Below are 112,848 nucleotides of genomic sequence, written 5' to 3'. Positions count from 1 at the left end.
TCCGACCAACCTGTGGCTGACCATCCACGAATCCATCGGCCACGCCACCGAGTACGACCGCGCCATCGGCTACGAGTCCGCTTACGCGGGAACCTCGTTCGCCACTCCGGACCAGCTCGGGTCACTGCGCTACGGCACGCCGATCATGCACGTGACCGGTGACCGCACCGAGTCGCACGGGCTGGCCACGGTCGGCTACGACGACGAGGGCGTCGCCGGGCAGCGCTGGGATCTGGTCCGCGACGGCATCCTGGTCGGCTATCAACTGGACCGGGTGTTCGCGCCGCGCCTCGGCCTGGAGCGGTCCAACGGCTGCTCGTACGCGGATTCGGCGCATCACGTGCCGATCCAGCGTATGGCCAACGTGTCACTGCAACCGGATCCCGACCGCGACACCAGCACCGAGGAACTCATCTCCCGGGTGGACGACGGCCTCTACATCGTCGGCGACCGGTCCTGGTCGATCGACATGCAGCGCTACAACTTCCAGTTCACCGGCCAGCGGTTCTTCCGCATCCGCGGCGGCAAGCTCGACGGCCAGGTGCGCGATGTCGCCTACCAGGCCACCACCACCGACTTCTGGGGCGCGATGGAAGCGGTCGGCGGGCCGTCGACCTGGCAGCTCGGTGGCGCGTTCAACTGCGGGAAAGCGCAGCCGGGCCAGGTCGCCGCGGTCAGCCACGGCTGCCCGTCGGTCCTGGTGCGCGGCGTCAACATTCTCAACACCCGGACGGAGGCAGGCCAGTGAGCGACGATCTGTTCCCCGCCGGCGTGACCGTGGAGCGCGCGCTGGCGCTGTCGCGCGCCGACGAGGCCATGGTGATCGTCCGTGACGAGCACGAGGCGTCACTGCGCTGGGCGGGCAACTCCATGACCACCAACGGGTCGTCGGTGTCGCGCAAATGGGCGGTGATCTCGGTGTTCCGCGAGGGGCCCACGCTGGCCCGCGTCGGCACCATCGCCTCGTCCAGCGTCGACCCCGACGACATCGAGGCCGTCGTGCGTGCCAGCGAGGAGGCCGCGCGCGGCGCCGAACCCGCGCGCGACGCGATGCCGCTGCTGGAGCCCGACACCGTCGACCAGGACTTGGCCGCCCCGGCGACCGGCACCGGCATCGAGGTGTTCACCGATCTGGCCGAGGGCCTGTCCGCCGGATTCGACAGCGCCGACCGCCTCTACGGCTTCGCCCATCACCAGATGCACACCACCTGGCTGGGCACCTCGACCGGCATCCGGCGCCGCTTCGTGCAACCCACCGGTTCGGTGGAGATCAACGGCAAACGCGGCGAGGGCGCGGATCTGGCCAGCGCGTGGGTCGGGGTGGGTACCGCGGACTTCACCGACGTCGACGTATCCGGCTTGCTCGCGGACCTTTCCCGCCGCCTGGACTGGGCCAAGCGCAAGGTCGAGCTGCCCGCGGGCCGCTACGAGACGCTGCTGCCGCCCTCCACCGTGGCCGACCTGATGATCTACCTGGCCTGGTCGATGGAGGGCAGGGGCGCGCAGGAAGGCCACACGGCGTTCGCGCGAGCGGGCGGGACCCGGGTCGGCGAGCGACTGAGCGATATCCCGCTCACGCTCTACTCCGATCCGCACGCGCCCGGACTGGAATACCAGCCGTTCGTGGCGGCGACCGCGTCGTCGGAATCGATGTCGGTGTTCGACAACGGCCTGACCGCGGAGCGCGTCGACTGGCTGCGCGACGGCGTGATCTCCGCGCTGATCTATCCGCGCGCCACCGCCGCCGAGTTCGACGCACCCGCCACGGTTCCCGGCGACAACCTGCTGCTCACCGGCGGTTCCGACGCCACGATCGACGACATGATCGCGCGCACCGAGCGCGGCTTGCTGCTGACCACCCTGTGGTACATCCGTGAGGTCGATCCGGCGACGCTGCTGCTCACCGGTCTCACCAGGGACGGGGTGTATCTCGTCGAGAACGGCGAGGTCACCGCCGCGGTGAACAACTTCCGGTTCAACGAGAGCCCGCTGGATGTGCTCCGGCGGGTGAGCGAGGCGGGTGCCACCGAGCTCACGCTGCCCCGGGAATGGAAGGACTGGTTCACCCGGACCGCGATGCCGCCCTTGCGGATTCCGGACTTCCACATGTCGTCGGTCAGCCAGGCGACCTGAGCGCGGCGGGTCAGGCCGCGAGGTCGATCTCGATGCCGATGGTTCCGGACTTGCCGCGCCGCAGGTTGCTGCCGAGGATGACGAGGGGACCGGTGAGCCGGTACTTGCGCCGCAGCAGCTTGCGGACCCGCTCCGTGCCCTCGGCATCGAGGATCCGTCCGGTTCCTTCGACCACCGCGCCGTGCGGCTTGCCGGTCGCGCTGCACGGTTGCACGCTGACCGCCGGATTGCGGCGCAAGCGCTTGACCTTCCAGCTGTCGGTCACGGTCCAAACGTACAGTTTGCCGTTCTCGGACACCGCCCACACCGCGGTGCCGACGGGCGATCCGTCCTTGCGGAAGGTGGTCAGCAGCACGTAGTCGGCCTTGGCGACGGCGTCCAGCGAATTCGTCATGCGGGCAGCGTATCCCGCATCCCGGTGCGGTGAGCGACGCGGGAAAGGCGCGGGTTCGTGCCGGACATTCACTCCGGCAGTCGGTACTCCCCCGCTTCCAGACGCGCCAGTACTCCGTCGGTCCACTTCGACAGGTTCTCGAACACGCCACTCCACAGCTCCAGCAGGTCGGTCGCGTGCGGCGCTTCGTACCGCCCGGGGAAGTCCGGGATCATGGCGAGCAGGTCGGCGCGCACTTCCTCGCTGCGGCGGCGCTGTTCCCGCAATTTCGCGATGACGTGCGCCCTGGGCAGCGCGTCCATGAAGGCGATGGCAGCGCCCAGTTCCTCCATATCGATGCTGACCAGCGCCTCGTCCATGAGCCCGCGGAACTCGGCCTCTCCCGCCTCGGTCAGCTCGAACAGCGTGCGCCCAGGGCCCTGGTCGCTGGTCTGGGTGCCGAACGCGCTCAACTTGCCCTCGCGGGTGAGCTGCTTGAGGGCGTGATAGATCGAGCCGGGCTTGACATTCGTCCAGGTTTCGGCCCGCCAGGACAGCAGCTCCTGACGCACCGCGTAGCCGTGCACGGGCTGACGCAGGCGCATCACCCCCAGCACGAGCAGGCGCACCACCGACATCGCGAACTCCTTCCGGTCCGAGATCGCATGGTAGTCAAGTTTGACTTCCGGCGAAAACCGTCGCTACGCTCACCTAGTCAAAATTGACTACCGCAGGTAAATGGGAGTTTTCATGGCCGACACGGCGGTACCGCAACTCTGGACCGGCGACCTGACCGACACGCTCGACTTCTACCGGACGCTGGGCTACACGGTGACTCATGAGCAGACCCGTCCCTACGTCTACGGAGCGGTGGAGGACCACGGTTGCGCCCTGCACTTCGTGCCCGCGCCGAAGGACGCCGACATCCCCGCCGAACGCGCAGGCTGCCTCGTGATGGTCGACGACGTCGCGAGCAGGCATCGAGCCTTCTCCGCGGCGCTGCGCAGCCGCTACGGCAAGATCCCGGCCAAGGGCCTGCCCCGGATCACCCGCTTCCGGCCGGGGCAGTCCCGGTTCACCGTCATCGATCCGGGAGGCAACCAGGTGATCTACATCCAGCGCGACGAACCCCCGAAGGTGGAGTACGGCGGATCGAAGGAGCTGGACGGGCTGTCCAGAGTGCTGGACAACGCCCGCATTCTGCGCGATTTCAAGACCGACGACAAGGCCGCGTTCCGCGTGCTCGAGGTCGGTCTCGGCCGGTTCCGCAGCGAAGCGCCCCGGCTCGACGTGGCGCGGGCACTGGCGGCGCTCGCGGAACTCGCCGTCGCGACCGGCGACCCCGGCGGAGCCGATGGATTCCGGGCGGAGTTGCGCGCGATGGAACTGTCCGCCGAGGAACGCGCGTTCATCGCCGACGAGTTACGCGCCTCCGACGACCTGTCTTCCTGGCTGTCGGAGACTTAGACCCCTCACGCCGCGGTCAGCACCTGTGGCCCGTCCGGCGTGATCGCGATGGTGTGCTCGGAGTGGGCGGTGCGGGAGCCGTCCGCCGAACGGATGGTCCAGCCATCCGGATCGGTGACGATGCGGTCGGTGGTGCGCGCGAACCACGGTTCGATCGCGATGGTGAGCCCGGGGCGCAACCGATAGCCGCGCCCCGGGCGGCCGTCGTTGGGCACGTGCGGTTCCTCGTGCATGGTGCGGCCGAGGCCGTGACCGCCGAATTCGGTGTTGACCGGATAGCTGTACGCCCGTGCCACCTCGGCGATGGCGGCGGAGATGTCGCCGATGCGGTTGCCCGGCACCGCGACCGTGATCGCCGCGGCCAGCGCCTCCTCGGTCGCCCGCACCAGCCGCACGTCCTCCTCCGCGGCCGAGCCGACCACGACCGTGGTCGCCGCGTCCGCGACCCAGCCTTCGACGCCGACCGCGAGGTCCATGGTCAGCACGTCGCCGTCGCGCAAGGCATAGTCGAACGGAAGTCCGTGCAGCACAGCGTCGTTCACCGACAGGCAGACGGTATTGCGAAACGGTCCTCGCCCGAACGAGGGCGCGTAGTCCCAGTAGCAGGACTGGGCTCCGCGCGCGCGGATGCGTTCTCGGACGTGGGCTTCCAGGTCGAGCAGGTTCACCCCTACCCGCGCCCGGTCGCGCAACTCGGCGAGCACGTCTGCGACGAAGCGCCCCGCCACTCGCATCCGCGCGATCTCCGCCGGGCTCTTCAACTCGACCATCATTCCTCCAGTGCGCCGGTATTTTAATACCACTCTAGCCGCGCCGGTATTTTAATACCAATCCGTCTTGCGACCTCGCACTGCCGCCCGTAGCCTGAGCGCATGGTCCGCCTCCCGTTGACCCCCGCGCAGATCGAGTCGGGTCGCCGCTTGGGCGCTGCCCTGCGCGCGGCCCGCGCGAACCGCGAACTCACCGACGTCGCCCACGCCGCCGGGATCTCACCGGAGACGCTGCGCAAGATCGAGACCGGACGGTTGCCCTCGCCTGCTTTCGGCACCGTGGTGGCATTGGCACAGTCGCTCTCGATCCCGCTCGACGATCTCGCGGACATCTGGCGCTCGGCCGGTCTCGCCGAATCCGCCTAGGCCGGATCGCCTGTCGCCTTCGGAGCGATCGCGATCCCGACGGACGCGTTCGCGCCGCGCAGCAGCTTGTGCCCGCGAATGGCGAGCTTGCCGATGATCCCGTACTTGTCCGCGACCACATCGCGCACGCGCTGGGTGCCGTCCGCGTCGAGAATGCGCGCGCTGCCCGGCAGGACCTCCGCCGCCGTCGGTCGGCCGCGCCCGTCGCAGACCTGCAGCGTGACGTCCGGATTGCGGCGGATCCGCTTGACCTTCCAGGTCTCGGGATTGGTCCACACGACGATCCGGTCACCATCCGGAGCCACCCACACGGGTGTGCCGACCGGCGTCCCGTCCTTCTTGAAGGTGGTCAGCCGCACGTATTTGCTCTGGCTCATCTCGTTCCACGTCATAGGGCAACGGTAGGCCCGCGCGACGGCGGCGACATCCGACCGCAGGACGGTTCGCGATTACGTGTATGGGCGTAGGTGGCGGCAACCGTGTCCGCCGAGCCGCCGCCACAATTCGTATGTTGCTCACCGCCAGCCGGTGGCGAATTGCAGCGCGAGGCTGGAGATTCCGAGGATGACGGAGAGGATGCCGCCGAAGAGCAGGGGGCGATGGCCTGCGGTGCGTAGGCGCTGCGGCGTGAGGGTGGTGCCGACGGCGGCCAGGACGGCGGCGATCAGCCAGGCGCTCACATGGCTCAGGGCGGTCGTCCACGAGGGCCGGATCACGCCGGTGGCGGCGAGGGCCGACGCGGCGAGGAACAGCACCACGAACAGCGGAATGGTGCGCCACAGTGGCGTGACGCCGGAATCGCGCCGGGCTCCGAAGTGCAATCCGACGCACAGCGGGATGATCGCCAGGCTGCGCACCAGCTTGACGATGACGGCGAAATGCGCGGCGGCGGATCCGAACGCCACGCCGGCGGCGAGCACCGAGGACGTGTCGTTGATGGCGGTGCCCGCCCACAAGCCGAATGCCTGCTCGGACATGCCGAGCAGGTGGCCAAGCGGCGGATAGACCAGCACCGCGACGACATTGAAGACGAAGATGGTGCCGAGTGCGTAGGCGGCCCGCTCGCGGTCGGGCTTGATGACCGCCGTGGCGGCGGCGATGGCGGAGGCCCCGCAGATGGTGGTGCCCACCGCCACCAGGATGGCGGAATCCCGGTCCAGGGCCAGCAGCCTGCCGACGACCAGCGCGGCCAGGGCGCCGACGAGCAATGTGCCGATCAGTACGACTATCGTGCCGCGGCCCACGCCGACCACCGCGCCGACGGGCAACCCGAGACCGAGCAGGACGATGGCGGCGCCGAGCAATCGTTGCTGCGCCGAGGCCAGCCCGGGAGTGAATCGCTCGTCCCCGGTGCGGCGTGCGAAAACACCGAACATCGCGCCACCGGCCAGGGCGAGCACGGGCACGCCGAGGACGGGCCACACCGCGCCCAGGAAAGTCGCGGCGGTGGCGAGCACCGCTGCCACCAGAAGGCCGGGCCCGTGCCGGCGAAGATGCGTCATTTCGACAACGATCGCGGCAAACGATCTGTCCGGGTAGCCGTCGGGACGACAGCACCTCATAAGCCGCGCTGATGGGGCGGGGAATGCCGCGCCATCGCAGCAGGCTCATAATCTGCCCATGACGCTGCCGCCAGGAACACCTGATCTGGAGGTGCTCGACCTGCTGGTCTCCGTCGCGGAGTCGGGCAGCCTCGGCGCGGCCGCGCGCAGGCACGGCATCAGCCAGCCCGCCGCGAGCATGCGGATCAGCGCCCTGGAACGACGGCTACGGCTACGGCTGCTGGATCGCGGGCCCACCGGGTCGGCGCTCACCGACGCGGGGCGCTCGGTCGTGGAGCACGCGCAAGCCGTGCTCGACGCGGCGCGGGCCTTCGGCGCGGGTGTGGCCGCGCTGCACGCCGCTCAGGTGCCACACCTGCGGATCGCCGCGTCGAAGACCATCGCCGACCATCGCATTCCGCAGTGGCTCGACGCTTTCCGCGAGTCCTATCCGGAGGTGGCGGTATCCCTCGAAGTCGACAACACCCGGCATGTCGAGGAACTGGTCCGCAACGCCAGGGCGGACATCGGTTTCGTGGAGGGACCGCACCCGCCGCCCGGACTCGGCAGCCGAGTGCTCGGCGCCGACGATCTGGTTGTCGTGGTCGCGCCCGGCCACCGGTGGGCACACCGCCGACGGCCGGTGACATTGCGCGAACTCGCGACCACTCCCCTGCTGTGGCGCGAGCCCGGATCCGGCACCCGCGACACGGTATGGGAAATCCTGGGCGCGGAGTGCCAGCCTGCCCGCCCGGCCGCCGAACTGGGCTCGGCGGCGGCGATCGTCGCGTCGGCGCGGGCCGGAGTCGCACCCGCGGTGCTGAGCCGGTTGATCGCGGCGCCCGATCTGGACAGCGCGGCCCTCGTGGAGGTACCGACGGCCGACTCCGTCGTGCTCACCCGGGAATTCCGCGTCATCTGGCGTCGGCAAGCTCCTCCGTCCGGGCCCGCGGAAGCGCTGGCCCGGTGCGCCGCGGGCGGCGGCGTGGCGCGCAACCGGTGAAGCACTCGGTCCGCGCACACGGGCACCCACCCGGCCGACGGGCAAGGGAATGACGATGCGCAGGCGGCCGACCGCGTCCCTCGGCCGGAAATGTCAGGTGGGCGCCACGTCGCGAACAGTCGAGAATGGGTGCCATGACGGCCTGGCATACCGACGGCGCGACAGCGCCCGGCGCGCGACCGGACGTGAGTCGGTCCGAGCCGCCCGTGCGCACGGATCCGGTCTGGTACGCCGCATACGGCTCGAATATGAGTCTGGCCAGGCTGCGGACCTATCTTCGCGGTGGCAAGCCCGCAGGCGGAACACTCACCCTGCCCGGCTGCCGCGACAACGCCGACCCGATCCGCTCGACGCCCCTCCTGCTCCGGGGCGTGCTGTATTTCGCCACCGAATCGTTGACCTGGACCGGCGGCCGCGCTTTCTACGACCCCGACTGCCCGGGCGAGATGGCCGTGCACGCCCACTTGCTCACCACCGCCCAGTTCTCCGACATCGTGGCGCAAGAGATGTATCGCGTCCCGGGGGCGGACATGGATCTCAGCGATGCGATCGCGCAGGGAACAATGACTCTCGGCCCGGGACGCTACGAAACGTTGGTCTGCGCGGGAACGCACGCCGGGTACCCGGTGCTCACCTTCACCGCCCCGTGGCGTTGTCGCGACGTTCGGGGCAATCCGCCCGCCGCCGCCTACCTGCGGTATCTGGCCGCGGGCCTGCGCGCGGCACACGGCTGGTCCGCCCGCGCGACCGCGGGTTACCTCGCCACTCGGCCCGGCGCCGACCGGCGCTGGACCCCCGAGACGGTCCATACCCTGCTCGGCGACGATGAAGTGGTGCGCCGAACCTATGAGGAGACCGCCCCCGCCCACGCACCGACCGGCGATTCGTCCTCGGAGTCCCGGTAGCTGCGGGCGACCAACGCCGCACGCAGGTACCACACCCCGGATGCCTGGGCGGGGTCGAAACCGGTGAGCTGACCGATGCGCTTGAGCCGGTAGTCCACGGTGTTGGTGTGGATGTGCAGCGATCGCGCCGTGCGCTGGCGATTGAGATTCGTACCGATATGACGTTTGAGCGTCTCGAGTAGTTCGGGGTGCTCGTCGAGTGGGTCGAGCAGTGTGCGCAGGGTCTCCAGTCCGGGTCCGGGCCGGGTGAGCTGATATTCGAGCGCGAGGTCGTCGAAGCGGAACAGTCCGCGGGTCCAGCGCAGCCGTTGCACCATGTCCAGCAGCTCGTGCGCGCGGTCGGCGGCCGTCGGCACTTCGACCGGGGTCGCGGCGATCACCGTCGCGACGATCGGCACCTGCGCGGCGCGGCCGAGACTGTCCACCAGTTCGTCCAGCGACTTGTCCTCCGGCGACGCGGACGGTAGCAGGATGGTGCCGCCGTCGACGCTGAGCAGCGACAACACCGATTCACCGCAGCGGGTGGCGAGTTCGGATTGCACTCGGCGCAGCTTCCGCCGCGCGACCACCGCACCGTCGAGATGCGGGTTGCGCTCCTCCGGGTGCGGCGGAATCGCCAGGGCGACAACGGAATACGAGTCGGCGATCTGGATTCCGCATTCGCGGGCCATGGTGAAGGTGGGGTGCCCGCCGAGCAGGGCCGAAGCGAGGGTGTGCGCGGCCGTGTGGTGCTCGCCGACCACGGCGCGCAACTCGGTCACGTAGGCCCGCGAGACGGTCGAGGTGATGGTGTCCAGGATCTCCAGCAGGCGGCGGCTGATCTCCTTGAGACTGTCGAAGTCCGCGGCGGTCGCGTTCGCCACGATCAGGTCGAAGCCGAGCTTGAATCCCTCGTGCACGGCGTGGTGGATGGTGTCGATCGGAATGCCTTCTCGCGCCCAGCCCGCCGCGGCGTTGCGCAGCAGGAGGGTCTTCTCCGGGATGTCACTGCCGTCGAGCATGCTGACGGCCAGTTCCAGGCACAGGCGGGTGATGTTGGTGATGTCGCCGTTGAGCGCCTCACCGGGGAGCGTCCGGCAGTGCGCGACGGTCTCGATGAAATGGCCGACCATCTTGCGCGACAGATTCCGCACGTCTCGCAGTGAAGAACTGGCCGGGCGGCCCGACAGGGTCAGATCCGGGCCTGCCGAATCGGTGATGGACATGTGACTCCTTCCCTCCCCGATCGCGGAAAGTACTCCACGGTAACTTGACCGGGTCGGCGTGCCGAGGTCCAAGCCTCCGGTTGGGGACACCACCCGAACCGGGCGACGCGCGTCTGTGAAGCCTCACAAGTCGTCATCGCGCGGTCGAATTCTTTCGATCCCCGTCGTAACGTCGGTGGCAGCAGGGTCGCCGCGCGGAGGGAGGGCCATGAACATCGGCCCGCACGAAGAAGATCGGGACATCACCGAAGTGTCCGCGAGATTCACTCGTGGCGCCCATCGCGGCGGTCCCGACGCGCTGATCAGAATGGGCTTGGAACTGGCCCTCGTCCTGGTCGACGCGGCCGAGGCGGCGGGCAGTCTCGCGCTGGGCCGGTTCGAGCACGCGGCGACCCGATGCGCCCAGGCGGGCATCCCGATCGAAGCGGTGCACGCCGTCTTGCGCGACAGCGTCGACGCGGGCCTCGCCGCACCCGCCACGGATTCCCCCGGACGGCGCACCGCGCGCGATCGGGTCGAGCCCGGCGTGCTCAGCGAATTCCTGGAGACGCTGAACTCGGTGGTGGCGCGCAGTTACGCCAACTGAGCGCGGCCGACGCACCGGCCGCCGCTCACAGCGCCGCTACGAGCGCGGCGCTCTCCAGCGCGCATCCGTGGCCGATGGTGATGCCGGAGCCGCCGTGGCCGTAGTTGTGGACGACGGGCGTGCCGGGTAGCACGGCGGTGTCGAGTTCCACGCGGACTTCCCGGCGACCGGGGCGCAGTCCCACCACGGCGTCCAGCACCTCACTGCCGTCGAGCCCTGGGACCAGATCGCGGCAGCGCCGCAGGATAGATCGGGTGAGGTCGGGGTCGGGCGTGGTGTCCCACTCGCCGGTGTCCAGCGAACCGCCCAGGACGCAGTCGTTCGCCCGGGGATGGACGTAGGCGCGACCGAGCGGATGGGCTTCGTCGCGGACCGACACCGACAGCCCGGGGTTCGCGACCCGCACGATCTGGCCGCGGATCGGATACGCCTCCGGGTCGCCCACCAACTCGGCGGCTCGCAGACCGGCACAGTTCACCACGACGTCCGGCGACAGGTCCGCGAGATCATCGAGGCTCCGCACAGCACGCGGTACGCGACGCGCGCCTGCCGCGTCCACCTGCGCGCTCAAGAACGGCAGGTAGGTCGGCATCTCCACCAAAGGAACTTCGAAACGGAATCCGAATCCGTAGCCCGGAGGCAGGTCCACCCGATCGGCCTGCCGGAACGAGCGCACCGACCGCGACCACGCGGGAATCGCGGGCTCGTCGCGATACAGCGCCATGGACGCGCACATCCGCACGCCCGGCGCTTCCGCGGCGGCCAGCGCCGCCAAGTGCTCGAAAGTCGCCTCGCTCCAGGCCAGCACGCGATCGGCGGGACCGGCGGCGGTCGGAAACCAGACCGCCGCGGCCAGGAAGGACGTCGTCGCCGTGATCGGCTCGGCGCTGACGACGATGACCTCGTGCCGGGCTCGGAGCAGTTCGGCCGCGGTGGACAGACCCGAAATGCCCGAGCCGAGGACGACGATCCGCATGGGAGCGAGAGTATCGAGCCCTACCCGCCCAGCGCTGTTCCCGTAGCACCGCCCGTGGGAGGCGCGGATAGATCAGTCGGCATCGTCGAGCGATGTGACACCGGTCGTCATGGCCACCACCGGCCAGTGCGGCCCGGCACAGGCCGCGGCCACGGTACTGCCCTCCGCGAACCCGCCCCGGCTCTCGCCGGTCCCGGCCATGTCCACCCGGGGACCGGCCGCCTCGGCCGAGCCGATCAACACACAGTTCCAGTTCTCCGACGGCGGCTGGCTGCCCACCGCGATGGCGCCCTCCTCCTGGCTGTCCGCCGACAACGTCGGTCCCGCGGCGGCCACCCCCGCGCCGGCAGCGGCGACGATCACGACGCAGCCCCCGGTAGCGGCGACACGTGCAGCGATCCGAAACATGCGACAACTCCTGCGGCCCCTCGTCGTTCGCGTTGCCGCCCTCCGGCCGTTCAAACCGCGTCGAAGCCGACCGGCAACCGATCGGCGAACGCGACTCGTTCGGTTGACTAGCCCGTCGGCCCGTGGGTAATGCCAATCCATGGACGATGGGCGGCTGACCATCGGGGTGGAAGAGGAGTTCCTGCTCGTCGACCCGCGCACCGGCGAACCGCTGGCACGCAATGTCGAGGTGGCGCGTACCGCGGAGGAACTCGGCATCGACCTGCAACTCGAACTCACCCGTTGTCAGGTGGAGACCAGCACCGCGGTCCACACCGATATCGGCGCACTGCACCAGCAGTTGCGCGACCTGCGCCGTGGCATCGCCGCCTGCGCCGAGCGCAACGACGCCCGCTTGCTCGCGGTCGGCATCCCGCCCACCGTCCCGCACGAGTTCCCGGTCACCGAGACCCCGCGCTACCAGCGCATCGAAGAGAACTTCGGCATGCTCGCCCACGAGCAGGGGCTGTCGGGCTGTCACGTGCACATCGGCATCCCCGACGTCGAAACCGCGATCCAGGTCAGCAACCACCTGCGGCCGTGGCTGCCGCAACTGCTCGCGATGACCGCGAACTCCGCCATCTACCGCGGCACCGAGACCGGCTTCGCCAGCTGGCGCAGCATCCTGTGGCGGCGCTGGCCCAGCGCTGGACCGCCTCCGTACTTCGAATCCGCGCGGCACTACGAGGCGATGGTCGCGATGATGCTCAACAGCGGCAGCATCCTGGACAAGCAGATGGTCTATTGGGACGTCCGCCCCTCGGTCTCGTTCCCGACCGTCGAGATACGGGTCAGCGACATTCCGGCGACCGTCGAGGAGACCGCGCTCTTGGCCGCGCTGGTGCGCGCCGTCGTCGTGATGGCGGAGAGATCGCTGGCGGCGCGGCAGCTCGCGCCGCAGGTGCCCGCGGAGATGTTGCGGGCGGCGTACTGGAAGGCAGCGCGTTCGGGGCTGGCCGGAGACGGCGTCGACCCTCGTGACGGCACGGTGGCGCCCGTGCGCGACCTGCTGTGCCGGCTGATCGACTACGCCGCGCCCGCGCTGGAGGACGCGGGCGACCGCCGATTCGTCGACGAGGCGTTCGGCCGCCTGCTCGCGCGCGGCAACGGCGCGCACCGACAGATCGCGGCGCTGCGGGCGCGCGGGGAGATCGACGACGTCGTCGAGGAGGTGGCGCGCTCGACCCTCGAAGGCTGCGACCAGCCGGGAAGTTCCCGCGCGACACCGGCGACCGGAGCGCCGCTCAGCTGAGCACCACGGTGGCTATGCGCTGCGTGGTCGGCCGCGCTGGTCCGCGCTCGGACTCGAATCATCGATCGCCCGCAGGATCTTCGACTCGAGGGTGGTTGGCGGATTCACCGCGGAGGTCGCGCTCAGTGCCGCCAACGTGTCCCGGATACGCCGCACCGCGCCGGCGAACGCCGCTGCGGTGCCGGATTCGGCTGTCGCGACGCGGTTTTCGATGCGCCTGCGCTCGATCTCGGCCACCGCGTCCATCGCGTACGGGTACGCCAGATCGAGCAGATTCGCGCGACACGGCTCGGCGCCGGTCATCGCCGGTCACCTTCGACCGACCCGACCGGCAGCCCTGGGTGCGCCGATCGCGGCCTCGCCGCGACCTCGACGCGCGAACGGACCGCCGACTCCGCAGGCGTACGACCATGCGTGGATGGACCCGCACCGCGGTCTGGGCGCACCTGTCTCGTGCCAACCCGCATGCCTTGACTTCGCGGCGCACCGTCTCGCGGATTGGATTCTCGCCATATTCGAACCGAAAACGGGTACGCTCCGGGTCCGCCGAAGTCGTTCCGATGGTTTCGGCCCGGAACGTCGGCGGACGCGCCGAAGGCCGCCGTGCCCGCGCCCGCTTTCCGACGCAGAGGAGATCACCGATGCGCACCGAGCTCCGCGACGAGCGTGGCGTCCCGCTCGAACACGTCACCGTGGCGCTCGGCTGGGATCCGGCCACCCGTTCGCGCTTCTTCGGCCGGCGCGAGGAGATCGATCTCAACGTCGCGGCCTTGCTCTTCGCCGCGGACCGGCTCGTCGACGTCGTGTACCACGAGCAGCTCAGCTCGACCGACGGGGCCGTCCGCCTGCACGGCGACAGCATCACCGGAGAAGGCGAGGGCGACGACGAGATCATCAGCGTCGATCTGTCCCGCCTCGCCGCGCAGGTGACGACGGTGTTGTTCCTCATCACCTGCTACACCGGCCAGACCTTCGAGCGGATCGCGAACGCGTACTGCCGAGTGATCGACACCGTGGCGGGCACCCAGCTCGCCCGCCACGAGCTGACCGGCGGCGGCTCGCACACCGGCCTGGTGCTCGGCCGAGTGCGTCGCACCGAGGGCGCCTGGCACTTCCAGGACGTCGGCGCGGGCTTGCGGGCGCGGCACCCGATCGAGGCGATTCCGCAGCTCGGCCCGTACATCGAATGACCTCGTAGCGATTCGGCTTGCGCCGCAACGGCTTCGGTTTCATCGCGAGCTACGGTCTGGCGCCGGCCGCTTCGCGCGTCGCACACCCCTCCCCCGCCGGACCGGCCGCGGCCTCCGATTGGAATTCGGACGCGCGGGTAGTCGCCGGGCAGGAGGTGTGACATGCCGAAGGAGGTCTCATGACCGGGACGACACAGGTTCGCCCGCCCACGAACGCACGGTCGGTCAGCGAACTGGTCGAGGACGCCACCACCCAGGTGTCCCGGCTCATCCGCGACGAACTCCAGCTCGCTCGCGTCGAGATGCGGGAGAAGGGCAAACGGTTCGGCTTCGGAGCGGGCCTGGCGGGCGTGGCGGCGCTACTGGCGTTCTACGGCGGGGCGGCGTTGGTCGCCGCGGCGGTGCTCGGCCTCACCGAGGTGCTGCCGGGCTGGGCGTCCGCGCTGATCGTCGCGGGCGCGCTGCTGGTGGTCGCGGCGGCGCTCGGTCTGGCCGGGAAGAAGAGCGTCGAAGAGGCGAATCCGCCGATCCCGCAGGAAGCGGTCGAGGGCATTCGCGAGGACATCGAGGTGATCAAGGACAGGAGGCGGGGATGAGTGACAGCCGACCCGGGGCCGAGCGGCCCACCGACGACGTCGCGGCCCTGCGGCGCGACCGCGACCAGGCCAGGGCGGATCTCGGCCGCACCGTCGAAGAGCTCGGCCACAAACTCGATGTGCCCGCGCGCAGCAAGGAGAAGGCGCACGACGCCGTCGAGGCGACTCAGCACGCGGCGTCCGAGGCGGCGCTCACCGTCGCGGACAAGGCCCAGCAGGCCAGGACGGGCGCGGCCGACCTCGTCCACCGAGTGGCGGCGGCCACACCGGAGCCGGTGGCCGAACGCGGCAGGCAGGCCGGTGGCGCACTGCGCGCCCATCCGATTCCCGCGGCCCTCGGCGCGGCGGTGCTCGCGGCCGTGGTCTGGCAGATCGTGCGGAGGCGGCGATGAAGACGCTCTACAAACCACTCGGCCTGCTGATCAGCGTGCTCGGCGGCCTCGCGGCGAACGCCGTGTTCACCAAGGTGTGGAAGCAGATCACCGGTGAGCGGCAGGCCCCGACGTCGACCGCGCGGGATCATTCCTGGCGCGAGGTGCTTTTCGCCGCGGCATTGCAGGGCGCGGTTTTCGGCCTGGTCAAGGCCGCGATCGACCGCGCGGGCGCGACGGGCTACGAATCGCTCACCGGCACTTGGCCGGAATAACGCGGCGCATCGCCGCAGCTCGAAATCACTGCCGCCGTGACTCGACGTTCTCGAGTCACGGCGGCAATTCGGTGTGCGGGGGGATCGGCCCCCTACAGGTCGGCTCTTGTGTCACGGCTCCCCCGAGCGACGGACGGGAAGCTGTCGGACCGGTGCAACGAGCTTGTCCGGCCGCACGAGACCGCCTGGTCGGAGGCGCGACCGGGCGCACAGTGTGATTAGCGCACGACGGGATGGGGTAAGTTGGCCGCGGAGTGGTCGCTCTCTGCGCCGAGAACCCGTGCGCAAGAGACGTGAACCGGAGCGGAGGTCGACGTGGCGTACTGCCGAGGACGCGTCGCCGGCACGGGAGGTGGATTGTGAGTTCCGAAAGCGCGCCCCGGGCGCTGGAGGTCGAGGTGCGGTCGGCGGAGGACACGGTCGTCGTCACCGTGCACGGCGAGATAGACATGGCGTCCGCGCCGCGCTTGCAATCGGCTCTCGACGAGGCGCTACGCGACGCACCCGCCGCCGTCGTGGTGGACATGACCAACGTCGGGTTCCTCGGCTCCGCCGGGCTGAGCGTCCTGCTGGCGGCCTCGGAAGCCACCGGCTCCGGCGGCTTGCGCGTCGTCCCCAGCGACGCCGCGCGCAGGCCGATCGAGGTGACCGCGCTGGACCGGTTGCTCACGGTGTTCGACTCGGTCGAGGACGCGCTCGCGGTGAACGAGACCCAGGCGCCGAACTGAGCTTCCCGGCACCGCATCGGTGCCGCTCAGCCCGCGACGCGGTTTCGACCCCGTGTCGCCGGGTATGTGACCGGTCGTCGGCACCGTGTCGACCAGAGCGCACCGGGAGGAGGCCGTATGGCAGAAACCCGCGAACACCGATTGGTGGGAGTGCCCGCGGTGGCGGCGTTGGCGGATCTCGGATTCGCCTCGGTCGCCTCGGGTGTCATCGCCCGGCGCAGGCCGGTGCTGGGCCTGCTGGAACGCACCGGAGCCGATTCCAGGGCGATCGAGCGCGTGCGGCAGTTGCGGCGCGAGTTCGGCGCCGGCCCGGTCGAGCTCGTGGTGCCGGGTCGCCGGATCGTGGTCGTTCTCGATCCGCATGACGTGGGACGGGTGCTGGCCGACGCGCCGACGCCGTTCAGTCCGGCGAATCGGGAGAAGCGCGCCGCGTTGCGCCAGTTCCAGCCGCACGGCGTCCTGCTCTCGGAGGGACCGATCCGTGACCAGCGCCGCGCCGTGAACGAGGCCGCGCTGGACTCGGCCGAGCCGCTGCATCGCCTGGCCGGTCCGTTCGCCGAGGCGATCGCGGAGGAGGCGCGCGAGTTGATCCTGTCCGCCCTGCACCGCGGCCACCTGGACGCGCGGCAGTTCACCACGCGCTGGTGGCGGCTGGTGCGGCGGATCGTGCTCGGCGAGCGAGGACGCGACGACACCGTGCTCACCGACGAACTCTCCCGGCTGCGCTCGGCGGGCAACTGGTCGTTCCTCGCGCCTGCGCATCGCAGGCAGCGCGACCAGTTCACCAACCGGCTGTACCGCCACGTGGAGTCCGCTTCGCCGGACAGTCTCGCCGGAGCGTTGGCCGCGGTGCCCGCGGGCGGCGCCACCGATCCGGTCGGGCAGATACCGCACTGGTTGTTCGCCTTCGACGCGGCGGGCATCGCGCTGAGCCGGGCACTGGCGGTGCTGAGCACTCACCCCGAGCACCAGGCCCGCGCACTCGCCGACGCCGTCGATCCGGAACGCGTCGACCTGCGCGGTTATCTGCGCGCCTGCGTCCTCGAGTCGGTTCGGCTGTGGCCGACCACACCCATGCTGCTGCGCGACATCACCGCCGATACCGAGTGGCGCGACGGCGACGAGCGCTTCACCATCGCCGCGGGCGCTGCGCTGATGATCGCGGTCCCTGCGTTCCACCGGGATGCCGAACTGCTGCCCTTCGCCGACCAGTTCGTCCCGGAGATCTGGCTGGACGGCCGCGCGGAGCAGTATCCCCAACTCGTGCCGTTCAGCGCGGGCCCCGCCGACTGCCCCGGCCGTAACCTGGTGCTGTTCGTCACCAGCACGCTGCTCGCGCACTTGCTGACGTCGGCCGACTTCCGGCTGCGGTCCACGCCGCGCCCCAACCCGGACGCTCCGCTGCCGGTGACCTTGAACAATTTCGGGCTCGACTTCACCGTCGAGCCGTGCATGACCCAAGCGGGCTAGACGCTCGGCACGGAGGCACGATCGGCCGCGCCACCGGACGGAGACCGGGAGCGGCCGATCGCACCACTCACGCAGACGCGACTACCGGACCGCGCCCGCGACACCGCCGATGAGGCCGCCGAGCACGCAGCCGGGGAACACGCCGATGATGAGGAAGATCAGACCGACCACGGCGCCGATGGCGCAGCCGATCAGCACGCCGCCCAGGGCACTCCCGGCATCACCGACGAACTGCGGCGCACCCGGCTCCGGAATGGCGGCGCCGACCGGAGTCAGGGTCAAAGTCGTTGCGTCCGCGTTGATTTCCGGAGCAACCGCGACCTGCTGCCCCATCGCGGATCGCAGAGTGGTCGGCACCGTCGCCACCATCTCGCCGTCCGGCGCGAGCACGGTGATCACGTCCGGTGTGACGGCGAACGTGCCGGAGGCGAGCGTCAGCGTCGCGCTCGACCGGTCCGGCGCGACGACGACGGAGGAGGCCACGACGTCGTCGCCGAGCGCGGGATCGTAGATTTCGGCCTGCCCGTAGGCGGTAGCCGCCGTGACGCCGGTGGCGGCAATGGTCAGCAGCGTGGTCGCTACCAATTTCCTGAACTTCATGAGCTTTCCCATCCTCAGCAGAATCGATCTGTCGTTACCTGGGTACAGCCATGGAACATCAGCGATTATAGACGTTACACATCACTGCTTCGGACAGTTGGTATTCCCAAGATGCCCTGCACGACAGCGCATTTCGTGACGAATCCGGAAAATGGGATGGGCGGACCCTACTCCAGCTCCCCTTCGGTCTCCAGGTAGACCTGCCGCAGTCGATCGAGCGTGTCCTTTTCGGGACGTTCCCACAGTTTCCGCTCGGCCGCCTCCAGCAACCGTTCGGTGATCCCGTGCAGCGCCCAGGGATTGGACTGCTCCATGAACTTTCGGTTCGCCTCGTCGAAAACGTAGCTCTCCGTCAGCTTTTCGTACATCCAGTCGGCCACCACGTTGGTCGTGGCGTCGTAGCCGAACAAATAGTCGACGGTCGCGGCCATTTCGAACGCGCCCTTGTAGCCGTGCCTGCGCATGGCTTCGAGCCAACGAGGGTTCACCACCCGGGCCCGGAACACCCGTGCCGTCTCCTCCGACAACGTCCGGGTGCGCACCGCGTCCGGGCGTGTGCTGTCGCCGATGTAGGCCTCCGGGTTCTTGCCGGTCAGCGCACGCACCGTGGCCACCATGCCGCCGTGGAACTGGAAGTAGTCGTCGGAGTCGGCGATGTCGTGCTCGCGGGTGTCGGTGTTCTTGGCCGCCACGGCGATCCGGCGATACGCGCCGCGCATGTCCTCCGCGGCGGGCGCGCCGTCGAGATCGCGCCCATAGGCGTAGCCGCCCCAGGTGGTGTAGACCTCGGCGAGGTCGTCGTCGGTGCGCCAGCTCTTCGCATCGATCAGCTGCAACAGGCCCGCCCCGTAGGTGCCGGGCTTGGAACCGAAAATGCGGGTGGTGGCGCGCCGCTGGTCGCCGTGCTCGGCGAGATCGGCTTGGGCGTGCGCGCGGACGTAGTTGTCCTCGTGGGGCTCGTCCAGATCGGCGACCAGGCGAATCGCGTCGTCCAGCAGGGCGAGCACGTGCGGGAAGGCGTCGCGGAAGAAGCCGCTGATGCGCACCGTGACATCGATGCGTGGGCGGCCGAGTTCCGCGAGCGAGACCACCTCGAGCGTGCGGACGCGGCGGCTGGCCTCGTCCCAGACCGGCCGCACGCCCAGCAGTGCGAGCACTTCGGCGATGTCGTCGCCGGAGGTGCGCATCGCGGAGGTACCCCAGATCGACAGACCCACCGACCGCGGGAATTCACCGTGGTCGGCGTGGTAGCGCTCCAGCAGGGATTCCGCCATGGCCTGCCCGGTCTCCCAGGCCAGCCGGGACGGCACGGCCTTGGGATCGACCGAGTAGAAATTGCGCCCGGTCGGCAGGACGTTGATCAGGCCGCGCAACGGCGACCCGCTCGGGCCTGCCGGGATGAACCCACCGTCGAGCGCGTGCAGGACGCGGTCGATCTCCACGCCGGTCTGCCGCAGGCGCGGCACCACCTCCGTGGCCGCGAACCGCAGCACCAGGCGCACCTGCGGGTCGTCGGCGATACCGTCGACCGCCTCCGGCGACCAGTCCGCCGCCTGCAACGCCGCGACCAACGCGCGGGCACGCGCTTCCACGGCATCCACGCGCTCACGCGCCTCGCCTCCCGACTCGTCGAGGCCGAGGGCTTCGCGCAGGCCGGGCACGGTGCGCTCGCCACCCCACAGCTGACGCGCGCGGAGCATGGCCAGCACCAGGTCGAGTTCACTCTCCCCGGCCGGAGCCGAGCCGAGAACGTGCAGGCCGTCGCGGATCTGCACGTCCTTGATCTCACACAGCCAGCCGTCGACGTGCAGCAGCATGTCGTCGAAGGATTCTTCGTCCGGACGCTCGGTGAGGCCGAGGTCGTGGTCCATTTTCGCGGCGCGCATCAGCGTCCAGATCTGCTGACGGATCGCGGGCAGCTTGGCCGGGTCCAGGGCCGAGATGTTGGCGTGCTCGTCGAGCAGCTGCTCCAATCGCGAGATGTCGCCGTAGGTTTCGGCGCGAGCCATCGGCGGGATCAGATGGTCCACCAGGGTGGCGTGTGCGCGTCGTTTGGCCTGGGTGCCCTCGCCGGGATCGTTCACCAGGAACGGATAGATCAGCGGCAGATCACCGAGAGCGGCATCAGTGCCGCAAGAGGCCGACATACCCAGCGTCTTGCCGGGCAGCCACTCCAGGTTCCCGTGCTTGCCCAGGTGCACCATCGCGTCGGCGCCGAAACCCTCGGGCGCGCTGAGCCACCGGTAGGCCGCCAGATAGTGGTGGCTGGGTGGCAGATCAGGGTCGTGGTAGATGGCGACGGGGTTCTCGCCGAAACCGCGCGGCGGCTGCACCATGAGTACGACGTTGCCGAAACGCATTGCGGCGATGACGATCTCACCGGCCGGGTCGGCGGAGCGGTCGACGTAGAGTTCGCCCGGCGGCGGGCCCCACGCTTCGACGACGGCCTCGCGCAGGTCGCCGGGCAGGGTGTCGAACCAGGCGGTGTAGGTCGCTGCGCCGATGCGGATCGGGTTCCCCTCCAGCTGTTCGGCGGTCAGCCAGTCGGGATCCTGGCCTCCGGCGGCGATCAGGGCGTGGATGAGCGCATCCCCGTCCTGTTCGTCCAGGCCGGGAATCTCGCCGGGTGCGCCCAGATCGTAACCGGCGGAGCGCATTTCGGTGATCAGGCGGATCGCGCTGGCCGGGGTGTCCAGACCGACGGCATTGCCGATGCGGGCGTGCTTGGTCGGGTAGGCCGACAGCATGACGGCGATGCGCTTGCGTTCGGCGGGGATGTGACGCAGCCGCGCGTAGCGCGTCGCGATGCCCGCGACACGGGCGGCGCGCTCGGCGTCGGGGACGTAGGTGGACAGGCCGTCGGCGTCGAATTCCTTGAACGAGAACGGGACCGTGATGATCCGCCCGTCGAATTCCGGCACCGCCACCTGGGTGGCGACGTCCAGCGGTGACAGCCCGTCGTCGTTGGCCTCCCACTGGGCGCGGCCCGTGGTCAGGCACAGTCCTTGCAGGATGGGCACATCCAGGTCGGCGAGCGCGCCGACATCCCACATCTCGTCCTCGCCACCCGCGGACGCGATGGCGGGCTTGGTGCCGCCCGCGGCCAGGACCGTCACCACCAGCGCGTCGGCGCGGCGCAACGTTTCGAGCAACGCGGGTTCGGCGGTGCGCAGCGACGCGCAGTACAGCGGCAGCGCCCGCGCGCCCGCCTGTTCGATCGCGGTACAGAGGGCGTCGACGTAGGCGGTGTTGCCCGCCAGATGCTGGGCGCGGTAGTAGATCACCGCCACGGTCGGCCCATCGGGATGCTCAGCGGCGACCCGATCCAATTCGCCCCAACTGGGCAACTGGATCGGCGGCTCGAAGCCGTGGCCGGTCAGCAGCACGGTGTCGGACAGGAAATTGTGCAGCTGGCGCAGATTCTCCGGGCCACCGGCGGCCAGGTAGTTGTGCGCGTCGGCCGCGACGCCGCCCGGGACGGTGGAGCATTCCATCAATTCGGCGTCCGGGGCGATCTCGCCGCCGAGGGCGACGAGCGGGATCCCGCTGGCCCGCAGCGCCTCCAGCCCGTCTTCCCAGGCCCGCTTGCCGCCGAGAATGCGCACGATCACCAGATCGGCGCCGTCGAGCAGGCCGGGCAGGTCGTCGACCAGCAGGCGAGCCGGATTTCCCCACCGATAGTCGGCTCCGCTGGCGCGGGCACTGAGCAGATCGGTGTCGGATGTGGACAACAGCACAATCACGGGTGGCAGCCTTCCTCGGGTGACGCGCCCATCGGGGGTTCGCTGCTCGCCGGGGAGGGTCTGGCTTTCCACAGTGGCGCGACCGCACCGGACTTTCACCGGTTTCCTCGTCGTCCGCCGAGCACGCCGATGCTACCTGCCGTCCGGATCGTCCTCGTCCACGCGCCCCGCTCGATCAGCCGCGACGGTCGCGGTCGCTCGCCCTGGCTGCCGAGAAGTCGTCCACGAGTCGTGCGCAGTCGGCGGTGCCGATAGGTTCGAGCCCGACCAGCCTTGCGAAGACGATCGGGCCGACGAGCTGGGTCAGCGCGAACGTCACGTCCGGATCGCCGAGTTGGGCGCGCACGTCCGGATCGCCGAAGAGCTGGTCGAACGGCTTGCGGTACTGCTCGATGAGCCGCGTGCGCAGCCCGCCGCCTGCCTGCTGAGCAATTCGATCAGCCGTTGCCGCAGCGGACCGGCGGGCGGCGCCTCGATCACCGGTCTGTTCGTCTTCGCGGCTGCCTCGGCGGCCCCGGCGCTGCTGCACACGCCCGGCTGGTTGATCGCGGGCCGGACGGCGGCCGGGGTGGGCGCCGCTCTCGTCATGCCCTCGACGCTGTCCCTTATCACCGCCGGATTTCCCGAGTCGCGCCGGGGCGATGCCGTCGGGCTGTGGGCGGGTGTCGCCGGTGCGGGCGCGGCGCTGCAGGTCACCGAGCGGATCGGCCCGCAAGCCGCGCCCCTGGCCGACTTCGCCGAATCGGCCTTCGTGCACGGCGCCCAGCAGTCAGCGCTGGCGCTGGGCATTGTCACCTTCGTCGCCGCGGCCCTGATCGGGGTGTGGGCGCCGGGGCGCTCACGCGCGACGGCGAAACCGGCGCCGACTCGACCGGAGACGCAACCGACGACGACACCGTGACGACCGCGCGCCGGTGACACCCGCACGACCGATCACACGACGGCCGTGCAGGATTCGCGTCGGGCCTAGACCAGGTCGGCGTTCCCGTCGATCACCTTGAGGTGGTAGTGGAACCGGTTGACCCGCCACCCCTGCGATGTGCGCTCGACGCCGAGGGAGTAGCTGCCGACGAAGGTACGGGTCTTGCCCTCGGTCGCGGCATTCTTGACGTGCACCGCGATGGCGTCCGCGTGCACGCGCGCCGCGTCGCCGTCCAGATCGATGAGATGGTTGCCCGACTGGTGGTGCACCCCGTCGAGGTCGGCGAGCCCGGTGCGCCAATCCGCGATGATGTCGGCGGTGGCACGCTCCCCGACCGGCCCGCCGAAACCGCCGTCGAAATCGACGGTCGGCGTGAACACCTCCGCCGACAAGTCTTCCCAGCGCTTCTGGTCGGTGTACACGAACATCTTGGTGATCACATCGACGATGGCGAGCCGGTCGGCGAGAGTGGAAATTTCGGACATACGCCGACCTTAGTCGGCGGGCCCGCCCTATGCCTTGCGGACCACCCCGCCGAGCAGCACCAGCCCGGTTTCCGGCAGGTCGTCGCCGAGCCACTGTTGCAGGGGAACCACACCGGGCTCGAGTATCTCGAACCCCTCGAAGAACGACTCGACCACGGCCGCAGACCGATAGACCACCTGGGCCGAGGATTTGGCGGTATCCGACGACGACTGGTCGATGAAGTCCGAATTGCTGTCGTCGGAGCCGTGCGTGAACGCCAGATAGCTTCCCGGAGCCATGATTTCCCGCAGCCGAGCGACGATCTCGGCCGGGCCTTCGTCGTCCATCACGAAATGCAGGACCCCGACGAGCGTGATCGCGACCGGCTCGTCGAAGTCGATCGAACCACCGCTGCGCAGCCGGTCGATGATGTCGTCCGGACGGCGAACGTCACCCAGCATCGCCGTCACCCCGTCCGCTTGCGCCAGCAGGGCATTGCAGTGCGCGTAGACGACCGGGTCGAAATCGACGTACACCACCCGCGCCGAAGGGTCGGTCTTGTGGGCGACCTCGTGCACGTTCGGTGACGTCGGGATACCCGCGCCCAGATCGATGAACTGCCGGATCCCCGCCTCGGCGGCCGACTGGACCGCACGCACCAGGAACTGGCGACTGAACCAGGCCAAGGTTCGGGTATCCGGGGCGATGGACAGCATGCGGTGCGCGACCGCCCGGTCCACCTCGTAATTGTCTTTGCCGCCCAGGAGATAGTCGTATACCCGTGCGGAATTCGGCAGGTTCGGATCGACGCCGCGCGGTGCTCGCTCCATGCCGGACACCGTACCTCCCGATCGCCCCGATCATGATCCTAACAAAACAGTCGCGGGCCGTCGCCTCGGTTCTCGGCCCTGAAAAGGCACTCGCGTATCGAATGACATTGCGGGGAACGTTGTTTCAGCCGCTGTCGAGCACGCGCGCACGGACTCACTCGCCGACCGCCGCTAACAACTCCGTTCGCGCCATCAGCTCATCCGCCACCGGGCGGGGACGGCGACCCAGACCACACGCGCAAGCGAGGCCGTCGATCGGACGGCCCAGCGCGTTCTCGATGATCCGCAATGTCTCCGTCTGCTGTGCCTCGGTAGGAACGTCGTGCACGAACCCCGCGTAGAAATTCGTACCGGCATCGAGGGCCAATTTCGCCAAAGGCGCATAGAAGTCCGCTTTCTCCGATGGAGGTACGTCGCCCGCCGCGAGCGGACCGTGCACGTATTCCAGGACGCGCCCCCGCGGCCAATGGCCGACGACGGAATTGGCCAGATCGACCAGCGGCCGGGCATCGCGCAACCGGCCTCGTGCCTTGTTGCGCAAACTGCCGAGGCACAGGTGCACCCCGAAACGGGTACCTTCGGGGGCGGCCGCGGCCAGGGCCGCGATCCCCTCCCCCAGCCCCAGCACCCGATCGGTCAGCCGGTGCAACGGCTGTGACTTCGCCATGAGCACCAGTTCCGCGGTGGCTTCCAGCTGCACGACGACGTCGTCACCGGCGAGCTCGCGAATGGCCGTGATGTCCCGCACGGTGGCGTCGAGGAAGGCGCGTCGATGCCGCCGCACGCCGGCGGCTCCCATCGCGATGAACGTCAGCGTGAAATCGGTCGGCATGCCGATCTGGAGTGCGAGACCGGACAGGTCGTGCTCGGCGCGCAGTGCGCGAAAGATCGGCAGCGCCTCCTCGGCCTCGCCGAGATAGCCGAGATCCATGGCTTCGCTGGGCAATTCGGCGCCCCGCGCCACGCGGTGGATCGTCCGCTGCCTGCTCGAGCCCCACGTCCCCTGCTTCTTCACCGCCAGGACCCCTTGGTCGACCAGGTCTTCGATGATCGGCTGGATGTAGAACTCGTAGCGCCGGGTCTCCCCCGTCGGCAGGGTACGCAGTCGCGTCCCCGCACTGTCCAGCATGGCCCGCATCGCGACGTCCGTGCTTTCGGCCGGAAAACTTCCGACGAAGTGCACCGTCCGCGTACCCGCCCCTTGTCCCGTCGCACCCACGTTTCCGCGCTCCTTGTCCATCGCGTCGTCCCGGACATCCGCTGTCCCGAAGCGATATCGGGCGCGGCCGAGTACACGCGTGCGGCATCAACTATGCGATAGCCACGGAACATTGTGCGCGGTATCGCCGTTCGCCGGGCAACCAGCGGCACGATCCGCCGGGACTGGCGGCATACGGCCATGGGCAGCACTCGCGATCGACGGCGTTCACGAATATCCGGAGCCCGTTGGCGTCCGAGGCAGCACGTGGGTCGCACACCGAAATCGCCTGCTGGAAAATGTTTTACGGACGCCACGCGTGACCGGATCCGGCGTCCGCGGGTATTGCGCGCGGCGAAGTTCACGCATAGCCTGCGTCGCGTGCGAACCTCGCTACGGTCGATCGCCGTGTCCGCGGCGGCCATACTTCTCTGCCTGACACCGAGCACTGCCCACGCCGAAGACACCGCGCCGGGTCGTTGCACAGCGGTCTCCATCCCCGTTCCGCTCGGAGAGATGGCCGGATCCTTGTGCACCCCCACGGCGCGCGCCACCGACACCGTCATGGTGCTGATCGCGGGTTCCAACTACAACGCCACGTACTGGGATTTCCCCTACGCTCCGGAGACCTACAGCTTCCGGCGGGCGATGAACGCCGCGGGCATCGCGACGCTGGTGGTCGACCGGCTCGGCAACGGTGCGAGCACCCGCCCACCGAGCACGCAGGTGACGGCGACGGTCTCCGCCCGCGCCCTGCACGACATCGTCCGGTCCCTGCGCGCCGGACTTGCGGGCGCGCCCCCGTTCGGCAAGGTCATCACCGGAGGTCATTCCCTCAGTTCGGGCATCGATGTCCTGGAGGCGACCACCTACCAGGACGTCGACGGCGTCTTGCTCACCGGTTACTCCCACGCGCTCAACGTGTCCGAGGTGCTCGGCGTCATCTCCACCTACCACCAGGCCGCCGAGGATCCGCAATTCGCTGGGCGCGGTTACGACGCGGGCTATCTGGCGACGCGGCCCGGTACCCGCGCGGCCGATTTCTTCGCTCCCGAGACTGCCGACCCCGAAGTTCTCGCGGTGGACGAGGCCACCAAGGAGGTCTTCTCGCCGACCGAGTATCCCGACGGCCTGACCTCCACCCTTCCCCCGATGAGCAACTTCATCGATGTCCCGGTTCTCGTCGTCAACGGCAGTCGGGACCGGCTCTCGTGCGGCCCCGCGTACGCCGTCTGCGCGGATGCCGAGACATTGCGCGCCACCGAAGCGCCGTTCTTCGGCCCGGCGGCGCGACTGCGCACCTTCGTGCTGCCCGGCAGCGGGCATTCGGTCAATCTGGCGCGCAACACCGCCGAATACCGGGCCGCCGTCGTCGACTGGGTGCGTTCGATCGGGCAGTGACCGGCCGTTCCGCCCGGCAGCCGCGTCCGTAGGCTGGAGTCGCTATGACACGACGTGCTCCTGATTCCTGCCCGGGCGTACTGCGGCTGCACGAGGCGGCCGACGGGCCGTTGGCCCGGATCCGCGTGCCCGGCGGTCGTCTGGAGCCCGCACAGCTACAGGCACTGGCGGAGGCCGCGCACGACCTGGCGGACGGCAACATCGAGCTCACCTCGCGCGGCAACGTCCAATTGCGCCGGGTGAGCGATGCCGCAGCGTTGACCGACCGGCTCGTGGCCGCGGGTCTCCTGCCGAGCACCACGCACGAACGGGTGCGCAACATCATCGCCTCGCCGCTGTCCGGCCGGATCGGCGGCCTGGCGGACGTGCGCCCGCTGGTTCGCGCGCTGGACACCGGCTTGCTCGCGGCGCCGCGGCTGGCCGACCTGCCCGGCCGGGTGCTGTTCACCCTCGACGACGGACGCGGCGATGTCAGCGGCCTCGGCCCCGACATCGGCGTGCACGCGGTCGGGGCAGACGAGTTCGCGCTGCTGCTGGCGGGCGGCGACAGCGGCCTGCGGCTGTCCGCAGCCGACGCTGTGGACGTCGTACTCGCCGCCGCGCAAGCATTCCTGGATCTGCGTGGCGCGGACCCCGGCCGGTGGCGGCTGCACGAGATCGAACACGGCGCCGAACGCGTCATCGATCGCCTCGGCTCGGCACCGAGCGCCGATGAACTCGAATTCCCCGCCACACCGGACATTCCGATCGGCTGGCTGGAGCAGGACGACGGGTCGGTCGCCCTCGGCATGGGCGTTCGCCTCGGCTCCCTGCCCGCCCGCACCGCCGAATTCCTCGCCGCGGTCGAACGACCGGTCTTCCTCACGCCGTGGCGCAGCCTGGTGGTCACCGACCTGCCGGAGTGGACCGCCGAGCAGGTGGTGCGCGTGCTCGCGCCGATGGGCTTGATCTTCGACGCCGACTCGCCCTGGCTGCTGGTCAGCGCCTGCGCCGGGCAGCCGGGCTGCGCGAAGTCGCACACCGACGTCCGAGCCGACGCGGCGGACGCCGTCGGCGCAGGCCGGGTGCTGCCGGGGCCCGCCGATCCGCTCGACCTCCCGCGGACGATGTCCGCCGCGGAGGTCGCGGTGGCCGGCCGCCAGCACTGGTCCGGCTGCGATCGTCGCTGCGGCCGTCCCCAGGGGGAGGTCACCGACATCGTCGCCACGAGCGAGGGTTATCGCGTCGACCGGCCGCCCCGCGTTCCCTGAGATTCCGGCAGGTCACCCGCCATGGATCTCGAGGGTGCAGCATTTGACGGAGCCACCAGCTTTGAGCAGCTCGGACATCTCGATCCCCACCGGATGGTAGCCACGGGCACGCAGGGCTTCACTCAGGTCGGTGGCCGCGCTGCTGAGGAAGACGTTCGCGCCGTCGCAGACCCCGTTCAGCCCGAGCACCGCCGCGTCCGCGTCGGTGGCCACGATCGCGTCGGGGTAGAGCTCCGCCAGCACCGCGCGCGCCGCCGGGCTGAAGGCGGGCGGGTAGTAGGCGATGGTGGCGGCGTCCAGCGGAAGCAGCACCGTGTCCAAGTGGTAGAAGCGCGGATCGACCAGTTCCAGCGACACCACGGGCAGACCGAAGTGGCGCGACACCTCCTCGTGCGCGGCAGGTGAGCTGCGGAATCCCGTTCCGGCCAGGAGCCGATCGCCGACCAGGAGGAAGTCGCCTTCGCCTTCGTTGCATTCCGCGGCGGCCACCAGGTTCGCCACGCCGGACCGGGCGAACCAGGCGTGGTAGGCCGGGCCTTCGGCGGCACGCTCGGGGTGCGTGAAGCGAGCCGACATGGCGCGGTCGCCGACGATCAACCCGCCGTTGGCGGCGAACACCATGTCGGGCAGGCCGGCGACACCGGGCACCACCTCCACGGTGTGCCCGTGTTCGGCGTAGGTGGCGCGCAACCTCTCCCACTGCGTGATGGCCAGCGAGCGGTCGACGGGCTCGGCGGGATTCATCCAGGGATTGATGGAGTAGGTGACGTCGAAGTGGTCGGGACGGCACATCACGAACCGGCGCGGCGACGAACGGCGGGCGGTGGACTCGAGGGGGAGGGTGGCTACAGACGTCAACGGAACTCCCGGCAGTGAGCGTGGACTTTCAGCTGTCATGACGGTAAGTCGCCTAGCATTGCGCTAGAAATGACGATTTATTGCGTATAGATGGCAAAAATCAGCGAATTGTTGTGCAAGGCGACAGAAGGTGTGACGTGGACGACCTCGATCGGCGGATTCTCGAGCAATTGCTGAAGAATGCGCGGGCTTCGTTCCAGGAGATCGGCGGCGTGGTCGGATTGTCCGCGCCCGCGGTGAAACGGCGAGTCGACCGGCTGGTGGCGGGCAAGCAGATCACCGGGTTCACCGCGCTGGTCAATCCCGCCGCGCTGGGTTGGAAGACGGAGGCGTACGTCGAGGTGTACTACCGCGACAACATCTCCCCGGCCGAACTCAAACGCAGTCTCGAACCGATCCCGCAGGTGGTCGGCGTGTGGACGATCGCGGGCGAGGCCGACGCGCTGGTGCACGTGATGGCCACCGACATGGCCGAGATCGAGGTGACCGTGGAACGGATCAGGGAGAACGCGCGCGTCGGGCGTACCCGCAGCGCCATCGTCATGTCCCGGATTCTCGAGCGTCCGCGGACCTGATCCGGCGGCCCCGCCCCTCGGTGTCCGGCCGCCGGGCCCGGGATGCGAAGCGCCCGACCCGGACCGATCTGTCCGGACCCGCACCCATATGGTGGACCGCATGTCCGACGTACGTGCCAGCTATCTGACCGACGGGGCCGAGATCTACCGTCGCTCGTTCGCGACGATCCGCGCCGAGGCCGATCTGAGCGGATTCCCGCCGGACGTGGCGCAGGTGGCGGTGCGGATGATCCATGGCTGCGGCCAGGTGGATCTCGCCGCGGACATCGCCTTCTCCCCCGGCGTCGTCGCCTCGGCGCGGGCGGCGCTGCGCGCGGGCGCGCCGATTCTCTGCGATGCCACCATGGTTGCCTCCGGCGTGACCAGGAAACGACTGCCCGCCGACAACGAGGTGCTGTGCACCCTCGCCGACCCGCGCGTGCCGGAGTTGGCCGCCGCCAGGGGCACGACTCGCTCCGCCGCCGCGCTCGAACTGTGGCGCGACCGTCTCGACGGCGCCGTCGTCGCGATCGGCAACGCGCCCACGGCGCTGTTCCACCTGCTCGACCTGCTCGACGCGGGAGCGCCCCGGCCCGCCGCCGTGCTCGGCATTCCGGTCGGCTTCGTCGGCGCGGCCGAATCGAAGGACGCGCTGATCGAGTTCGGCGGCGTCGAATACCTCACCGTGCGCGGCAGGCGCGGCGGCAGCGCTATCACCGCGTCCGCGCTGAACGCGATTGCGAGCGAACAGGAATGAGCACTCCGGGCAAGCTGTGGGGCGTCGGACTCGGTCCGGGCGATCCGGAACTGGTGACGGTCAAGGCGGCCAACGTGATCGGCGCGGCCGACGTGATCGCGTTCCACAGCGCGCGCCACGGCCGCAGCATCTCCCGCCGTATCGCGGCGCCGTACCTGCGCCCCGGCCAACTGGAAGAGCATCTCGTCTACCCGGTGACCACCGAGACGACCGACCATCCCGGCGGTTATCAGGGTGCGATCGACGAGTTCTACGAACAGGCCGCCGAGCGGCTGGCCGAGCACCTCGCCGCGGGCCGTTCGGTCGCGCTGCTCGCCGCGGGCGACCCGCTGTTCTACAGCTCCTATATGCACATGCACCGGCGGCTGGCCGACCGGTTCGAAGCCGAGATCATCCCCGGCATCACGTCCGTGAGCGCGGCGTCGGCGGCGCTGGGCACACCGCTGGTCGAGGGCGAGCAGGTGCTCACCGTGCTGCCGGGCACCATGCCGGTCGACGAGCTCACCCGGCGGCTGCGCAGCACCGACGCCGCCGCGATCATGAAACTGGGACGCACGTATCCCGGTGTGCGCCAGGCTCTTACGGATTCCGGCCGACTCGCGGGCGCGTACTACGTCGAGCGCGCGAGCACCACCGAACAGCGCGTGCTGCACGCGGGCGCGGTGGACGACGCCGAGGTGCCCTACTTCGCCATCACCCTCGTGCCGGGTCCCGAGCCGACCACGCCGCTGCCCCGCCTCGAAGAGGAGACCGTTCAGCGTAACCGCGATGCCGAGGGGGTCGGTGAGGTCGTGGTGGTGGGCCTGGGTCCCGGCGCGCCCGAGTGGACCACCGACGAGGTGCGCGCGGCATTGGCAGAGGCGACCGACCTGGTCGGCTACACCACCTATTTGAACCGGGTGCCCGAACACCCGGGCCAGCGTCGTCATCCCAGCGACAACCGGGTCGAGTCCGAGCGCGCGGCCATGGCCTTGGACCTGGCCAAGCGGGGCGCGCGGGTCGCGGTCGTCTCCTCGGGGGATCCCGGCGTCTTCGCGATGGCGGCGGCGGTGCTGGAGGAATCCGCCGACCCGCAGTGGCGCGCGGTGCCGGTGCGGGTGCTGCCCGGGCTCACCGCGGCCAACGCGGTGGCCAGCCGGGTGGGCGCGCCGCTCGGGCACGACTACGCGATGATCTCGCTCTCCGATCGGCTCAAGCCGTGGGAGGTAGTGGCGCAGCGCCTTTCGGCGGTCGCTGCGGCCGACATGGCGATCGCGATCTACAATCCGGCATCCTCGCAACGCACCTGGCAGGTGGGCGCGATGCGGGATCTGCTGCTGGAGCATCGCAAGCCCGACACGCCCGTCGTCATCGGGCGCGACGTCGGCGGGCCCACCGAGTCGGTCCGGGTGGTGCCGCTGGGCGACCTCGACCCCGCGGAGGTGGACATGCGGACGCTGCTGATCGTCGGCGCGTCCACCACCACGGCGCTGGAAACCGGTACGGGCACCCGGGTCTTCACCTCCCGCCGCTACGGCCGCACGCGCGACGCGGCCGCCGGCGACGCGTAGTATCGCCTGACGCCCCGAAGCAGATCGGAGGGACCTTGGCCGCGACACTGTCGGAGCTGACGCTGCGCGCCCGAGCCTTGGAGGCCAGGGCCACCGCGAGCGAACAGGCACTCGACGAACAGGGCGAGGTCCTCAACGAACTCGCGGTGCTGACCAGGAAGACGCTCGACGGCATCGGCCGGATCGACCTGCGCGCGGAAACCCTCGGCGAAGCCGTCGGCGAGCTGCGCCAGGACGTCGGAGACCTGCGCGAGAATGTGGGCGAACTCAACCGCAGGGTGACCGTGCTCGAACAAGGACAGGTCCGTCTGGAACAGGGCCAAGCCGCGCTCGCTCGCGGCCAGGCGCAGCTCGAACAAGGACAGGCACGGCTGGAGCAGGGAATGGCGCAGGTGCTCGCCCGGCTCGACAAGCTGACCGGCGACGCCTGACCCACCACGTTCCGGTAACATTCCATTATGGAATGTTGAGAGCGAAGGGAGCAGTCGTTGACCAACACCGCGACCAAGCGCAAACCACTGAACTCGACGGCGGCGTCGTTGCTCGGATTTCTGCACGAAGGCGCGATGTCGGGATGGGATCTGGTGACCGAGGCCCAGGAGCGCATCGGCGACTTCTGGACCATCACCCAGAGCCAGGTCTACCGGGAACTCGCCACCATGGACGCGGCGGGACTCGTCGAGAAGGGCGAGACCGGCGCCAGGGAGCGCACCCCCTACCACATCACCGACGCGGGCCGGGAAGCGTTCCTGGAATGGGTCGTCCGCGATCCCGGCGGGGAAACCATCCGGGTGCCGTTGCTGCTCACGCTCTCCTTCGGCGAGCATCTCGATCGCGATCGGCTCGACGGCATCATCGCCGCCAACCGGGAGATCCATCAGGCTCGGCTCACCCGGTATCTCGCCGAAGACCCGGAGGGTAAGACCGCATTCGCCCGCGCCACGTTGGATTTCGGGATTCGCTACGAGCGCACGGTGCTGGACTGGTTCGATCATCTGCCGGAAATTCTCGGCGGCTGATCTCTCCGGCTCGTCGCGAGCCGGAACGTCTCAGCCGCGCCGGGCTCGCCGGATGCGCAGCCAATCCAGCGCTTGCGCAGAGGATTCCACGATCCGCGCGCCCTCGGGCAGCGGCGGGCGGTCCACCACGACCACCGGGATGCCCGCGGCGCGGGCGGCGGCGAGCTTGGCCTCCGTCTGCTCCCCGCCGCTGTCCTTCGTGACGAGCGCGTCGATCCGATACTCCGCGAGCAGCCGCGCTTCGTCCTGCACCGCGAACGGCCCACGGGCGAGGAGCAATTCGTGCCGCGGCGGCAGCGCGCCCTCCGGCGGGTCGATGGCACGAATCAGAAACCAGGGCCGGTCGAGTCCCGCGAACGCGTCGACGCCTTGTCTGCCGATGGTCAGGAACACGCGCTCGCCGAACGTGCCGACTGCCGTCGCGGCCGCGGGGAGATCAGGTACACGCATCCAGCGGTCCCCTGCCTGCTCGACCCACCTGGGCCGGCGCAGGTGCAACAGCGGCACACCCGAAGCTCGCGCGGCGACTGCCGCGTTGGCGCTGATGGCCGCCGCGAACGGATGGGTGGCGTCGACCATCGCGGCCACGTCGTTGGCCGCGAGCCAGGCGCGCAGTCCTTCGGCGCCCCCGAAGCCGCCGACGCGGACCTCGCCCTCGGGCAGCAAGGGTGCGCGCACACGACCGGCGAGCGAGGACACGATCTCGAATCCTCGCTCGCCGGAAGCGATGTGGGCCAGCTCCCGCGCTTCCCGGGTGCCGCCCAGAATCAGAACTCTCAGGGCTGGCCGCTGAAGTAGGCGATACCCGCGTTCAGCAGCGACGGCCCGCCCGCGACGGCCAGACCGATCAGCGCGCCGAGCACCGCGCCCGGCAGGATGCCGACACCGAAGAACACGATGCCGATGGCGGCGCCGATCAGGCCACCGACCAGAGCGCCGAGCGAGGCGCGCTGCAGTTCGGCGAAGAACCACTCCTGCGCGCCGATGAACTCGGCGGCGACCGGCGCGTTCGCGGTCGGCGCGACCTGCGGCGTCAGCGTGAGCTGCCTGCCCTCGTCGGCGACGGCCGCGGCGATCCGGACCTCCTGCCCCTTGGCCGTCGCGGTGAGCGGAATGCTGGTGACGGTCTCGCCCGCGGAGTTCTTCAGTGTGACCGCCCGGTTGTCGGTGTCGACGCTGAACGCGCCACCGGTCACGCTGGTGACCACCGACTTGCCCGCGTCGGTGAGTTGCAGCGCGTAACCGACGCCCTGATCGCTGCCGGTGACGGTGGGCGCCGCAGCGGCCTGGTCCTGCACCGCGGGCGGCACCGGGGCGGCGTAGGAAGTACCGGCGGCCACTCCGGTAGCGGCGACAGCCAGCAATGCGGTAGCGGCGAACTTCTTGTATCTCATCTATCTCCCCAACAGGAATCGGATTTCCGATCAATGATCGGAACTCGGCCCCGACCCTACCGCGTGACCGGTAACGTGTTCACGCCTCCGCGGGGAAGGATCGCGCGGTTTTCACCACCGACCACTGTGTGACCGGAAGCTGCGGACGCCAGGTGGTGAAGGAGCCCAGTGGTTCCCCGCGATAGATCTGGAACTTCCGCAATATGCCGCCCTGGGCGTTCGACCAGTTGAGTAGCAACGATTCCGATTCCGCCGTGACCGCGTTCGCGACGAGCCTGCCGCCCTGACGCAACTGCGCCCAGCATGTCTCGAGCACGCCATCCTGAGTCAGGCCCCCACCGACGAAAATCGCGTCGGGCGCGGCGATTCCGGTATCGGCGGCGAGTTCGCCACGCACTTCGCCGCGCACCTGGATGTGCGGCACGCCCAGAACCGTGGCATTGTCGGCGATCTGGCGTCGCCTGCGCTCGAGCCGCTCGAACGCGACGGCCCGGTTCCCCGCGTGCGCCCGGCACCATTCGATGGCGATGCTGCCCGAACCGCCGCCCACATCCCACAGCAATTCCCCGGGCGCGGGCGCCAGGGCCGCCAGCGTCAGCGCGCGGACCTCGTGCTTGGTGAGCTGGCCGTCGCCGCCGAACAATTCGTCCGGCAGTCCGGGCAGGCGAGTGGCGCGCGGCCGGTCCGGGTCCGCCGAGCAGGTGATCGCCACGACGTTCAGCGGGTCGCCCGGCGGGTGTTCCCACTGCTGCGCGATTCCGGCGCGGCGCCGTTCGGCGGAACCGCCCAGTTGCTCGAGTACCGTCAGCTCCGAACCGCCGAAACCGTGGCCCCCGAGCAGTCGCGCCAGATCCCGCGGTGTGTGCTCGTCGGCGCTGAGCACCAGCAGCCGCCTGCCGTCGGCCAGCTCGGGCAGCACCGTCGCCAACGGACGCCCGACCACGCTGACCACCGGTGTTTCGGCCAGCGGCCAGCCAAGGCGGGCGCAGGCCAGGGAGGCGGAAGACGGTTGCGGCAGCACCCGCAGCGCCTGCGCGCCCAGCAATCGAGCCAAGGTGACGCCGATTCCGTAGAACATCGGATCGCCGCTGGCCAGGACGCACAACCGCGCCCCGCCATGCCGTTCGAGCAGGCCGGGCAGCGCGGGCAGTAGAGGCGACGGCCACGTCACCCGGTGCGCCGCCACGGTGGGCGGCACGAGCGCGAGCTGGCGCACGGAACCGAACAAGACCTCGGCGTCACCGACGGCCTCCCGCGCGGCGCGACCGAGGCCGTCCCAGCCGTCGGCGCCGATGCCGACGACCGTGACCGGTTTTCCTGTCCACGACCCGGGCGCGGCGCTCATCGGGGCATCCGGCGCCAGACCGGTTGTGGCAGCAGTCGCATCGCGAAGAACACCGGCCGCAGGATTCCGGGCACCCAGACTCGGCTCGCGCCCCGGCGCAGACCCTTGACCACCGCGTCGGCAACCTGATCCGGCGTGCTGGAGAACGGCGCCGGGGACATCCCCTCGGTCATCCGCCCGATCACGAACCCGGGACGGACCAGCAGCAACCGCACGCCAGTGCCGTGCAGGGCGTCCGCGAGACCGGAGGCGAATCCGTCGAGTCCCGCTTTGGCCGAACCGTAGACGTAGTTCGCGCGCCGGACCCGCACACCGGCGACCGAGCTGAACACGACGATCTGTCCCGCCCCTCGCGCGCGCAAAAGATTCGCCACCGTGGTGAGAACGCCGGCCTGGGCGACGAAGTCGGTATGCAGGATCGCCGCCGCGTGGGCGGGATCCCGCTCGGCGCGCTGCTGATCGCCGAGCACACCGAAGGCGAGCACCGCGATCGCGATCGGCCCGTGCTCGGCGGCGATTTTTTCCAGCAACGCCGGATGACCCGCCATGTCGTCGGCGTCGAATTCGACGGTGTGCACTTCACTCGCGCCCGCCGCGGTGATCTCCGCGCGCTGCTCGTCCAATTCGCCGCTGCGCCGGGCCGCCAGAACCACCGCTCGTCCCGGCGCCAGCCGTCGCGCCACCTCGAGTCCGATCTCGCTCCGCCCGCCCAGCAGCAGCACGGTCCCGTCGGACAAACCACGCGTTCCCATGCGCCTCAGTCTGTCATTGGCCCGGGCGGGGCTCGTCATCGCGCACCGGCGCGGTTCGGGCTGGTGCGGCGGGGGCGGGCGCCGACGGCTACGGTCGGAGGATGCCGACGAGTACTGCTGAGCTCTCGCCCGCCGCCCTCGAGTTCGTCGCCGAACGGCACCTCGCCACGCTGACGACCTTGCGTGCGGACGGAACGCCCCATGTGGTGGCGGTGGGATTCACCTGGGACCAAGAGGCCGGGATCGCGCGCGTGATCACCAACGACGGGTCGGTGAAGGTACGCAACGTGCGCCGCTCCGGCTACGCGGCGGTCAGCCAGGTCGACGGCATCCGGTGGCTCACGCTGGAGGGCCCGGCCACCGTGCTCGAGGCACCCGACGAGGTGGCCGAGGCGGTCGAGCGGTACGCGGGTCGTTATCGCGTGCCCCGGGAGAACCCGACCCGCGTGGTGATCGCCATCCAGGTCCGGCGCGTCCTGTCCAGCAGCACGCTGGTCGCACCGGCCGGGGACGGCGCGGCGGGCGGTAACGGCGCGGGCGCTTAGCGCCTCCGCCGGACGCCTGTCGCGCCGCCGTCAGCCGTCGATCACAGCACCGTCAGGCCGTGCGGCCGCTTGTTCAGGGATTCACCGCCTTCGTCGGTGACGATCACGATGTCCTCGATGCGCGCGCCCCACTCGCCGCGGAAGTAGATGCCGGGCTCCACGCTGAATGCCATGCCGGGCTGCAGGACGAGGTCGTTGCCCGCGACGATGTAGGGCTCCTCGTGCACCGACAGGCCGATGCCGTGTCCGGTGCGGTGCACGAATGCGGGCCCGAAACCGGCTTCGGTCAAGGGGTTTCGCGCCGCGTCGTCGACCGCGGCCGCGGTGATGCCCGGGCGGACGGCCGCGACCGCCGCGGCCTGCGCGCGTTCCAGCTCGGCGAAGCGGGCGGCGATTTCCGGATCGGGCTCGCCCAGGACATAGGTCCGGGTGGAATCGGAGTAATAGCCGGGTTCGACCGGGCCGCCGATGTCGACGACCACCACATCGCCTGCCTCGATCCGGCGCTCGGAGACGCCGTGATGCGGGTCCGCCCCGTGTGGACCGCTGCCGACGATGACGAACGCCGCCTCGGTGTGCCCCTCGGCCACGATCGCGGCCTCGATATCGCGGCCGACCTCCGCCTCGGTACGCCCCACCTGCAAGAACTCGCCCATCCGCGCGTGCACCCGGTCGATCGCCGCACCCGCCCGGCGCAGCGCGTCCACCTCGGCCGGGTCCTTGATCATGCGCAGTTCGCGCAGGACGGGAGTGGCGGACACCGGCAGGCCGGTGAACGACTCGGCCAGCGGCAGCAGATGCAGTGCGGGCATGACATCGGCCACGGCCACCCGGGAACCCACGTGCAGCGCTGACTTCACCAGCGCGTACGGGTTGGTTCCGTCGACCCAGTCCAGCACTTGCAGGCCCAGTTCGCCCGCCGCGGAGCCCTCCAGCGACGCCAGCTCCAATTTCGGGATCACGACCGACGGCGTCGCACCGTCGGCGGGGATCACCAGGCAGGTCAGCCGCTCGAACGACTCGGCCGCCGAGCCGATCAGGTAGCGCAGGTCGGGGCCGGGAGTGATCAGCAGGGCATCGAGGTGGGCGGCCCGCATCAGCTCCACCGCCCGCTCCAGCCGTGCACCGTAGACGTCCGCCGCGAACCTCGAATCCGTATGCGAGCTCATTCGTCCGACGTTACCCGCCGGGCGGGCCCGGCGAACGCCGAACTTCGCCAGGGTGGTGTCGGTGCGACCGAGTAGCCTCAGCCCGTGACCTCTGCTTCCGGTGGGCCCCTGCTGCTGTTGGACGGAGCCAGTCTGTGGTTCCGCGCCTTCCACGCCATCCCCGACAAGATCACCGCACCCGACGGCCGGTCGGTGAACGCGCTGCGTGGTTTCACCGACATGGTGGCGTCGCTGATCACCCGGTTCGCCCCGAGCCGACTGGTGGTGTGCCTGGATCTGGACTGGCGCCCGGCGTATCGAGTCGAGCTGGTCCCGTCCTACAAGGCACACCGGCTGGACACGTCGCCCGATGCCGCACCCGGCGCCGAGACCGTTCCCGACAGGCTCACCCCGCAGGTCGAGATGATCCTCGAGGTGCTCGACGCCGCAGGGATCGCGACCGGAGGGGCGGAGGGCTTGGAAGCCGACGACGTGCTGGGCACCCTGGCGACTCGTGAGCGCACCGACGAGGTGGTCGTGGTCAGCGGCGATCGTGACTTGCTGCAGCTCGTCCGGGACGAGCCCGCGCCACCGGTACGGGTGTTCTACGCCGGACGGGGGCTGGCCAAGGCGGAATTGTTCGGCCCGGCCGAGGTGTCGGCGAAGTACGGTGTGCCGCAGCGGAACGCAGGCCCGGCCTATGCCGACATGGCGACGCTGCGCGGCGACGCCTCGGACGGATTGCCCGGCGTGGCGGGCATCGGCGAGAAGTCCGCCGCCGCCTTGATCTCCCGTTTCGGCTCCCTGGACGCCCTCGTCGCGGCCGTCGAGGACCCCGTCGCCGACCTGTCGCAAGGCGTGCGTGCCCGGCTGCGCGCCGCCGAGGACTACTTGAAGGCCGCCGCACCGGTCGTGCGGGTGGTCTGCGACGCCGAGGTAGCCCTGTCCCGCGACGACGTCCTCCCCACCGAACCGGCCGACCCGGCCCGCCTACACGCCCTCGCCACCGCCTACAACGCGGAAAGCCCGGTCACCCGCCTGATCACGGCACTCGCCACCCGCACCGCCTGACCCGGAGGCCGAAGCTGGTCGCACCCGTCGCGAAGAGCCATCCGATGCGCAACCGAGCACTCGACGTTCGGACTCGCGGCTCGTGGCTGCCGAACGAGAGCGGCATCCGCTCTGACACCCGCCCCGACCAGCATCGGTGTCCGCTACCGAAGCCATCGGCGGCAGTTGCACGCGACCACTCCTGCTCACCCCCGTCTGCACTACCGCGCCGAAACCACTCTGAGGTCCGCCACCAATCGGCGGTATGGCTTCCCTCCGCTGGCGAAAGCTAACGCCGAGGTCCGCGCGCGGCCTGACACTCCCAGCTCACCTCTGCCACAGGTTCCGAGCGAAGCGAGCCCGGAGCATCCGCCGTCCGCGGCCCGGCTCGCGCAAAAACGAGCCATCAGAGGGCCGCGAACACCCAGCGCCGCGGGCGCTGGAGAAACGAATTAGCTCAGCTGGGGCGACCGACCTCGTAGGTGCCGTCGTCCTTGGTGATCTTGATGCTCACCTTCTTGGCCTCGCCGCTGACCTTCACGCTGCATTCGAAGGTGGCGTCGACCTTGACTTCCTGGCCGGAGGGGCAGGAGACGTCGCTGATGTCCTGGATGCCGTAGGAATCCGACAACACCTTCTTCACGCCGTCCTGCACGGCGGCCTGGTCCAACTGGTCCTTGGCGGTCAACACGAGCACGAGCGCGACGATGGCGCCGACCACGGCGACACCGAGTACCGACAGCCCGATGATCAGGCCTTTGTTCTTGCCGCCCTGCTGCGGAGGCTGCTGTCCGGGAGCGCCCCACTGCTGCTGCGGCTGCCCCCACTGCGGCTGCTGCCCCTGCTGGCCCCAGTCCTGCTGCTGCGGTTGGCCCCACTGCGGCTGCTGGCCCTGAGCGGGCTGCTGGCCCCACTGCGGTTGCTGCGGCTGCTGGCCCCACTGCTGCTGGGGCTGTCCCCATTGCTGCTGAGGTTGCTGCTCACCCCAGTGCTGGGTCGGCTGCGCCGAGGCCGGGGTCTGCGGCTGACCGCTCCACTGCTGCGTGGGACCGGACCCGCCCGGCGCCTGCTGTCCACCCCACTGCTGGGTGGGATCGTTGCGTCCCTCCCCGGGGTCGTTCGGTCCGTAAGGGCCGCTCATTTGCTTGCCTCCACTCGCATCGTTGTACACACGGTAGCCCCCCGCGTGGGCCTCGTCGCATGACACGACTACTCCGCCACGGTCGGTACGCGAAAGAAATCAAATCACAATCGAATCCGCCGTGTTGATATTGCCGCCCGCCGCGTGCCCGGCGCTCACGCCGCTCAGGCGGCGTCCACCGCCACGACGCCGCGCCGGATCGCCCGCACCGCCTTGGCCGCGGTGGCGGCGACCTCGAGATCGTCGGCGGTGCCGTGGATCTGATCGAGCAGATCGATCACCTGCCTGCACCAACGCACGAAGTCACCGGCCGACAGCGGCGAGCCTTGGTCGCCGCTGGCGAGCAACGACTCGGCCAACCCGTCGCCGCGTGCCCATTTGTAAATGCCGTCGACGAAACCGAGATCGGGTTCCCTGGTCGGCGGCAGCTTGTGTCGCGCCTCGTCGGAGCGCAGCTCGGACCAGACGCCGATGGTCGCGCCTACCGCGCGCCGGATCGGAGCCGTCGGTCCGGTCGCGCCGAGATAGCCGCCCTCCTGGCGGGATTCGTACACCAGGATCGAGACCACACCGGCCAGTTCGGCCGGGCCGAGACCGCGCCACAACCCCTTCCTGAGGCATTCGGCTACCAGCAGATCGCTCTCCGCGTAGATGCGCGCCAACCGGCGTCCGTCCGCGGTCACCTCGCTCTCGTGCACGAATCCACGTTCCTCCAGCAGACCTAGGATCCGATCGAACGTGCGCGCCAGCGAATTGGTGGTCGCGGCAACCTTCTGGCGCATCGCCTCCGTTTCGCGCTGCAACCGGTTGTAGCGCTCGCCGATCCGGGCCAGCTGCTCGCGATCGGGCCTGGAGTGCGCCGGATGGGCACGCAGACTCCGGCGCAAGGTGGCCAGTTCCCGGTCGTCGGCCGCGGCGGACTGCCTGCCGCGACGTGGCCTGCCCGGCACCGAGATTCCCGTGCTGCGCAGCGCGGAGGCCAGGTCGCGGCGGATGCGCGCGGTGCGGTGATCCACCCGGCGCGGCAGCCGCATGTGCCCGAGCGCCTCGGCGGGCACCGGGAAGTCGGCGACCGAAACCCGTCCGGCCCACTTGTCCTCGGTGAGCACCAGCGGCCGCGGATCGCCCGGCGTCGCGTCCGGCTCCAGGATCACCGCGAGCCCGGCGCGGCGGCCGGACGGAATCGCCACCACGTCACCGCGCCGCAGCGCGCCGAGCGCGTCTACGGCGGCGCCGCGCCGGTCGGCACGGCTCTGCTGGGCCAACTGCCGCTCCCGCTGCTTGATCCGCTCACGCAGCGACAGGTACTCGAGGAACCCGCCTTCGGCACCGCCGAGCTGGTCGCGCAACTTGCGCAGCGCTCCCTCGTTGCGCTCGATGCCGCGCACCAGCCCGACCACCGACCGATCCGCCTGGAACTGGGCGAACGATCGCTCCAGCAGGGCGCGCGACTCGTCGGCACCCATCCGATCGATGAGGTTGATCGACATGTTGTAGCCCGGCCGGAACGAGCTGCGCAGCGGATAGGTGCGCGTCGAGGCCAGGCCGGCGACCGCGCTGGTGTCCACCTCTGGCTGCCACAACACCACCGCGTGACCTTCGACGTCGATGCCGCGCCGCCCCGCACGCCCGGTCAGCTGGGTGTACTCCCCCGGCGTGAGCTCCGCGTGCGACTCGCCGTTGAACTTGACCAGCCGTTCCAGCACCACCGTGCGGGCGGGCATGTTGATGCCGAGCGCCAGCGTCTCGGTGGCGAAGACGGCACGCACCAGCCCGTTGACGAACAGCTCTTCGACGGTGTGCCGGAACGCGGGCAGCATCCCGGCGTGATGCGCGGCGAGGCCGCGGTGCAGCGCCTCACGCCACTCCCAGTAGCCGAGCACCTCCAGATCGGCCTTGGGCAGATCGCCGGTGTGCTTGTCGATGATCGCGTCGACCTCGTCGCGCTCCTCCGGACGGCTCAGATCCAGCCGCGAGCGCAGGCACTGGGCGAGCGCGCCGTCGCATCCCGCCCGGCTGAAGATGAACGTGATCGCGGGCAGCAAGCCCTCTTCGTCCAGCTTGGCGAGCACCTCCGGCCGCGGCAGCGGGCGGAAATCCCGGCGCGGGCCACCGCGGCCGTTGCGCGGGGCGCCCCAGCTGTTCATCCGGTCGGCCGCCTCACGGTGGCGGATGAACCGCACCAGGTCTTCGTCGACGAGCACCTTCTGCTCGGTGGATTTGGTGTCGAACAGGTCGAACATCCGCCGTCCCACCATGACGTGCTGCCACAGCGGAACCGGCCTGGTCTCGTCGACCACCACCGCGGTGTCGCCGCGCACGGTCTCCATCCAGGCGCCGAACTCCTCGGCGTTGCTCACCGTGGCCGAAAGGCTGACCAGCCGCACGTCCGGGGACAGGTGCAGGATGACCTCCTCCCACACCGCGCCGCGGAACCGGTCGGCGAGGTAGTGCACCTCGTCCATCACGACATAGGAAAGCCCGCGCAGCGCGTCCGAGGAGGCGTAGAGCATGTTGCGCAGCACCTCGGTGGTCATGACGACCACCGGCGCGTCGGGATTGATCGATTGGTCGCCGGTCAGCAGTCCGACCTGGTCGCGGCCGTGACGCTCGGTGAGGTCGGCGAACTTCTGGTTCGACAGCGCCTTGATGGGCGTGGTGTAGAAGCACTTCCCGCCCGCCGCCAGCGCCAGGTGAACGGCGAACTCACCGACGACCGTCTTTCCCGCGCCGGTGGGGGCACAGACGAGTACGCTGTGGCCTTCTTCGAGCGCCGCACAGGCTTCGCGCTGAAACGGATCCAGCCGGAACTTCAGCTCGGCGGAAAATGCGGTCAACTCGCCCGTCTGCGACCGGTCAACTGTCACTCGTCAGAGCGTATCGGAGTAGTCCGACACCGGTCGTGCGGATTTCTCCGCGGGCGTACCGATCGACCCGGCCGGATCGATCGGTGACGGGGCGCCGAGTTCGGAGGCCTCCTCGTCCGACAGCGCACCCCAGCCCTCGCGCTCCTTGCGCGCCCGGCGCAGGTCGTTGACCCGGGAGAACTGGATCGCCACCTCGAACAACACCGTCAACGCCAAGGCCAGCGCCAGCATCGAGAAGGGATCCTGCGGAGTCACGATCGCCGCGAAGACGAACAACCCGAAGGTGATCCCCCGCCGCCACGCCTTCAGGCGCTCGTAGGTCAGCACGCCGACCAGGTTCAACCCGACGATCAGCAACGGCGTCTCGAAACTGACCCCGAAGATGATCAGCAACTGGATGATGAACGAGAAATATTGCGACCCGCTCAACGCCGTGATCTGCACGTTGTCGCCGATGGTCAGCAAGAAGCTCAACGCGTGCGCGATCACCACGTAGGCCAGCACCGCGCCGGCGGCGAACAACACCGTGCCCGAGGAGACGAACCCGACCGCGTACTTGCGCTCCTTCGCGTACAGCCCGGGGGTGATGAACGCCCACAACTGGTACAGCCAGATCGGCGCCGCCAGCACCACCCCTGCGGTCAGGCCGACCTTCAACCGCAGCGTGAACTGCTCGAACGGCGCGGTCGCCAGCAGACGGCACTCACCGTCCGGGGTCAACGACGCACGGGCCGACGAGGGCAGCGAGCAATACGGCCCGCGCAGGATCTCACCGAGGCTCTCGATCCCGAGGAACCCGTGCCCGTACCACAGGAACCCGAGCACCGTCGTCGCGATCACCGCGGCGATCGACACCAGCAACCGGTAACGCAGCTCCTGCAGATGCTCGACCAACGACATGGTGCCGTCGGGATTGGTCCTGCGCTTACTGCGCCGCGGATCGAACGGGATTCGCATGGTTGGTGATCGCCCCTGGGTTCACGTGCCTCGCACGGCTCGGCAACAGCACTGAGTCCGGAGTGAGTTCTTCCTCACTCCGGCGCGAGCGGCTCCGCTCAGACCGATTTCTGCTCGGTGCGGGGCTCGGTGGCCTGCTGCGTCGGCTGCTGCGCGGCGGGCAACTGCGGTGCGGGCTGCTGAGCCTGCGCGCCGCTGGTTGGCGCGTTGCTCTCGTTCTGCATCTGACTGACCTCGCTCTTGAAGATGCGCAACGATCGGCCCAAACTGCGGGCCGCGTCGGGCATCCGCTTCGCGCCGAAGAACATCACGAAGACCACCGCAATGATCAGCCAGTGCCAGATGCTCAGACTGCCCATGATCTACCTCCCAAGACTGTGATGTTTCGATGCTACCGGAGGGTGACGTGCGCGAACGCCGCCGTCACCGCTCGTTCGCCCTGCGTTCGGGCGGGGCGCCCGCCGCTGCGGCCCGCAGTTGGCCGAGCAGCTCCCGTCCGGTCCACGCGCGCCTGCCGCCCTGCTCGGCCGCGACGATCAATTCGATCAGCCGCTGATTCACCGGCGTCGGCATCCCGACCATCGCGCCCAGTTCGACGATTTCCCCGCACAGCCAGGATATTTCGGTGGTACGGCCCAGCTCCAGGTCGTCCGCCATGGACGAACGCGCCATCGGATCGATGGCCAGCACCTGCCCGGCTACCCGCCGGAAGAGGCCGTCGGGAACGGTCAGCAGCGCGGCCATCACCCGGGGCGGCAGTGGGGTCAGCCGGGCGGGGCGAATTCGCGCCTTGTTCATCACCTCGAGCGCTTCGCGCTGGGTGAGCGCGAGGCAACGGCGGTAGTCCCGGTCGGCGAGTTCTTCCCGCAGCGGGCGCCCCGACAGCGCGTTGACCGGGTTGTTCAGGTTCAGCAGCAGCTTCGCCCACTGCACCGGCCGCAGGTCGGGATACCGGCGCAGGCCGAGCCCCGCTCGCTCGAATACGTCCAGGAACGGCGCCAGAGCCGGATCGTCCTGTACCGCGAGACCGCCCTCGGTGCCGCGATGGAAACGCCCGACGGGGTGGTGCACGACGTTGAACATCACCATTCCGGCCAGGACCACGCAGTGCGGCAGGATCTCCCGGATCACCGAGTCGTTGCCGATGCCGTTCTGCAGGCTGAGCACGACGGTGCCCGGCCGGATCTTGCCCGCGAGGTCGCGCACCGCCTCCGCCGTCGCCGCCGATTTCACCGTGACCAGCACCAGGTCCGCCGAGCCGACGTCATCCGGTTCGGTGGCGCGGTGGAATCGATCCGGCGGCAACGCGTCGTCGCCGCCGTCGAGGTCGGTGAGTCGGAGCCCGGACGCGCCGAGTTCGTCGAGCACGCGCCTGCGGCCGACCAGGGTGACCTCCGCGCCCGCTACACCGAGCTTGCCGCCGACGAAGTTGCCGATGCTGCCCGCGCCTACCACCAGCACACGACTGTTCATGCTGGTAGGGCCTCTGCCTTCCTCATCTGGCCTCCAGGTATCCGGCTTCCTCGTAGGCGGCCAGCGCGGCGTTCGACCGCTCACGCACCGCCGCCACCAGCTCCGGCGGGCCGAGGACGGTGACACCCGCCCCGAAACCGAGCAGCAGGCGGGCCATCCAGTCCAGCGTGGCGAACCGCATGGTCGCCTCCAGGCTGCCGTCGGGATGCACCGCCAGCCGATGCATCGGGTACTGATCCAGCACCCAAGCGTAATCGGCGTGAATCCGCAAGCGCGCCAAGGCGACCGCGGGATCGTCCTGGAACAGGTCCAGGCCCGCCGTCGCGTCGGTGGCATGCACGGGCGGCCGGGCGAGTTCGTCCAGCTCGGTCGCGGCCTCGATCCGGTCGAAGCGGAACAGCCGCACCCCCTCGGCCTGCCTGCACCACGCTTGCAGGTAGCTGTTGTCGTCCACGAGGACGATGCGGATCGGGTCGACGATGCGTTCGGACACCACGTCGCGACTGGCGGAGTAGTACACCAACCGCAGCGCACGGCCGAGCGCCAGCGCCGACCGCACGGCGGCCACCGCGGGCGCCTCCGGCGGCGGGGTTCGCGACCGCCCGTTCTCCGCGAGTTCCGCGCCGCCCGCGATCGCCGCTTCGATCTTCGCGATGGCCGCGTGGGCCGCCGTCGGGTCCACCATGCCGGGCATGTCGACGATCGAGCGCAGCGCGACCAGCAACGCGGTCGCCTCGGTGGAGGTCAACCGCAACGGACGGTCGATGCCTGCGGAGAAGGTGACTTCGATGCTCTCCTCGGAGAACGACAAGTCGATCAGGTCGCCCGGACCGTACCCGGGAAGCCCACACATCCACAGCTGATTGAGGTCGCTCATCAACTGTTTGGTGGTCACGCCCAGGTCAGCGGCGGCCTCGGCCGCGCTGATGCCCGGGTGGGCGATGAAGTACGGGATCATGTTGAGCAGCCGGGACAGCCGGACCGAGAGCCGCGAGCTCATGCCCGCACCTCCGTGCGGTCGAACACCGAACGCAGCCGCGCGATGACATCGGCACGCAGCGACTCGGGGGCGAGTACCACGGCGTCCGGGCCCAGGCCGGTGATCAGCCGGGCCAGCCAATCGCGGGATCGCACCGGAAGCTCGACGACGGCGCCCGTACGGCCGCCGACGACGCGCTCACCGGTCACCTGGCCGAGCCTGCGGATCTCCCGCCCGCGCCCTTCGGCCACCCAGACCGTCGCCGAGCCGCTGACCGGCGCGGTGCTGGTGACCTGGTCGACGATGGCGCGCAGGTCGACGCCCTCCGGCTTGTGGACGGCGTTGCGCGGGCCATACGCGGTCACATCGTCGCCGATGCGGGACAGCCGGAAACTGCGCACCGCGTCCCGGTCCCGGTCGTGCCCGACCAGGTACCAGCGGCCGTGATGGGTGACGACGCCCCACGGTTCGACGTCGCGCATGAGATAGGGGGCGTTGATCGCGCCGCGGTGCTCGAACCGCACCGCTTGGCCCGCGTCGATCGCGGCGAGGAGTTTGCCGAGCACGGGTTCGGAGCCCCGAGCGCGGGCCGGAACCGCGGGCACGGACGCCACGGCGGCGTCGGTTTCCACGTGGATGCCCGCCGCGCGCAGTTTGAGCAACGCCCCCTCCGCCGCGGCGGCGAGTTCCGGCGATTCCCACATCTGCACGGCCACCGCGACGGCGGCGGCCTCCTGGTCGCTCAGATCGATGTCGGGTAGCTCGTAGGCGTCGCGGTTGATCCGGTAGCCCTCCACCGTCGAGTACCGGCTCACCGGACCGACTTCCAGCGGAATCCCCAGATCACGCAGTTCGTTCTTGTCCCGCTCGAACATCCGGCTGAACGCCTCGTCGCTGGCGGAGTCCTCGTATCCGGCCACGCTCACCCGGATCCGCTCGGCGGTCAGGAACTGCCGGGTCGACAGCAGCGCGATGACCAGATTCATCAGCCGCTCGACCTTGGATATCGCCACCCGATAGAGGGTAATCTGCGCAGCCGGGCTGTGTTGGTTCGGCCGCTACTTCGTAGCGGCGTGTTCGCGGCCCTCTCATCGCTCACGTTCGCGCGACCGCCGCTTGCGCCTTCGTCGCCTACGCGGCGGCCGCGTAGGCGCGCGCCGGGCCGCGAACGGCGCATGCTCGGTCTGGCTTCGCTCGAAACCTGTGGTCGAGGTGCGCTGGGCGCGTCGGTGAGCAACGTACTGACCTCGGCATCCGCCGTTACGAGCGAGCCGCGCGCAGGTACGACTTTGTCGGTGTAGCCGAAGTTATGGAAACAGCAGACCGAACGGCGTTCCGCTAGGTGGCTCGACAGTCGTTGAGGGCTCGACAATCGTTGAGCCGCCGCGGCCAGTCGTTGAAATGCGCGGACCATCAGTCTTCCGACAAGTAGCGCTCGACCTTCTCCACCTTGGCGGTCATCGCATCCGTCACCCCGGGACGGATGTCGGCCTTCAACACCAAGCTGCAGCGTGGAGCGACGGCGAGGATGGCGTCGGTCGCCTGTTTCACGACGGCCACACCTCGTCCCATTCGCCCTCGATGGTGGTGAACATGGCATCGGTGCGATTGGGCAGTCCGCTGGCGCGCACCACGCGGACCGCTTCGGCGACGGCGCGCCCGACGTCGACGCCGGTCCCGAGCGGTGTGACGGAGAAGGCGATGATCATGCCTCGATCATGCCCGCAGGCCCGACTCGTCTCCGCGACGAGGCGGTAGACCATCGCTCGAACGCGAGCCACACGGTCAACCGCTCGCGCCCGATATCAATGGGCACGACCGAACGAACTGCTGCCAGGACCTCAGTGTTCAGATCGAAACTTCATTCACCGAAGCGCCCAACGCACCCCAACTACGTCTTTCGAGCGAAGCGAGACCGAGCCTGTTCCGTTCGCGAGCCACCAGGGGGCCGCGAACACCCAGCGCCGCAGGCGCTGGAAAAACCAACACGGCAGTTACATCGACGCGATCAGGCGATCTACGCGCTCGTCGACCGAACGGAACGGGTCCTTGCACAGCACGGTGCGCTGCGCCTGGTCGTTCAGCTTCAGGTGCACCCAGTCGACGGTGAAGTCGCGGCCCGCCTCCTGGGCCGCGGTGATGAAGTCACCGCGCAGCTTGGCCCTGGTGGTCTGCGGCGGGGTGTCGACCGCGGCGTCCACGGCCTCGTCCTCGGTGACCCGTTTGGCCAGCCCCTTGCGCTGCAGCAGGTCGAAGACGCCGCGTCCGCGCTTGATGTCGTGATAGGCCAGATCCAGCTGGGCGATCTTGGGATCGGACAGCTCCATGCCGTACCGGTCCTGGTAGCGCTGGAACAGCTTGCGCTTGATCACCCAGTCGATCTCGGTGTCGACCTTCGCGAAGTCCTGCGCCTCGACCGCGTCCAGGGTGCGGCCCCACAGGTCGACCACCTGATCGATCTGGGGATCGCGGTCCCGATTGCGCAGATGCTCCACGGCGCGGGCGTAGTACTCGCGCTGGATGTCCAGGGCGCTGGCCTGCCGACCGCCTGCCAGGCGCACCGGGCGCCGACCGGTCAGGTCGTGGCTCACCTCGCGGATCGCGCGGATCGGATTGTCCAGCGCGAAGTCGCGGAACGAGACACCCGCCTCGATCATCTCCAGCACCAAGGCGGCCGTGCCGACCTTGAGCATGGTGGTGGTCTCGGACATGTTGGAGTCGCCGACGATCACGTGCAGGCGGCGGTACTTCTCCGCATCGGCGTGCGGCTCGTCGCGGGTGTTGATGATCGGCCGCGAGCGAGTGGTCGCCGAGGAGACGCCCTCCCAGATGTGCTCGGCGCGCTGCGACAGGCAGAAGGTGGCGGCCTTCGGCGTCTGCAGCACCTTGCCCGCGCCGCAGATCAGCTGACGGGTGACCAGGAACGGCAGCAGCACGTCGGAGATCCGGGAGAACTCGCCCGCGCGCACCACCAGGAAGTTCTCGTGGCAGCCGTAGGAGTTGCCCGCCGAGTCGGTGTTGTTCTTGAACAAGTAGATGTCGCCGCCGATGCCTTCTTCGGCCAGACGCTGCTCGGCGTCGATCAGCAACTCTTCGAGGACCCGTTCGCCCGCACGGTCGTGGGTCACCAATTGCGCCAGGTTGTCGCATTCCGCGGTCGCGTACTCCGGATGCGACCCGACATCGAGGTAGAGCCGGGCACCGTTGCGGAGGAACACGTTCGAGCTACGGCCCCAGGACACCACCCGGCGGAACAGATACCGGGCCACCTCGTCGGGGGACAGTCGACGGTGACCGTGGAAGGTGCATGTCACACCGAACTCGGTCTCGATCCCCATAATTCGTCGCTGCACACCATCGACATTACAGCCAAGTCGAGGTCTTGCGTGGGGCACCGAACAACCCGTATGCATACGTCTTCACAACGATTTGGCCCGCTTTGTCGGAATTTGCCCGGGTGAAACGCCGGTTTCGCCGGAGGATGCACAGTTCGGCCCGGCCCCGGACATGCCGATACGGCCCGCGAACCAAGCGTCGTTCGCGGGCCGTCGAGGTCGTCGGCCCGGCGGATCACTCCGCCGACGGAGTCTCCTTCGCCGACGGTTTCTCATCCTTCGGCTCGGAGCCGGTCTCCTCCACCGCGGGCTTCTCGGCCGCCTGCGCCGGACTCAGCAGACGCTCCAGCGTGGCGTTGGGCACCCGCCGGAACGCCCGGCGCGGACGCGCCTGCTCCAAGGTCGCGACCTCGAGCGAGCTCACGCCCAGCACCCGCTTCTCCTTCTCCGCGCCTTCCGGAACGCCCGCCTGCAACGCGCGCACCGCGACGCCGACCGCGGAGGCCAGGTCCAGACCCGGCTGGTACGACGACTTCAGCGCGGTGACGATCGGCTCCGTGGTGCCGCCCATCACCACGAACTCGCGCTCGTCCACGATCGACCCGTCGAAGGTGATCCGGTACAGCACCGATTGCGCGGCCTGCTCCGGATAACCCACCTCCGCCACACAGATCTCCACCTCGTACGGCTTGAGCTGATCGGTGAAGATCGTGCCGAGCGTCTGCGCGTAGGCATTGGCCAGCGCCCGGCCGGTGACATCGCGGCGGTCGTACTGATACCCGCGAATGTCGGCCTGCAGGATGCCGCCCCTGCGCAGATTCTCGAACTCGTTGTACTTGCCGACCGCGGCGAACCCGATGCGGTCGTAGAGCTCACTCACCTTGTGCAGCGTCGCGGACGGGTTCTCCGCGACGAACAGCACACCCTTGTCATACGTCAAGACCACGACGCTGCGCCCCCGAGCGATGCCCTTGCGCGCGAGCTCGGTCTTGTCGCGCATGATCTGCTCGGCCGACGCGTAGTACGGCAACGTCATGATCAGGCGCTCCCTTCTTCGGCGGCCTCGCGGTCGGCGACGATGCCGCGGGTGATCTCCGCCAGCCGCGACTCGGTCACCTCGACCGCACCCTCCTCATCGATCACGATCGCCGTCGGGAAGATGCCGCGCACCAGATCCGGGCCACCCGTCGCGGTGTCGTCGTCGGCCGCGTCGAACAGCGACTCGACAGCGATGCGCAACGCGCGATCCTGATCGATTCCCTTGGCGTACAACTTCTTCAGCGAGGACTTCGCGAACATCGAGCCGGAACCGACCGCGGCGTACCCGAATCGCTCCTCGCTGCGTCCACCCACCACATCGAACGAAACAATGCGGCCCGCCTTGTCGGCATCGGTGGCGTCCAGGTCGTAGCCGACCAGCATCGGCACCACCGCCAGACCCTGCAGGGCCGCGGGCAGATTCTCGCGCACCATCTTCGACAGCTTGTTGGCCTTGCCGTCGAAGGTCAGCGGCACGCCCTCGAGCTTCTCGTAGTGCTCCAGTTCCACCGCGAAGATCCGCACCATCTCCACCGCCATCCCCGCGGTGCCTGCGATGCCCGCCGCGGAATAGCTGTCGGTGATGTAGACCTTCTCGATATCCCGGCTGGCCAGCAGGTTCCCCTGGGTGGCACGGCGGTCACCGGCGATCAGCACACCGCCGCGATAACTCACCGCCACGATGGTGGTGCCGTGCGGAGCGATCTCCTTCGCGGAAGTGCCGCCGGGGATTCCGGCGGCACCCTGTCCGAACCTGTTGCTGGGCAAAAGATCCGGAGCATGCATGCGGAGATAGTCGGAGAAGGAAGAAAGGGCGTACCCCAGGTGGAGACGCGAGGGGTCACCGACTGTCACTGGCCACCTTTCTGCACGTACGCGCGGACGAAGTCCTCGGCGTTCTCCTCGAGCACGTCATCGATCTCGTCGAGCAGGTCGTCGGTTTCCTCCGCCAGCTTTTCGCGGCGCTCCTGACCGGCGGCGTCTACACCGTCGGGGCCCTCGTCCTCGTCGCCACCCCCGGCGCGCTTGGTCTGCTCTTGTGCCATGGCAGCCGACCTCCTCTGTCCTCACCATGATCGGGACCCATGGTGAGCACGGTCCCGATCATGAGCATTGTCCGTGCTCGTCCCTCAACACTACCTACCAGCACCGACAGTGTGCCTATTTTGTGTGGCGGTGTTGGTCTCGCGCAGGTGGACTATGTCGTCAGCTGCTCCACCAGGTCCGCGGCGGTGGTCACGCCGTCGAGGAGTTTGCCGACGTGGGCCTTGGTGCCGCGGCGGGGTTCCAGGGTGGGGATGCGGACCAGGGAGTCGCCGCCCAGGTCGAAGATCACCGAGTCCCAGCTGGCCGCCGCGATGTCGGCGCCGAAGCGGCGCAGGCATTCGCCGCGGAAGTAGGCGCGGGTGTCGGTGGGCGGGTTGGTCATGGCGTCGAGGACCTGCTGCTCGGTGACCAGCCGCTTCATCGAGCCGCGGGCGACCAGGCGGTTGTAGAGCCCCTTGTCCAGGCGCACGTCGGAGTACTGCAGATCCATAAGGTGCAACTTGGGGGCCGCCCAGCCGAGGCCCTCGCGGCTGCGCATGCCCTCGAGCAGGCGCAGCTTGGCCGGCCAGTCGAGCAGGTTCGCGCACTCCATCGGATCGCGTTCGAGCAGGTCCAGGACCATCGCCCAGTTCTCGATGATGTCCTGGACGCGCTTGTCGTCGTTGCCGGTGCGGTCGACGAACTTGATCACCCGGTCCAGGTAGACGCGCTGCAACGCGAGACCGGTCAGCTCGCGGCCGTCGGCGAGCGCGACCGTCGCCCGCAGCGTGGGGTCGTGACTGATGGTGTGCACCGCGGTGACCGGGCGGGCCAGCTGCAGATCCGACAGGTCCTCGCCCGCTTCGATCAGGTCGAGGACCAAGGCGGTGGTGCCGACCTTGAGGTAGGTGGACATCTCGGCCAGGTTGGCGTCACCGATGATGACGTGCAGCCTGCGGTATTTGTCGGCATCGGCGTGCGGTTCGTCGCGGGTGTTGATGATGCCCCGTTTGAGCGTGGTCTCCAGGCCGACCTCGACCTCGATGTAGTCCGAACGCTGGGACAGCTGGAAGCCCGCGTGGTCGCCGGACTGGCCGATGCCGACCCGGCCGGAGCCGCACACCACCTGGCGGGACACGAAGAACGGCGTGAGCCCGACGATGATCTGGTTGAACGGGGTGTCCCGGCTCATCAGGTAGTTCTCGTGGGTGCCGTACGAGGCGCCCTTGCCGTCGACGTTGTTCTTGTACAGCTGCAGCCGCGGAGCCCCCGGCACGCTCGAGGCGTGCCGCGCGGCGGCCTCCATCACCCGCTCGCCCGCCTTGTCCCAGATCACCGCGTCCAGGGGGTCGGTGACCTCGGGCGCGGAGTATTCCGGGTGGGCATGGTCGACGTAGAGCCGGGCGCCGTTGGTGAGGATCATGTTCGCGGCGCCCACCTCGTCGGCGTCGATCACCGGCGCGGGACCGTTCATCCGGCTCAGGTCGAATCCGCGGGCGTCGCGCAGCGGCGACTCCACCTCGTAGTCCCAGCGCGTGCGCTTGGCGCGCGGCACGCCCTCCGCCGCGGCGTAGGCCAGGACCGCCTGGGTCGAGGTGAGGATCGGGTTGGCCGACGGCTCGGTCGGGGTCGAGATGCCGTATTCGACCTCTATTCCGATGATGCGCTGCATGGCATCGAGCCTAAGTCACGCACCCGGCCCGACCCCCCGCGACCGGCGGAGTCCAATGTCATACCGCAGGTGGTACTTCCGGAGGACCCCTCGCGGCGCAGGTCGGCGCGATAGTCGGGACATGTCCGAATCGATCGCAGCCCGCCGCCTGGAGACCGCCGAGCAGCATCGCCCGTCGCCTCCCCCACCCCCCGCGCCCGCCCGGCTCGTCGCGTTGGACGTGCTACGCGGGATCGCGATTCTCGGCACCCTCGCCACCAACATCTGGATCATCACCAACCCGGAGGGGCTGGTCGGGTATCTGCACGACATGGGTGGCGAGGCCGGCGGATGGACGTGGACCGAGCGCGTGCTCCAGCAGCTGGCGCAGGGCAAGTTCCTCGGGCTGCTCACCGTCATGTTCGGCATCGGCCTGGCCATCCAGCAACGCTCCGCGACCGAGGCCGGGCGCCGCTGGCCGGGGAAGTACCCCTGGCGGGCGGGCTTGCTGTTCCTGGACGGTCTGGTCAACTTCGTTTTCGTCGCCGAGTTCGACGTCCTCATGGGGTACGCGGTGACCGGACTCGTGGTCGCGTTCGTGCTCGCCGCCGGTGCGCGGGCGCGGCGGCGCTGGCTGGTGGGCGCGGCGGCCGTGCACGTGTCGCTGTTGACGCTCATCGGGCTCGCTCTGGCGTTCGCGCCGAGCCAGGACGCGCAGGCGCGTCGTGCGCTGGACCCGAATCCGTATGCGGACGGCTCGTTCTGGGAGCTCGCGGCGTTCCGGCTCGGCAACGCCGGGCTGTTCCGGATGGAGACGATCTTCGTCTTCGCGATGTCGGTCGCGCTGTTCCTGACCGGCGCCCGGCTGTTCCGGGCGGGCGTGTTCGGCCCGGAAGGCGCGCGACTGCGCAAGCGGCTGATGATCCTCGGCTTCGGCGTCGCCGCGCCGATCGACCTGGGCGTCGGCATACTGGGCGGTGGCGACCTCATCCTGTTCACCCGGTACGGCAGCGCGCCGTTCGTCTCTCTGGGCATTCTGGCCGCGGTCGCCGAGTGGTACCTGCGGCGTCCCGGCGCCGGGTTCGCCGGGCGTCGGTTCACCGAGATCGGCCGCACCGCGCTCAGCTGCTACATCCTGCAGAACCTGGTGGCATCGATCCTCTGTTACGGCTGGGGTTTCGGACTCGCGGCGCGCGTCTCGCCCGATGACCGTGTCCCGTTCACCGTCGGTGTCTACGTGCTGGTATCGCTGATCATCGCCTGCGGAGCGCACCTGTGGCTACGACGCTTCGAGCGCGGGCCGGTGGAGTGGTTCTGGAACGTGAGTTTCCGAACGCTGGCGCGGGAACGCTGAAACGCTGAAACGCCATGATGCCCGTATCCCAGGGCCGGGGATACGGGCGTGCCCATGCCGACCGGCTCCGTTGTGGCGCAGGGCTTGTCGTACCCGCACATGCCGCGAAGGCCGGCGGCCCCGGCGCGCGGCAGCCGCTACCGTCGTGCTGTGACGCTTGCCGACCGCTACCCCTTGCTGCACACACCGGCTCACTGGGCGTGGGGCGACCTGGATGTCCGGTTCTCCACCACACTCCCGTCCGACGAACTGGTCACCAATATCCACGTCGTCTGTTTCGTCGGCGACGAGATCGTGCTCTGTCGCGACGATCGCGACGTCTGGCTGATTCCGGGCGGCACCAGGGAACGCGGCGAGTCGATCGACGCCTGCGTGCGCCGCGAACTGCGGGAGGAGGCGGGCGCACGCCCGGTCGGACCGATCCGATGGTTCGGCGCGCACCATGCGACGAGCAACGGTCCGGCACCGTATCGCGAGTGGCAGCCCCATCCGCACAAGGCGTGGCTGTGGTGCACCGCGGACGTGGTGCTCGAATCCGCCCCGACCAATCCCGACGACGCCGAGCAGATCCTCGAGGTGCGCACCTTTCCCGTAGCCGAAGCGATGCGACGGGCCGGATCCGACGGCGAGCACCTGAGCGAACTGGTGGCATTGGCGGTCGAACTACACCGGCCGGAGCGTCCCGAGTGATGTAGGCGGCCGGCCGCACATACTCGGCCGCCGCCCACCGGTGGGATCGGGGCAGAATCGAAGGATGGCAACGGCAACTTGGCACGGCCGCGTCCTCGCGACCAGCAATGACACCATCATCGTCGAGGGCAATCACTACTTCCCGCCGGACTCGATCCGACCGGAGTTCTTCCAGCCCTCCGACACGCACAGCTACTGCCCGTGGAAGGGCACCGCCAGCTACTACACCGTAGTGGTCGACGGAGACAGCAACACCGACGCCGCCTGGTTCTACCCGGAGCCGAAGACCAAGGCCGCGCAGATCAAGGACTATGTCGCGTTCTGGCGCGGCGTCGAGGTGACGGAGAGCTGAGCGGCGTCTTTCGCTGCGAGCAATCGAGTGGCGAACTCATGATCGATGCCGGAATCCGGTCGTAGGCGCGGCCGTGCGGTGATCGGCGGGCCGGGGCGGCGGCTCGGACCGCACTGCCCCGGCGAACGGCGGCAATCGGAGGAATCGGGAATACCGCCTGCGCGAAACCGATACGCTCATCCCAGGATTCAGCGCGAGTGTCTCAGCCGGGAGCATCCCATGATGAAGGCTCTGGTCACCAACGGCTTCTCGATGGCGCCTGGCGGCGCGGCGGACGAACCGGCGCGAGCGGGTGTCGCGCTGCTCCGGCCGGGGGTGCTGGCTTTCGCCGGATCGGTCGGTCCGACGGAGTTACACGCGCATCACGCGGTGCAGATCGTCGCCGCGAGCACGCCGATCGTGGTGGTGGACGGTAGCGGCGTCCGCAAGCAGGGCACCCACGTCATCGTGCCGACCGACGCGCCGCACCGGATCGACGTAGGCGCCGCGCACGGCACGGCCGTCTACCTCGACCCCGAGACGGCCGCCGGTGCGGCGGCGGATCGCAGAGCGCACCTCAACGGCTGGGTCGACAGCGCCGACGCCCTCGGCATCACCGCCGGTGGTGGAGACCTGACCGCGCAGGTCACCGCCGTCGTCGACGATCTGCTGCCGCAGGACGGCGCGTCCGGCGCGAGCGAGCGGCACGCGGTGATCACGGCGGCCCTGCAACTGCTGCCCGCACTGGTGCGCACCGGGTCGGTGCGGGGCGCGGATGTCGCACGACAGTTGGGTATTCCCGCGCCCCGACTGTCCCACCTGTTCACCGAGCAGATGGGAATTCCGTTGCGCCGCTATATCCTCTGGCTGCGGCTGCACATAGCGCGGACCCGCGCGCTGGCCGGAGACGACCTCACGGCCGCCGCGCACGCGGCCGGTTTCTCCGATGGCGCGGATCTCACCCGCACCTGCCGCCGGACGTTCGGGCTGTCTCCATCGGTGCTCAGCCGCACCAGCGAATCGGTCCCGGACGCATAGCGGCCGGGACGGCTCGCGTTCCGTATCAGTCCGCCGGACGGGACTCGACGTAATAGTCCGCCGAGATCGTCTTCAGCATCTGCCGCACGCCGAGTGGCGCCCATACCGCGGAGGGGTCGTGCCGCACGACCGGATCGGTCAGCTCGACCACATGGCCGCGGGTTTCCAGGGCGAAACCACCCGCCGCGCAGATGTTCTTGACCCAGTCGACATTCCGGCCGTACGTCAGCGCGATCCGGTAGGCGCCGTCCTGCTCGAAGACCATGACCGGGGTGCGGTAGGACCGGCCCGACTTCCTGCCCTTGTGCAGCACGATGCCGAACCCGGGCGCGCGTCCCGCGACCAGGCCCGCGGTCGGATTGGTGACATGCCGGTTGAAATTCGCCAGTGCGTGCGGAAGCACCATGGGCGGCGATCCTCTCTCCCTGTGGCCTGCGGTGTTCACGTTACTCTCGACCCATGTCCGCTCCGCCGCCTCATCGCGAGCCGCCCCACACCGGAGATCCGAGCGCGGAAACGATCGCCATCTACGATGCGGCGGGCAACCCGGTGGGGGCCGCCGAGCGGGCCACGGTCTACCGCGACGGATTGTGGCACGCCAGCGCGGGGGTGCTCCTGCGCTCCGGTGACGGCGAGCGGGTCTACGTGCACCGCCGCACCGACACCAAGCTCGTTTTCGCGAGCATGCACGACTGCCTGGCCGGTGGTGTGGTCGCGCCGGGCGAAGCGCCGCGCGAGACGGCCCTGCGCGAACTGGCCGAAGAACTGGGCGTCACGCCGAACCCCGCCGACGTCTCGCCCGAACCGCTGGCGACGGTCTCCTGGGATGGCGAATGGGCCGGTCGGCCGATGCGGTGTCATCTGTTCGCGTACGAGTCGCGCTACGACGGGCCGGTTCGCCACCAACCCGACGAGATCGCCGCGGGATGGTGGTGGACCGACGCCGAACTGCTGGCGCGTCTGGCCGATCCGGACTGGCCGTTCGTCCCGGACACCCGCCTGCTGATCACGGATCTGCTGATCGGCGCCCGGTCAGCGGCAGACGACGGGACGAGGCCCTGATCAGCTGGACGAGGCGACGGAGGCGGCCCAGGCGGCGAACGCGCCGGGATTGCGTGTCTGCAACAGCACCCGGCCGGGGCCGGTGAAATCGAAGACGAAACCCTCGCCGGACTTCAACGACTGGATCGATCGACCCGAGACCGCTCGCCGGATGCTGAAATTCATCGCCAGGTCGTAGGCGACCACGTGCCCGGTGTCGATCGTGATCGGCTCGCCCGGTCGCAGATCGATCACATCGATCGCGCCGAACACGCCCACCACGATCTCACCCTCGCCGTGCGCGCGCAGACCGAATCCGCCTTCGCCGCCGAACAGATTGGCGAACCCGCCCCACTTGCTCTCCACCTGCACACCGTGCGAATTGGCGATCCATCCCCCGCGGCTGATGAAGAAAGGCCGATCCGGCGTGATCTGCAAGTTCAACATGTCGCCGGGAAGCGCGGGCGCCACGTCGACCCACCCGCCCTGCGGCGGCGCGGTGAACGTCGAGACGAAGAACGACTCCCCGGCCAGCACCGACCGCTTCAGTCCGGCCAGGATGCCGCCCTCGGCCTTGGCCTGCAACGTGACTCCCGCCGAATGAGCCACCATGGCGCCGCTCTCGACCCGCATCGGCTCGCCCCCGGCGAGAAAGCACCGCGCGACGGCGGCGGCGGGACTGTGGCGCAGTTGTACTTTCATGTCCGCCGACCCTACCGCCGAATCCCACACGGCGGGAACGGGTGTCAGAGCAGATCGCGCAGTGCGTCGTCGTCTCGGGCCACCACCGCCCCGCCGTCGGCGGTGAGCACGATCGGCCGCTGGATCAGCCCGGGATGTTCGACCAGCGCTTCGATCCAACGGTCCCGGTCGGCGGCGCTCCGCGCCCAGCTCGCCATGCCGAGGTCCTTGGCGATCTGTTCGCCGGTGCGGGTGATGTCCCAGGGTTCGGCGTCCAGCCGCCGCAACACCTCACGCAGCTCGGCGGCCGTCGGCGGCTGATCCAGATACTTGCGCACGGTGTAGTCGACACCGGCGTCGTTCAGGAACGCGGTGGCGTTGCGGCTCTTGCTGCACCGCGGGTTGTGCCAGATCTCGGTCTGCCCGGAAGTCATGTACGCAGGGTACCGAGGACGTGCACCCGGGCCGCCCGGCGCCCACTGGCGGATCTCGGACGTCGCCCCGCCGAGCGCCGCGTGTGCTCCGATACTGGAAGCCATGACTGAGCACGCGTCGCCCGAAAACCCCTACGGCACACCGACCACATCCGGTCCCGAGCGCATCCCTTCGTATCAGGGCGTGATGAATCGGGTCGTGCGCGCGCTGCTGCGTGTACCCGGGCTGTCCGGCGTCGTCGGCAAGCGGCTGATGATCCTGCACGTCGTCGGGCGCAAGTCGGGGAAGGTCTACGACGTGCCGCTGGCCTACACCCGGCACGGCGACACTCTGCTGATCGGCACCGCCCTGCGCCCGTGGGTGAAGAACCTGCGGGAGGGCGATCCGGTGCGGGCCTCCTTCGGCGGCGAGCCGCGCACCTTCGACCCGGTGGTCCACACCTCCGAGGTCGACGTGCTGCGGCTCTACGAGATCGTCGCGCGGGACAACAAGCAGAACGCCAAGTACAACGGCATCGGCTTCACCGCCGATGGTTCACCCTCCAAGGCCGATATCTACCAGACCTGGCAGCAGGGCGGCGTCGTGGTGGAACTGACGCCGCACTGAGCGGCCGGTCAGCTCGCGACGTAGCCGTCGGCCACGTCGAGCACTTCGTCGACGATCTCGAGGCCGGTGCGCAGTTCGTCGGCCGTCGTGGTCAGCGGCGGCGCGATCTGAAAGCGATTGCCCGCGTTGAACGGCCACAGCCCGCGTGCCTTGGCCGCGGCGGTGACCGCGGCCATCGGCTCGGCGTCCGCGCCCGCCGCCGCGAACGGGATCAGCGGCTGTCTGCTGCGCTGGTCCCGGACCAGTTCCAGCGCCCAGAAGAAGCCGAGTCCACGGACCTCGCCGACGCTCGGATGACGACCGGCGAGTTCGCGCAGGCCTTTTCCGAGCACATCGGCGCCCACCGCCCGTACGTGATCGAGGATTCCTTCGCGCTCGAAGACCGCGATCGAGGCGACACCCGCCGCGCAGGCCAGCGGATGACCCGCGTAGGTGAGACCGCCCGGATACACCACATGGTCGTAGCGCTGCGCGATCCGCTCGGCCATGAGTACGCCACCGAGCGGGACGTAGCCGGAGTTCACCCCCTTGGCGAAGGTGATGATGTCCGGCTCGACGCCGAACGCCTGTACCGCGAACCATTCGCCCACCCGTCCGAATCCGACCATCACCTCATCGGCGATGTAGACGATGCCGAACTCGTCGCACAGCGCTCGCACGCCGGCCAGATAACCGGGCGGCGGGACGAGCACACCGTTGGTGCCGACCACCGTCTCCAAAATCAACCCCGCGATGTGCTGCGGGCCCTCGAGCTCGATGACCTGCCGCAGGTGCCGCAGCGCGGCGGCCGTCTCTTCCTCGGGAGTCGTCGTGCCCCACGGTGACCGGTAGGGGTAGGGGCCGAAGAACCGCACCACGTCGACGTTTGTCGGTTCCGCGCCCCAGCGGCGCGGTTCCCCGGTCAGGCCGATCGCGACGCCCGTGCCGCCGTGGTAGGAGCGGTAGGCGGCGAGCATTTTCGTCCGCCCGGTGTAGCTTCGCGCCAAACGCACCGCGTGCTCGACGGCCTCGGCGCCGCCGGTGGTGAACAGGATCCGGTTCAGCTCGCCGGGAGCCCGCTCGACGATCAGCCGGGCCAGTTCGCTGCGGACGTCGTTGCCGACCGTCGGCGAGATGGTCGCCAACCGCTGCGCCTGGGCGACGATCGCCGCGACGATGTCCGGATGCTGGTGGCCGATGTTCACGTTGACCAGCTGGGAGGAGAAGTCCAGATAGCGCTTGCCGGTGTCGTCCCAGAAGTAGGAGCCGAACGCCCCGGTGATCGGAGCCGGGTTCAATTCGGCCTGTGCGCTCCAGGGATAGAAGACATGATCGGCCACGCTAGTCGCTCCCTTCGGTCGACTTGGTCGTGGTCACGAGGGAAGCGAGACGAGGCAGCACCGATTCACCGTACGCCGCCAAAGTCGCGTTCTTCGCGTCGTGCTGGAGATAGACGGCGAACTGGTCCACACCGAGCCTTTCCAGCTCCCGCAACCGGGACAGCTGGTCGTCGGGCGTGCCCAGCAGGCAGAAGCGGTCCACGATGGCGTCGGGCACGTACTCGGCATGGACATTGCCCGCGCGTCCGTGCAGGTTGTAGTCGTAGCCGCGCCTGTCTTCGATGTAGTCCGTGAGGGCAGCCGGGATGTCGCCTGCCGTACCGTATCTCGCCACCATCTCCGCCACGTGGTTGCCGACCATCCCGCCGAACCATCGGCACTGTTGCCGCGCGTGCGCCTGCGCCGCGTCCGTCCCGTCGGTGACATAAGCGGGTGCGGCGACGCAGATCCGCACCGCCGCCGGGTCCCGGCCCGCGCGCTCGGCCGCGGCGCGCACCCGGGCGACGGTCCATGCCGTGATGTCGGGGTCGGCCAGTTGCAGAATGAATCCGTCGGCCACGGCACCGGTCAGCTCGAGTGCGCGTGGCCCGTAGCCCGCCACCCACACGTCCAACCGGGAGCCGGCCGCCCACGGCAACCGCACGACCGTGTCGTCCACACGCGCGCCGCGACCGTTGCCCAGTTCGCGGATCACCTCGATCGATCGGCGCAGCGTGGCCAGCGTGGCGGGCTTGCCGCCCAGCGTGCGCACGGCCGAGTCGCCGCGGCCGATCCCGCATACGGTGCGATTGCCGAACATCTCGTTGAGCGTGGCGAAGGCCGACGCGGTCACCGTCCAGTCCCGAGTGGCCGGGTTCGTCACCATCGGACCGACCATGATCTTGCGGGTGGCGGCCAGGATCTGGCTGTAGATGACATAGGGCTCCTGCCAGAGCAGATGCGAGTCGAAGGTCCAGACGTGGGAGAACCCATATGTCTCCGCGAGCCTGGCCAGTTCGATCACACGCGAGGCCGGGGGCGTGCATTGCAGCACCACACCGATGTCCATGCGGCACTTCTCCGTTCCGAGGATCGAAAGTCAGATCAGGTTCTGCGCGAGTCCACGCGCGACGAACCGGCCGTGCCCCGCGTGCCCGAGGTAGCCGCCGTCGTCCACGACGACCCGGCCCCGGGACAGCACCGTGTCGACGTGACCGTCGATCTCGAATCCCTCGTAGGCCGAGTAGTCCATGTTCATGTGGTGGGTCTTGCCGAGACCGATGCTGGTGTGGCCGTCCGGGTCGTAGATGACGATGTCGGCGTCCGCTCCCGGGCTGATCACCCCTTTGCGCGGGTACATGCCGAACATCCGGGCCGGTGTGGTGCAGCAGACCTCGACCCAGCGTTCCAGCGGGATCCGGCCGGACCGGACGCCCTGGAACATCAGATCCATCCGATGCTCGACGCCGCCGATACCGTTGGGGATCTTGCTGAAGTCGCCGAGCCCCATCTCCTTCTGGCCCTTCATGCAGAACGGACAGTGATCGGTGCCGACGGCCGTGACGTCGCCGGTGCGCAGGTAGCGCCACAGCTTGTCCTGATGCCCTTCGGCCTTCGATCGTAGCGGTGTGGAGCACACCCATTTGGCGCCTTCGAAACCCGGCGCGCCGAGCTGATCCTCGAGCGAGAGATACAGGTACTGCGGGCAGGTCTCGCCGAAGACGTTGCGCCCGGCGTCGCGGGCGGCGGCGATCTGAGCCAGCGCCTGCTCGGCCGACACGTGCACGACGTACAGCGGCACGCCGGTCAATTCGGCCAGCATGATCGCGCGGTGGGTGGCCTCCTCCTCGAGCTGCCACGGTCGGGTCGTGCCGTGGAAGTACGGCGCGTTGTCCCCTCGCGCGAGCGCCTGTTCGACCAGCACATCGATGGCTATCCCGTTCTCCGCGTGCATCATCACCAGCGCGCCGAGTTCCGCCGCTGACTGCATGGCGCGCAGGATCTGGCCGTCGGTGGAGTAGAAGACCCCCGGGTAGGCCATGAAGAGCTTGAAGCTGGTGACGCCCTCGGCCACCAATTCGCTCATGCCCTTCAAGGATTCGTCGTCGACGTCGCCGATGATCTGATGAAAGCCGTAGTCGATCGCGCATTGCCCGGCCGCTTTCGCGTGCCAGGCGGCCAGCGTGTCCTGGACCCGTTCCCCTTGCCGCTGGACGACGAAGTCGATGATGGTGGTGGTGCCGCCCCACGCGGCCGCGCGGGTGCCGGTCTCGAAGGTGTCGGAGGCCTCGGTCCCACCGAAGGGCATCTGCATGTGGGTGTGACCGTCCACGCCGCCGGGGATGACGTATCTGCCGGTCGCGTCGAGCACGCGATCGGCGGACGCGGCGAGATCCGCGCCCAGCGCGACGGAGCCCGGCCGCAGGACGGCGGCGATGGTCTCGCCGTCGACGAGCACGTCGAGCGGCTGCGCTCCGGTGGCGGAGACCACCGTGCCACCGTGGATGAAGGTGCGCGCCATGTCGTTCTCCCCGGTCTCAGGGGGCCACCAGCGGCCCGTAGGCGTCGGGGCGCCGATCGCGGTAGAAGGCCCAGCGGTCGCGCACCACCTTGATCAGGTCCATGTCCAGATCACGGACGACCAGCTCGGGGTCGGTATCGGAGGCGACCTCGCCGACGAACTTGCCTTCGGGGTCGACGAAATAGCTGGTGCCGTAGAAGTCGTCGTCGCCGTACTCCTCGGCGCCGACCCGATTGATGGCACCGATGTAGTACTCGTTGGCTACCGCGGCCGCCGGTTGTTCCAGTCTCCAGAGGTAACCGGACAAGCCGCGCGACGTGGCCGACGGATTGAACACGAGTTCCGCACCGGCGAGGGCCAGCGCGCGCCACCCCTCCGGGAAGTGCCGGTCGTAGCAGATGTATACGCCGACCTTGCCCACCGCCGTGTCGAACACCGGCCAGCCCAGGTTGCCCGGCCGAAAATAGAACTTCTCCCAGAACCCGTGCACGTGCGGAAGGTGGTGTTTGCGGTACTTGCCGAGATAGCTGCCGTCGGCGTCGATCACCGCCGCCGTGTTGTACAGCAGACCCGGCTGTTCCTGCTCGTACACCGGCAGGATCATCACCAGGCGCAATTCTTTCGCCAGTTCCGCGAATCGTTCCGTCGTCGGCCCCGGGACGGATTCGGCGTAGTCGTAGAACTCCGTGTCCTGCCGCTGGCAGAAATACGGGGCGTAGAACAGTTCTTGGAAGCAGATCACCGCGGCTCCGTGCGCGGCGGCGCGGCGCGCGTAGTTCTCGTGCGCCGCGAGCATCGACTCCTTGTCACCGGTCCAGTTCGTTTGGACCAGCGCCGCTCGAACGATTCCCATGCCTCGTTATACGTCACCGGGAACCTGTTCCGTTGTCCGATGAGTGCCTGGAGGCATTTTGTAGCCAATCCGTGGCAACCGCGGTTACGGCGGCATCCCGACCTGCCCGTGCTCGAGTAATCGAGCCGTACTCCCCCACTTGGTCGGGCGAGATGGAATGATTCGCGCTGCATCGTCCGGTGCGCAACCCCGAGTGAAGGAGATTTTCAGCGGTGAGCAGCGAAGTGCAAGCGCGAGAACTCGTCAACGGCCGGCGCACGGGGCGCCGCGGCGTGCCGTGGCGATCGCTGCGGATCCTCGGGGTCCTCGTCGTCGGCGCGGCGCTGGTCGCGTCCGCGACCGGTGTCGTCTCGGCGACCCCGTCGCCTGCTCGGGAGCAGGGCCCGGCCGGCTGTGGCGTACCGACCGCGGGGCAGCCGAACGGTAAGCAGTGGCCCGCCGAACCCGGCATGACCATCGATCCCAACGCGCAATACACGGCGACGCTGATCACCACTTGCGGCACCGTGACCGTCGCCCTGGACGCCGCCCACGCACCGCGCACCGTCAACTCGTTCGCGTTCCTGGCCGGGGAACGGTACTTCGACCACACGAAGTGCCACCGGATCACCACCGACGGCATCTACGTCCTGCAGTGCGGCGACCCCACCGCGACCGGCATGGGCGGGCCCGGCTATCAATTCCCCGACGAGAACCTGGCGGGCGCGACCTACCCGGCGGGCACGATCGCGATGGCGAACGCGGGCCCCGGCACCAACGGCAGCCAGTTCTTCCTGGTCTACCGGGACGCGCCGCTGCCGCCGAACTACACCCCGTTCGGCCGGGTCACCGCGGGCATGGACGTGCTGAACGCCATCGCCGCCGCCGGAGTCAAGGACGGCTCGTCGGACGGCGCACCGGCCGCCGACGTGGTGCTCGATTCCGTCGCCGTCCGCAACTGAATTCCGGACGACCATGGTGGCGGCGACGATCGGACGCCGCCACCATGGTCGTCAGCGGGGCCGGCTCGAACGAATCGGTCAGGACACCGCGGCGCGCCGACGCAGCAGCAGCGCCATCGCCGGTTCGACGAACCGGCTGACGACCGGCCCGAGCACCGCCATCAACAGCACGTAGGTTGTGGCCAGCGCGGCGAATTCGGCGGGGACCGCGCCAGCGGCCACCGCGAGACCCGCGATGACGATCGAGAACTCGCCGTGAGCGACCAGGGCGGTGCCCGCGCGCGCCCGGCCCAAGCGGCCCGCACCGGCCCGCTTGGCCGCCCACCATCCGGTGGCGATCTTGCTGGCCGTCGTGACCAGTGCCAGCAGGCACGCCCAGCCCAGCACCGGCGGAATGCTCGTCGGGTCGGTGCTCAGGCCGAACAGCACGAAGAACAGTGCGGCGAACAGGTCGCGCAGCGGTTCCAGGAGCTTGGTGGCGTTGTGCGCGGTGGAGTCCGAGATCGCGATGCCGAGCAGGAACGCGCCGACCGCCGCGGACACTTGCACCGCGGAGGCCGCGCCCGCCACCAGCAGCGCGGAACCCAGCAGCTTCAACAGGAAGATCTCGCGGTCGGCGCTGTCGACGATCGCGGAGACGTAGCGGCCGTAGCGCAGCGCGACGATCAGCACGACCGTGACCGCCGCGAGGGCGATGGCCAGCGTCTTCAGTCCGGCGAGGAAACCGACTCCGGCCAGCACCGCGGTCAGCACCGGCAGGTATCCGGCCATCACCAGGTCCTCGAACACCAGGATGGACAGGATCACCGGCGTTTCCCGGTTACCGAGCCTGCCCAGATCGTTGAGCACCTTCGCGACGATGCCGGAGGACGAGATGTAGGTGACCCCGGCCATCGCGATGGCGCCGGTGAACCCCCAGCCGAGCCCGAGCGCGACGAGCACACCCGGCGTCGCGTTGAGCACGATGTCCACCACGCCCGCGGCCCACGATCGGCGCATGCCCGTGACCAGTTCCGGCGCGCTGTATTCCAGGCCTAGCAGCAACAACAGCAGGACGACGCCGATTTCGCTGGCGAGATGGATGAAGTCGTCCACCTGCCGCAACTCGACGAGGCCACCGGTGCCGAACACCAGTCCGCCGATCAGATACAGCGGGATGGGCGACATGCCGATGCGCGCGGCGATCCGCCCGAGCAGGCCGAGGCCGAAGAACACCGCGCCCAGCTGGATCAGCGCGAGCGCGGTCTCGTGTGCGACCATGCGCTCAGCCGTCTAACAGGATCTTGGCGGCGGCCTCGAGGCCCTCCACTGTGCCGACGACGACCAGCACGTCTCCCGCGGTGAAGGTGAAGTCCGGCCCCGGCGAGGGAATCGGCTGGCCGCTGCGGACCACGGCGACGATGGACGCCTTCGTCCGGGTGCGCATCTGAGTTTCGCCCAGCCTGCGTCCGTCGAAGCGGGAGCGGTCCGGGATGGACAGCTGCCGGGTGGTCAGTCCGGTGAACTCGCGGTGTTCCTCGCGCAGTTGTTCGACCAGCTGCGGCGCGCCGAGCAGGCTGGCCAGCACGGCCGCCTCCTTCCCCGACAGCGGTACCTGTTCGGTCTCGTCGGGGTTGTCCGGCTTGCTCACGATGAGGTCCATCGTGCCGTCGCGATGGTCGATCACCCCTATCCGGCGTCGTGTATTGGTCAGCGGAAAATCCTTGCGCACACCTATACCCGGCAGGGGTGTCACCTCAACATTCACGACCCCACCCTATCGACCCACCCGTTACGACCCGTCGACGGGTGACCGAATTGTCCGTATTTCTCGCCGTTTCCGCACGCCACTCCGGCCTTGCGAGTTGGACCACGGTTCACCGCCCGTGGTAAGAGAAATGACGTGTCCCGTTCATGCCTCCGTCGCCGAGCCGTTGGATTCCGTTTCCGCGACGACCGCGCCGCGCGAGTCCGGTGACGGTCGCCCGAGCGGTGAATCGGTTGCTCCGGCCGGGTGCGGTCGCCACCGCGGCGGCCGTGCCGCGGGCGGGCGCCGGCGGGTACCGGCACGATCTGGACGGGCTGCGCGGCGTGGCGATCGCGCTGGTCGTGGCGTTCCACATCTGGTTCGGCCGGGTGTCGGGCGGCGTGGACGTGTTCTTGGCGCTGTCCGGGTTCTTCTTCACCGGCTCGCTGCTGCGCGGCGTGGCGGCCACCGGCACGGTCCGTGTCGCGCACACCGCTCGCCGGCTCGCCCGCCGATTACTGCCCGCCCTGGTCACGCTTCTGGCGGCCGTGGTCGCGGCGACCGTGCTGCTTCGCCCGTTCACCCAGTGGGGCGAGATGGCGGCGCAGACGCTGGCGTCGCTGCTGTACTACCAGAACTGGTATCTGGCGCTGTCCTGGTCGGACTACCTGGCCGCCGATCCGTCGGTGAGCCCGTTGCAGCATCTGTGGTCGATGGCGGTGCAGATGCAGTTCTACCTGCTCGCGCTGATCCTCGTGGCGTCGGTCGCTGGCCTGTGCCTGCGTTTCGCTCGCCCGGGGGCAGTGCGTCCGGCCTTGGCGATCGCGCTCGCCGCGGGCGCGGTGGCCTCGTTCGTCTACGCCGCGCACGGTACCGCGGTGCATCAGGGCTGGAACTACTACGACAGTTTCGCCCGCGCCTGGGAACTCCTCGCCGGGGCGCTGCTGGCGATCGTCGCGCCCTGGCTGTCACCGCCGCGTTCGGTGCGGGTCGCGGCCGCCGTCCTCGGCGCGGTCGCGGTGCTCACGTGCGGTTGGTTGATCGACGGCGCCGATCGGTTCCCCGGTCCCGCCGCCCTGGTGCCAGTCGGGGCCACACTGGCGCTGATCGTCGCGGGCGGCGGTCTCGCCGCCGCCGATCAGCCACTACCGAACCGGCTGCTCGGCGCACCGGCCGCGGTGCGCCTCGGCGAACTGTCCTACGCGCTGTATCTGTGGCACTGGCCGATCCTGATCTTCGTCCTGGCGCGGACCGGAGCCGCGACCGCGGGACTCGGCGTGGGTCTGGGCGTCGTCGGGGCGTCGCTGGTACTCGCCCACCTGACCAACCGGTTCATCGAGCAGCCGCTACGAATGCGGTCCGGTCGTCCGGCCGGAAAGACGCCCGCCCGCGGACGCCGCACCGGCCGGCTGGTCGCTGCGCTCGGCATCGCGGTACTCGCGGCGGCGCTGGGCGAGCAGGTGGTGACCAAGGCGAATCCGCCGCGAGCGGTGGCCGGGCTGGACTCGGCGCGCTATCCCGGCGCGGAAGCACTGGTCAACGGCGTGAGCGCGCCCGAGGCTCCGATGCGGCCGAGCATGTACGAAGCGCCGGCGGACGCGGCCTACCCCTCGCGCGACGGCTGCATCGCGGACTGGGATACCCGCGAGGTCATCACCTGCACCTACGGCGACGCCGCCGCGGAGCGCACCATTGCGGTGGTGGGCAGCTCGCATGCCGAGCACTGGGTGCCCGCGCTCGACCTGCTCGCCCGCGAGCACTCCTTCCGGGTCGAGGTCTACCTGAAGATGGGCTGCCCGCTGACCGTGGCGGCGGAACCGATGTACAAGGGTGAAGCGAATCCGGACTGCCGCGACTGGTCTGTGGAGGTGATCGACCGCCTGGGCGTCGAACGCCCGGAGTGGGTGTTCACGACAGCGACCCGCCCTCGTGACGGCGCGGGTGACGAGACCCCGGCCGACTATCTGGACGTCTGGACCCGCCTGGCCGACCGCGGACTCAACGTGCTCGCCATCCGTGACACGCCGTGGCTGCGCCGCGACGGCGTGCGGTACCGGGCCATCGATTGCCTCGCCCAGCACGGCGACCGGATCAGCTGCGGGATGCCGCGCGCGGAGGCGCTGAACGCGGTCGATCCGGCGCTGGAGTTCGCCGCCTCGTTCCCCAACGTGTTCCCGCTGGACCTGTCCGACGCGCTGTGCGAACGCGACGTATGCGCGGTCACCGAGGGCAACGTCCTGATCTACCACGACGAGCATCACCTCACCGCCAGCTATTCGCGGTCGCTGGCACCGGAACTCGGCAGACAGTTGTCGCCGATCCTCGGCTGGTGGTGAGCCGGAACCGGATCAGTTCAGCCGCAGCATGCCCGGCCAGGCTCGCGACCACGGCACGAGCGGTCGCGCGCAACGCCAGACAGTGCCGCCGCGGGTGACCCCCGGGAACCCGAGACGAGCGTCGACTTGCCCGATCGCGGTCACCTCGGCACAGTGCGCGCGCACATCGGCCTCACTGCCACCCACCCACAGCACCGTCGTCGCCGTGTCCGGCGGGGTGCCGAAGTAGCCGAACCCGCGATTCGGACTGAAGACGGCGGGCAGGCCATGGGTCGCGCGCGCGAGGTCCAAGGCGCTTGCCTGCCAATAGGAATCGGCGATCACCACGGCCGAAGCCCGCTCCGGCTCCGGCAGCGCCGCGTAGGCCGCCGCGGTCCCGGCCGCGAGTTCGGACCAGCCGAACCGACCGTAGACCGCGATCTCCAGCCCCGCCTGGGCTTGGGTGTCGACCGGGTCGATGTCGGATTCCGGGCGCAGGGGCAGCGAGAAAATCACCAGCGCAACGGATATCGCGGCCACCGCAACGGTGAGGATCACACGCGATCGCCGCCGGTTCTCCATCCACCGCACCGCACCGACCGCGATCAGCGCTCCGTAGCAACCCGCCGCATAGTACGGTCGTCCACCGGTCGCGATGAAGACCATGATCAGCACCAACGGCAGGACACCGAGAAAACGGTACGGCCGCAAGCTTTCGGCACGGAACAGGGTCCACACCCCGTACACCAGCAGCAATCCACCGATCAATCCGGCGGAGGCGAGCGCGAGCGGCAGCCAGATGTAGCGCCCGCCGATCGTGGCCTGCTCCGCGGCGACCACACCACCCAGACGCAGCTGCGGCCACCCGTGCGCCGCCTGCCACACCAGGCTGGGTACCGAGGTGAGGACGACGATCGCGGCGCCGCACCACAGGGCGGGGCGGCGCAGCAGCTCACGCGGTCCGTAGATCGCCACCCCGATCGCCAGTGCGAGCCAGAAGAAGGGAATCAGCCACTTGACCTGCATATCCACCGCGGTGAACAGCGCCGAGGCCAGCAGCAAACCGTCGTGGCGGGTGCGGACCCAGCGGATCACCAGCCAGCTCACCACCACCCACAACGCCGTGTCGATCGTATTGGTGGCCAGCTGATCACCCTGCACCAGCAGGAACGGCGAGGTGGCATACGCGGCCGCGGCCAGCACCTGCGCCGGGCGACCGCCCCCGAACTCCCTGGCGATCTGGGCGGTCACCACCACCGCGGCCACGGTGACGAGCACGGCCGGAAGACGCAGTGCCATCAGCGAATCCGGGGCGAGCAGATCCGTAATCCGCGCGATCGCGGGTAGCAGCGGCCCCTGATCGGCGTAGCCGAACGCGAGCCTGCGGCCTGCCGCGACGAAATACAGCTCGTCGCCGAAGAATCCGTACCGCCCGATGGAAACCAGCAGCGCCACCGCTCCCAGCGCCGCCACCGCGCCGACTCCGCCGAAGGCGAACGAGGGCAACGGTGTCGTGGCATCGTCCCGGCGCCGCGGGGTGTCCAGTACCTCAGTCATCCTTACCCGCTTTCCGGGTCGCCGTGTCGAACAACCGGCACACGTGTGCCGCGTACGCGTCCATCACGAAGTCCTGTTCCCGGACCGCCCGTCCGGCGGCGCCATCGATGGCGTCGCGGATGGACTTGGCCATCAAGAGCGGATCGAACTCGCCGAACTCGCCGGTGCGCTGCCCTTCGGTGAGGATGTCGACCAGCGGCGCGATGATGTCGCGTTCACCGTCGGCGGAGGCGAACTTCGGGTTGCCGTCCGCGTCCCGCAGATTCGTCACCACCTCGACCAGCGCCGCCACATACGTGGTATTCGCATCGATGAAACCGAGGTTCGATTCGAGGTAGGCCAGCAGGCTCGCGCGCGGTCCGGCCGCCGCTCCGACCCGTGGCGCGATGTACTCCGCGGCCGAGACGTAGAGCTGGACCACCAGCTGCGTCATCAGATCGTCCTTGCCCTCGAAGTGGTAGGAGATGACGCCCTTGGAGATGCCCGCGCGCTCGGCGATCCGCGCCAGCGAAGCATTCGCGTACCCGACCTCGGAGATCACCTCCACCGCGGAGGCGATGATCTGCCGCCGTCGCGCCTCTTCGATGAAAGACCGCCGTTGGCCACTCGTACTGTTTTCTGGCCGCATGGTCAAATTTTAGCACGAGCGGACTGTAGACCTGCTGATGAGCGACGACGTCGAATGGAGCGCCGTCGAGAGTCATCCGGATACGAGTGGCGCGGCCGTCGCCGTGCACCGTCACCTGCGCCCTGGACAGCGAAAGGGCCGCGTCTCCGGGGAGACGCGGCCCATCGTGGTCGGCGCAACCTTTACAGGTACTGACCGGTGTTCGACTCGGTGTCGATGGCGCGGCTGGCACTGGCGTTCTTGCCGGTGACCAGCGTGCGGATGTAGACGATCCGCTCGCCCTTCTTACCCGAGATGCGTGCCCAGTCGTCCGGATTCGTGGTGTTGGGCAGGTCCTCGTTCTCGGAGAACTCGTCCACGATCGAATCGTAGAGATGCTGGATGCGCAGACCCGGGTTGCCCGTGTCGAGCACCGCCTTGATGGCGTACTTCTTGGAGCGGTCCACGATGTTCTGAATCATGGCGCCGGAGTTGAAGTCCTTGAAGTACAGGACCTCCTTGTCACCGTTGGCGTAGGTGACCTCCAGGAAGCGATTGTCCTCGCTCTCGGCGTACATCCGGTCGACGACGCGTTCGATCATGGCGTTGATGCACAAGAGCTTGTCGCCGCCGAACTCGGCCAGGTCGTCGTCGTGCAGCGGCAACTCCTTGGTGAGGTACTTCGAGAAGATGTCCTGCGCCGACTCCGCGTCCGGACGCTCGATCTTGATCTTCACGTCCAGGCGGCCCGGCCGCAGGATCGCGGGATCGATCATGTCCTCACGGTTGGAGGCGCCGATCACGATGACGTTCTCCAGGCCCTCGACACCATCGATCTCCGACAGCAGCTGCGGCACCACCGTGGTCTCGACATCGGAGGAGACGCCGGAGCCGCGGGTGCGGAAGATGGAATCCATCTCGTCGAAGAACACGATCACCGGCGTGCCTTCGGACGCCTTCTCGCGGGCCCGCTGGAAGATGATCCGGATGTGACGCTCGGTCTCACCCACGAACTTGTTGAGCAGCTCGGGGCCCTTGATGTTCAGGAAGAACGACTTGGCTTCCTTGGCATCCTCACCGCGCGCCTCGGCGATCTTCTTGGCCAGCGAGTTGGCCACCGCCTTGGCGATGAGCGTCTTACCGCAGCCGGGGGGACCGTAGAGCAGCACACCCTTCGGCGGACGCAGCGCGTACTCGCGGAAGAGGTCCTTGTGCAGGAACGGCAGCTCCACCGCGTCGCGGATCTGCTCGATCTGCCTGCCGAGACCGCCGATGTCGCTGTAGTCGACGTCGGGCACCTCTTCCAGCACGAGGTCCTCGACCTCGGCCTTGGGGATGCGCTCGAAGGCGAAACCGGCCTTCGTGTCGACCAGCAGCGAGTCGCCCGGCCGCAGCTTGCGGATGGGGGAATCGGGATCGTCGAGGTCGTCCATCTCGGCGACCTTCGCCAGCGGGCCTGCCAGCCACACCACACGCTCCTCGTCGGCATGGCCGACGACCAGGGCGCGACGACCGTCGTCGAGGATCTCCCGGAGGGTGCCGATCTCGCCGACCGCGTCGTAGTGCCCGGCCTCGACGACCGTGAGCGCCTCGTTGAGGCGGACGGTCTGACCGTATTCGAGCGTCGAGGTCTCGATGTTCGGTGAACACGTCAACCGCATCTTGCGACCCGAAGTGAACACGTCGACCGTCTGATCGTCGTACACACCGATCAGAATGCCGTATCCGCTCGGCGGCTGACCCAGCCGATCGACCTCCTCACGCAGCGCGACCAGCTGCTGGCGCGCTTCCTTGAGGGTGTCCATCAGCTTCGTGTTGCGAATGGTCAGCGAATCGATGCGGGCTTCCAATTCCCGTGTGCGATCCGGCGAATCGGCGAGTTGCCTTCGGAGTGCAGCCGCCTCGGCGCGCACTGCCTCGAGCTCTCTCCAGGCCGCCGAATCCGAATTCTCGATGGGGCTCATGTGCTGCTCCTCCCAGTCCCGGTCTATCAACGCTACCGGGCGCGACCCGTTCTCGCTTTCCGACATGGTTTCGTGGTGATCACATCTGGGCCGCGATCGGCGGCCGGATCACCATGTTAGCCTGCCCTAACCCGACCCTGGCGAGCCTCCTCGCCGCTCGAGCCGAAAGGTTGCCGACCATGCTCCTTCCCGCGAGAACCCTGCGTTTTTCCCTCGTCACCGCCGCGGCGGCGCTGGCCATCTCCGGCGCGGTGGCGGCGTGCGGCTCCGACGACGACTCCACCGGCGCGGCGACCTCGGCCGCCACCAGCACCGCCGCGTCGGGTACCCACGATCACTCCGCCCATGCGACCGGTGCGCCGACCGCCGATACCTTGCAGGCCGTGCTGGTAAAGCTCACCGATCCGACTGTACCCACCCCCGAGAAGGCCAAGCTGATCGTCAACGGTGAAAAGCGCACAGCGAACATCGACCAGATGAACAAGGGCCTGCAGGGCTACGCGCTCACCTTCGCCGTCGCCGACATCACCACCCAGGGCAACACCGCGAACGCGCAGGTGACCATCACCTCCCCGCATGGCGCCGCCCCCGCCGTGCCGCTGAGCTGGGAAAAGGTCGACGGCACCTGGAAGCTGACGGACGCGAGCGGCTGTCTGCTGCTCGGCTTCGCGCAGGCGCCCTGCGTCCCGGCCTGAGTCGGCCACCACCTCGCCCGCCCGGCCGCGCTCAGCCCTTCGAGGGCCTGCGCTGCGGCTTGGGCGTGACGGTGCCCTCGGCGAGCCTGCGGGCGCTGACCAGGAAGGCGGTGTGACCCTGCATGCGGTGCTCGGGCCGCACGGCGAGGCCGACCACATGCCACGGTCGCACCAGCGACTCCCAGGAGCGTGGCTCGGTCCAGCACTCCTGCTCGCGCAGCGCTTCGACCACTTTCGACAGCTGGGTGACGGTGGCCACATAGACGATCAGCACGCCGCCCGGCACGAGCGCCTTGGACACCGCCGGTAGCGCATCCCACGGCGCGAGCATGTCCAGTACCGCGCGATCCACCGGCTCCCCGGTGTAGTCGGCCACGTCACCCACGGTCAGCGACCAGTTCGCCGGCCGCTCGCCGAAAAACGTCTCGACGTTGCGGATCGCGTGCTCTGCGTGGTCGGCGCGGATCTCGTAGGACACCACCTGCCCCTGCGGCCCCACCGCCCGCAGCAGCGAGCAGGTCAGCGCACCGGACCCCGCGCCGGCTTCCAGCACACGCGCGCCGGGGAACATGTCGCCCTCGTGCACGATCTGCGCGGCGTCCTTCGGGTAGATCACCGCGGCGCCGCGCGGCATGGACAGCACGTAGTCGATCAGCAGCGGACGCAGTGCGAGGTAGGGCGTGCCGTTGGTGGAATGCACCACGCTGCCCTCGTCGGCGCCGATGAGGCTGTCGTGCTTGATCCCGCCGCGATGGGTGTGGAATTCCTTGCCCGGCTCCAAGACCACCGTGTACAGGCGTCCTTTGGCATCGGTCAGCTGCACCCGGTCACCGATGGTGAATGGCCCGGTCCGTCTGGCCGTCATGAATCTCCGTTCCACTTGTCGGAATCGTGCTGTGACGCACCGGCGTGTCGGTGCCGCCGGATAGCCTGCCAGGTATGTGCTCGCCCGTGTCCACGCCCCCTGCCGACGACGCGCGGACCGCCCGGCCCGATCCGACGGCCACCCGCGCCCGGCCCGCGCTCTCGCCTTCCCGGGCAATGGATTTCAAGCAGTGTCCGCTGAAATACCGCTTCCGCGCGATCGATCGGATACCGGAGCGGCCTTCGGTGCACGCGGTGCGCGGCACGGTGGTGCACGCGGTGCTGGAGGACCTCTACGGGCTGCCCGCGGCCGAGCGGGTGCCCGAGCGCGCCGAGGCCCTGGTGCCGACGGCGTGGGCGCGGGTGCACGCCCAACAGCCGGAGGTGGCGGAACTGGTCGCCGCGGGGCAACTCGACGCGTTCCTCGAGGAGGTGCGCGCGCTGGTGCGCCGCTACTACCGGCTGGAGGATCCGACCCGGTTCGATCCGGAGTCACGCGAAGCGCGGGTGGAGGTGGAACTGGCCGACGGCGCGCCGCTGCGCGGGTTCGTCGACCGGATCGACCTCGCGCCCAGCGGCGCCCTGCGCGTCGTGGACTACAAGACCGGCCGTGCGCCGGGGCCGACGCAAGAGACCAAAGCGCTGTTCCAGTTGAAGTTCTACGCGCTGGTCGTACTGCGCACCCGCGGCCTGGTGCCCGCCCAGCTGCGGCTGATCTACCTCGCCGACGAGCAGATCCTCACCTACGCCCCCGAGGAGCAGGAGTTGCTGCGCTTCGAGCGCACACTCTCGGCACTGTGGGCGGCCATTCTCGAGGCGGGCCGCACCGGGGACTTCCAGCCGAACACCAGCTGGCTGTGCTCGTACTGCGACTACAAGCCTTTGTGCCCGGCATTCGGCGGCACGCCGCCGCCCTACCCTGGCTGGCCGAGCGGCGGCGTCACCGAATCCCCGGACGAGACCCTGGCCGAAGCCGTCTCGGACTGACGAGCTAGTGGCCCAGCGCGGCCACCAGGAAGTCCAATGACGTCCCGCGCTCGCCGAGCAGGAAAACCGCTCCGATCAGGACCACGACCAGTACCGCGTCGCCCGCGATGATGAACAGGTTTCGTATCCGCGTCCACGCCGTGCCGCGCGCGGGGACACCGTCGGCCGCCGGGGTGGTCGCTCGTCGGCCCGGCTCCGCCGCGGCCTTCTCGTCGTTGATCCTGTCCGACACGCCCGACAGTCTTCCCGATGAGGCCGGTGGTTTCGAGCCGACCCGCGTATTCGGCCGGTGAACATTTCCCGAACGGCGGGCCGCCCGGCCCCGATGTCCAGGACCGGGCGACACCGCGTGCCCGAGTTTCGGCTGCGTATCCATGGGGCCGACGCTCAGGCGGTGAAATTGTGGAACAGCAGCACCGAGAGTCCGAGACCCACCGCGAGATTCACGACCGCCGCGGACCCGAACACCACGACCGGCCGCCAGCCCGCTTCCCGCAGTCCGCGCAGCGAGAACTCCAAGCCGATGGAGACGAACGCGAAGATCAGGAACCAGGTGCGCAGATCGTTGATGATCGCGATGTGCGCCGCACCGGACTTCTTGTCCACCGCCTGCAGGTACAGCGTGCCGATGACCGAGGCGGCGATGAAGCCGAGCACGAACTTCGGGAACCGCTCCCAGAACTGGCGCGGCGAGGGCCGCACCGCACCGGGCGCCCGCTCGACGCGCAGCGTGAAGTACGCGGTCAGGGCGATGGCGACCACACCGATCAGCGCGTTCTGCGTGGTCTTGACGATGGTGGCGATCTGCAGCGCCTTCTCCCCCGCGATCGCGCCGGAGGCCGCGACCGCCGCCGTGGTGTCGATATTGCCGCCGATCCAGGCGCCCGCGACCGCGTCCGACAAGCCGAGCACCTCCGCCAGCCAGGGCAGCAGGAAGATCGAGGGCAACGCGAAGACGATCACCAGCGAGGCCGCGTAGGCGATCTGCTCGCGCCGCGCTTGCACCGCGCCCGCCGCGGCGATAGCCGCGCTGACACCGCAGATCGACACCGCCGAGGACAGCAGCGCGCGCAGCTTGTCGTCCAGCCCGAGGCGTCCGCCCAGCCACCAGGTGAAGCCGAACACGGCCGTGATCAGCAGCAGCGCTTGCAGGATCGACGGACCCGCCGCGGTGACCAGGACCTTCAGGTTGATCGAAGCGCCGAGCAGCACCACGCCGGTCTTGATGAAGAATTCGGTGCGGAATCCCGCCGAAAGCCGGTCGCGCAGTGCGAGTTTGCTCAGCACGACATTGCCGAGCAGACCAAGGGCGATGGCGTACACCGGGTATTCGACGGACTTGGCGACGCGCTGGAACGGAGTGCCCACCGCCCACTGCGGGACGTGTGTCTCGAAGTAGCGGGTGAGGGCGCCGAGCACGATCACGACCGCGATACCGGCCGCGATGGTCCCGGCGGTCGGCCGGGACGTCGCCTGCACCGCTTCCGTCTCGGATGACGGGATTCCGCCGGGCGCGGCCACGCCGGAATCCTTGTCCGCCAGAGCCTTCGATTCCTTCGCCGATTCGGCGCCGGTCTCGGCCATCACGGCACCAGCCAATCCGGAATCGCGCCGAGCAGGACCAGCGCGATCAGGATCAGCCCGGCGATCGCCGCCAGCCAGTCCTCGTTCCAGGTGAATGTGCTGCCCGACTGCTCCTCGGGTGGTGACTGTGACACGGGGGCTCCTTGCGTTTCCTCATCGAGAGGCCGCACGGTAGCAACCCCCGGTCACAGGGCACACCGATTGCGCTCAGCCTGAACGAATCAGGCGTATCGGACGAATCCGGCGTTCAGAATGCGCGGCAGGAGCGGATGTCCGTGGCCAGGATGGCTTTCGCGCCCAGATCGGCCAGCTGGTCCATCAACTCGTTGCTCTGCTTGCGCGGCACCAGTGCGCGCACCGCGACCCAGCCGGTGTCGGCCAGCGGCGCCACGGTCGGCGATTCCAACCCTGGGGTGATGACGAACGCCTCGTCGAGCAAATCCTTCGGGCAGTCGTAGTCCAGCATGACGTACTGCTGGGCGAAGACCACGCCCTGGATCCGGGCGACGAGCTGATTCCGTGCCCGGTCGCCGCGATCGGCGTCCTTGCGCTCGACCAGCACACCCTCGGAGTCGCACAGCGATTCACCGAACGCGACGAGGTTGTGCTGGCGCAGCGTGCGCCCGGAGCCGACGACGTCGGCGATGGCGTCGGCGACGCCGAGCTGGATGGAGATCTCCACCGCGCCGTCGAGGCGGATCACCTCGGCCTCGATGCCGCGGCCGCGCAGATCGTCGAGCACCAGGTTCGGGTAGGAAGTGGCGATGCGCTTGTCGGCGAGGTCCTCGACCTTCCACTCCCGTCCGGCCGGGGCGGCGTAACGGAAGGTGGAGCGGCCGAAGCCGAGGGCGAGCCGTTCCTGCACCGGTGCGCCGGAATCGAGGGCGAGATCACGACCGGTGATGCCGAGATCCAGCTCCCCGGAACCGACGTAGATCGCGATGTCCTTGGGCCGCAGAAAGAAGAACTCGACCTGGTTGGCCGGGTCGAGCACGGTCAGATCGCGGGAATCCGTGCGCTTGCGGTAGCCCGCCTCGGCGAGGATCGAGACGGCGGATTCGGAGAGGGCGCCTTTGTTGGGGACTGCGACGCGCAGCATGGAGGGAGTCCTTTCGGGAGGAGAAACGTGGTGTCGGACGGCCGTCATCACAGATGTCGGTACACGTCTTCGAGCTTCAGCCCGCGACCCACCATCAGCACCTGCACCCAATACAGCAGCTGGGAGATCTCCTCGGCGAGCGACTCGTCGCTCTCGTGTTCGGCGGCCAGCCACACTTCACCGGCCTCCTCGAGCACCTTCTTACCCTGGGTATGCACGCCTGCGTCCAGCGCGGCAACGGTTCCGGACCCCTCGGGGCGGTTGACCGCACGATCCTGCAGTTCGGCGAACAGGGATTCGAAGTTCTTCACGATGAGCCATTGTTTCAGACCCGGATGCGGGTCTGTTGCTCCGGCCCACGATGGCCGGTAACGGCGACCGCCCGGTCCTCCACCCCTGAGCGGGGGCGGAGGAACCGGGCGGAAAGCGGCTAGTTCCCGGCGAGCAGCGCCTGCAGGTCGGCGACCGCCGTGCGGAGGTGGTCGGCGAACGCGTGCATCTGGTCGGCGACCGGTTTCGGAGTGGCCAGGTAGAGATTCCAGCGGTCCGGCAGCAGGACGTAGGCGATGCCGATGCAGCGGGGACTGGTGGAGCCGAAACCGAAGTAGCGGATGTTGACCGACGGCGCCGAGCTGGTGCTCAGGTAGTCGTCGCGCATGATCGTCCAGCCGGGGCTGTCGTAGAGCGGGATCGGATCGGTGACGCCCAGTTCCGCGCCGCGGCGGCGCTGGATCCACTGCAGCTCCCACAGGTGCTGCTCGGGCGCGTCACCGGCCTGGCACTGCTTGGCCCGCTCCACGTGCGCGGACGCGGCCGTCCGCGCCGCGGCGAGCTTCGCCTCGGCGCTCGCGTCCTGGTCCTGCATCGCGTCCACGAAGGCGATCATCTCCGGGGTGATCACCCGCATGGCCTCGGTGCGGCCGTTGCGGTACTGCCTGGTCGCGATGGACTCGTAGGTCGCGCCGGTGAGCCCCTTGCTGCGCCGATGGGCCAGCTGGTAGCTCAACTGCGCGAACGCGTCCGGCGAGATGCCGAGCTGCTTGGCCCTGGCGGTGCCGAAGTCCGGGAACGACACCGTCTGGGTGGCGTTCGCCGCGGCGTACTGGGCGAAGGCGGCGGCCGCCGCGGCGATATCGCCCCGCTGCGCCTCGTCGAGCACGAACTCGACCGGCTCCACCGCGGGCAGTCCCTGCGCCTGTGCGCCGGAGTGGGCGGCGTGTTCCGGCACCGAGGTTTCCAGCAGGGTGTCCACGAACGACAGGATGGTGGTGCCGTCGAGTCCGCAGTGCTCGACATTGATGCCCGCCTGTCCGTCGGCGAAGACGACGAAGGACACCGATTTGTCGAACCACCGGTTCGCGCTGTCACCGTGCAGCAACTCGTCGCAGGCGTGCAGTTCGTCGCGCGGGGCGAAGTCCTCGAGGCAGACGGCGAACAGCGCGGTCTCGATGGTGTCCAGCGCCGCGGCGTTCGCAGGCTCGGCCAGCAGCCGCTGCCTGCTCTGGGCCCATTCCGCGCGGGCCTTGGTGGTGAGGTGCCCGACGGCGGTGTCGGTGCGGGCCGGGCGGGCGCCCGCCTTCAGCACCGCGCGCAGCCCGTCGGCGAGATCCTCCGGCGAGTACGGCGCTCCGTCCGGGCCGACCACGTCCATCCGGAACGTGCTGCCGTGGAAGAACACCACGATGTGCCGGGCCTGCGAGTGACCCGGCCATTCCGCGCTGTAGGGGACCCGGACCGTGTCCTGCTCCACGCCGGGAATCCTGGTCTCGGAGAACAGGTACTTGTTCTGCCACATGGACAGCTGCTGCCCGCGCTGGGTCACCGGCGGGATGGCCTCCCGGTCGAGGGCCAGCTTGTAGTCGACGGCGGCGGAGATGATGCCCGCCGCCCGGTCCACCTGAGTCGCGGCGGTGGAGGCGGCCAGTGGGGTGTCGTCCCGGAACAGAAAGAAGAAGTTCGCGTTCAGGGCGATCCGGTCCCGCCTGCCCAGGTATCGCGACGGCCAGAACAGGTCGAGCCAGCTGCCGACGCCGGGCGTCGCGTCGTACTCCGCGAGCGCCGCGTGCAGCGTGCGCCCCGGACCGTCGGGTCGCAACAGGTCGTCGACCGCGGCCCGGGTGGCGGCGATCTCGTCGGCGGTCAGCAGCGGCTCGCACCACTGCAGGAACCGGCCACAGCTGTCCTCCAGCGTCGGCAGGGGCACCCGGGGAAGGTGGTCGTCGGCGGCGAAGGTGCGTTCGGTCAATGCGAGTCCTCGGTGTCGGCGTGATGTTTCGGCAGCGGCCTCGACACGTACAGGTTGGCATACAGCCAGCCCTGGTCTTCCCGGCCGGTCGTGTCGATCCCGTTGGCGGACAGGGTGTTCAGCACTTGCGCCTGTTCGGCCGCGGAGGCGAACCTGCGTTGCTCGTACAACCCCGGCGCGTGCTCGGTCCGGTAGCCGAGCGCGGCGAGTTCCGCCTCGATCGGTGCGAAGTCGAACATGCGCAGTACGAAGTGTGCCATCCACGGCCGCCTGCGCGGGTGCGCGGTGGCCACTCGGGTCAAGGTTTTCTCGGTGATGTACCCGACGCAGCCGGTGGAGACGACCAGATCGGCGGTCGCGAGCAGGGCGCGCTGCTCGTCGGTCGGCTCGCCGGACTCGAGGTCGGCGTGCACGACGTCGTGCAGGAGCCCGGCCTCCCGCGCGTACTCCAGGGCTGGGCGGGCGGCGTCCATGCCGAGGAAGCGGACGTCCTCCACCGCGGCCCGCCCCGCCACGCGGTCTCGGTCGCACCGGATCAGACCGGCCCGATCGGTGTCGGCGGCGGCGTAATGCTCGGCCAGCTCGCCGATCGTGGTGTCGAGGCGCAGCAGCGCGGCGTTCACGCCGTAGGAGCAGCCGAGGTCGAGCACGGTCGGCACGGCGACCCGGGCGGACGCGCGGTATTCCCGAATCTGTTGCTGGAAGAACGGTTTCGCCAGTTCCGGAATGCGGTAGTCCAATTCGGACATGCGCGCGTAGTAGGCGCGCGGATCGGGGCGGACGTAGATATCGTCGAAAGACGCTTTCCCGGTGGTGTCTAACGGCACTGGCACTGTCGGTCCTCTCGGGTCGAGCTCGGTCAGTCGAGCCGTTCGGCTCAGTCGAGCAGTCGATCGCCCCGGACGGCGTCGGCCGCGGCGGCTAGGTGGTCGGGTAGCACGCGGCCGAACAACTGCCGGGTGCGCTCCACCGTGCCGACCATCCCGGGACGATCGGTGTAGGCGAAAATGGCCGAATGGCGCTGACGCGCACCGTCGACAGGTGAGACGCGGTGCAACGAGAAGCGACCCTGGAACAGCTGCAGGTCGCCCGGACGCAGTTCGAGCCGCTGGACGAAGCGCTCGCCGGTGCCGGTGAGCACGGCGCGGACGTCGTCGAGGTGTTCCGCCTCGGGTGTGCGGATGTTGGGGCAGTACTCGAAGACGCCGCCCTCCTCGGCGGGCTGGGTCAGCATCGAGACGGTGAATTCGTTGGTGTCGAAATGCCAGGGGTGCGACATGCCCGGCGCGACGACGTTCAGGCACAGTCCCGCCAGGGGATCGGCGAATTCGTGCAATTCCGACAGGTCGAAGCAGTCGGCGACGAATCGCTGGAACAGCTCGTCGGTGTAGAGCCGGTGGATCAGCGCGTCGGCGGGGATGCGGTCGCGGGGCACGAAAGCGTTGCCCCGCTCGAGCACGATCCGGCCCGGATGGTCCTCCGGCAGGTCGGCGTCCAGCGGAATGTTGTAGGCGTTGACCCGCTCGACCTCGTAGTGCGCGTGCGGGGCCATCAGCTCGCCCTGCGCCCGCAACGTCTCGGTCAGTTCCGGGCGGATGAAGCCACGCAGCACGGTGCAGCCGGTGTCGGCCAGTTCCGCACGGGCGCGCCGAACCGCTTCCCGCAGCGCGGGTCCTTCCGCCTCCGCCAGGGGATACCGTCCGGTATCTACGATCTCGTCGAGGACGCCCAACGCTGCCATGGCGTCATTTTGGTGGAGCGGTCGCCGACACGCCCGGGATTCGGCGAGATTGCCGGTGATCACGGTCACACCTATCATCTGCACGCACACCCGTTGCGGCACAGTAACTCTCGGCATGGCCCGTGCGCGAACGTCGCGCACCACAGCCACCCCGATGGCTCAATCCCGCACGCGCAGAGCGTTTTCGAGTTCCGCGACGGTCAGCCCGATCAATGAATCCCGGAACACCCGCCCCGGCGCGTGCGGCACCGGAATCTCGCACGGGACGACCACCACCGCACAGCCCGCGGCCTGCGCCGCACGCGTACCCGTCGGCGAATCCTCCACCGCCACACACTGTTCCGGATCGAGCCCGAGCAGCTCGGCAGCGCGCAGGTAGACATCCGGCTCCGGCTTGCCGTGCGCCACCTCGTCGCCGCAGACCGAGACATCGAAGAAGTCCCGGCCCAGCGTGTCGAGACCGAACTCCGTGAGCGACCGCTTGGTATTGGTGACGAGCGCGCTGGCCAGCCCCGCCGCGCGCACCATGGCCAGCGCATCCTTCGCACCAGGCCGCCACGGGATGGGGCCGGTCATCAATTCGGTCACCCGCCGCTCCAGGAACTCCCCCGCCGCACGCAACGAGTCCGGCGTCGGCTCGATGCCCAAGCCGGTGAACATGATCCGCAGCGCGTTCGGGCCGGACGCCCCGATCAGCGCGTGCCGGATCGCATCGGTCATCTCGTGACCGTGCTCACGTGCCAGTTCCCGCACCGCGACATCCCAGAGCTTCTCCGAGTCGAGGAGCGTGCCGTCCATGTCCCAGAGCACTCCGGCCAGTCGCGCTGTCACGTTTCGGTCCTTCTCCCAGCTCTCGTCCATGTCGCGGGCACCGTTGCGAACCTTCCGAGATCACCCGGCCGCCGCACGAACCGTACCGCCGGGACGGAGCCGCTCCGCAGCCGAGCCTGCTCACCCTCGGATGGCTGGGCTACTCGATGGCGCAGGCCAAGGCTCGGCCGTGTCCCCTAGGTACCCGATGCGGCGATCTGCAACTTGGCACTGTCGCCGACGACCTCGATCCAGCGGCTCTCGGAAGTCGTCGTGCCGTTCTTCAAGGTGTAGGTCAACGCGACGACCGCCCGATTCGCGCCGTTCTGCGTAACCGAGCCCACGCTCACCGAGCGAATCGTGCCCCAGAAGTTCACGTATGAGTCGTAGCCGGTCTTGGCCTGGTATCCGGGGGCCAGCTGCGTCCAGGCGCCGGACACGTTGGTGGGCAGCATGCCGTAGTAGCCCTGGATGAACGAGGCGATCCGGTCGGGTGTCGGCGGACCGGACGGGGTCGTCGTCGCGGTGGTGGCCGGGCCCGTGGTGGTCGGGGCAGGGCTCGACGTGGACTGCGGCGTGGTGCTGGGCGGCGGAGTGGTGCTCGGCGCGGGGTTCGTCGTTTGCGCCGGAGGGGTGGTTCCCGGGGCAGGCGGGGGCAGCGGGGCACCCGCTGAAGTGGGTGCGGGCCCCGGCAGGGGCCCAGAAGTGGGCGCGGGCGCCGAGGAGGCGGATGATTGCGCCTGGGCTGGAGCGGGAGCTTGTACCGGCGCCTGTCGCGGCTCGGCTCCGGCCGCGTCGGCCGGCGCCTGCGTGTTCTCGGGCGCCACGGCGGCCGGAGGCGCGACCGACGACGTCGGCGCGTCGCCACCCTCGCCGTCCACGCCGGCCAGCATTGCGATGATGCCGACCAGGATCAACACCCCGACCACCGCGGCGACTTCCACGGCGATCAGTCGGCGGCGCTGCCGGCCGCTCAGAACACTCCGCAACGTCGTCGCCACCCCGGCCCGCCTCGGCACCGGCCGTGACGTAGCTCCTTGCGGCACGGCCGGACCCGGCACAGCGGCGGGTACGACCGCGGTGACACCGGTGTCGTCCGACTGCTCCGGCGATACGGCAGCGGCGGGGTCGGGCAGCACGGTCGTCGTGGCGGCGGGGGCGGCAATCACCTTGGTCACCGATGCGGGCAGCTCCAGATCCCGTCCCGCCGCGACGGCTTCGAGGACCGCTTTCGCCTCCCGCATGGTCGGGCGGTCGGCGACGGCCGGGGCGAGCAGGTACATCAGCACCGGCCCCAGCGAGCCGGCCGCCTCCGGCGGCGGGATTTCGCCCCGCGCCACCGCGTGCAGCAGGGCCAGCGGGTTGTCGCTCTCACCGAACGGTGGAGCGCCCTGCACCGCCGCGTACAACGTCGAACCGAGAGCGAAGACGTCGGAAGCCGGTTCCGGGTCCTCGCCGCGCGCCACCTCGGGCGACAGGTAGGCCGGCGTCCCGGCGAGAAACCCGGTGGCCGTGACCGTCACGTCGCCGACCGCGCGGGAAATGCCGAAGTCGGTGATCTTGACCGTGCCGTCGTCGGCGACCAGCAGATTCGCCGGCTTCACGTCCCGGTGCATGATCCCCGCGTCGTGCGCCGCGGCCAAGGCGCTCGCCGCCTGCGCGCCGATCCGGGCGACCTCCAGCGGCGGCAGCGTCCGGTTGCCCGACAGCTTGGTCGCCAGGCTCGGCGCGTCCAGGTACTCCATGACCAGCCAGGGCTGGCCGTCTTCCTCGGCCACGTCGAACACGGTGATGGCGTTCGGGTGGTGCAGCCGCGCCGCGATCCGCCCCTCCCGCATGGCACGCCGTTTCGCCTCCAGCGCAGCCGATCCGGTGAGTCCGGGGCCGAGGAGCACCTGTTTGACCGCGACGGTGCGCTGCAGCCGGACGTCGGTGGCCCGCCACACCACACCCATGGCGCCGGTGCCGATCGGATCCGTGAGCCGGTAACGTCCCGCGATCAATCGATCCGCCGTCATCGTGGTGTGCCTCTTCCTACTTGCGCGCCTAGCCGTCTCGCACTCCACACGCAAGCCCGGAAGAATTCCGAAAGCGTACGCGCCGAGGTGCTTTGCACCACTGAGCAGGGACGCGAACGCATCCGCCGACTGCCCCGGATGCAGTTACAACGCCTTCGACAATGGCACATCCACCCGACACACAGCCACCTCCCGGTGCGGGCACGGACGATCGCCCAGGTAAACCGCGCGCGCCCGCCACTGTGACGCGCCGACGAGCGCCCCGATGCACGCGAGACATGACATCCGAGCAGGTAGCAAAGGCCCTTCACACGAGAGCATCTCGCTATTGCTAACAGTCCACCACTGATCGCCGTCCGGCCGCGACGCCCGCTGCGGACCACGAACGGACGGACAGGCCGAGAAAGGCGCTCACGTCCGCTGCACTCCGCGCGCCTACGCCCGATCCGCGAGACGAAGATGGCGCGCCCCGGGCACTCGGCAGACCGATCGGCCGGTCGAGAGCGTCCGGAAGCAGCGATGCCAACCTGCGGCAAAGGCGACGTACCGATACGGCTTCCAAAGCCTCGCGCCTGACGATCGGGCAGCCGCGTTCGCGCTGACAGCGCGGCGCCGAGACCCTCGGGCGTCGGCGCCGCGCCGCATCGGCGAACGGCTACGCGTTGAAGTACTTCGCCTCCGGATGCAGCAGGACAAAGGCGTCGGTGGACTGCTCCGGATGCAGCTGCAACTCCTCGGAGAGCACGACGCCGATGCGATCGGCTTCGAGCAGGTCGACCAGTTTGGCGCGGTCCTCCAGCTCCGGGCAGGCGCCGTAGCCGAACGAGTAGCGGGCGCCGCGATAGCCGAGCTTGAAGTACTCCAGCACGTCGGCCGGGTCGGAGTCGGCGACCGCGTGACCGTCGAGGACGAGCTCCTCGCGGATGCGGCGGTGCCAGTACTCGGCGAGCGCCTCGGTGAGCTGGACGCCGATGCCGTGCACCTCGAGGTAATCGCGGTAGCTGTCACCCGCGAACAGCTCGTTGGCGAAGTCGGCGATCGGCTGACCCATCGTGACCAGCTGGAACGGAAGCACGTCCACCTGACCGGTCGAGCGGGCGTACTCCCGCGAACGGATGAAGTCGGCGATGCACAGGAACCGGTCGCGCTGCTGCCGCGGGAAGGTGAACCGGTACCGCTCCGGCGCATCGGGTTCCGGTTCGGTGAGCACGATGACGTCGTCGCCTTCGGACACCGCGGGGAAGTAGCCGTACACCACCGCGGCGTGCTGCAACACGCCCTCGGTGCTCAATCGGTCCAGCCAGGCGCGCAGACGCGGCCTGCCCTCGGTCTCCACCAGTTCCTCGTAGCCGGGACCGTCGCCACCGCGCTGCCCACGCAGGCCCCACTGCCCCAGGAACAACGCCCGCTCGTCGAGCAGGCCCGAATATTCGTGCAGCGCGAGGCCTTTCACCACCCGTGTGCCCCAGAAGGGCGGCACCGGCACCGGCAGATCGGCCGCGACGTCGGAGCGCTCCGGCACCACGACGGGCGCCTCGTTCGCCCTGCGCTCCGCCGCGATTCGCTTGGAGCGCTCGTGGCGCGCTTTGCGCTCGGCGGCCTTCTCCCGCTCGGCGATGGCTTCCGGGCTGTCCGGGTCGAGGTCGCCACCGCGTTTGCGGGTCATGATGTCGTCCATCAGCCGCAGGCCCTCGAACGCGTCGCGCGCATAGTGCACGTCGCCCTCGTACACCTCGGTCAGGTCGTTCTCCACGTAGGAGCGGGTGAGCGCCGCACCGCCCAGCAGCACCGGGAACTGCTCGGCCACGCCCTTGGCGTTGAGCTCCTCGAGGTTCTCCTTCATCACCACGGTCGACTTGACCAGCAGGCCCGACATGCCGATGACGTCTGCCTTCTTGTCCACCGCCGCGTCCAGGATGGTGGCGATCGGCTGCTTGATGCCGAGGTTGACCACCTCGTAGCCGTTGTTCGACAGGATGATGTCGACCAGGTTCTTGCCGATGTCGTGCACGTCGCCCTTCACGGTGGCCAGCACGATGCGGCCCTTGCCACTGTCGTCGGTGGCCTCCATGTGCGGCTCGAGGTACGCGACGGCGGCCTTCATCACCTCGGCGGACTGCAGCACGAACGGCAGCTGCATCTGACCGGACCCGAACAGCTCGCCGACCGTCTTCATCCCGGCCAGCAGGGTCTCGTTGATGATCTGCAGCGGCGGCACCTCGGTCATGGCCGCGTCCAGGTCGGCTTCCATCCCGGCGCGTTCCCCGTCGACGATCCGCCGCTCCAGCCGCTCGAACAACGGCAGCGCGGCCAGTTCCTCCGCCCGCGACGCCTTCGACGAGGAGGTGGACACGCCTTCGAACAGCGCCATCAGCTTCTGCAGCGGGTCGTAGCCCTCCGCACGGCGGTCGTACACCAGATCCAGCGCGACCTCGCGCTGCTCCTCCGGGATACGGCTGATCGGCAGGATCTTGGAGGCGTGCACGATCGCCGAATCCAGACCGGCTTGGACGCATTCGTGCATGAAGACCGAGTTGAGCACCTGCCGGGCGGCCGGATTGAGGCCGAAGGAGATGTTGGAAAGACCCAAGGTGGTCTGCACCCGTGGATGCCGGCGCTTGAGCTCGCGGATGGCCTCGATGGTCTCCAGCCCGTCGCGGCGCGACTCCTCCTGGCCGGTGCCCAGGGTGAAGGTGAGCGTGTCGATGATGATGTCGCTCTCCGACAGCCCCCAGTTGCCGGTGATGTCGGCGATCAGCCGCTCGGCGATCTCCACCTTCTTCGCCGCGGTGCGGGCCTGGCCCTCCTCGTCGATGGTCAGCGCGACCACGGCGGCGCCGTGCTCGGCGACCAGGCGCATGGTCTGCTGGAACCGCGAATCGGGACCGGCGCCGTCCTCGTAGTTCACCGAGTTGACCGCGCAACGCCCGCCGAGGTGCTCCAGCCCGGCCCGCAGTACGGGGGCCTCGGTGGAGTCGAGCATGATCGGCAACGTCGAAGCGGTGGCCAGCCTGCTCGCCAGCTCCGACATGTCGCGGGTGCCGTCCCGGCCGACGTAGTCGACGCACAGGTCGAGCATGTGTGCCCCGTCACGGGTCTGGTCCTTGGCGATGTCCAAGCACTTCTGCCAGTCCCCGGCGAGCATGGCCTCACGGAATGCCTTGGAGCCGTTGGCGTTCGTGCGTTCGCCGATCATCAGGACCGAGGCGTCCTGCTCGAACGGCACCGCGGTGTACATGCTGGACACGCTCGGCTCGTGCACCGGCGCGCGCCGCTGCGCGATCGGCGGCAGGGCCGGCTCGACTTCGCGCACCGCGGCGGTGACCTGGCGGATGTGCTCGGGCGTGGTACCGCAGCAGCCGCCGACCAGGGCCAGGCCGAACTCGGTGACGAACCCGCGCAGCGCGACCGCCAGTTCCTCGGGGGTGAGCGGGTAGACCGCCCCGTCCGCGCCGAGCACCGGCAGCCCGGCGTTCGGCATCACCGAGACCGGCACCTGCGCGTGCCGGGACAGGTGGCGCAGGTGCTCGCTCATCTCGTCCGGGCCGGTCGCGCAGTTCAGGCCGATCATGTCGATGCCGAGGGGCTCCAGCGCGGTGAGCGCCGCGCCGATCTCGCTGCCGACCAGCATCGTGCCCGTGGTCTCCACCGTGACGTGCGTGATGATCGGGATCCGGCGGCCCAGCTTCGCCATCGCGCGCTTGCTGCCGGTCACCGCCGCCTTGACCTGCAGCAGGTCCTGGCAGGTCTCGATGAGGATGGCGTCGGCGCCGCCGTCCAGCATGCCGAGGGCGGCCTCGGTGTAGGCGTCGCGCAGCGCGGCGAACGGGGCGTGACCGAGCGTGGGCAGCTTGGTGCCCGGCCCCATCGAGCCGAGCACGTAGCGTGGCGTACCGTCGGGAGACGGTCCCATCTCGTCGGCGACCTCACGGGCCAGCCGGGTTCCCCGCTCGGAGAGGTCGCGGATCCGGTCGGCGATGTCGTAGTCGGCGAGGTTGGGCAGGTTGCAGCCGAAGGTGTTGGTCTCCACCGCGTCGGCGCCCGCTTCGAAATAGGCGCGGTGGATGCCGCGCAGGACCTCGGGGCGGGTGTCGTTGAGGATCTCGTTACAGCCCTCCAACCCGCGGAAATCGTCGAGGGTCAGATCGGCAGCTTGCAGCATGGTGCCCATCGCACCGTCGCCGATGACGACACGGCGGCGCAGCGTGTCGAGTAGCGTGGTGTCGAACTCGGCGGGGACGGACGCAGACATGCGTTCCAGCGTAGTGGGCGGGGCTGACGATCCAGGCCACGGCGTGGAGGCTCGGTGTCCTGGACCACACGCGCGGCCCGGAGCCGCCGCGTCCGCGCGCCGGAACACGCCACCCCGTCCGGCCGTTCTACGACACGCCATGTCGCCGCACACCGTAGGCTGACCGAGTGAACGCCAGTGAAACTCCCGATCCGGAACTGCCGACGTTGCGGGATCCGGTACTGGTCGCCGCCTTCGAGGGGTGGAACGACGCCGGTGACGCGGCCAGCGGCGCCGTCGAGCATCTGGAACTGATCTGGGACGCCGAGCCGTTGGCCGAGCTCGACTCCGAGGACTACTACGACTATCAGGTCAACCGCCCGACGGTGCGTCAGGTGGACGGTGTGACCAGGGAAATCCAGTGGCCGTCGACGATGTTGTCGGTGTGCTCGCCGCCCGGCAGCGACCGCGACGTGGTGCTGCTGCGCGGTATCGAACCGAATATGCGCTGGCGCAGCTTCTGCGGCGACCTGCTGGAGTTCATCGAGCAACTCGGGGTGCAGACCGTGGTCATTCTCGGCGCACTGCTCGCGGACACTCCGCACACTCGCCCGGTACCGGTGACCGGCTCGGCATACAGCAAGGAAGCGGCCGAGCGGTTCAGCCTGGAGCAGACCCGCTACGAGGGACCGACCGGGATCACCGGCGTGCTGCAGGACCAGTGCGTGAAGGCGGGGGTCCCGGCGGTGTCGTTCTGGGCCGCCGTTCCGCACTATGTCTCCCAGCCGCCGAATCCGAAGGCGACCATCGCGCTGCTGCACCGCGTCGAGGACGTGCTCGACATCGAGGTGCCGCTGGGTGAGTTGCCCAAGCAGGCCGAGGACTGGGAGACCGCGGTGAACGAGATGACCGTGGGCGACGAGGAGATCAGCGAGTACGTGCGCTCGCTGGAGGAACGCGGCGACGCCGCGGTCGACGTGAACGAGGCGATGGCCAAGATCGACGGCGACGCCATCGCGGCCGAATTCGAGAAGTACCTGCGCAGACGGGGTCCGGGCAGCTTCGGTCTCTGATCGGTTGCGCGTCGGCGCGTTCGGTGCGGGCGGCCGGCGTCCGCGGGGTTCACCGGAAGTTCGCCGGGGGGCCACCTTCAGGTCGGGAAACGACCCCCTCCTACACTTTCGCCGGTGACCGTCCATCCGATCGTCGAGCGTCTGCGCACCTTCGACGAGCGGATCGCCGTCCATTGCCCCGACCGTGCGGGCGCGGACGGCGGCGGATCCCCACCCACCCGGCAGGTGACCTACGCTCAGCTTGCTGCGCTCGTCGAGTCCTTCGCGGCCGAACTCGGCCCGGCCCGTCGCCTCGTCGCGCTCGCCGCGCGCAACGATCTTTCCTCGCTCGTCGCGTACCTCGGAGCGCTCAGCGCCGGATGCGTGGTCTTGCTGACCGAGCAGATCACTGCGGAGTTGCGGGACGCCTACGACCCGGACGTGCTCGTCGAAGACGGGCGCGCCGAGGTGGTCCGGGAACGCTCGGCGCATCGCCTGCATCCGGAGCTCGCGCTGCTGCTGAGCACCTCGGGCTCCACCGGGTCGCCCAAACTGGTCCGGCTCTCGGCGACGAACCTGCGTTCCAACGCGGCGGCCATCGCCGAGTACCTGGCCATCGGCCCTGGCGATTGCGCGGCCACCACCCTGCCGATGTTCTACTGCTACGGGCTGTCGGTGGTGCACAGCCACCTGTGGCGCGGGGCGAGCCTCATGCTCACCGACCAGTCGGTATTGGACACGCAGTTCTGGCACGCGTTCCGGGACTGCCGCGCAACGTCGTTCGCCGCGGTTCCCTACACCATCGAACTGCTGGACCGAATCGGTTTCGCCCGTATGGACCTGCCGCACCTGCGCTATGTCACCCAGGCGGGCGGCAGACTGGCGCCGGAGCGGGTACGCGAATACGCCGCGCTCGGCCGGGAACACGGCTGGGAGTTCGTGGTCATGTACGGCCAGACCGAGGCCACCGCGCGAATGGCCTATCTGCCCGCGCATCTGGCGAGCGCGCACCCGGACTGCATCGGGATCCCGATTCCGGGCGGCGAATTCACCCTCGAGCCGGTCGAGGAAGCCGACGACAATGGGGACGAACCGCGCGAACTGGTCTATCGCGGGGCCAATGTGATGATGGGATACGCGAAGTCCGCCGCAGACCTCGCCCTCGGCCGTACGGTCGATGCCCTGCGCACGGGCGACCTGGCACGACGCACACCCGAGGGCTTGTACCAGGTGGTCGGCAGGCGTAGCCGGTTCGCCAAGATCTTCGGACTGCGCATCGATCTGGAGCGTCTCGAATCCGGGCTGGCGGAGGCCGGATTCACGGCACGGTGCGCGGACGACGACGCGCACCTCGTGGTGGCCGTGGAGACCCCGCGGTCCGATCTCACCGAGCTCGCCGCGCGACTGTCCGGCCTGCCCGCCGCCGCCGTGCGGGTCCACGTGGTCGAACGGATCCCGCGGTTACCGAATGGCAAACCCGACTACCCCGCTATCCGGCGGCTGGCCGGATCCGCGCCGCAGACACGTGACATCCGCTCCCTCTACGCCACGACGCTGGGCATCGATCCCGCGCGGGTCCACCCGGACAGCACGTTCGTCGACCTCGGCGGCAACTCGCTCACCTACGTGACCACCGCGGCACGGCTGGAGCGGGCGATCGGCCGCCTGCCCACCGACTGGCCGAACACGTCCGTGGCGGAACTGGAACGGATACCACGAGGCCGCAGGCGTTTCGGACGGGCACTCGACACCGGAACGCTGCTGCGCGCGGTCGGCATCGTGCTCATCGTCAGCTCGCACGCCGGAGTGTACGTGCTCTGGGGCGCGGCGCACGTGCTGCTCGGCGTGGCCGGCTTCAACTTCGCGCGGTTCGGAGTGACCACGGCCCCAGCCGCCGAGCGACTGCGCCACACGTTGCGCACCGTGGCATACATCGCGGTGCCGACGGCGCTCTGGGTCGCGCTGACCATGACTCGCACCGACTACTACGGCTGGCAGAATGTCCTGTTACTGAACAAGATTCTCGGCCCGCACGACAGCGCCACCGCCGGGCACCTGTGGTTTCTCGAGGTGCTCGTGTATTTCATGCTGGCCGCCGCGCTGTTGATCCGGATCCCCGTGGTGGACCGGTGGCAACGGGCCGAGCCGTTCTGGTTCGCGATGGCGCTGGTCGCGCTGAGCCTCGTCTTTCGATACCAAGCGTTCGGTCTGTATTCGGCGAAGGACATCCCGTTCTCTCCGCTGGCGGTGTGGCTCTTCGCGCTCGGTTGGGCGGCGGCGAAGGCGACGTCGATGTGGCAGCGGATGACGGTGAGTGCCGTCGTACTGATCACGGTGCCTGGTTATTTCGGCGTTCCCGAACGGGAACGTTTGATCATGGCGGGCTTGCTCGCACTGGTGTGGTTGTCCGCGGTCCGGGTTCCCGCCGTCGTCGCCGTCTGCGCCGCGGTGCTGGCCGACGGCTCGTTGTTCGTCTATCTGCTGCATTGGCAGGTATACCCGCTGTTCGAACAGCACCGGCTCGCGGGGCTGCTCGCTTCCCTGGCAGCGGGTGTACTCGTCACCGGCGCGGTGACCGGACTGCGACGCTGGGGTTCGGGGCGGTACCGGGCAGTTCGGTCGCGGCGATCAACTCTCCACCGTCCACACCCGCGCCGCCGCCTCCTGAGCCAGCTTGGCGATCAAGATGTCGCGCGGAATCGTCTGGCCGGCAAAGTGATCGAGTGAGGGAACCACCACATGGTGCGCGTCCGCGCGCTTGAGTTCCGCCGTGAGCTCGGCGAAAGCCGCCCCGTCACCGCCGGTCGATTCATGGAACGTTGCGGCGAAGCACAGCCCTTCCTCGCGGGCGAGGCTGCTCATCGCGGCCTCGAGCTCCTTGCTATGGCCATCGGCCAGATCGTCACGCAAGTATCCATAGATCAACGCTTCCACCCGAACCTCCGTTGGATTGGGATCGCTGTTCTCTTATGTGGATCCACCCGTTTTACGGGGTATTTGCGCTTCGTGCAAGAGCAGATGTACTTGCAATTGCTCTTACAGGAGGGGCTGGCTAACTTCTAGCGCCATGTTCAGCATGCACAACGCGGCGGCGCGAAAGTAGCTGTCAACACACGGACATCTGCCTGCCCTCTTAAGGCCACCAAACGTTAACTGGTGCGATACTACAGACGTGGCCGCTACCGACGATCGACCCGTCTGGGCAGTCCGAATGCGTTCCGAGCGTGACGCGAGGGGGTGGTCGCAAGCCGACGCTGTTCGCGTGATGCGTGGAAAGTCTTCGCACAACCTGCCGACCGACAGTACTCTCCTACGCAACTGGCGCCGTTGGGAATCGGGCGAATCACGCCCCGACGACTTCTACGCGCCGATCATCGCCGCCACCTTCGACACGGTGACCGCGGCGTTCTTTCCCAAGGCCAGACCGAACCGGGACGACGAATTGCTCTCGGCCACCGGCATGGACACGCTCGAGTTCATCGGACGACTCCGTATGTCCGATGTGTCCTCCGTGACACTGGAGGCCGTCCGCATCACCGCAGAACGCCTGTGCTGCGAATACTCCTACGCCGACCCGCACGACCTGCACGCCGACGGCACCGCGTGGCTGCGCAGAATCACCTCGTTGCTGGACGGTCGCCTGACCCTGGCGCAGCACCGCGAAATCCTCGTTCTCGCCGGATGGGTGGCGTTGCTGGTCGGCTGCGTCGACTACGACCTCGGCAGGCGCACCGCCGCGGAGGCGACCCGCCGCGCCGCCCAGTCGCTGGCGCAGGAGGCGGAGAACATCGAGATCGCGGCATGGGCAGCGGAAATGACCGCGTGGTTCGCGCTGACCCAGGGTAACTACCGCGGCGTCATCGAGACCGTGCAGCCGACGCTGGAAGTAAGCCAGCACCTGCGCGTCGGTGTCCAGCTCGCCGCCCAGCGCGCCAAAGCCTGGGCCAGGCTGGGCAACCCGCGCGAGGTGGAGGCGGCGCTCGACGAAGGCCGAGCTATCTTGGAGCGACTCGATCATCCGGCCAATCTGGACAACCATTTCGTCATCGATGCGAACAAGTTCGACTTCTACGCGATGGACTGCTGCCGGGTCGCGGGCGAGGATCGGCTCGCCGAAACCTACGCGCGGGAAGTGATCCGCAACGCCACCCGCCCGGACGGCAGCGTGCGCAATCCGATGCGGGTCTCCGAGGCGCACCTGACTTTGGCCGTGGTCGCGGTGCGCGACCGTGACCTGGAACTCGCGGTCGCCGAGGGCATGCGCGCGTTCGCGGGCAGCAGGCGGTCGTTGCCCTCGCTGATGTGGATCGCGGGGGAAGTCGCGCGTGAGATCATCGAGCGGTTCCCCGGCGATCCGCGCACCCGCGCTTATCTGGACCAGTTGCGTTCGCTGTCCGTCGAGTGAGCCGACCTGCGCCGCGGCAGCGGCGAACGGTGACGAACCGGACGCGGCCACGCCGAACACCGGAACGTCGTGCGGGTGGCGATCGGCCCGCTACTACCCTGTTCCCGGTGACCGACTCCGATGACGGCTGGGCCGACGCCCACTGGGACGACCGGCTGCGGCTGTTCTCTTTCGCCACCGCCGAGCGGCGCGCCGATTACCTCCGGGTGCTGCGCGCGTTCGACGGCGCGCGGGCAGCATACGTGGTGCTGCTGCACGCGGATGACGTCGCGGAGTGGATCGACCGCAACGGAAACACGCTGCACACGCCCGATCCGGTCACTGCGAACCAACCGGTCACGAATGCCGGCGTGGATCCGGCGCAAGCGCGCACGCGTCCGTCGGATCCACCCGGGGGCGAGCCGGAAACCGGTGCGCCGGACCGGTCCCCGGAGACACCCGGCCGACCCGCCGCGCCCCCGCTGACCGCGGCCGAGATCGGCCCGTTGCTAGACCAGTTGCACCAGTGGGGCATGCTGGAGCGCAGTTACGACGGAACCCGCGCCGCGACGCTGGCCGAATATCGTAATCGGCACTACGTGTACCAGTTCTCCCAGGCTGGTTTCCAGGCCTACCAGGCAGTCGCCGGTGTGCTCAGCGCCCGCCTCGACGAAGCTTCGTTGTCGCGCCTGGTGCTGCCGGAACTGCTGGCCGATCTGCACACCCTGGCCGAGGCCAACCGGTCGGGTGACGCCGAACGCGTCTACCGCACGCTGCGCCGTCTCGACATCGCGTTATCCGACCTGGCCGCCCGCGCCGCGCACTTCTATCTGGGGCTCGGCGACCTGGTTCGCACCACCGAGATCACCCCGGAATCGTTTCTCGCGCACAAGGACGCCCTGCTGGCGCACATGCGGGAGTTCAGCCTCGACCTGGCCCGGTTCACCCCGCGGCTGGCGGCCGCGATCGCCGAGATCGAGGAGACCGGCGTCGACGACCTGATCGGCCGGGCGGCGCGCTGCGACGAGCGGGTGCTGCTGAGTGTCGAGGAACGCCGGTCGGATTGGCAGGCCAGGTGGGACGGACTGCGGACCTGGTTCGTCGCGTCCGGCGGTGAACAGGCGGGGACGACGGAGGCCGAGCGGTTGCGTGAGGCCACCATGAGCGCGATCGCCGCGGTGCTGTCGCTGCTGCGGCGGGTCACCGAGACGCGGCGCGGCGGGGTCAGCCGGGAGTCGGCGCTGCGGCATCTGGCCGGCTGGTTCACCGCGGCGCCGACCGTGGACAGCGCCCACGCGCTGTTCGACGCGGTGTTCGGGCTGGGCAAGCCGCGGCACCTGGCGATGGAGCACCCGGACGCCGACGTGATTCCGGCGATTCGATCTTGGTGGGACGCACCGCCGTTGGAGATCTCGCGCACGCTCGCCGAGACCGGACGCCCGCCCTCCGCGGGTGCGCCCGCCCGTATCCACCGCAACGACGCGGGTATCCGGCGTCTGCGCGAGGCGCAGTTGGACGCGCAGCGGGCCCGCGCGGAGGCCGCCAGGTCGCTGGCGTCCGGCGACGTGCACGAACGAGTGCTGGACGACCGGGAGACCGAGGTGCTGCTGCGGCTGCTGGACGCCGCGTCCACCGCGTGGGTTCCGGTGCGCGGCCGGGTGGCCGGCACCACCGGCTCCGACAGCGGCGTCACCCTGACGGTGTCCGAGCACGACGGTCCGACCGTCGTGCGCACCACCCGGGGACTGCTGCGGTTGAACAACCGGTCACTGAAGATCGAGCAGACCGCCGGAACACGGTCCCGCCCGCGCGGGGAGCACGGCTGATGCACGCACGCACCATCGATGCGCTCGCGCTGGACAACTACCAACGCGCCGCCCGAGTCGTCCTGGCCAACCACCTGGTGACCCGCGCCTATCCGGACCGGATCGCACTGCCGCTGATCCGGCGCTGGGCCACCGAGCTGCGCGAGGACCTCGCCGAATTGTTCGGGTACCGCCTGGAAGTCACCGAGACCACCGCGCGGGTCTTCCCGGTCGCCGACCGCCTGGACGCGGGCAGGCCCGCGCGTACCGCCGCCGAGCGCGTCTTCGACCGCCGCCGCTACGCCTACCTGGCTCTCGCGCTGGCCGCGCTGGGGCGCGCCGGGGACCAGATCACGCTGTCGGAGCTGGCCGATCAGGTCGCCGCCTACGCGAACCGGGTGGAGGGACTGGAACTGGCCACCGACCGGGCCGCCGACCGCGACGCGTTCGTCGACGCGGTGGGCTGGCTGACCGTGCGCGGCGCGCTGGGCCTGGCCGACGGTGACGCGGGCGGCTGGGCCAGCGATCCGGAGGCCGGGGAGGCGCTCTACGACATCGACCGGCCGGTCGTCTTCGCGCTGTTCCGGCCGCCGCGGGCCCTGCAACATCTGCACGGCGTGCGCGGGTTGCTCACCGAAGAGCCCATGGTCGGCGGTGTTTCCGCGCACGCGACGACCACCGCCGAAATCGCCCGCCGGGTACGCAGGGCGCTGGTGGAGCAGCCGGTGGTGTACGCAGAGGATCTCGCACCCGAAGAGCGTCCTGTTCTCGCCCAGGAGCGGATCGTCGCGGAGGTCGAACTGTTCACCGGGCTGCGCGCCGAACGCCGCGCGGAGGGCGTGGCGCTGATCGACACCTCGGGGCGGCTGTCGGACGTCCGCTTTCCGGGGACCGGGACGCTCGCGCAGGTCGCCTTGCTCCTGGCCGGTGAGATCGCCGACCGCGTGCTGGACATCGATCACCCGCTGCCGCGGCGCCACGCCGGCCCGGACACGGATGCGGCACTGGCCGACCAGCTCGATGAAGCCATTCCCGAATCCACGCTGTTCGTGCCGCTCGCGGAGCCGCGTTCGCCGGATCCGTCCGCCCCCGAACCGGATTCGGCGACGGATGCAGCGGAGCAGACAGACCGGTCTGTCGCGACAGGCTATCCGCTGATCGACCGGGCCTGGCTGTATGAGACGGTGCAGGCGCTGGCCGATCGCTACGGCACGACGTTCGCCGCGCAATGGCAGGCCGACGTTCCTCGCCTCACCACCGAGGTGGTGGCGCTGCTGGAACGGCTGCGGTTGATCCGGATGGTCGAGGACGGACTGCTCGTGCTGCCCGCACTGGCCCGCTACCGTGGCGCGGTCGTCACGGTCCGCACCAAGCAGGCCGCGGAGCTGTTCGTCACCGCGGCCGACACCTACGGGCCCGGCGGCACCGGGACGGAAGGGAACTGACGAATGTCGCTCATTCACGGCGGAGTGCGGTTCACCCCCACCCGCGCCGGGATCGTCAACCTGTGGGACTACCGCGACCAGGAGTTCTGTTTCGCGGACGGCAGATTGGTCCTGCGCGGGCCGAACGGGTCGGGCAAGACCAAAGCGCTGGAGGTGCTGTTCCCCTTCGTTCTGGACGGACGGATCGAGCCGCGCAGGCTGAACCCGTTCGCGGGCGAGGAACGCACGATGAAGTCGAACCTCCTCTACCGCAAGCAGGACTCGGCCTACTCCTATGTCTGGATGGAGTTCGCGCGCGGTCGCTGGGAAGACCCCGAGGCGGTCACCGTCGGCATCGGCATGCGCGCCACCCGTTCCTCGGACAAGGTGACCCGCTGGTATTTCGTCGCCGACGGCCGGGTCGGGATCGACTTCTCCCTGATCGGCCCCGACGATCGGCCGTTCACCCGTAAGCAGCTGGCCGAGCAGATCGGCACCGACTCGATCGTCGACCGGCCGGTGGACTATCGCAACGCGATCGACGCGCGCATGTTCGGCCTCGGGACGCAGCGCTACGACCAGCTGATCAATCTGATCCTCACGCTGCGCCGCCCGCAGCTGGCCAAGAACCTCGACCCGCGCGGTTTGTCGCAGGCGCTCACCGACGGCCTGCGCCCGCTCGACGAGCAACTGATCCTGGACGCCGCTCGCTCGTTCAGCGATATGGAGGAGGTCGGCAGAACCCTGGAGGGTTTGGTGCACGCCGACACGGCGACCAGGGCTTTCGTCGAGGTGTATCGCAAATACCTTGCGGTTCAAGCGAAGACGGATGTCGACCAGGTGCGGGCGCGGCTCGACGCGGTGACCCACGCGAGCACCGCGCTGTTCGCCGCCACCGCGCTGCGCGAGCGCAGGGAGACCGAGCGTGCCACGGCCGAGGCTCGGGCCGAGGACGCCGACCGCGCCTACGAGCAAGCCATCGCCGACCGGGAGAATCTCCAGCGTTCCAGCGCCTACGAGGGTAAACAGCAGCTCGACGACCTGGCCGACGCGGTGCGTCGCCTGGAGACCTCGGCGGGCGTGCACGCCGACAAGGCGCTCAAGTCCCGCCAGACCCTGGACCAGCGGACCCAGGAGGCCGAGCGCGCACGCACCGCGGTGCGCACCGCCGCCGCCGCGCTCGCCCGCGGCGAGGACGATCTGCGTGCCGCCGCCGAGGAGGCGGGGATCGCATGGACGCCGCTGCCGGAGTCGACGCGGGCCGAGCAGCTCACCGCGGCGGTGCGCGGGCACGCCGAGGAGCGCGACGTCGATGTGCGCGCGGCGCGCAAGGCGGTGGGCGCGGTGGACACCGCTGCCGCCGAACGCACCAGGGCCGAGCGACTGGCCGAGCGCGCGCGGGAACTGCGTGATGCCGCCGCGGCGGAGGTCGCGCACGCCGAAGCGACGGTCGCCTTGACCCGCTCCGAGGCCGCGGCCGCGTTGCGGACCTGGTGGGACGAGCACCGCGCGGTCTACACCCCGGTGCGCTCCGGCCTGTTGGAAGCGCTGAACTCGGCGCTGGCCGAGGCCGGTTCGGATGCGCCCACCGTGGCCGAAGTGCTGGCCGATCGCACGGAACCCCTGCTCGAGGAGATCCGCACCCGCCGCCAAGAGGCACGCGCCCAGGTGGCCTCGGCCACGGCACACGTCGAGGAGCTGACCGCCGAACTCGAGCGGGTCGCGGCCCGGCGCGACGACGCGCCACCGGTATTCGCGGGCCGCTCCGACCGGACCGGTGACCGGTCCGGCGCCGCACTGTGGCGGCTGGTGCGCTTCGCCGACGACGTGCCGCCCGAGACCGCGGCGGGCATCGAGGCCGCGCTGCACGCAGCGAATCTGCTGGACGCCTGGGTGTGCCCGGAAGGCGAGCTGCCGCCGGACTACGAATCCGATCAGTTCCTGCTGCCGCTGCCCGCATCGGACCGCCCGGCCGGTCGCACGCTCGCCGACGTGCTTATCGTGGAAGACGATTCGGACATGCTGACGGTGCCGCGGCAGGTCGTGGCCGATGTGCTCGCTTCCATCGCCCTGCACGAGGACGCGGGCGAGCCGAGCGGCGCGGTGACGATCGGAGCGAACGGCGCGTTCCGGCAAGGCGTGCAGATCGGCCGCCACCGCAAGACCGACGCGGAATTCATCGGCGCCACCGCGCGAGCCAGACGCCGCGAGCTCCGCTCGGCCGAGTTGACCGCGGCCGTGGCGGCCGCCGAGGCGGACCGGAGCGCCGCCGGACAGCGGGAGGCCGCCGCCACCGCCGAACTCGCGCGAATCTCCGCCGCCGCCAAAGCGCTTCCGCGTCCGACCGCGGTGACCACGGCGCTGCGCGCGGTGTCCGAGGCCGCGGGCGTGCTGCGGTCGCGTGCGGAGGCCGCCGCCCACGCCGAGCGCGAACTCGACCAGGCGGTCGCGGACGTGTCCGCCGCGGAGAAGAAACTGCGCGCCGCCGCCACCGCACACCGCACACCGCGCACGGCGCGCGAGATCGACGCCCTCGCCGCCGCCATCCGGCACTTCGAGAACACCGGCACGGGATTGTTGCGGTTGCGCGGCGACCACGAGCGGGAACGAGAGCGCGAACGCGAAGCCGACGACCGCTTGACCGAAGCCACCGACCTGGCCGAGGCGTTCGCGGAAGAGGCCGAGGCCGCGCGCACCGGATACCAGGAGCAATTGCGCAAACTCGAGACCCTGCGCGATGCCCTCGGCGCAGGCGCGGCCGACATCGACCGCGAATTGGAGCAGGCCCGGCAGCGGATCGAGGCGACCAAGGTCGAGCAGAAGGCCGCGCGCAAGGCAGCCAACCAGGCCATCGAGGCGGTCGGCGACGCCGAAGCCGCCTACCGTACCGCGCACGAGTCGCTGGCCACCGCGCTGACCGAGGTGCTGGCGGAGGTGAAAGCCCTCGCGCCGTACGCTCAGCCGGATCTGCTCACGCTGCTCGGCGCCCCCGCCGACGGACGCTGGCCCAGCAGCGACGCCGCGTGGTCGACGCCCGAGCAACTGCTGTACCGGATCGCGACGGCGGGGCCGGAGGCATCACCGCGGGTGCTGCCGGACGAAGTCGCCGCGCTGTTCGACAGCCTCTCGGCGGCCACGGCAGCGGTGCGCGTGAGCGAGGCGACGCGCAAGTCCACCCGCACGGCGGTGACCGGGGCGTTGCAGGAGTTCGACGCGGCGTTGGCCGGCTCGGGCCGCGATTACCGGTTGCAATGGGACGCCGCCGACGGCCTCACCGTCGTCCAGGTGCACGACGAACACGGGGCTTCCGCGCTGGCCGACTTCGCCGCCCGCGTCGACGCCGCCCGGCGGGATCAGGAACTGCTGCTCACCGACGCCGAGCGCCGCATCCTGGAGGATGCCCTGTTGACCGGCCTGGCCCAGCAGATCCACGAACGCACCAGCGACGCGCGCGATCTCATCGCCAGGATGGGCGCGGAGATGAAGCAGCGGCGGATGTCCTCGGGCAACACCATCGGCGTGCACTGGGTGCTGGCCGACAGCCTGTCCGACGCGGCGCGGGCGATGTGCAAGCTGCTCGACCGGGACGCGTCGGCGCTGACGGCGGAGGATCTCGCGGCGATCCGGGCGCACTTCGCCTCCGAGATCAGGGCGGCGCGGGCGGCGCACCCGGAACGCTCCTACCCCGAGATCCTGGCCGCGACCCTGGATTATCGCACCTGGCGGGTGTTCTCGTTCACTTTGATCTCCGCCGACGGCAGCGAGGACAAGCTCACCGTGGCCAGGCACAGCGCGCTGTCCGGCGGCGAGCAGTCGGTGTCGCTGCACCTGCCGCTGTTCGCCGCGGCGCACGTCATGCTCGATTCCGCCGACCCGCAGGCCCCGCGCCTACTGGCCCTGGACGAGGCGTTCGCGGGCGTCGACGACAACGGCCGCAGCGAATTGCTCGGACTGAGTGTGCAATTCGACCTCGATCTGTTCATGACCGGCTACGACCTGTGGATCACCTATCCGCACGTCCCGGCGTGCGCACACTACGACTTGGCGCACTCGGCGGCCGAGAACACCGTCAGCGCGACACTGCTGGTGTGGGACAGCGGCGACCTGCTCGCCGAACACGACGGAACGGATCTCACCGCCGCGCTCGGCTCCCCCGATCGGCGCAGGCTTCCCACCACGATCGAGGGCGCGCTGGAACTCACGCCGGTGAGCTGATCGCCTCCGGGCCGGGTTGATCGACGGCTCGGTCCGGGAGGTCGCAGCAGGCCGCGTCGAGCAGGGAACGACTACGGGCGGGATCTGCTCATCGACGGCAGTCTGCCCACCGCCGTTCCCGACCCGGCGGTCCAGCGCGCCGCAGCAGCGGCAGTCAGCGTGCGCGGCTGGTTCCCACGCCGGTCAGCTCGCGTACGGGATGGGCGATTCGCAGCGCCGCCAATGGTTTTCGAAGTGGTCGTATTCTGCCGAACCGACCCGATCACCGCACGCTGGCGTCGGGGAGCATGGGCGGGCACGGTGTGCCCGGCGCGGTCTGCAGCTCGAAATGCCAGTACTCGTTCTCGAACGAGCGGCAGAGCCCCCATCGGTAGCCGTTCGTCTCGAGCCACCGCGCGCCCTGTTGCGGACCGACATCGATGGCGTCTCCGGACACGTGGGTGGACTCCTCCGGCGGCAGGACCCAGCGGCGCGCGTTGTCCGGCCCGTAGGTCGCCACACCGTCCTCCCACAGCGCCTGCTGCTCGGCGGGCGTCCGGTACCCGGACGTGATGGACAGCGGCACCCCCTGCGCGTGCGCCTCGCGTTCGGCCAAGGTGTAGGCCAGCGCCAGCTTGGGATCGAGCCCTTCGGTCCCCGTCGCCGAGCCCACCGACTCACGCTGCTCGATGGCGACTGCCATGTCGGCCTGCGCCTCCCCCGCCGAAAAACCGACCGCGACCAGCGCCGGAAGCACTGCCACCGATAGTCCCGCCGCCACCCGACTCCGCCCAGCATTCCCGAACACCATGCGCCGATGCTATCGCTTGCGATCACCTATGCCGGATATGCCCCGATCGCAACGCGCTCCCGCGCTACCGGTGCAGGACTTTCGCGGTGACCGGCGCACGGCAGGAGGCAGGTCGCCGCCGCACCGGAGCCGGCTCGGCAGCCCGGGCGGTGCGGGAGCTTCACGCGGATGCGGTGATCGTGTCCTTCGCGAGCTCGCGGTAGTACTCGCTCGACGCCATCAGCTCGTCATGGGTTCCGATCGCTTCCACACGTCCGCCGTCGAGCACCACGACACTGTCCACGTCCCGAATCGTCGAATACCGGTGGGCGGCCACGAGAACGGTGCAACGTCCGCGCAGTTCGCGCAATGTCCGCAAGACAGCCGCCTCGCTGATCGGGTCCAGGTTCGACGTCGGTTCGTCCAGCAGAAGCAGGTCGGGCTCGGTCAGCAACGCGCGCGCGATCGCCAAACGCTGCCGCTCGCCGCCCGACAGGGACTGTCCGTGCTCGCCGACCTGCGCGTCCATGCCGCCGTCGAGCCGGGCGAGGACATCCTCGAAACCAGCGAGCTCGACCGCGCGCTCGACCTGCCGCTGGGTGGCGTGCGGATGAGCGTAGGTGAGGTTCTCCCGCACCGAACCGTGCAGGATCGGAGCGCCTTGCTCCACGAAGGCGATACGACGCCGATAGGGAGGCAGATGGAGGCGAGACACGTCGTGACCATCGAGGAGGATCACGCCACCATCGGGCTCATAGAAACGCTCGATCAGGGACAACACCGTGCTTTTACCACTGCCGGATCGACCGACCAACGCGACTTGTTCGCCACCCGGCACCGTGAAAGACACTTCGTCGAGCGCTCGGCGGGACGACTCATAGGAAAAGGTGAGCGTACGGAGTTCTACCGTGGCCGGTCTGCGCCGCCCATCGTGCACCACCGCCTGCCCCTTCCCGAGATCGGTCAGCGTGGCGGGACCCTCGGTACCGGTGTCGTCTTCGATGTCGACCCGAAGCGCTTCGGCGACGCGCTGGAACGCACCCATCCCTTTCTGTATCGATCCCAGCAGCGAGATGGCGCCGGCGAGCGGTGTGGCCAGAAATGTGGCGTACAGCAAGAACCCGACCAGTTCACCGACTTCCATCCGATCGCCTGCCACGCGAATACCACCGATCAGCAGCAGAGCGAGGAACGACCCATTGACCGCCGCCGAACTCGCCGGGCGGATGATCGCCTCCATGCGCGCGGCGCGGACACCGCTGTGCAACGCCTCGGCCGCCTTCGCGGTGAGGCGAGCCGCTTCCCGGTCCTCAGCCGAATTCGCGCGCACCGTTCGCAGTGAACTCAGGGCTCGTTCGGTGTCGGCGGCGAGTTCTCCGACACCGGTCTGCGCGCTCTCCGAGGCGGTTCTGATCCCCGCCAGAGCAGCCGCCACCAGCAATCCTGCCGTGGCGATGGTGACCAGGGTCACCACGGTCATGAACGGACTGAGCCAGACCATGGCCGCCAACGCCGTGATCGCCGAGACCACCGATATTCCCAACTGCACCACGCTCGTCACCGCGTGCTCGCGCATCGCCGAGGTATCGGCGCCCAGTCTGGATGTCAGATCCCCGATCCGCATACGGTCCAGTGCCGGCATTCGCACCCGCAGCAAGCGCTCGACGACACGCGCACGCAGATCGAATACCACTCGTTCGCTGGTGCGCGATACGAGAAAGTCGCCGCAGGTCTCGAACAGCGCCTGTGCGACGAACACCACGATGAGCAATGCCACGAGCCCGGCTATCGCGTGCCGACCGGCTACCGCGTCGATGATCCGCATGGTCACCCAAGGCTGCACGAGGCCCGCGCCGGTACCCGCCAACAGCAGCACGGCACCGGCACCGACTTCCCTTGCGTGCCGCCGCAGTAGAGCGACCAGATCGCGATACCGAACTCGGTCTTCGCGCCGCAATTCCGACACTTCACCCCCCTGTGTCCGACCGATGAAGCAGATATCGATCTACTGCCATAGTCGTACGGTTCAGGGTAGGCGAACAAGTTCATTCCGGCTTCGAACGGTGCGTGGGCGGACAAAACGTCCGCTTCCGCCTCGGCGTGTTGTGAGACACAAGATCGACTTCAGCCGGGGCATCCAACTAGCGCACTACTCCACATGCAGCGCACCGCACGTGTGGACAACAGTCAGCGAATTCCACAGAAAACTCCACAACTTGGGATAATGTCCATCTGCTATGTCCGTTATGCGCCCAATTGTCCTCTTGCGGCAAACATTTCGCCCATCCTGGAACGAGTGATGTCCACAATCTGTGGATGTGTTGTGGATCACTACGGCATTCAACCTGCTACCAATCGCGAATTGGCCGCCGATAAGCGACTTTTGGGTGATTTGTGCCCTGTCGTGGACAACCGGAGGGATGAGATCGAGCCTCCGCGAGAAACTTTCGCGAGGCGATGTGTCCCTTTCGGCCGGTATGTCAGGCATACCCGGACCAAGGCATCAGCACGGACATATTCCGCGAATCCCCGCGATCCGGGCGCGGCGAACCATTTCGAGCCGTAGACACACCGCGGGCGGCCGTGGCTCGCGCCGCCAGCCGCCCGTGAATCGGGTGAATCATCCACAGATGTCGGGAATTTCACATTCCCTCCCCAGTCATGTGAAGATCGGCCGCATCAGACGATACGGACCGGCCACACTCCCGGCGGGCCGCCCAGCGCGCTCGGACGCGACGGCGGCGCGGTCATCCGCACACCTGCCCGGCGAATCGACTCCGCCGCTTCCCTGTTGCGCGCGATCCGCTCCAGGATCTCGCCGCCGTGCGCGCGGGCATACGCGAGCGCCAGCCTGATCTTGCTCGCGTGCAGGTCCGATTTGGCGCTGAGCACGGCGATCCGGCGTTCCAGCGGTCCGTCCAATTCGCGCAGGCGCGCAACGACTTCCCAAACCTCCGGACCGGCCGTCAGCGCGGCGCGCCGGTCGTGCAGCGGGCCGCGGAAAACGATTCCGGGGTGGTCGAGCTGGTCGACGCCTTCGTGGATCAGCCGATCGAGCAGTGTGGTACAGCTGGTTCCCTCACGGGCAGCGCGATCGGCCAACCGGGAGGCGGCCGACTCGGTGATACACAACGCCGTCGGTACTGGCCTGGACGTGCTCATAGCTCTCCTCGACCTGCATCGGTGCGGAAATCGACGAAGTTCTTCGCTAAGCGTGCCCGCTGCGACCGCACCACCGCCCCGGTGATCGGGGTGACATCGTCGTGTCCGGGCCTGCCGAGGCAGGCCCGGAGAACGACTCAGACGCGCTCTTTGGAGCGGGTGCGCACGCGCAGCGCGATCGGCTTCTGCGTTTCGGCGAAGAAGTCGTTGCCCTTGTCGTCGACGACGATGAACGCCGGGAAGTCCTCGACCTCGATCTTCCAGACGGCTTCCATGCCCAGTTCGGGGTATTCGAGCACCTCGACCGACTTGATGCAGTCCAGCGCCAGCCGCGCCGCGGGCCCGCCGATCGAACCGAGATAGAAGCCGCCGTGTTCCTTGCACGCCTTGGTGACCTGCGCGGAACGGTTGCCCTTGGCGAGCATGACGAACGAGCCGCCCGCCGCCTGGAACTGGTCGACGTAGGAGTCCATCCGGCCCGCGGTGGTCGGGCCGAACGAGCCGGACGCGTAACCCTCCGGTGTCTTGGCCGGGCCCGCGTAGTAGACGGCCATGTCGCGCAGATAGTCCGGCATCGGCTCGCCCGCGTCGAGCCGCTCCTTGATCTTGGCGTGCGCGATGTCCCGGGCGACGACCAGCGGACCGGTCAGCGAAAGCCTGGTCTTCACCGGATATTTGGACAATTCGGCACGGATCTCGTCCATCGGCCGGTTCAGGTCCACGCGCACCACGTCGCCACCGAGGATCGCGTCGGTCTGCTCGGGCAGGTACTGCGCGGGCTCGCGCTCGAGCTGCTCCAGGAACACACCCTCGGCGGTGATCTTGGCCAGCGCCTGCCGGTCGGCCGAGCAGGACACCGCGATGGCGACCGGGCAGCTGGCGCCGTGCCGGGGCAGGCGCACGACCCGCACGTCGTGGCAGAAGTACTTGCCGCCGAACTGGGCGCCGATACCGAAGGACTGGGTCAGCTTGAAGACCTCTTCCTCCAGTTCCAGATCACGGAAGGCGTGCGCCGACAGCGAGCCCTCGGTGGGCAGGTTGTCGAGGTAGTGCGCGGAGGCGTATTTCGCCGTCTTCAACGCGAATTCGGCGCTGGTGCCGCCGATCACGACAGCGAGGTGGTACGGCGGGCAAGCCGCGGTGCCGAGCGAGCGGATCTTTTCGTCGAGGAACTCCAGCATCCGCGTGGGGTTCAGGACGGCTTTGGTCTCCTGGTACAGGAAGGACTTGTTCGCCGACCCGCCGCCCTTGGCCATGAACAGGAACTTGTAGGCGGGGTTCGCCGGGTCGCCCGCGGTGGAGTACAGCTCGATCTGCGCGGGCAGGTTCGAACCGGTGTTCTTCTCCTCCCACATGGTGATCGGCGCCAGCTGCGAGTACCGCAGATTCAGCTTGGTGTAGGCGTCGAACACGCCCCTGCTGATCCATTCCGCGTCGTCGGCGCCGGTCAGCACGCCCTCGGACTTCTTGCCCATCACGATCGCGGTGCCGGTGTCCTGGCACATCGGCAGGACGCCGCCCGCGGAGATGTTGACGTTCTTGAGCAGATCGAGCGCGACGAAGCGGTCGTTGCCGCTGGACTCGGGGTCGTCGATGATCTTGCGCAACTGGCCCAGATGCGCCGGACGCAGGAAGTGACTGATGTCGTGCATCGCCGTTTCGGTGAGCAGCCGCAGCGCCTCCGGGGCGACCTGCAAGAAGGTGCGCCCGTTGTGCTCGAACGTGCTGACGCCCTCCGTCGTGAGCAACCGGTAGGGGGTATCGTCCGCGCCGATGGGCAGCAGGTCTGAATAACGGAACTCCGGCGCGGTCACCAGTCGCACTCCTTCGAACGGGCCCGAACACCGCGAACGGCCGGGCTGGTCACGAGCACAGCGAGCCTAGTCACCGCCGCGCACGCCCCTGCTGGTTAGGCAACCCTATCTCGGACAGTTGGCCAGCAAAGGTTGCACGTTCAACCCCGGTGATGCTACCTCTCATCTCTGAGAAAGCGTTCGGGCGGCCGAGTCCGGCCGCGCGCGGACCGTTCCGCGCCGCACATCGCGACACGGAACGATCTTGGGACAAATCGGAGTTTGGAGCGCTGTCGTGACCGATCCCCAATGGCTCGATGACGTCGAGATGCGCGCCTGGCTGGGTTTCGTGCGCACCCGCGACCTCATCGCCGCGGCGGTCGGGCGGGATTCCACCAAGGAGTCCAACCTCACCTACGTCGAATACTCGGTGCTGGCCTATCTGGCCGAGTCGCCGGACCACCGGCTCACCTTCGCCGATCTGGCGGCCAAGCTCGAGTGGTCGCAGAGCAGGCTCTCCCACCAGATCACCCGGATGGAGAAACGGGAGCTGGTCGTCCGTGAGCCGATCCCCGACGACGCCCGCCGCACCGCCGCCAAGCTCACCCCGTTCGGCGCCGATGTGCTCACCGACGCCGCGCCCGCGCACGTGCAGAGCGTGCGCAGGCACATGATCGACATCCTCGATCGCCAGCAGCTCGCCGCCCTGGCCGACATCTACGACACCTTGCTCGCGCACCACCGTCGGGCGGCGGCCGAGAACTGACCGCTCAGGCGGGCGTGGCCGCGTGGTCCGCCGGACCGCTTGCCGCGGAGCGGTTTTCGGGCAGCCCGAGCGCTCGCTCGAACCCGGCGGGCACCACCACGTCCGAGCGGTCCAGATCGCCGACGCTCGTCTTGCGCAGACCCAGCAGCGCGGAATCGATGCCGCCGCGCAGGATGTCCAGCACGTTCTCCACGCCGGCCTGCCCGTTCGCGGCCAGCCCCCAGAGATAGGCGCGACCGATCATGACCGCCCGCGCGCCCAGCCCCACGGCCTTCACCACGTCGCTGCCGCGCCGGATGCCGCCGTCGAGCAGCACCTCGATCTGCGCGCCCACCGTGTCCGCCAGCACCGGCAGCGCGCGGATCGCGGCGGGGGTGCCGTCGAGATTGTTGCCGCCGTGGTTGGACACCGAGATCGCCGCCACACCCGCGTCGACCGCACGCAGCGCGTCGTCCACCCGCATGACGCCCTTGAGCAGCACCGGGCCTTCCCACTGCTCGCAGACCCAGCGCACATCGGCCCAGTCCGGCGCGGGCGTGCCCATCCATTCGCCGTAGGCGCCGAAGAAACCCGGCGCGGGCGCGTCGCCGATGGCCATGTTGGGCGCGGTGAGATCCGGAATGCTGCCCGACCGCGCATAGGTCGCCAGCCACCGGGGACGCGCCAGGGTCTGCGGCGCGAACTTCAGCATCGTGCGCAGGTCCAGCTTCTCCGGGATGACCGGGCTGCCCCAGTCCCGCCCGTGCGAGAACGACCAGTCCAGCGTCAGGATCAACCCGACCGCGCCGGCCTGCTTTGCCCGGTCCATCCGCTGCTGGATCGCGTCCTTGCCGCCACACCAGTACAACTGGAAGAAGGTCGTCGGGTTGGCCGCGATCACTTGTTCGATCGGCTTGCTGGCGAACGAACTCAGGCCCATGGCGATGCCGCGCGCCGCGGCCGCCCTGGCGACGGCGACCTCACCGTCGGGATGCACCGCCTGCACACCGGTCGGCGAGATCAGCACCGGCATCGAAAGCTGTTGCCCCAGTACGGTCGTGGACTGGTCGCGCGCGCCGATCGGCCCGGCCACGTGCGGCGCGAAACCCAGTTCGGTGAACGCCCGCTGATTGTCCTCGATGGTCTGGCCGCGCTCGGAGCCTGCGATCAACGCGCCGTACACCGATTTCGGCAGGCGCTTCTTCGCCCGCCGCTGCGCTTCGGCGACGGTCTCGAACCACGGGTTCATGTTGCGGTCCTTTCCGGGGAGTTCTCCGGCCACCAGTGCCGGGTTCGGTCGAGCAGGTCGGTGCTCAGGTGATCGAGCAGTGCCGCGCCCTCGGCGGCGGTCGCGCCCGCCGGGTCGCCGAGCACGCCGTTGGCGCTGACCGCGCGCACTCCGCCGCTACGCAGCAGCGGCAGCAGTTCGGCCAGCGGGCGGGTGTCCCCGGCCGCGGCGCGGTCGGCGTGCACTCGCTCGGGCGCGAGGGCCAGTTGCAGCGCCGTCTCCGACCGGCCCGCGTGCGGGTCGCCGTCGAAGCGCGGCAGGTACACGCGCACGTCACGCGATTCGGCGCGCAGCAGATCCTCGGCCCGGCGCAGCGGTTCGATGTTGCCGCCGTGCCAGTTGACCAGCAGGATCCGCTCGAAGGTTTCGGTCGCCGAGCGGCACAGCTCGACCACCAGCAGTTCCAGCGCCGCCTGCCCGATCGACAGCGTGCCGGGAAAGCCCGCGTGCTCGCCGCTGGCGCCGTACGGGATCGCCGGTGCGGCGAGCACGTCCGCGCGCGCCGCGGCCAGCCGGGCGCACAATGCCGCGGCGATGTCGGTGTCGGTGGACAGCGGCAGATGCGGGCCGTGTTGCTCGGTCGCGCCGACCGCGACGGCAAGAATCGCACCCGCGGTGGCGCGCACGCCCGCCTCGGGCCAGGTGAGATCCGCCAACATGCGGCGAGATTATCGTCAGTCACTGACAAAATCAAGGGCCGTGGCGGCCGAGCACAATCGAACAATGCTGGAGAACCGGGCCAGGCGCGGCCGCCCACGCGGCACCACCAAACGCGAACTCGAACTGATCGCGATGCGACTGTTCAGCGAACAGGGCTTCGACGAGACCACCGTCGAGCAGATCGCCGTCGCCGCCGGCATCAGCGGACGCACTTTCTTCCGGTACTTCCCCACCAAGGCGGAGGTGCTCTGGTCGCAGTTCGACGATGAGGTCGCCGCACTGCGCGCCGCGTTCGCGACGGTGCCTGACGACGTTCCGATGATGACCGCGGTGCGCCGAGTCGTGGTCGAAGCCAACAAGTATCGCGCCGAGGACGTTCCGGAACTGCGCACCCGGATGCAGTTGGTCGCGAACATCCCCGCGCTGGCCGCAACCGCGGGCGCGCACTACGACGCCTGGGAGCGCGCCGTGAGCGCGTTCGCTGCGGGCCGGCTCGGCGAACCCGAGGACGGGCTCATCCCGCTCGCCGTCGGCCGGACCACGCTGGCGGCGGCGCGCGCCGCGTTCGACGCCTGGCTGACCCGCGCGGACGCGGACCTCACGGTGTATTTGGACGAGGCGCTCGCAGCGCTGGAACGCGGATTCGCTACGGTGCCGTGAGGCACTCCCGCACTCGAACATCAGGCGAACAACCGGCAGGTTTCGTCGGCGACTCGGGTGGGGTATGACTAGGCTCGGAATCGGCACGCGCCGAATGCACACAGATCCCGACTGAACCGTCGAAAGGGGCAGGAGTCCATGTCCGAGGTGTCCATGAGCCTTTCGGCGGATTCCCTGACCGCGGGACCGATCGATCAATTGCTCCCGCAACTCGTCGAGCACCTGCGCCAGAACCGCACCGCGCTGCGTGAAGAGTGGGCCCGCCGCATCGCCGACGCCCAACTGCTCACCGCCATGACCCCGGAGGAGATCTTCTCCGAGGCGACCTCGATCTACGACGGCTACGTCGACGTGCTCGAGACCGGTAGCGTCGAAGCGCTGCAGGCGTACGCGCGGGACCTGTCCGAACGCATCATCCCGAGAGGCGTCGAGACCGACGAGGTCATCGGCATCGTGCTTCTGCTGCGCGACGTGCTCGCACGCAGCCTTTTCGAGAAGTACCAGTCGGACTTCGAACTCCTCAACAAGGTGCTCGACGCCTACGAACCGGCCGCCAACCGCATCGCCAACACCGTGACCGTGTCCTTCGTCCAGGAGCGCGAGCGCGTCATCCGGCAGCAGCAGGAAGCCATTCGCGAGCTGTCCACGCCGGTGCTGCAGGTACGCGAACAGCTGTTGATCCTGCCCATCATCGGCGTGCTGGACAGTCAGCGCGCCCGCCAGCTCACCGAGCAGTTGCTGCGCGCCATCCGGGCCAACCGCGCGAAGGTCGTCGTCATCGACATCACCGGTGTGCCCCAGATCGACTCCACCGTGGCCAACCATCTGGTGCAGACCGTCGACGCGTCCGGCCTGATGGGCGCGAACGTGATCATCACCGGGTTGTCCTCGGAGATCGCGCTCACCCTGGTCACCATCGGCCTGGATCTGTCGAAGATGAACGCGGTCGGCGACCTGCAGGGCGGTATCGAAGAAGCGGAACGGCTGCTGGGCTACGAGGTTTCCCGCGTGACCGAACGGGTCACCGAACGCGACGGCCGCTGATCGGGCGCGCCACATGCCGGTTCCGATTCTCAAACAAGGGACGTATCTCATCGCGTCGGTGCAGTCGGCGCTGACGGACGCCGATACCGAGCGCCTGCAGGACGACCTGATGA

The 112,848-nt window shown here is 69.2% G+C and carries 107 protein-coding genes and 2 pseudogenes (2 of these 109 cut by a window edge); 44 read left to right on the top strand and 65 right to left on the bottom strand.

Features of this window, described 5'->3' with window-relative positions; genetic code table 11:
- Both ABZW96_RS23290 and ABZW96_RS23285 read left to right on the top strand, forming a co-directional pair.
- On the top strand, window positions 1-748 hold the final stretch of the coding sequence (locus tag ABZW96_RS23290; RefSeq protein WP_355077696.1) for a TldD/PmbA family protein. 776 nt of this gene lie to the left of the window's left edge; only the last 748 of its 1,524 coding nucleotides appear in the window; its start codon lies beyond the left edge, outside the window; the stop codon is at window positions 746-748.
- Window positions 749-816: 68 nt separating this feature from the next.
- Window positions 817-2,133 carry a metallopeptidase TldD-related protein gene (locus ABZW96_RS23285; RefSeq protein WP_355077694.1) on the top strand — a complete coding sequence of 439 codons (1,317 nt, stop codon included), beginning with the start codon at window positions 817-819 and terminating at the stop codon, window positions 2,131-2,133.
- A gap of 10 nt (window positions 2,134-2,143) precedes the next feature.
- On the opposite strand, the gene ABZW96_RS23280 is transcribed toward ABZW96_RS23285, so the two are convergent.
- Together ABZW96_RS23280 and ABZW96_RS23275 are read right to left on the bottom strand one after the other, a co-directional pair.
- A complete protein-coding gene (locus ABZW96_RS23280; protein ID WP_355077643.1) occupies window positions 2,144-2,527 on the bottom strand; it encodes a PPOX class F420-dependent oxidoreductase in 384 nt (127 codons plus the stop codon).
- A gap of 68 nt (window positions 2,528-2,595) precedes the next feature.
- Entirely contained in the window at window positions 2,596-3,144 is a 549-nt protein-coding gene (locus tag ABZW96_RS23275; RefSeq protein ID WP_355077641.1) for a helix-turn-helix transcriptional regulator, read from the bottom strand.
- Between the two features lie 112 nt (window positions 3,145-3,256).
- Here ABZW96_RS23275 and ABZW96_RS23270 point away from each other — a divergent pair, with 112 nt between their 5' ends.
- Window positions 3,257-3,973: a glyoxalase gene (locus tag ABZW96_RS23270; protein ID WP_355077639.1), complete on the top strand. Its 717-nt coding sequence runs from the start codon at window positions 3,257-3,259 to the stop codon at window positions 3,971-3,973.
- Window positions 3,974-3,978: 5 nt separating this feature from the next.
- Here the strand turns inward: ABZW96_RS23270 and map are convergent, their stop codons facing one another.
- Entirely contained in the window at window positions 3,979-4,743 is a 765-nt protein-coding gene (gene map, locus ABZW96_RS23265; RefSeq protein ID WP_355077692.1) for a type I methionyl aminopeptidase, read from the bottom strand.
- 102 nt (window positions 4,744-4,845) lie between these two features.
- On the opposite strand from map, the gene ABZW96_RS23260 reads away from it, so the two are divergent.
- On the top strand, window positions 4,846-5,109 hold the full coding sequence (locus ABZW96_RS23260; RefSeq protein ID WP_355077637.1) for a helix-turn-helix transcriptional regulator: 264 nt from the start codon (window positions 4,846-4,848) through the stop codon (window positions 5,107-5,109).
- On the opposite strand, the gene ABZW96_RS23255 is transcribed toward ABZW96_RS23260, so the two are convergent.
- The gene (locus ABZW96_RS23255) at window positions 5,106-5,501 is read right to left on the bottom strand and encodes a PPOX class F420-dependent oxidoreductase (protein ID WP_355077636.1); all 396 of its coding nucleotides are present in this window, start codon (window positions 5,499-5,501) and stop codon (window positions 5,106-5,108) included. The two genes, ABZW96_RS23260 and ABZW96_RS23255, sit on opposite strands and share 4 nt — an antisense overlap.
- A gap of 123 nt (window positions 5,502-5,624) precedes the next feature.
- A complete protein-coding gene (locus ABZW96_RS23250; RefSeq protein WP_355077634.1) occupies window positions 5,625-6,611 on the bottom strand; it encodes a putative sulfate exporter family transporter in 987 nt (328 codons plus the stop codon).
- A 118-nt stretch (window positions 6,612-6,729) separates the two neighbouring features.
- On the opposite strand from ABZW96_RS23250, the gene ABZW96_RS23245 reads away from it, so the two are divergent.
- Window positions 6,730-7,653 (top strand): LysR substrate-binding domain-containing protein, encoded by a 924-nt coding sequence (locus ABZW96_RS23245; protein WP_355077632.1) that lies wholly within the window; start codon window positions 6,730-6,732, stop codon window positions 7,651-7,653.
- 134 nt (window positions 7,654-7,787) lie between these two features.
- Window positions 7,788-8,558, top strand: coding sequence for a histone deacetylase (locus ABZW96_RS23240; RefSeq protein ID WP_355077631.1), 771 nt, complete (start codon window positions 7,788-7,790; stop codon window positions 8,556-8,558).
- Here the strand turns inward: ABZW96_RS23240 and ABZW96_RS23235 are convergent.
- Window positions 8,498-9,763, bottom strand: coding sequence for a helix-turn-helix domain-containing protein (locus ABZW96_RS23235; RefSeq protein ID WP_355077629.1), 1,266 nt, complete (start codon window positions 9,761-9,763; stop codon window positions 8,498-8,500). The two genes, ABZW96_RS23240 and ABZW96_RS23235, sit on opposite strands and share 61 nt — an antisense overlap.
- A 208-nt stretch (window positions 9,764-9,971) precedes the next feature.
- On the opposite strand from ABZW96_RS23235, the gene ABZW96_RS23230 reads away from it, so the two are divergent.
- On the top strand, window positions 9,972-10,349 hold the full coding sequence (locus ABZW96_RS23230; RefSeq protein WP_355077627.1) for a hypothetical protein: 378 nt from the start codon (window positions 9,972-9,974) through the stop codon (window positions 10,347-10,349).
- A 25-nt stretch (window positions 10,350-10,374) separates the two neighbouring features.
- Here ABZW96_RS23230 and ABZW96_RS23225 read toward each other — a convergent pair whose 3' ends face one another.
- Together ABZW96_RS23225 and ABZW96_RS23220 are read right to left on the bottom strand one after the other, a co-directional pair.
- Complete coding sequence (locus ABZW96_RS23225; protein ID WP_355077625.1) at window positions 10,375-11,325, bottom strand: FAD-dependent oxidoreductase; 951 nt, start codon at window positions 11,323-11,325, stop codon at window positions 10,375-10,377.
- A gap of 72 nt (window positions 11,326-11,397) precedes the next feature.
- On the bottom strand, window positions 11,398-11,733 hold the full coding sequence (locus tag ABZW96_RS23220) for a hypothetical protein (protein ID WP_355077623.1): 336 nt from the start codon (window positions 11,731-11,733) through the stop codon (window positions 11,398-11,400).
- Window positions 11,734-11,872: 139 nt separating this feature from the next.
- On the opposite strand from ABZW96_RS23220, the gene ABZW96_RS23215 reads away from it, so the two are divergent.
- The gene (locus tag ABZW96_RS23215; protein ID WP_355077621.1) at window positions 11,873-13,024 is read left to right on the top strand and encodes a glutamate--cysteine ligase; all 1,152 of its coding nucleotides are present in this window, start codon (window positions 11,873-11,875) and stop codon (window positions 13,022-13,024) included.
- A gap of 12 nt (window positions 13,025-13,036) precedes the next feature.
- Here ABZW96_RS23215 and ABZW96_RS23210 read toward each other — a convergent pair whose 3' ends face one another.
- Window positions 13,037-13,327, bottom strand: a complete 291-nt coding sequence (locus ABZW96_RS23210; RefSeq protein ID WP_355077619.1) for a hypothetical protein — start codon at window positions 13,325-13,327, stop codon at window positions 13,037-13,039.
- A 338-nt stretch (window positions 13,328-13,665) separates the two neighbouring features.
- On the opposite strand from ABZW96_RS23210, the gene ABZW96_RS23205 reads away from it, so the two are divergent.
- From ABZW96_RS23205 to ABZW96_RS23180, 6 genes are all read left to right on the top strand, one after another.
- The gene (locus ABZW96_RS23205) at window positions 13,666-14,214 is read left to right on the top strand and encodes a TerD family protein (RefSeq protein WP_355077618.1); all 549 of its coding nucleotides are present in this window, start codon (window positions 13,666-13,668) and stop codon (window positions 14,212-14,214) included.
- A gap of 179 nt (window positions 14,215-14,393) precedes the next feature.
- Complete coding sequence (locus ABZW96_RS23200) at window positions 14,394-14,810, top strand: phage holin family protein (protein WP_355077616.1); 417 nt, start codon at window positions 14,394-14,396, stop codon at window positions 14,808-14,810.
- Window positions 14,807-15,202, top strand: a complete 396-nt coding sequence (locus ABZW96_RS23195) for a DUF3618 domain-containing protein (protein WP_355077614.1) — start codon at window positions 14,807-14,809, stop codon at window positions 15,200-15,202. The genes ABZW96_RS23200 and ABZW96_RS23195 overlap by 4 nt, the downstream gene beginning before the upstream one ends.
- The gene (locus ABZW96_RS23190; protein WP_355077613.1) at window positions 15,199-15,456 is read left to right on the top strand and encodes a DUF4235 domain-containing protein; all 258 of its coding nucleotides are present in this window, start codon (window positions 15,199-15,201) and stop codon (window positions 15,454-15,456) included. The genes ABZW96_RS23195 and ABZW96_RS23190 overlap by 4 nt, the downstream gene beginning before the upstream one ends.
- A 359-nt stretch (window positions 15,457-15,815) precedes the next feature.
- Window positions 15,816-16,184, top strand: coding sequence for an STAS domain-containing protein (locus ABZW96_RS23185; protein ID WP_355077611.1), 369 nt, complete (start codon window positions 15,816-15,818; stop codon window positions 16,182-16,184).
- Between the two features lie 117 nt (window positions 16,185-16,301).
- Window positions 16,302-17,654: a cytochrome P450 gene (locus ABZW96_RS23180; protein WP_355077609.1), complete on the top strand. Its 1,353-nt coding sequence runs from the start codon at window positions 16,302-16,304 to the stop codon at window positions 17,652-17,654.
- Between the two features lie 81 nt (window positions 17,655-17,735).
- Here the strand turns inward: ABZW96_RS23180 and ABZW96_RS23175 are convergent, their stop codons facing one another.
- The 3 genes from ABZW96_RS23175 to ABZW96_RS23165 form a co-directional block, all read right to left on the bottom strand.
- Window positions 17,736-18,254 carry a hypothetical protein gene (locus ABZW96_RS23175; protein ID WP_355077607.1) on the bottom strand — a complete coding sequence of 173 codons (519 nt, stop codon included), beginning with the start codon at window positions 18,252-18,254 and terminating at the stop codon, window positions 17,736-17,738.
- A 167-nt stretch (window positions 18,255-18,421) separates the two neighbouring features.
- Entirely contained in the window at window positions 18,422-21,997 is a 3,576-nt protein-coding gene (gene cobN / locus ABZW96_RS23170) for a cobaltochelatase subunit CobN (protein ID WP_355077606.1), read from the bottom strand.
- 175 nt (window positions 21,998-22,172) lie between these two features.
- Window positions 22,173-22,343 carry a hypothetical protein gene (locus tag ABZW96_RS23165; RefSeq protein WP_355077604.1) on the bottom strand — a complete coding sequence of 57 codons (171 nt, stop codon included), beginning with the start codon at window positions 22,341-22,343 and terminating at the stop codon, window positions 22,173-22,175.
- 129 nt (window positions 22,344-22,472) lie between these two features.
- Between ABZW96_RS23165 and ABZW96_RS23160 the strand changes: the two are divergent.
- Window positions 22,473-22,676 (top strand): annotated as a pseudogene (locus tag ABZW96_RS23160) (MFS transporter); the annotation flags it as partial.
- A 287-nt stretch (window positions 22,677-22,963) separates the two neighbouring features.
- Here ABZW96_RS23160 and ABZW96_RS23155 read toward each other — a convergent pair.
- The 3 genes from ABZW96_RS23155 to ABZW96_RS23145 form a co-directional block, all read right to left on the bottom strand.
- Window positions 22,964-23,404: a nuclear transport factor 2 family protein gene (locus tag ABZW96_RS23155; RefSeq protein WP_355077603.1), complete on the bottom strand. Its 441-nt coding sequence runs from the start codon at window positions 23,402-23,404 to the stop codon at window positions 22,964-22,966.
- 27 nt (window positions 23,405-23,431) lie between these two features.
- Entirely contained in the window at window positions 23,432-24,214 is a 783-nt protein-coding gene (locus ABZW96_RS23150) for an SAM-dependent methyltransferase (protein ID WP_355077601.1), read from the bottom strand.
- Between the two features lie 154 nt (window positions 24,215-24,368).
- On the bottom strand, window positions 24,369-25,433 hold the full coding sequence (locus ABZW96_RS23145; protein WP_355077600.1) for a hypothetical protein: 1,065 nt from the start codon (window positions 25,431-25,433) through the stop codon (window positions 24,369-24,371).
- A gap of 495 nt (window positions 25,434-25,928) precedes the next feature.
- Here ABZW96_RS23145 and ABZW96_RS23140 point away from each other — a divergent pair, with 495 nt between their 5' ends.
- Together ABZW96_RS23140 and cobG are read left to right on the top strand one after the other, a co-directional pair.
- Window positions 25,929-26,813, top strand: coding sequence for an alpha/beta hydrolase (locus ABZW96_RS23140; protein ID WP_355077598.1), 885 nt, complete (start codon window positions 25,929-25,931; stop codon window positions 26,811-26,813).
- 44 nt (window positions 26,814-26,857) lie between these two features.
- Window positions 26,858-28,063, top strand: a complete 1,206-nt coding sequence (cobG, locus tag ABZW96_RS23135) for a precorrin-3B synthase (protein ID WP_355077596.1) — start codon at window positions 26,858-26,860, stop codon at window positions 28,061-28,063.
- 12 nt (window positions 28,064-28,075) lie between these two features.
- Here cobG and ddaH read toward each other — a convergent pair whose 3' ends face one another.
- Window positions 28,076-28,960 (bottom strand): dimethylargininase, encoded by an 885-nt coding sequence (gene ddaH, locus ABZW96_RS23130; RefSeq protein WP_355077594.1) that lies wholly within the window; start codon window positions 28,958-28,960, stop codon window positions 28,076-28,078.
- A 98-nt stretch (window positions 28,961-29,058) separates the two neighbouring features.
- Here ddaH and ABZW96_RS23125 point away from each other — a divergent pair, with 98 nt between their 5' ends.
- The 5 genes from ABZW96_RS23125 to ABZW96_RS23105 all read left to right on the top strand — a co-directional run bounded on the left by ABZW96_RS23125 (window position 29,059) and on the right by ABZW96_RS23105 (window position 32,801).
- The gene (locus ABZW96_RS23125; protein WP_043726335.1) at window positions 29,059-29,496 is read left to right on the top strand and encodes an Lrp/AsnC family transcriptional regulator; all 438 of its coding nucleotides are present in this window, start codon (window positions 29,059-29,061) and stop codon (window positions 29,494-29,496) included.
- A 100-nt stretch (window positions 29,497-29,596) separates the two neighbouring features.
- Window positions 29,597-30,232, top strand: a complete 636-nt coding sequence (locus tag ABZW96_RS23120; protein WP_355077592.1) for a precorrin-8X methylmutase — start codon at window positions 29,597-29,599, stop codon at window positions 30,230-30,232.
- Complete coding sequence (gene cobJ, locus ABZW96_RS23115; protein ID WP_355077590.1) at window positions 30,229-31,782, top strand: precorrin-3B C(17)-methyltransferase; 1,554 nt, start codon at window positions 30,229-30,231, stop codon at window positions 31,780-31,782. Before ABZW96_RS23120 ends, cobJ begins: the two co-directional genes overlap by 4 nt.
- Before the next feature lie 35 nt (window positions 31,783-31,817).
- Window positions 31,818-32,213: a hypothetical protein gene (locus ABZW96_RS23110; RefSeq protein WP_355077588.1), complete on the top strand. Its 396-nt coding sequence runs from the start codon at window positions 31,818-31,820 to the stop codon at window positions 32,211-32,213.
- A 57-nt stretch (window positions 32,214-32,270) separates the two neighbouring features.
- The gene (locus ABZW96_RS23105) at window positions 32,271-32,801 is read left to right on the top strand and encodes a PadR family transcriptional regulator (protein WP_355077587.1); all 531 of its coding nucleotides are present in this window, start codon (window positions 32,271-32,273) and stop codon (window positions 32,799-32,801) included.
- A 30-nt stretch (window positions 32,802-32,831) separates the two neighbouring features.
- Here ABZW96_RS23105 and ABZW96_RS23100 read toward each other — a convergent pair whose 3' ends face one another.
- From ABZW96_RS23100 to ABZW96_RS23085, 4 genes are all read right to left on the bottom strand, one after another.
- A complete protein-coding gene (locus ABZW96_RS23100) occupies window positions 32,832-33,581 on the bottom strand; it encodes a cobalt-precorrin-6A reductase (protein ID WP_355077690.1) in 750 nt (249 codons plus the stop codon).
- Window positions 33,578-34,195, bottom strand: coding sequence for a hypothetical protein (locus ABZW96_RS23095; RefSeq protein WP_355077585.1), 618 nt, complete (start codon window positions 34,193-34,195; stop codon window positions 33,578-33,580). The genes ABZW96_RS23100 and ABZW96_RS23095 overlap by 4 nt, the downstream gene beginning before the upstream one ends.
- 79 nt (window positions 34,196-34,274) lie before the next feature.
- Window positions 34,275-35,540, bottom strand: coding sequence for a precorrin-6y C5,15-methyltransferase (decarboxylating) subunit CbiE (gene cbiE, locus ABZW96_RS23090; RefSeq protein ID WP_355077584.1), 1,266 nt, complete (start codon window positions 35,538-35,540; stop codon window positions 34,275-34,277).
- A complete protein-coding gene (locus ABZW96_RS23085) occupies window positions 35,537-36,292 on the bottom strand; it encodes an SDR family NAD(P)-dependent oxidoreductase (protein WP_355077582.1) in 756 nt (251 codons plus the stop codon). Before ABZW96_RS23085 ends, cbiE begins: the two co-directional genes overlap by 4 nt.
- Window positions 36,293-36,393: 101 nt before the next feature.
- On the opposite strand from ABZW96_RS23085, the gene ABZW96_RS23080 reads away from it, so the two are divergent.
- Window positions 36,394-36,837, top strand: coding sequence for a PPOX class F420-dependent oxidoreductase (locus ABZW96_RS23080; RefSeq protein ID WP_355077580.1), 444 nt, complete (start codon window positions 36,394-36,396; stop codon window positions 36,835-36,837).
- Window positions 36,838-36,878: 41 nt separating this feature from the next.
- On the opposite strand, the gene ABZW96_RS23075 is transcribed toward ABZW96_RS23080, so the two are convergent.
- Window positions 36,879-38,006 (bottom strand): Xaa-Pro peptidase family protein, encoded by a 1,128-nt coding sequence (locus ABZW96_RS23075; protein WP_355077578.1) that lies wholly within the window; start codon window positions 38,004-38,006, stop codon window positions 36,879-36,881.
- Between the two features lie 84 nt (window positions 38,007-38,090).
- Here ABZW96_RS23075 and ABZW96_RS23070 point away from each other — a divergent pair, with 84 nt between their 5' ends.
- Window positions 38,091-39,056, top strand: coding sequence for a 5'-3' exonuclease (locus ABZW96_RS23070; protein ID WP_355077576.1), 966 nt, complete (start codon window positions 38,091-38,093; stop codon window positions 39,054-39,056).
- A gap of 436 nt (window positions 39,057-39,492) precedes the next feature.
- Here ABZW96_RS23070 and ABZW96_RS23065 read toward each other — a convergent pair whose 3' ends face one another.
- From ABZW96_RS23065 to dop, 13 genes and pseudogenes are all read right to left on the bottom strand, one after another.
- A complete protein-coding gene (locus tag ABZW96_RS23065; protein WP_355077574.1) occupies window positions 39,493-40,176 on the bottom strand; it encodes a DUF4333 domain-containing protein in 684 nt (227 codons plus the stop codon).
- A 164-nt stretch (window positions 40,177-40,340) separates the two neighbouring features.
- The gene (locus ABZW96_RS23060; protein ID WP_355077572.1) at window positions 40,341-43,043 is read right to left on the bottom strand and encodes an RNA helicase; all 2,703 of its coding nucleotides are present in this window, start codon (window positions 43,041-43,043) and stop codon (window positions 40,341-40,343) included.
- Between the two features lie 3 nt (window positions 43,044-43,046).
- Window positions 43,047-44,000, bottom strand: coding sequence for a twin-arginine translocase subunit TatC (gene tatC / locus ABZW96_RS23055; RefSeq protein WP_355077569.1), 954 nt, complete (start codon window positions 43,998-44,000; stop codon window positions 43,047-43,049).
- A 98-nt stretch (window positions 44,001-44,098) separates the two neighbouring features.
- Entirely contained in the window at window positions 44,099-44,359 is a 261-nt protein-coding gene (gene tatA / locus ABZW96_RS23050; RefSeq protein ID WP_355077567.1) for a Sec-independent protein translocase subunit TatA, read from the bottom strand.
- A gap of 64 nt (window positions 44,360-44,423) precedes the next feature.
- Window positions 44,424-45,473: a 2-dehydropantoate 2-reductase gene (locus ABZW96_RS23045; protein WP_355077565.1), complete on the bottom strand. Its 1,050-nt coding sequence runs from the start codon at window positions 45,471-45,473 to the stop codon at window positions 44,424-44,426.
- A 22-nt stretch (window positions 45,474-45,495) separates the two neighbouring features.
- Window positions 45,496-46,473: a YafY family protein gene (locus ABZW96_RS23040; RefSeq protein ID WP_355077564.1), complete on the bottom strand. Its 978-nt coding sequence runs from the start codon at window positions 46,471-46,473 to the stop codon at window positions 45,496-45,498.
- Entirely contained in the window at window positions 46,470-47,465 is a 996-nt protein-coding gene (locus ABZW96_RS23035) for a YafY family protein (RefSeq protein ID WP_355077562.1), read from the bottom strand. Before ABZW96_RS23035 ends, ABZW96_RS23040 begins: the two co-directional genes overlap by 4 nt.
- A gap of 400 nt (window positions 47,466-47,865) precedes the next feature.
- Window positions 47,866-48,161: pseudogene (locus ABZW96_RS23030) on the bottom strand (thiamine-binding protein).
- A 285-nt stretch (window positions 48,162-48,446) separates the two neighbouring features.
- Entirely contained in the window at window positions 48,447-49,805 is a 1,359-nt protein-coding gene (pafA, locus tag ABZW96_RS23025) for a Pup--protein ligase (protein ID WP_174186519.1), read from the bottom strand.
- Window positions 49,806-50,022: 217 nt separating this feature from the next.
- Window positions 50,023-50,823 (bottom strand): proteasome subunit alpha, encoded by an 801-nt coding sequence (gene prcA, locus ABZW96_RS23020; RefSeq protein WP_355077559.1) that lies wholly within the window; start codon window positions 50,821-50,823, stop codon window positions 50,023-50,025.
- A gap of 2 nt (window positions 50,824-50,825) precedes the next feature.
- Window positions 50,826-51,680 (bottom strand): proteasome subunit beta, encoded by an 855-nt coding sequence (gene prcB, locus ABZW96_RS23015; RefSeq protein ID WP_355077558.1) that lies wholly within the window; start codon window positions 51,678-51,680, stop codon window positions 50,826-50,828.
- Entirely contained in the window at window positions 51,677-51,871 is a 195-nt protein-coding gene (locus ABZW96_RS23010; protein WP_014986166.1) for a ubiquitin-like protein Pup, read from the bottom strand. Before ABZW96_RS23010 ends, prcB begins: the two co-directional genes overlap by 4 nt.
- A gap of 152 nt (window positions 51,872-52,023) precedes the next feature.
- The gene (dop, locus tag ABZW96_RS23005) at window positions 52,024-53,523 is read right to left on the bottom strand and encodes a depupylase/deamidase Dop (protein ID WP_039798407.1); all 1,500 of its coding nucleotides are present in this window, start codon (window positions 53,521-53,523) and stop codon (window positions 52,024-52,026) included.
- 121 nt (window positions 53,524-53,644) lie between these two features.
- On the opposite strand from dop, the gene ABZW96_RS23000 reads away from it, so the two are divergent.
- From ABZW96_RS23000 to ABZW96_RS22985, 4 genes are all read left to right on the top strand, one after another.
- The gene (locus ABZW96_RS23000; protein WP_355077555.1) at window positions 53,645-54,856 is read left to right on the top strand and encodes a DUF418 domain-containing protein; all 1,212 of its coding nucleotides are present in this window, start codon (window positions 53,645-53,647) and stop codon (window positions 54,854-54,856) included.
- Between the two features lie 150 nt (window positions 54,857-55,006).
- Window positions 55,007-55,546 (top strand): NUDIX domain-containing protein, encoded by a 540-nt coding sequence (locus ABZW96_RS22995; protein WP_355077553.1) that lies wholly within the window; start codon window positions 55,007-55,009, stop codon window positions 55,544-55,546.
- A gap of 64 nt (window positions 55,547-55,610) precedes the next feature.
- Window positions 55,611-55,898 carry a DUF427 domain-containing protein gene (locus ABZW96_RS22990; protein ID WP_355077552.1) on the top strand — a complete coding sequence of 96 codons (288 nt, stop codon included), beginning with the start codon at window positions 55,611-55,613 and terminating at the stop codon, window positions 55,896-55,898.
- 219 nt (window positions 55,899-56,117) lie between these two features.
- A complete protein-coding gene (locus ABZW96_RS22985; RefSeq protein WP_355077550.1) occupies window positions 56,118-56,915 on the top strand; it encodes a helix-turn-helix domain-containing protein in 798 nt (265 codons plus the stop codon).
- A gap of 25 nt (window positions 56,916-56,940) precedes the next feature.
- Here ABZW96_RS22985 and ABZW96_RS22980 read toward each other — a convergent pair whose 3' ends face one another.
- Window positions 56,941-57,321, bottom strand: a complete 381-nt coding sequence (locus ABZW96_RS22980; RefSeq protein WP_355077548.1) for a nitroreductase family deazaflavin-dependent oxidoreductase — start codon at window positions 57,319-57,321, stop codon at window positions 56,941-56,943.
- Window positions 57,322-57,374: 53 nt separating this feature from the next.
- Between ABZW96_RS22980 and ABZW96_RS22975 the strand changes: the two genes are divergently transcribed.
- Window positions 57,375-57,977, top strand: coding sequence for an NUDIX domain-containing protein (locus tag ABZW96_RS22975; protein ID WP_355077546.1), 603 nt, complete (start codon window positions 57,375-57,377; stop codon window positions 57,975-57,977).
- Here the strand turns inward: ABZW96_RS22975 and ABZW96_RS22970 are convergent, their stop codons facing one another.
- Both ABZW96_RS22970 and ABZW96_RS22965 read right to left on the bottom strand, forming a co-directional pair.
- Window positions 57,978-58,658 (bottom strand): TIGR00266 family protein, encoded by a 681-nt coding sequence (locus ABZW96_RS22970; RefSeq protein WP_355077544.1) that lies wholly within the window; start codon window positions 58,656-58,658, stop codon window positions 57,978-57,980.
- 44 nt (window positions 58,659-58,702) lie between these two features.
- Complete coding sequence (locus ABZW96_RS22965) at window positions 58,703-59,071, bottom strand: arsenate reductase family protein (RefSeq protein WP_355077542.1); 369 nt, start codon at window positions 59,069-59,071, stop codon at window positions 58,703-58,705.
- A 103-nt stretch (window positions 59,072-59,174) separates the two neighbouring features.
- Here ABZW96_RS22965 and ABZW96_RS22960 point away from each other — a divergent pair, with 103 nt between their 5' ends.
- Complete coding sequence (locus ABZW96_RS22960) at window positions 59,175-59,678, top strand: nitroreductase/quinone reductase family protein (RefSeq protein WP_355077540.1); 504 nt, start codon at window positions 59,175-59,177, stop codon at window positions 59,676-59,678.
- Window positions 59,679-59,686: 8 nt separating this feature from the next.
- On the opposite strand, the gene ABZW96_RS22955 is transcribed toward ABZW96_RS22960, so the two are convergent.
- Genes ABZW96_RS22955 through ABZW96_RS22940 form a run of 4 tightly spaced genes read right to left on the bottom strand, consistent with a single transcriptional unit; the run spans window position 59,687 to window position 64,350 of the window.
- Window positions 59,687-60,997 (bottom strand): aspartate aminotransferase family protein, encoded by a 1,311-nt coding sequence (locus ABZW96_RS22955; protein WP_355077538.1) that lies wholly within the window; start codon window positions 60,995-60,997, stop codon window positions 59,687-59,689.
- Window position 60,998: 1 nt separating this feature from the next.
- On the bottom strand, window positions 60,999-62,045 hold the full coding sequence (locus tag ABZW96_RS22950; protein ID WP_355077536.1) for a TIGR03842 family LLM class F420-dependent oxidoreductase: 1,047 nt from the start codon (window positions 62,043-62,045) through the stop codon (window positions 60,999-61,001).
- A 30-nt stretch (window positions 62,046-62,075) separates the two neighbouring features.
- Window positions 62,076-63,497 (bottom strand): dihydropyrimidinase, encoded by a 1,422-nt coding sequence (gene hydA / locus ABZW96_RS22945; protein ID WP_355077534.1) that lies wholly within the window; start codon window positions 63,495-63,497, stop codon window positions 62,076-62,078.
- A gap of 16 nt (window positions 63,498-63,513) precedes the next feature.
- Window positions 63,514-64,350 carry a nitrilase-related carbon-nitrogen hydrolase gene (locus tag ABZW96_RS22940; protein ID WP_355077532.1) on the bottom strand — a complete coding sequence of 279 codons (837 nt, stop codon included), beginning with the start codon at window positions 64,348-64,350 and terminating at the stop codon, window positions 63,514-63,516.
- A gap of 212 nt (window positions 64,351-64,562) precedes the next feature.
- On the opposite strand from ABZW96_RS22940, the gene ABZW96_RS22935 reads away from it, so the two are divergent.
- The gene (locus ABZW96_RS22935) at window positions 64,563-65,291 is read left to right on the top strand and encodes a peptidylprolyl isomerase (RefSeq protein WP_355077530.1); all 729 of its coding nucleotides are present in this window, start codon (window positions 64,563-64,565) and stop codon (window positions 65,289-65,291) included.
- 78 nt (window positions 65,292-65,369) lie between these two features.
- Here the strand turns inward: ABZW96_RS22935 and ABZW96_RS22930 are convergent, their stop codons facing one another.
- Together ABZW96_RS22930 and ABZW96_RS22925 are read right to left on the bottom strand one after the other, a co-directional pair.
- A complete protein-coding gene (locus ABZW96_RS22930) occupies window positions 65,370-66,551 on the bottom strand; it encodes a cation:proton antiporter (protein WP_355077528.1) in 1,182 nt (393 codons plus the stop codon).
- A gap of 4 nt (window positions 66,552-66,555) precedes the next feature.
- Window positions 66,556-67,038, bottom strand: coding sequence for a TrkA C-terminal domain-containing protein (locus ABZW96_RS22925; protein WP_355077526.1), 483 nt, complete (start codon window positions 67,036-67,038; stop codon window positions 66,556-66,558).
- Window positions 67,039-67,271: 233 nt separating this feature from the next.
- On the opposite strand from ABZW96_RS22925, the gene ABZW96_RS22920 reads away from it, so the two are divergent.
- Window positions 67,272-69,353: an acyltransferase family protein gene (locus tag ABZW96_RS22920; protein ID WP_355077688.1), complete on the top strand. Its 2,082-nt coding sequence runs from the start codon at window positions 67,272-67,274 to the stop codon at window positions 69,351-69,353.
- 12 nt (window positions 69,354-69,365) lie between these two features.
- Here the strand turns inward: ABZW96_RS22920 and ABZW96_RS22915 are convergent, their stop codons facing one another.
- From ABZW96_RS22915 to arc, 3 genes are all read right to left on the bottom strand, one after another.
- Window positions 69,366-70,889: a glycosyltransferase family 39 protein gene (locus ABZW96_RS22915; protein WP_355077524.1), complete on the bottom strand. Its 1,524-nt coding sequence runs from the start codon at window positions 70,887-70,889 to the stop codon at window positions 69,366-69,368.
- The gene (locus ABZW96_RS22910) at window positions 70,882-71,517 is read right to left on the bottom strand and encodes a TetR/AcrR family transcriptional regulator (RefSeq protein WP_355077522.1); all 636 of its coding nucleotides are present in this window, start codon (window positions 71,515-71,517) and stop codon (window positions 70,882-70,884) included. The genes ABZW96_RS22915 and ABZW96_RS22910 overlap by 8 nt, the downstream gene beginning before the upstream one ends.
- A gap of 182 nt (window positions 71,518-71,699) precedes the next feature.
- On the bottom strand, window positions 71,700-73,460 hold the full coding sequence (arc, locus tag ABZW96_RS22905; protein WP_355077520.1) for a proteasome ATPase: 1,761 nt from the start codon (window positions 73,458-73,460) through the stop codon (window positions 71,700-71,702).
- 179 nt (window positions 73,461-73,639) lie between these two features.
- Here arc and ABZW96_RS22900 point away from each other — a divergent pair, with 179 nt between their 5' ends.
- On the top strand, window positions 73,640-74,155 hold the full coding sequence (locus ABZW96_RS22900) for a hypothetical protein (RefSeq protein ID WP_355077518.1): 516 nt from the start codon (window positions 73,640-73,642) through the stop codon (window positions 74,153-74,155).
- A 31-nt stretch (window positions 74,156-74,186) separates the two neighbouring features.
- Here ABZW96_RS22900 and ABZW96_RS22895 read toward each other — a convergent pair whose 3' ends face one another.
- Window positions 74,187-75,020, bottom strand: a complete 834-nt coding sequence (locus tag ABZW96_RS22895; RefSeq protein ID WP_355077516.1) for a tRNA (adenine-N1)-methyltransferase — start codon at window positions 75,018-75,020, stop codon at window positions 74,187-74,189.
- Between the two features lie 74 nt (window positions 75,021-75,094).
- Here ABZW96_RS22895 and ABZW96_RS22890 point away from each other — a divergent pair, with 74 nt between their 5' ends.
- Complete coding sequence (locus ABZW96_RS22890) at window positions 75,095-76,006, top strand: RecB family exonuclease (RefSeq protein WP_355077514.1); 912 nt, start codon at window positions 75,095-75,097, stop codon at window positions 76,004-76,006.
- Between the two features lie 4 nt (window positions 76,007-76,010).
- Here the strand turns inward: ABZW96_RS22890 and ABZW96_RS22885 are convergent, their stop codons facing one another.
- The 11 genes from ABZW96_RS22885 to metH all read right to left on the bottom strand — a co-directional run bounded on the left by ABZW96_RS22885 (window position 76,011) and on the right by metH (window position 89,755).
- Complete coding sequence (locus ABZW96_RS22885; RefSeq protein ID WP_355077513.1) at window positions 76,011-76,238, bottom strand: hypothetical protein; 228 nt, start codon at window positions 76,236-76,238, stop codon at window positions 76,011-76,013.
- Window positions 76,239-76,393: 155 nt separating this feature from the next.
- Window positions 76,394-77,590 carry a putative sulfate exporter family transporter gene (locus tag ABZW96_RS22880; RefSeq protein ID WP_355077512.1) on the bottom strand — a complete coding sequence of 399 codons (1,197 nt, stop codon included), beginning with the start codon at window positions 77,588-77,590 and terminating at the stop codon, window positions 76,394-76,396.
- The gene (locus ABZW96_RS22875; RefSeq protein WP_355077510.1) at window positions 77,590-77,724 is read right to left on the bottom strand and encodes a hypothetical protein; all 135 of its coding nucleotides are present in this window, start codon (window positions 77,722-77,724) and stop codon (window positions 77,590-77,592) included. Before ABZW96_RS22875 ends, ABZW96_RS22880 begins: the two co-directional genes overlap by 1 nt.
- A gap of 113 nt (window positions 77,725-77,837) precedes the next feature.
- Window positions 77,838-78,689 carry an ATP phosphoribosyltransferase gene (hisG, locus tag ABZW96_RS22870; protein ID WP_355077508.1) on the bottom strand — a complete coding sequence of 284 codons (852 nt, stop codon included), beginning with the start codon at window positions 78,687-78,689 and terminating at the stop codon, window positions 77,838-77,840.
- A 47-nt stretch (window positions 78,690-78,736) separates the two neighbouring features.
- On the bottom strand, window positions 78,737-79,000 hold the full coding sequence (locus ABZW96_RS22865; protein ID WP_039798430.1) for a phosphoribosyl-ATP diphosphatase: 264 nt from the start codon (window positions 78,998-79,000) through the stop codon (window positions 78,737-78,739).
- A 119-nt stretch (window positions 79,001-79,119) separates the two neighbouring features.
- Complete coding sequence (locus tag ABZW96_RS22860; RefSeq protein WP_355077507.1) at window positions 79,120-80,934, bottom strand: choline/carnitine O-acyltransferase; 1,815 nt, start codon at window positions 80,932-80,934, stop codon at window positions 79,120-79,122.
- Window positions 80,931-81,767 carry a class I SAM-dependent methyltransferase gene (locus tag ABZW96_RS22855; RefSeq protein ID WP_355077506.1) on the bottom strand — a complete coding sequence of 279 codons (837 nt, stop codon included), beginning with the start codon at window positions 81,765-81,767 and terminating at the stop codon, window positions 80,931-80,933. Before ABZW96_RS22855 ends, ABZW96_RS22860 begins: the two co-directional genes overlap by 4 nt.
- A gap of 44 nt (window positions 81,768-81,811) precedes the next feature.
- Window positions 81,812-82,675 (bottom strand): arpA protein, encoded by an 864-nt coding sequence (locus tag ABZW96_RS22850; RefSeq protein WP_355077505.1) that lies wholly within the window; start codon window positions 82,673-82,675, stop codon window positions 81,812-81,814.
- 159 nt (window positions 82,676-82,834) lie between these two features.
- Window positions 82,835-83,536, bottom strand: a complete 702-nt coding sequence (locus tag ABZW96_RS22845; RefSeq protein WP_355077503.1) for an HAD family phosphatase — start codon at window positions 83,534-83,536, stop codon at window positions 82,835-82,837.
- 146 nt (window positions 83,537-83,682) lie between these two features.
- A complete protein-coding gene (locus tag ABZW96_RS22840) occupies window positions 83,683-85,503 on the bottom strand; it encodes a protein kinase (protein WP_355077501.1) in 1,821 nt (606 codons plus the stop codon).
- A 655-nt stretch (window positions 85,504-86,158) separates the two neighbouring features.
- The gene (gene metH, locus ABZW96_RS22835) at window positions 86,159-89,755 is read right to left on the bottom strand and encodes a methionine synthase (RefSeq protein WP_355077499.1); all 3,597 of its coding nucleotides are present in this window, start codon (window positions 89,753-89,755) and stop codon (window positions 86,159-86,161) included.
- Between the two features lie 167 nt (window positions 89,756-89,922).
- Between metH and ABZW96_RS22830 the strand changes: the two genes are divergently transcribed.
- Window positions 89,923-90,807 carry a PAC2 family protein gene (locus ABZW96_RS22830; RefSeq protein ID WP_063018039.1) on the top strand — a complete coding sequence of 295 codons (885 nt, stop codon included), beginning with the start codon at window positions 89,923-89,925 and terminating at the stop codon, window positions 90,805-90,807.
- A 114-nt stretch (window positions 90,808-90,921) separates the two neighbouring features.
- Window positions 90,922-93,513: an AMP-binding protein gene (locus tag ABZW96_RS22825; protein ID WP_355077497.1), complete on the top strand. Its 2,592-nt coding sequence runs from the start codon at window positions 90,922-90,924 to the stop codon at window positions 93,511-93,513.
- Here the strand turns inward: ABZW96_RS22825 and ABZW96_RS22820 are convergent.
- Complete coding sequence (locus ABZW96_RS22820; protein ID WP_350901430.1) at window positions 93,415-93,720, bottom strand: hypothetical protein; 306 nt, start codon at window positions 93,718-93,720, stop codon at window positions 93,415-93,417. The two genes, ABZW96_RS22825 and ABZW96_RS22820, sit on opposite strands and share 99 nt — an antisense overlap.
- Before the next feature lie 331 nt (window positions 93,721-94,051).
- Here ABZW96_RS22820 and ABZW96_RS22815 point away from each other — a divergent pair, with 331 nt between their 5' ends.
- The 4 genes from ABZW96_RS22815 (at window position 94,052) to ABZW96_RS22800 (ending at window position 102,614) form a co-directional block, all read left to right on the top strand.
- Window positions 94,052-95,191, top strand: a complete 1,140-nt coding sequence (locus ABZW96_RS22815; protein WP_355077686.1) for an XRE family transcriptional regulator — start codon at window positions 94,052-94,054, stop codon at window positions 95,189-95,191.
- A 107-nt stretch (window positions 95,192-95,298) separates the two neighbouring features.
- Window positions 95,299-96,996 (top strand): TIGR02677 family protein, encoded by a 1,698-nt coding sequence (locus ABZW96_RS22810; protein WP_355077495.1) that lies wholly within the window; start codon window positions 95,299-95,301, stop codon window positions 96,994-96,996.
- Window positions 96,996-98,420 (top strand): TIGR02678 family protein, encoded by a 1,425-nt coding sequence (locus ABZW96_RS22805; protein ID WP_355077493.1) that lies wholly within the window; start codon window positions 96,996-96,998, stop codon window positions 98,418-98,420. The genes ABZW96_RS22810 and ABZW96_RS22805 overlap by 1 nt, the downstream gene beginning before the upstream one ends.
- A gap of 3 nt (window positions 98,421-98,423) precedes the next feature.
- Window positions 98,424-102,614, top strand: a complete 4,191-nt coding sequence (locus ABZW96_RS22800; RefSeq protein ID WP_355077491.1) for a TIGR02680 family protein — start codon at window positions 98,424-98,426, stop codon at window positions 102,612-102,614.
- Window positions 102,615-102,876: 262 nt separating this feature from the next.
- On the opposite strand, the gene ABZW96_RS22795 is transcribed toward ABZW96_RS22800, so the two are convergent.
- The 4 genes from ABZW96_RS22795 to ABZW96_RS22780 form a co-directional block, all read right to left on the bottom strand.
- The gene (locus ABZW96_RS22795) at window positions 102,877-103,296 is read right to left on the bottom strand and encodes a M15 family metallopeptidase (protein WP_355077684.1); all 420 of its coding nucleotides are present in this window, start codon (window positions 103,294-103,296) and stop codon (window positions 102,877-102,879) included.
- A gap of 268 nt (window positions 103,297-103,564) precedes the next feature.
- Window positions 103,565-105,349: an ABC transporter ATP-binding protein gene (locus ABZW96_RS22790; protein WP_355077490.1), complete on the bottom strand. Its 1,785-nt coding sequence runs from the start codon at window positions 105,347-105,349 to the stop codon at window positions 103,565-103,567.
- 713 nt (window positions 105,350-106,062) lie between these two features.
- Window positions 106,063-106,545: a hypothetical protein gene (locus tag ABZW96_RS22785; RefSeq protein WP_355077488.1), complete on the bottom strand. Its 483-nt coding sequence runs from the start codon at window positions 106,543-106,545 to the stop codon at window positions 106,063-106,065.
- A 137-nt stretch (window positions 106,546-106,682) separates the two neighbouring features.
- On the bottom strand, window positions 106,683-108,359 hold the full coding sequence (locus ABZW96_RS22780) for a fumarate hydratase (protein ID WP_355077486.1): 1,677 nt from the start codon (window positions 108,357-108,359) through the stop codon (window positions 106,683-106,685).
- A 274-nt stretch (window positions 108,360-108,633) separates the two neighbouring features.
- Between ABZW96_RS22780 and ABZW96_RS22775 the strand changes: the two genes are divergently transcribed.
- Window positions 108,634-109,104 (top strand): MarR family winged helix-turn-helix transcriptional regulator, encoded by a 471-nt coding sequence (locus tag ABZW96_RS22775; RefSeq protein ID WP_355077485.1) that lies wholly within the window; start codon window positions 108,634-108,636, stop codon window positions 109,102-109,104.
- 4 nt (window positions 109,105-109,108) lie between these two features.
- Here ABZW96_RS22775 and mftD read toward each other — a convergent pair whose 3' ends face one another.
- Together mftD and mftE are read right to left on the bottom strand one after the other, a co-directional pair.
- Entirely contained in the window at window positions 109,109-110,332 is a 1,224-nt protein-coding gene (gene mftD, locus ABZW96_RS22770; RefSeq protein ID WP_355077484.1) for a pre-mycofactocin synthase MftD, read from the bottom strand.
- Window positions 110,329-111,030, bottom strand: a complete 702-nt coding sequence (gene mftE / locus ABZW96_RS22765) for a mycofactocin biosynthesis peptidyl-dipeptidase MftE (protein ID WP_355077482.1) — start codon at window positions 111,028-111,030, stop codon at window positions 110,329-110,331. Before mftE ends, mftD begins: the two co-directional genes overlap by 4 nt.
- 64 nt (window positions 111,031-111,094) lie before the next feature.
- Here mftE and mftR point away from each other — a divergent pair, with 64 nt between their 5' ends.
- From mftR to ABZW96_RS22750, 3 genes are all read left to right on the top strand, one after another.
- On the top strand, window positions 111,095-111,691 hold the full coding sequence (gene mftR, locus ABZW96_RS22760) for a mycofactocin system transcriptional regulator (RefSeq protein ID WP_355077481.1): 597 nt from the start codon (window positions 111,095-111,097) through the stop codon (window positions 111,689-111,691).
- Window positions 111,692-111,829: 138 nt separating this feature from the next.
- Window positions 111,830-112,735: an STAS domain-containing protein gene (locus ABZW96_RS22755; protein ID WP_039798458.1), complete on the top strand. Its 906-nt coding sequence runs from the start codon at window positions 111,830-111,832 to the stop codon at window positions 112,733-112,735.
- A 13-nt stretch (window positions 112,736-112,748) separates the two neighbouring features.
- Window positions 112,749-112,848 carry the 5' portion of an STAS domain-containing protein gene (locus ABZW96_RS22750; protein ID WP_039798459.1) on the top strand. It continues 290 nt past the right edge of the window, so the window shows 100 of its 390 coding nt (coding positions 1-100); the start codon lies at window positions 112,749-112,751; its stop codon lies off the right edge, out of view.

This window comes from Nocardia sp. NPDC004168, from assembly GCF_040610355.1.
GTDB classification, from domain to species: domain Bacteria; phylum Actinomycetota; class Actinomycetes; order Mycobacteriales; family Mycobacteriaceae; genus Nocardia; species Nocardia sichangensis.
This window is presented reverse-complemented; position numbering and strand designations above follow the sequence as displayed.

Excerpts from the sequence above, each read along its gene's own strand:
- ABZW96_RS23285 (WP_355077694.1), top strand. The coding sequence starts at position 817 with ATGGTGATCGTCCGTGACGAGCACGAGGCGTCACTGCGCTGGGCGGGC.
- ABZW96_RS23280 (WP_355077643.1), bottom strand. The coding sequence starts at position 2,527 with ATGACGAATTCGCTGGACGCCGTCGCCAAGGCCGACTACGTGCTGCTG.
- ABZW96_RS23275 (WP_355077641.1), bottom strand. The coding sequence starts at position 3,144 with ATGTCGGTGGTGCGCCTGCTCGTGCTGGGGGTGATGCGCCTGCGTCAG.
- ABZW96_RS23270 (WP_355077639.1), top strand. The coding sequence starts at position 3,257 with ATGGCCGACACGGCGGTACCGCAACTCTGGACCGGCGACCTGACCGAC.
- map (WP_355077692.1), bottom strand. The coding sequence starts at position 4,743 with ATGGTCGAGTTGAAGAGCCCGGCGGAGATCGCGCGGATGCGAGTGGCG.
- ABZW96_RS23260 (WP_355077637.1), top strand. The coding sequence starts at position 4,846 with ATGGTCCGCCTCCCGTTGACCCCCGCGCAGATCGAGTCGGGTCGCCGC.
- ABZW96_RS23255 (WP_355077636.1), bottom strand. The coding sequence starts at position 5,501 with ATGACGTGGAACGAGATGAGCCAGAGCAAATACGTGCGGCTGACCACC.
- ABZW96_RS23250 (WP_355077634.1), bottom strand. The coding sequence starts at position 6,611 with ATGACGCATCTTCGCCGGCACGGGCCCGGCCTTCTGGTGGCAGCGGTG.
- ABZW96_RS23245 (WP_355077632.1), top strand. The coding sequence starts at position 6,730 with ATGACGCTGCCGCCAGGAACACCTGATCTGGAGGTGCTCGACCTGCTG.
- ABZW96_RS23240 (WP_355077631.1), top strand. The coding sequence starts at position 7,788 with ATGACGGCCTGGCATACCGACGGCGCGACAGCGCCCGGCGCGCGACCG.
- ABZW96_RS23235 (WP_355077629.1), bottom strand. The coding sequence starts at position 9,763 with ATGTCCATCACCGATTCGGCAGGCCCGGATCTGACCCTGTCGGGCCGC.
- ABZW96_RS23230 (WP_355077627.1), top strand. The coding sequence starts at position 9,972 with ATGAACATCGGCCCGCACGAAGAAGATCGGGACATCACCGAAGTGTCC.
- ABZW96_RS23225 (WP_355077625.1), bottom strand. The coding sequence starts at position 11,325 with ATGCGGATCGTCGTCCTCGGCTCGGGCATTTCGGGTCTGTCCACCGCG.
- ABZW96_RS23220 (WP_355077623.1), bottom strand. The coding sequence starts at position 11,733 with ATGTTTCGGATCGCTGCACGTGTCGCCGCTACCGGGGGCTGCGTCGTG.
- ABZW96_RS23215 (WP_355077621.1), top strand. The coding sequence starts at position 11,873 with ATGGACGATGGGCGGCTGACCATCGGGGTGGAAGAGGAGTTCCTGCTC.
- ABZW96_RS23210 (WP_355077619.1), bottom strand. The coding sequence starts at position 13,327 with ATGACCGGCGCCGAGCCGTGTCGCGCGAATCTGCTCGATCTGGCGTAC.
- ABZW96_RS23205 (WP_355077618.1), top strand. The coding sequence starts at position 13,666 with ATGCGCACCGAGCTCCGCGACGAGCGTGGCGTCCCGCTCGAACACGTC.
- ABZW96_RS23200 (WP_355077616.1), top strand. The coding sequence starts at position 14,394 with ATGACCGGGACGACACAGGTTCGCCCGCCCACGAACGCACGGTCGGTC.
- ABZW96_RS23195 (WP_355077614.1), top strand. The coding sequence starts at position 14,807 with ATGAGTGACAGCCGACCCGGGGCCGAGCGGCCCACCGACGACGTCGCG.
- ABZW96_RS23190 (WP_355077613.1), top strand. The coding sequence starts at position 15,199 with ATGAAGACGCTCTACAAACCACTCGGCCTGCTGATCAGCGTGCTCGGC.
- ABZW96_RS23180 (WP_355077609.1), top strand. The coding sequence starts at position 16,302 with ATGGCAGAAACCCGCGAACACCGATTGGTGGGAGTGCCCGCGGTGGCG.
- ABZW96_RS23175 (WP_355077607.1), bottom strand. The coding sequence starts at position 18,254 with ATGAAGTTCAGGAAATTGGTAGCGACCACGCTGCTGACCATTGCCGCC.
- ABZW96_RS23155 (WP_355077603.1), bottom strand. The coding sequence starts at position 23,404 with ATGTCCGAAATTTCCACTCTCGCCGACCGGCTCGCCATCGTCGATGTG.
- ABZW96_RS23150 (WP_355077601.1), bottom strand. The coding sequence starts at position 24,214 with ATGGAGCGAGCACCGCGCGGCGTCGATCCGAACCTGCCGAATTCCGCA.
- ABZW96_RS23140 (WP_355077598.1), top strand. The coding sequence starts at position 25,929 with ATGGCCGGATCCTTGTGCACCCCCACGGCGCGCGCCACCGACACCGTC.
- cobG (WP_355077596.1), top strand. The coding sequence starts at position 26,858 with ATGACACGACGTGCTCCTGATTCCTGCCCGGGCGTACTGCGGCTGCAC.
- ddaH (WP_355077594.1), bottom strand. The coding sequence starts at position 28,960 with ATGACAGCTGAAAGTCCACGCTCACTGCCGGGAGTTCCGTTGACGTCT.
- ABZW96_RS23120 (WP_355077592.1), top strand. The coding sequence starts at position 29,597 with ATGTCCGACGTACGTGCCAGCTATCTGACCGACGGGGCCGAGATCTAC.
- cobJ (WP_355077590.1), top strand. The coding sequence starts at position 30,229 with ATGAGCACTCCGGGCAAGCTGTGGGGCGTCGGACTCGGTCCGGGCGAT.
- ABZW96_RS23095 (WP_355077585.1), bottom strand. The coding sequence starts at position 34,195 with ATGAGATACAAGAAGTTCGCCGCTACCGCATTGCTGGCTGTCGCCGCT.
- cbiE (WP_355077584.1), bottom strand. The coding sequence starts at position 35,540 with ATGAGCGCCGCGCCCGGGTCGTGGACAGGAAAACCGGTCACGGTCGTC.
- ABZW96_RS23085 (WP_355077582.1), bottom strand. The coding sequence starts at position 36,292 with ATGGGAACGCGTGGTTTGTCCGACGGGACCGTGCTGCTGCTGGGCGGG.
- ABZW96_RS23080 (WP_355077580.1), top strand. The coding sequence starts at position 36,394 with ATGCCGACGAGTACTGCTGAGCTCTCGCCCGCCGCCCTCGAGTTCGTC.
- ABZW96_RS23075 (WP_355077578.1), bottom strand. The coding sequence starts at position 38,006 with ATGAGCTCGCATACGGATTCGAGGTTCGCGGCGGACGTCTACGGTGCA.
- ABZW96_RS23065 (WP_355077574.1), bottom strand. The coding sequence starts at position 40,176 with ATGAGCGGCCCTTACGGACCGAACGACCCCGGGGAGGGACGCAACGAT.
- tatC (WP_355077569.1), bottom strand. The coding sequence starts at position 44,000 with ATGCGAATCCCGTTCGATCCGCGGCGCAGTAAGCGCAGGACCAATCCC.
- tatA (WP_355077567.1), bottom strand. The coding sequence starts at position 44,359 with ATGGGCAGTCTGAGCATCTGGCACTGGCTGATCATTGCGGTGGTCTTC.
- ABZW96_RS23045 (WP_355077565.1), bottom strand. The coding sequence starts at position 45,473 with ATGAACAGTCGTGTGCTGGTGGTAGGCGCGGGCAGCATCGGCAACTTC.
- ABZW96_RS23040 (WP_355077564.1), bottom strand. The coding sequence starts at position 46,473 with ATGAGCTCGCGGCTCTCGGTCCGGCTGTCCCGGCTGCTCAACATGATC.
- prcA (WP_355077559.1), bottom strand. The coding sequence starts at position 50,823 with ATGACGTTGCCGTACTACGCGTCGGCCGAGCAGATCATGCGCGACAAG.
- ABZW96_RS23010 (WP_014986166.1), bottom strand. The coding sequence starts at position 51,871 with ATGGCACAAGAGCAGACCAAGCGCGCCGGGGGTGGCGACGAGGACGAG.
- dop (WP_039798407.1), bottom strand. The coding sequence starts at position 53,523 with ATGCAGCGCATCATCGGAATAGAGGTCGAATACGGCATCTCGACCCCG.
- ABZW96_RS23000 (WP_355077555.1), top strand. The coding sequence starts at position 53,645 with ATGTCCGAATCGATCGCAGCCCGCCGCCTGGAGACCGCCGAGCAGCAT.
- ABZW96_RS22990 (WP_355077552.1), top strand. The coding sequence starts at position 55,611 with ATGGCAACGGCAACTTGGCACGGCCGCGTCCTCGCGACCAGCAATGAC.
- ABZW96_RS22985 (WP_355077550.1), top strand. The coding sequence starts at position 56,118 with ATGATGAAGGCTCTGGTCACCAACGGCTTCTCGATGGCGCCTGGCGGC.
- ABZW96_RS22980 (WP_355077548.1), bottom strand. The coding sequence starts at position 57,321 with ATGGTGCTTCCGCACGCACTGGCGAATTTCAACCGGCATGTCACCAAT.
- ABZW96_RS22975 (WP_355077546.1), top strand. The coding sequence starts at position 57,375 with ATGTCCGCTCCGCCGCCTCATCGCGAGCCGCCCCACACCGGAGATCCG.
- ABZW96_RS22970 (WP_355077544.1), bottom strand. The coding sequence starts at position 58,658 with ATGAAAGTACAACTGCGCCACAGTCCCGCCGCCGCCGTCGCGCGGTGC.
- ABZW96_RS22965 (WP_355077542.1), bottom strand. The coding sequence starts at position 59,071 with ATGACTTCCGGGCAGACCGAGATCTGGCACAACCCGCGGTGCAGCAAG.
- ABZW96_RS22960 (WP_355077540.1), top strand. The coding sequence starts at position 59,175 with ATGACTGAGCACGCGTCGCCCGAAAACCCCTACGGCACACCGACCACA.
- ABZW96_RS22950 (WP_355077536.1), bottom strand. The coding sequence starts at position 62,045 with ATGGACATCGGTGTGGTGCTGCAATGCACGCCCCCGGCCTCGCGTGTG.
- hydA (WP_355077534.1), bottom strand. The coding sequence starts at position 63,497 with ATGGCGCGCACCTTCATCCACGGTGGCACGGTGGTCTCCGCCACCGGA.
- ABZW96_RS22940 (WP_355077532.1), bottom strand. The coding sequence starts at position 64,350 with ATGGGAATCGTTCGAGCGGCGCTGGTCCAAACGAACTGGACCGGTGAC.
- ABZW96_RS22930 (WP_355077528.1), bottom strand. The coding sequence starts at position 66,551 with ATGGTCGCACACGAGACCGCGCTCGCGCTGATCCAGCTGGGCGCGGTG.
- ABZW96_RS22915 (WP_355077524.1), bottom strand. The coding sequence starts at position 70,889 with ATGACTGAGGTACTGGACACCCCGCGGCGCCGGGACGATGCCACGACA.
- ABZW96_RS22910 (WP_355077522.1), bottom strand. The coding sequence starts at position 71,517 with ATGCGGCCAGAAAACAGTACGAGTGGCCAACGGCGGTCTTTCATCGAA.
- arc (WP_355077520.1), bottom strand. The coding sequence starts at position 73,460 with ATGAGCCCCATCGAGAATTCGGATTCGGCGGCCTGGAGAGAGCTCGAG.
- ABZW96_RS22900 (WP_355077518.1), top strand. The coding sequence starts at position 73,640 with ATGCTCCTTCCCGCGAGAACCCTGCGTTTTTCCCTCGTCACCGCCGCG.
- ABZW96_RS22895 (WP_355077516.1), bottom strand. The coding sequence starts at position 75,020 with ATGACGGCCAGACGGACCGGGCCATTCACCATCGGTGACCGGGTGCAG.
- ABZW96_RS22890 (WP_355077514.1), top strand. The coding sequence starts at position 75,095 with ATGTGCTCGCCCGTGTCCACGCCCCCTGCCGACGACGCGCGGACCGCC.
- ABZW96_RS22880 (WP_355077512.1), bottom strand. The coding sequence starts at position 77,590 with ATGGCCGAGACCGGCGCCGAATCGGCGAAGGAATCGAAGGCTCTGGCG.
- hisG (WP_355077508.1), bottom strand. The coding sequence starts at position 78,689 with ATGCTGCGCGTCGCAGTCCCCAACAAAGGCGCCCTCTCCGAATCCGCC.
- ABZW96_RS22850 (WP_355077505.1), bottom strand. The coding sequence starts at position 82,675 with ATGGCAGCGTTGGGCGTCCTCGACGAGATCGTAGATACCGGACGGTAT.
- ABZW96_RS22845 (WP_355077503.1), bottom strand. The coding sequence starts at position 83,536 with ATGGACGAGAGCTGGGAGAAGGACCGAAACGTGACAGCGCGACTGGCC.
- ABZW96_RS22840 (WP_355077501.1), bottom strand. The coding sequence starts at position 85,503 with ATGACGGCGGATCGATTGATCGCGGGACGTTACCGGCTCACGGATCCG.
- metH (WP_355077499.1), bottom strand. The coding sequence starts at position 89,755 with ATGTCTGCGTCCGTCCCCGCCGAGTTCGACACCACGCTACTCGACACG.
- ABZW96_RS22815 (WP_355077686.1), top strand. The coding sequence starts at position 94,052 with ATGCGTGGAAAGTCTTCGCACAACCTGCCGACCGACAGTACTCTCCTA.
- ABZW96_RS22805 (WP_355077493.1), top strand. The coding sequence starts at position 96,996 with ATGCACGCACGCACCATCGATGCGCTCGCGCTGGACAACTACCAACGC.
- ABZW96_RS22800 (WP_355077491.1), top strand. The coding sequence starts at position 98,424 with ATGTCGCTCATTCACGGCGGAGTGCGGTTCACCCCCACCCGCGCCGGG.
- ABZW96_RS22795 (WP_355077684.1), bottom strand. The coding sequence starts at position 103,296 with ATGGCAGTCGCCATCGAGCAGCGTGAGTCGGTGGGCTCGGCGACGGGG.
- ABZW96_RS22785 (WP_355077488.1), bottom strand. The coding sequence starts at position 106,545 with ATGAGCACGTCCAGGCCAGTACCGACGGCGTTGTGTATCACCGAGTCG.
- mftD (WP_355077484.1), bottom strand. The coding sequence starts at position 110,332 with ATGAACCCGTGGTTCGAGACCGTCGCCGAAGCGCAGCGGCGGGCGAAG.
- mftE (WP_355077482.1), bottom strand. The coding sequence starts at position 111,030 with ATGTTGGCGGATCTCACCTGGCCCGAGGCGGGCGTGCGCGCCACCGCG.
- mftR (WP_355077481.1), top strand. The coding sequence starts at position 111,095 with ATGCTGGAGAACCGGGCCAGGCGCGGCCGCCCACGCGGCACCACCAAA.
- ABZW96_RS22755 (WP_039798458.1), top strand. The coding sequence starts at position 111,830 with ATGTCCGAGGTGTCCATGAGCCTTTCGGCGGATTCCCTGACCGCGGGA.